Source organism: Actinomadura scrupuli (genome assembly GCF_050971785.1).
Classification (GTDB): Bacteria; Actinomycetota; Actinomycetes; order Streptosporangiales; family Streptosporangiaceae; genus Actinomadura_E; species Actinomadura_E scrupuli.
Genome location: NZ_JBPCCU010000012.1, coordinates 168700 through 282595, shown reverse-complemented (window position 1 = coordinate 282595; position 113896 = coordinate 168700). Strand labels below are relative to the sequence as shown.

99 protein-coding genes, 2 tRNA genes, 2 pseudogenes and 1 riboswitch (2 of these 104 running past the window's edge) are annotated in these 113896 nt (G+C 70.9%); of the genes and pseudogenes, 54 read left to right on the top strand and 49 right to left on the bottom strand.

Features of this window, described 5'->3' with window-relative positions; translation table 11 throughout:
- From ACRYCC_RS39080 to ACRYCC_RS39070, 3 genes are all read left to right on the top strand, one after another.
- On the top strand, positions 1-484 hold the 3' portion of the coding sequence (locus tag ACRYCC_RS39080; protein ID WP_433819124.1) for a hypothetical protein. The gene continues 452 nt to the left of window position 1, outside the view; only the last 484 of its 936 coding nucleotides appear in the window; the start codon falls outside the window, past its left edge; it ends in the stop codon at positions 482-484.
- Positions 481-2475: a hypothetical protein gene (locus ACRYCC_RS39075; protein ID WP_433819123.1), complete on the top strand. Its 1995-nt coding sequence runs from the start codon at positions 481-483 to the stop codon at positions 2473-2475. The genes ACRYCC_RS39080 and ACRYCC_RS39075 overlap by 4 nt, the downstream gene beginning before the upstream one ends.
- Before the next feature lie 208 nt (positions 2476-2683).
- Positions 2684-3250: a hypothetical protein gene (locus ACRYCC_RS39070; protein ID WP_433819122.1), complete on the top strand. Its 567-nt coding sequence runs from the start codon at positions 2684-2686 to the stop codon at positions 3248-3250.
- 211 nt (positions 3251-3461) lie between these two features.
- On the opposite strand, the gene ACRYCC_RS39065 is transcribed toward ACRYCC_RS39070, so the two are convergent.
- The 6 genes from ACRYCC_RS39065 to ACRYCC_RS39040 form a co-directional block, all read right to left on the bottom strand.
- Complete coding sequence (locus ACRYCC_RS39065) at positions 3462-3635, bottom strand: hypothetical protein (RefSeq protein WP_433819121.1); 174 nt, start codon at positions 3633-3635, stop codon at positions 3462-3464.
- Positions 3636-3906: 271 nt separating this feature from the next.
- Positions 3907-3980 (bottom strand) — tRNA-Phe (locus ACRYCC_RS39060).
- A gap of 29 nt (positions 3981-4009) precedes the next feature.
- Positions 4010-4084 (bottom strand) — tRNA-Asp (locus ACRYCC_RS39055).
- A 127-nt stretch (positions 4085-4211) separates the two neighbouring features.
- Positions 4212-6176 (bottom strand): adenylate/guanylate cyclase domain-containing protein, encoded by a 1965-nt coding sequence (locus tag ACRYCC_RS39050; RefSeq protein WP_433819120.1) that lies wholly within the window; start codon positions 6174-6176, stop codon positions 4212-4214.
- A 172-nt stretch (positions 6177-6348) separates the two neighbouring features.
- Positions 6349-7293 (bottom strand): MerR family transcriptional regulator, encoded by a 945-nt coding sequence (locus ACRYCC_RS39045; RefSeq protein WP_433819119.1) that lies wholly within the window; start codon positions 7291-7293, stop codon positions 6349-6351.
- Between the two features lie 57 nt (positions 7294-7350).
- The gene (locus ACRYCC_RS39040; RefSeq protein ID WP_433819118.1) at positions 7351-7704 is read right to left on the bottom strand and encodes an MmcQ/YjbR family DNA-binding protein; all 354 of its coding nucleotides are present in this window, start codon (positions 7702-7704) and stop codon (positions 7351-7353) included.
- 55 nt (positions 7705-7759) lie between these two features.
- Between ACRYCC_RS39040 and ACRYCC_RS39035 the strand changes: the two genes are divergently transcribed.
- The gene (locus ACRYCC_RS39035) at positions 7760-8641 is read left to right on the top strand and encodes an alanyl-tRNA editing protein (RefSeq protein ID WP_433819117.1); all 882 of its coding nucleotides are present in this window, start codon (positions 7760-7762) and stop codon (positions 8639-8641) included.
- 1 nt (position 8642) lies between these two features.
- Here ACRYCC_RS39035 and ACRYCC_RS39030 read toward each other — a convergent pair whose 3' ends face one another.
- Together ACRYCC_RS39030 and ACRYCC_RS39025 are read right to left on the bottom strand one after the other, a co-directional pair.
- On the bottom strand, positions 8643-9626 hold the full coding sequence (locus tag ACRYCC_RS39030) for a TerC family protein (protein WP_433819116.1): 984 nt from the start codon (positions 9624-9626) through the stop codon (positions 8643-8645).
- Positions 9627-9829: 203 nt separating this feature from the next.
- Positions 9830-10276 (bottom strand): MarR family winged helix-turn-helix transcriptional regulator, encoded by a 447-nt coding sequence (locus ACRYCC_RS39025; protein ID WP_433819115.1) that lies wholly within the window; start codon positions 10274-10276, stop codon positions 9830-9832.
- A 72-nt stretch (positions 10277-10348) separates the two neighbouring features.
- On the opposite strand from ACRYCC_RS39025, the gene ACRYCC_RS39020 reads away from it, so the two are divergent.
- Together ACRYCC_RS39020 and ACRYCC_RS39015 are read left to right on the top strand one after the other, a co-directional pair.
- A complete protein-coding gene (locus tag ACRYCC_RS39020) occupies positions 10349-10723 on the top strand; it encodes a cupin domain-containing protein (protein WP_433819114.1) in 375 nt (124 codons plus the stop codon).
- A gap of 89 nt (positions 10724-10812) precedes the next feature.
- Positions 10813-11805 (top strand): NAD-dependent epimerase/dehydratase family protein, encoded by a 993-nt coding sequence (locus ACRYCC_RS39015; RefSeq protein WP_433819113.1) that lies wholly within the window; start codon positions 10813-10815, stop codon positions 11803-11805.
- On the opposite strand, the gene ACRYCC_RS39010 is transcribed toward ACRYCC_RS39015, so the two are convergent.
- Positions 11795-12757: a DMT family transporter gene (locus ACRYCC_RS39010; RefSeq protein WP_433819112.1), complete on the bottom strand. Its 963-nt coding sequence runs from the start codon at positions 12755-12757 to the stop codon at positions 11795-11797. The two genes, ACRYCC_RS39015 and ACRYCC_RS39010, sit on opposite strands and share 11 nt — an antisense overlap.
- 208 nt (positions 12758-12965) lie before the next feature.
- Here ACRYCC_RS39010 and ACRYCC_RS39005 point away from each other — a divergent pair, with 208 nt between their 5' ends.
- The 3 genes from ACRYCC_RS39005 (at position 12966) to ACRYCC_RS38995 (ending at position 16643) form a co-directional block, all read left to right on the top strand.
- Positions 12966-13724 carry a DeoR/GlpR family DNA-binding transcription regulator gene (locus ACRYCC_RS39005; RefSeq protein WP_433819111.1) on the top strand — a complete coding sequence of 253 codons (759 nt, stop codon included), beginning with the start codon at positions 12966-12968 and terminating at the stop codon, positions 13722-13724.
- 12 nt (positions 13725-13736) lie between these two features.
- A complete protein-coding gene (locus tag ACRYCC_RS39000; RefSeq protein ID WP_433819110.1) occupies positions 13737-15059 on the top strand; it encodes an MFS transporter in 1323 nt (440 codons plus the stop codon).
- Between the two features lie 159 nt (positions 15060-15218).
- A complete protein-coding gene (locus tag ACRYCC_RS38995) occupies positions 15219-16643 on the top strand; it encodes a GntT/GntP/DsdX family permease (protein ID WP_433819109.1) in 1425 nt (474 codons plus the stop codon).
- A 31-nt stretch (positions 16644-16674) separates the two neighbouring features.
- Here ACRYCC_RS38995 and ACRYCC_RS38990 read toward each other — a convergent pair whose 3' ends face one another.
- Positions 16675-18456 (bottom strand): sulfatase-like hydrolase/transferase, encoded by a 1782-nt coding sequence (locus ACRYCC_RS38990; RefSeq protein WP_433819108.1) that lies wholly within the window; start codon positions 18454-18456, stop codon positions 16675-16677.
- 215 nt (positions 18457-18671) lie between these two features.
- Here ACRYCC_RS38990 and ACRYCC_RS38985 point away from each other — a divergent pair, with 215 nt between their 5' ends.
- Positions 18672-18815: a hypothetical protein gene (locus ACRYCC_RS38985; RefSeq protein ID WP_433819107.1), complete on the top strand. Its 144-nt coding sequence runs from the start codon at positions 18672-18674 to the stop codon at positions 18813-18815.
- A 26-nt stretch (positions 18816-18841) separates the two neighbouring features.
- Here ACRYCC_RS38985 and ACRYCC_RS38980 read toward each other — a convergent pair whose 3' ends face one another.
- Complete coding sequence (locus ACRYCC_RS38980) at positions 18842-19363, bottom strand: MarR family winged helix-turn-helix transcriptional regulator (protein ID WP_433819106.1); 522 nt, start codon at positions 19361-19363, stop codon at positions 18842-18844.
- A 61-nt stretch (positions 19364-19424) separates the two neighbouring features.
- Here ACRYCC_RS38980 and ACRYCC_RS38975 point away from each other — a divergent pair, with 61 nt between their 5' ends.
- Positions 19425-20717 (top strand): amidohydrolase family protein, encoded by a 1293-nt coding sequence (locus ACRYCC_RS38975; protein WP_433819105.1) that lies wholly within the window; start codon positions 19425-19427, stop codon positions 20715-20717.
- 56 nt (positions 20718-20773) lie between these two features.
- On the opposite strand, the gene ACRYCC_RS38970 is transcribed toward ACRYCC_RS38975, so the two are convergent.
- Together ACRYCC_RS38970 and ACRYCC_RS38965 are read right to left on the bottom strand one after the other, a co-directional pair.
- Entirely contained in the window at positions 20774-21094 is a 321-nt protein-coding gene (locus ACRYCC_RS38970; RefSeq protein ID WP_433819104.1) for a DMT family transporter, read from the bottom strand.
- Positions 21091-21741: an FMN-dependent NADH-azoreductase gene (locus ACRYCC_RS38965; protein WP_433819103.1), complete on the bottom strand. Its 651-nt coding sequence runs from the start codon at positions 21739-21741 to the stop codon at positions 21091-21093. Before ACRYCC_RS38965 ends, ACRYCC_RS38970 begins: the two co-directional genes overlap by 4 nt.
- A 92-nt stretch (positions 21742-21833) precedes the next feature.
- Here ACRYCC_RS38965 and ACRYCC_RS38960 point away from each other — a divergent pair, with 92 nt between their 5' ends.
- The gene (locus tag ACRYCC_RS38960) at positions 21834-22457 is read left to right on the top strand and encodes a TetR/AcrR family transcriptional regulator (protein ID WP_433819102.1); all 624 of its coding nucleotides are present in this window, start codon (positions 21834-21836) and stop codon (positions 22455-22457) included.
- A 216-nt stretch (positions 22458-22673) separates the two neighbouring features.
- Positions 22674-24539 carry a 3-oxosteroid 1-dehydrogenase gene (gene kstD / locus ACRYCC_RS38955; protein WP_433819101.1) on the top strand — a complete coding sequence of 622 codons (1866 nt, stop codon included), beginning with the start codon at positions 22674-22676 and terminating at the stop codon, positions 24537-24539.
- 45 nt (positions 24540-24584) lie between these two features.
- Here kstD and ACRYCC_RS38950 read toward each other — a convergent pair whose 3' ends face one another.
- Both ACRYCC_RS38950 and ACRYCC_RS38945 read right to left on the bottom strand, forming a co-directional pair.
- Positions 24585-25196 carry a DnaJ domain-containing protein gene (locus ACRYCC_RS38950; RefSeq protein ID WP_433819100.1) on the bottom strand — a complete coding sequence of 204 codons (612 nt, stop codon included), beginning with the start codon at positions 25194-25196 and terminating at the stop codon, positions 24585-24587.
- A gap of 175 nt (positions 25197-25371) precedes the next feature.
- A pseudogene (locus tag ACRYCC_RS38945) lies at positions 25372-26415 on the bottom strand (RNA polymerase sigma factor); the annotation flags it as partial.
- Positions 26416-26970: 555 nt separating this feature from the next.
- Between ACRYCC_RS38945 and ACRYCC_RS38940 the strand changes: the two are divergent.
- From ACRYCC_RS38940 to ACRYCC_RS38930, 3 genes are all read left to right on the top strand, one after another.
- Positions 26971-27912 (top strand): ABC transporter ATP-binding protein, encoded by a 942-nt coding sequence (locus tag ACRYCC_RS38940; protein ID WP_433819099.1) that lies wholly within the window; start codon positions 26971-26973, stop codon positions 27910-27912.
- Entirely contained in the window at positions 27909-28730 is an 822-nt protein-coding gene (locus tag ACRYCC_RS38935) for an ABC transporter permease subunit (protein WP_433819098.1), read from the top strand. The genes ACRYCC_RS38940 and ACRYCC_RS38935 overlap by 4 nt, the downstream gene beginning before the upstream one ends.
- 118 nt (positions 28731-28848) lie before the next feature.
- Positions 28849-29643, top strand: coding sequence for an SAM-dependent methyltransferase (locus tag ACRYCC_RS38930; protein ID WP_433819097.1), 795 nt, complete (start codon positions 28849-28851; stop codon positions 29641-29643).
- A gap of 58 nt (positions 29644-29701) precedes the next feature.
- On the opposite strand, the gene ACRYCC_RS38925 is transcribed toward ACRYCC_RS38930, so the two are convergent.
- Positions 29702-30583 (bottom strand): SDR family oxidoreductase, encoded by an 882-nt coding sequence (locus ACRYCC_RS38925; RefSeq protein ID WP_433819096.1) that lies wholly within the window; start codon positions 30581-30583, stop codon positions 29702-29704.
- A 33-nt stretch (positions 30584-30616) separates the two neighbouring features.
- Positions 30617-31429: a PIG-L family deacetylase gene (locus ACRYCC_RS38920; protein ID WP_433819095.1), complete on the bottom strand. Its 813-nt coding sequence runs from the start codon at positions 31427-31429 to the stop codon at positions 30617-30619.
- A 73-nt stretch (positions 31430-31502) separates the two neighbouring features.
- Between ACRYCC_RS38920 and ACRYCC_RS38915 the strand changes: the two genes are divergently transcribed.
- A complete protein-coding gene (locus tag ACRYCC_RS38915) occupies positions 31503-32663 on the top strand; it encodes a glycosyltransferase family 4 protein (RefSeq protein WP_433819094.1) in 1161 nt (386 codons plus the stop codon).
- Between the two features lie 15 nt (positions 32664-32678).
- Positions 32679-33395, top strand: a pseudogene (locus ACRYCC_RS38910) (phosphatase PAP2 family protein); the annotation flags it as partial.
- Positions 33396-33544: 149 nt separating this feature from the next.
- Here the strand turns inward: ACRYCC_RS38910 and ACRYCC_RS38905 are convergent.
- On the bottom strand, positions 33545-34669 hold the full coding sequence (locus ACRYCC_RS38905) for a lysylphosphatidylglycerol synthase transmembrane domain-containing protein (protein WP_433819093.1): 1125 nt from the start codon (positions 34667-34669) through the stop codon (positions 33545-33547).
- A gap of 353 nt (positions 34670-35022) precedes the next feature.
- Positions 35023-35173: riboswitch (cyclic di-AMP (ydaO/yuaA leader) on the top strand.
- 5 nt (positions 35174-35178) lie between these two features.
- On the opposite strand from ACRYCC_RS38905, the gene ACRYCC_RS38900 reads away from it, so the two are divergent.
- A complete protein-coding gene (locus ACRYCC_RS38900; protein WP_433819092.1) occupies positions 35179-36201 on the top strand; it encodes a C40 family peptidase in 1023 nt (340 codons plus the stop codon).
- Between the two features lie 53 nt (positions 36202-36254).
- Here ACRYCC_RS38900 and ACRYCC_RS38895 read toward each other — a convergent pair whose 3' ends face one another.
- Positions 36255-36587, bottom strand: coding sequence for a hypothetical protein (locus tag ACRYCC_RS38895; protein ID WP_433819091.1), 333 nt, complete (start codon positions 36585-36587; stop codon positions 36255-36257).
- Positions 36588-37105: 518 nt separating this feature from the next.
- Complete coding sequence (locus tag ACRYCC_RS38890) at positions 37106-37477, bottom strand: hypothetical protein (protein ID WP_433819090.1); 372 nt, start codon at positions 37475-37477, stop codon at positions 37106-37108.
- Positions 37478-38394: 917 nt separating this feature from the next.
- Here ACRYCC_RS38890 and ACRYCC_RS38885 point away from each other — a divergent pair.
- From ACRYCC_RS38885 to ACRYCC_RS38875, 3 genes are all read left to right on the top strand, one after another.
- Positions 38395-38766, top strand: a complete 372-nt coding sequence (locus ACRYCC_RS38885; protein WP_433819089.1) for a hypothetical protein — start codon at positions 38395-38397, stop codon at positions 38764-38766.
- Between the two features lie 117 nt (positions 38767-38883).
- Positions 38884-39735 (top strand): LLM class F420-dependent oxidoreductase, encoded by an 852-nt coding sequence (locus ACRYCC_RS38880; protein ID WP_433819088.1) that lies wholly within the window; start codon positions 38884-38886, stop codon positions 39733-39735.
- A 326-nt stretch (positions 39736-40061) separates the two neighbouring features.
- Entirely contained in the window at positions 40062-40484 is a 423-nt protein-coding gene (locus ACRYCC_RS38875) for a hypothetical protein (RefSeq protein WP_433819087.1), read from the top strand.
- 85 nt (positions 40485-40569) lie between these two features.
- Here the strand turns inward: ACRYCC_RS38875 and ACRYCC_RS38870 are convergent, their stop codons facing one another.
- From ACRYCC_RS38870 to ACRYCC_RS38840, 7 genes are all read right to left on the bottom strand, one after another.
- Positions 40570-41553, bottom strand: coding sequence for an NADP-dependent oxidoreductase (locus tag ACRYCC_RS38870; protein WP_433819086.1), 984 nt, complete (start codon positions 41551-41553; stop codon positions 40570-40572).
- Between the two features lie 710 nt (positions 41554-42263).
- Positions 42264-44081: a gamma-glutamyltransferase gene (gene ggt / locus ACRYCC_RS38865; protein WP_433819085.1), complete on the bottom strand. Its 1818-nt coding sequence runs from the start codon at positions 44079-44081 to the stop codon at positions 42264-42266.
- 79 nt (positions 44082-44160) lie between these two features.
- A complete protein-coding gene (locus tag ACRYCC_RS38860; protein ID WP_433819084.1) occupies positions 44161-44397 on the bottom strand; it encodes an SAM-dependent methyltransferase in 237 nt (78 codons plus the stop codon).
- A gap of 100 nt (positions 44398-44497) precedes the next feature.
- Positions 44498-45334: a M55 family metallopeptidase gene (locus ACRYCC_RS38855; RefSeq protein WP_433819083.1), complete on the bottom strand. Its 837-nt coding sequence runs from the start codon at positions 45332-45334 to the stop codon at positions 44498-44500.
- 232 nt (positions 45335-45566) lie between these two features.
- Positions 45567-46778 (bottom strand): cytochrome P450, encoded by a 1212-nt coding sequence (locus ACRYCC_RS38850; protein ID WP_433819082.1) that lies wholly within the window; start codon positions 46776-46778, stop codon positions 45567-45569.
- A 124-nt stretch (positions 46779-46902) separates the two neighbouring features.
- A complete protein-coding gene (locus ACRYCC_RS38845; protein ID WP_433819081.1) occupies positions 46903-47937 on the bottom strand; it encodes a 1-acyl-sn-glycerol-3-phosphate acyltransferase in 1035 nt (344 codons plus the stop codon).
- A gap of 8 nt (positions 47938-47945) precedes the next feature.
- Positions 47946-48782 carry a patatin-like phospholipase family protein gene (locus ACRYCC_RS38840; RefSeq protein WP_433819080.1) on the bottom strand — a complete coding sequence of 279 codons (837 nt, stop codon included), beginning with the start codon at positions 48780-48782 and terminating at the stop codon, positions 47946-47948.
- Positions 48783-49068: 286 nt separating this feature from the next.
- Here ACRYCC_RS38840 and ACRYCC_RS38835 point away from each other — a divergent pair, with 286 nt between their 5' ends.
- The 6 genes from ACRYCC_RS38835 to ACRYCC_RS38810 all read left to right on the top strand — a co-directional run bounded on the left by ACRYCC_RS38835 (position 49069) and on the right by ACRYCC_RS38810 (position 54514).
- Complete coding sequence (locus ACRYCC_RS38835; protein WP_433819079.1) at positions 49069-50466, top strand: sensor histidine kinase; 1398 nt, start codon at positions 49069-49071, stop codon at positions 50464-50466.
- 102 nt (positions 50467-50568) lie between these two features.
- The gene (locus ACRYCC_RS38830; RefSeq protein WP_433819078.1) at positions 50569-50988 is read left to right on the top strand and encodes a roadblock/LC7 domain-containing protein; all 420 of its coding nucleotides are present in this window, start codon (positions 50569-50571) and stop codon (positions 50986-50988) included.
- Positions 50985-51344: a DUF742 domain-containing protein gene (locus ACRYCC_RS38825; protein ID WP_433819077.1), complete on the top strand. Its 360-nt coding sequence runs from the start codon at positions 50985-50987 to the stop codon at positions 51342-51344. Before ACRYCC_RS38830 ends, ACRYCC_RS38825 begins: the two co-directional genes overlap by 4 nt.
- A complete protein-coding gene (locus tag ACRYCC_RS38820) occupies positions 51331-51930 on the top strand; it encodes a GTP-binding protein (protein WP_433819076.1) in 600 nt (199 codons plus the stop codon). Before ACRYCC_RS38825 ends, ACRYCC_RS38820 begins: the two co-directional genes overlap by 14 nt.
- A complete protein-coding gene (locus tag ACRYCC_RS38815) occupies positions 51927-53198 on the top strand; it encodes a cytochrome P450 (protein ID WP_433819075.1) in 1272 nt (423 codons plus the stop codon). The genes ACRYCC_RS38820 and ACRYCC_RS38815 overlap by 4 nt, the downstream gene beginning before the upstream one ends.
- A gap of 77 nt (positions 53199-53275) precedes the next feature.
- Positions 53276-54514, top strand: a complete 1239-nt coding sequence (locus ACRYCC_RS38810; RefSeq protein WP_433819074.1) for a cytochrome P450 — start codon at positions 53276-53278, stop codon at positions 54512-54514.
- A gap of 31 nt (positions 54515-54545) precedes the next feature.
- On the opposite strand, the gene ACRYCC_RS38805 is transcribed toward ACRYCC_RS38810, so the two are convergent.
- The gene (locus tag ACRYCC_RS38805) at positions 54546-55325 is read right to left on the bottom strand and encodes a DUF72 domain-containing protein (protein WP_433819073.1); all 780 of its coding nucleotides are present in this window, start codon (positions 55323-55325) and stop codon (positions 54546-54548) included.
- A 213-nt stretch (positions 55326-55538) separates the two neighbouring features.
- Here ACRYCC_RS38805 and ACRYCC_RS38800 point away from each other — a divergent pair, with 213 nt between their 5' ends.
- Positions 55539-55961 (top strand): CBS domain-containing protein, encoded by a 423-nt coding sequence (locus ACRYCC_RS38800; protein ID WP_433819072.1) that lies wholly within the window; start codon positions 55539-55541, stop codon positions 55959-55961.
- A gap of 317 nt (positions 55962-56278) precedes the next feature.
- Here ACRYCC_RS38800 and ACRYCC_RS38795 read toward each other — a convergent pair whose 3' ends face one another.
- The 3 genes from ACRYCC_RS38795 to ACRYCC_RS38785 all read right to left on the bottom strand — a co-directional run bounded on the left by ACRYCC_RS38795 (position 56279) and on the right by ACRYCC_RS38785 (position 59600).
- The gene (locus ACRYCC_RS38795) at positions 56279-56668 is read right to left on the bottom strand and encodes a VOC family protein (RefSeq protein WP_433819071.1); all 390 of its coding nucleotides are present in this window, start codon (positions 56666-56668) and stop codon (positions 56279-56281) included.
- Between the two features lie 164 nt (positions 56669-56832).
- On the bottom strand, positions 56833-58488 hold the full coding sequence (locus tag ACRYCC_RS38790; RefSeq protein WP_433819070.1) for an amidohydrolase: 1656 nt from the start codon (positions 58486-58488) through the stop codon (positions 56833-56835).
- A 125-nt stretch (positions 58489-58613) separates the two neighbouring features.
- Positions 58614-59600: an anti-sigma factor RsbA family regulatory protein gene (locus ACRYCC_RS38785; RefSeq protein WP_433819069.1), complete on the bottom strand. Its 987-nt coding sequence runs from the start codon at positions 59598-59600 to the stop codon at positions 58614-58616.
- Between the two features lie 412 nt (positions 59601-60012).
- Here ACRYCC_RS38785 and ACRYCC_RS38780 point away from each other — a divergent pair, with 412 nt between their 5' ends.
- Positions 60013-61293 carry a lipase family protein gene (locus ACRYCC_RS38780; protein ID WP_433819068.1) on the top strand — a complete coding sequence of 427 codons (1281 nt, stop codon included), beginning with the start codon at positions 60013-60015 and terminating at the stop codon, positions 61291-61293.
- A gap of 166 nt (positions 61294-61459) precedes the next feature.
- On the opposite strand, the gene ACRYCC_RS38775 is transcribed toward ACRYCC_RS38780, so the two are convergent.
- Positions 61460-62320 (bottom strand): SAM-dependent methyltransferase, encoded by an 861-nt coding sequence (locus tag ACRYCC_RS38775; RefSeq protein WP_433819067.1) that lies wholly within the window; start codon positions 62318-62320, stop codon positions 61460-61462.
- Positions 62321-62834: 514 nt separating this feature from the next.
- Here ACRYCC_RS38775 and ACRYCC_RS38770 point away from each other — a divergent pair.
- Entirely contained in the window at positions 62835-63590 is a 756-nt protein-coding gene (locus ACRYCC_RS38770) for an RAD23 family protein (RefSeq protein ID WP_433819066.1), read from the top strand.
- 214 nt (positions 63591-63804) lie between these two features.
- Positions 63805-65715, top strand: a complete 1911-nt coding sequence (locus tag ACRYCC_RS38765; RefSeq protein WP_433819065.1) for an APC family permease — start codon at positions 63805-63807, stop codon at positions 65713-65715.
- Between the two features lie 43 nt (positions 65716-65758).
- On the opposite strand, the gene ACRYCC_RS38760 is transcribed toward ACRYCC_RS38765, so the two are convergent.
- Positions 65759-66271, bottom strand: coding sequence for a class I SAM-dependent methyltransferase (locus tag ACRYCC_RS38760; protein ID WP_433819064.1), 513 nt, complete (start codon positions 66269-66271; stop codon positions 65759-65761).
- A gap of 224 nt (positions 66272-66495) precedes the next feature.
- On the opposite strand from ACRYCC_RS38760, the gene ACRYCC_RS38755 reads away from it, so the two are divergent.
- From ACRYCC_RS38755 to ACRYCC_RS38735, 5 genes are all read left to right on the top strand, one after another.
- Positions 66496-67680 carry a hypothetical protein gene (locus ACRYCC_RS38755; protein WP_433819063.1) on the top strand — a complete coding sequence of 395 codons (1185 nt, stop codon included), beginning with the start codon at positions 66496-66498 and terminating at the stop codon, positions 67678-67680.
- Between the two features lie 159 nt (positions 67681-67839).
- Positions 67840-68220 carry a VOC family protein gene (locus ACRYCC_RS38750; protein WP_433819062.1) on the top strand — a complete coding sequence of 127 codons (381 nt, stop codon included), beginning with the start codon at positions 67840-67842 and terminating at the stop codon, positions 68218-68220.
- 179 nt (positions 68221-68399) lie between these two features.
- Positions 68400-72983, top strand: coding sequence for a HAMP domain-containing protein (locus tag ACRYCC_RS38745; protein WP_433819061.1), 4584 nt, complete (start codon positions 68400-68402; stop codon positions 72981-72983).
- A 68-nt stretch (positions 72984-73051) separates the two neighbouring features.
- Entirely contained in the window at positions 73052-75550 is a 2499-nt protein-coding gene (locus ACRYCC_RS38740; protein ID WP_433819060.1) for a SpoIIE family protein phosphatase, read from the top strand.
- Positions 75551-75708: 158 nt separating this feature from the next.
- The gene (locus tag ACRYCC_RS38735; RefSeq protein WP_433819059.1) at positions 75709-76650 is read left to right on the top strand and encodes a DUF5996 family protein; all 942 of its coding nucleotides are present in this window, start codon (positions 75709-75711) and stop codon (positions 76648-76650) included.
- 28 nt (positions 76651-76678) lie between these two features.
- Here the strand turns inward: ACRYCC_RS38735 and ACRYCC_RS38730 are convergent, their stop codons facing one another.
- The 5 genes from ACRYCC_RS38730 to ACRYCC_RS38710 all read right to left on the bottom strand — a co-directional run bounded on the left by ACRYCC_RS38730 (position 76679) and on the right by ACRYCC_RS38710 (position 82529).
- Positions 76679-77155, bottom strand: a complete 477-nt coding sequence (locus ACRYCC_RS38730) for a MarR family winged helix-turn-helix transcriptional regulator (protein ID WP_433819058.1) — start codon at positions 77153-77155, stop codon at positions 76679-76681.
- Between the two features lie 100 nt (positions 77156-77255).
- Positions 77256-79769, bottom strand: coding sequence for an MFS transporter (locus ACRYCC_RS38725; RefSeq protein ID WP_433819057.1), 2514 nt, complete (start codon positions 79767-79769; stop codon positions 77256-77258).
- Between the two features lie 655 nt (positions 79770-80424).
- Positions 80425-81072: a TetR/AcrR family transcriptional regulator gene (locus tag ACRYCC_RS38720; RefSeq protein ID WP_433819056.1), complete on the bottom strand. Its 648-nt coding sequence runs from the start codon at positions 81070-81072 to the stop codon at positions 80425-80427.
- Positions 81062-81802 carry an ABC transporter permease subunit gene (locus tag ACRYCC_RS38715; RefSeq protein ID WP_433819055.1) on the bottom strand — a complete coding sequence of 247 codons (741 nt, stop codon included), beginning with the start codon at positions 81800-81802 and terminating at the stop codon, positions 81062-81064. Before ACRYCC_RS38715 ends, ACRYCC_RS38720 begins: the two co-directional genes overlap by 11 nt.
- A 13-nt stretch (positions 81803-81815) precedes the next feature.
- Positions 81816-82529 carry an ABC transporter ATP-binding protein gene (locus ACRYCC_RS38710; protein ID WP_433819054.1) on the bottom strand — a complete coding sequence of 238 codons (714 nt, stop codon included), beginning with the start codon at positions 82527-82529 and terminating at the stop codon, positions 81816-81818.
- 146 nt (positions 82530-82675) lie between these two features.
- Between ACRYCC_RS38710 and ACRYCC_RS38705 the strand changes: the two genes are divergently transcribed.
- On the top strand, positions 82676-83212 hold the full coding sequence (locus ACRYCC_RS38705; protein WP_433819053.1) for a hypothetical protein: 537 nt from the start codon (positions 82676-82678) through the stop codon (positions 83210-83212).
- 109 nt (positions 83213-83321) lie between these two features.
- Positions 83322-84392, top strand: coding sequence for a phosphotransferase family protein (locus tag ACRYCC_RS38700; RefSeq protein ID WP_433819052.1), 1071 nt, complete (start codon positions 83322-83324; stop codon positions 84390-84392).
- Between the two features lie 91 nt (positions 84393-84483).
- On the opposite strand, the gene ACRYCC_RS38695 is transcribed toward ACRYCC_RS38700, so the two are convergent.
- The 4 genes from ACRYCC_RS38695 to ACRYCC_RS38680 all read right to left on the bottom strand — a co-directional run bounded on the left by ACRYCC_RS38695 (position 84484) and on the right by ACRYCC_RS38680 (position 89905).
- Positions 84484-86655: a DUF222 domain-containing protein gene (locus ACRYCC_RS38695; protein ID WP_433819051.1), complete on the bottom strand. Its 2172-nt coding sequence runs from the start codon at positions 86653-86655 to the stop codon at positions 84484-84486.
- A gap of 332 nt (positions 86656-86987) precedes the next feature.
- Positions 86988-88532 (bottom strand): caspase, EACC1-associated type, encoded by a 1545-nt coding sequence (locus ACRYCC_RS38690; RefSeq protein WP_433819050.1) that lies wholly within the window; start codon positions 88530-88532, stop codon positions 86988-86990.
- Between the two features lie 6 nt (positions 88533-88538).
- A complete protein-coding gene (locus ACRYCC_RS38685) occupies positions 88539-88886 on the bottom strand; it encodes an effector-associated constant component EACC1 (RefSeq protein ID WP_433819049.1) in 348 nt (115 codons plus the stop codon).
- A 26-nt stretch (positions 88887-88912) separates the two neighbouring features.
- Complete coding sequence (locus tag ACRYCC_RS38680) at positions 88913-89905, bottom strand: DUF4145 domain-containing protein (protein WP_433819048.1); 993 nt, start codon at positions 89903-89905, stop codon at positions 88913-88915.
- A 175-nt stretch (positions 89906-90080) separates the two neighbouring features.
- Here ACRYCC_RS38680 and ACRYCC_RS38675 point away from each other — a divergent pair, with 175 nt between their 5' ends.
- Positions 90081-92717 (top strand): LuxR C-terminal-related transcriptional regulator, encoded by a 2637-nt coding sequence (locus ACRYCC_RS38675; RefSeq protein ID WP_433819047.1) that lies wholly within the window; start codon positions 90081-90083, stop codon positions 92715-92717.
- A gap of 107 nt (positions 92718-92824) precedes the next feature.
- Here the strand turns inward: ACRYCC_RS38675 and ACRYCC_RS38670 are convergent, their stop codons facing one another.
- Positions 92825-93337 (bottom strand): PadR family transcriptional regulator, encoded by a 513-nt coding sequence (locus ACRYCC_RS38670; RefSeq protein ID WP_433819046.1) that lies wholly within the window; start codon positions 93335-93337, stop codon positions 92825-92827.
- 148 nt (positions 93338-93485) lie between these two features.
- Between ACRYCC_RS38670 and ACRYCC_RS38665 the strand changes: the two genes are divergently transcribed.
- Positions 93486-94364 (top strand): SCO6745 family protein, encoded by an 879-nt coding sequence (locus tag ACRYCC_RS38665; RefSeq protein WP_433819045.1) that lies wholly within the window; start codon positions 93486-93488, stop codon positions 94362-94364.
- Between the two features lie 73 nt (positions 94365-94437).
- Positions 94438-95097, top strand: a complete 660-nt coding sequence (locus ACRYCC_RS38660; RefSeq protein WP_433819044.1) for a thiaminase II/PqqC family protein — start codon at positions 94438-94440, stop codon at positions 95095-95097.
- A gap of 5 nt (positions 95098-95102) precedes the next feature.
- Here the strand turns inward: ACRYCC_RS38660 and ACRYCC_RS38655 are convergent, their stop codons facing one another.
- Complete coding sequence (locus ACRYCC_RS38655; RefSeq protein WP_433819043.1) at positions 95103-95990, bottom strand: isocitrate lyase/PEP mutase family protein; 888 nt, start codon at positions 95988-95990, stop codon at positions 95103-95105.
- 194 nt (positions 95991-96184) lie between these two features.
- Between ACRYCC_RS38655 and ACRYCC_RS38650 the strand changes: the two genes are divergently transcribed.
- Entirely contained in the window at positions 96185-97165 is a 981-nt protein-coding gene (locus tag ACRYCC_RS38650) for an endonuclease/exonuclease/phosphatase family protein (protein ID WP_433819042.1), read from the top strand.
- Positions 97166-97184: 19 nt separating this feature from the next.
- On the opposite strand, the gene ACRYCC_RS38645 is transcribed toward ACRYCC_RS38650, so the two are convergent.
- The 4 genes from ACRYCC_RS38645 to ACRYCC_RS38630 form a co-directional block, all read right to left on the bottom strand.
- Complete coding sequence (locus ACRYCC_RS38645) at positions 97185-99614, bottom strand: serine/threonine-protein kinase (RefSeq protein WP_433819041.1); 2430 nt, start codon at positions 99612-99614, stop codon at positions 97185-97187.
- Positions 99615-99645: 31 nt separating this feature from the next.
- The gene (locus tag ACRYCC_RS38640; RefSeq protein ID WP_433819040.1) at positions 99646-101616 is read right to left on the bottom strand and encodes a hypothetical protein; all 1971 of its coding nucleotides are present in this window, start codon (positions 101614-101616) and stop codon (positions 99646-99648) included.
- A 295-nt stretch (positions 101617-101911) separates the two neighbouring features.
- Positions 101912-103717 (bottom strand): glycoside hydrolase family 15 protein, encoded by a 1806-nt coding sequence (locus ACRYCC_RS38635; protein WP_433819039.1) that lies wholly within the window; start codon positions 103715-103717, stop codon positions 101912-101914.
- Between the two features lie 339 nt (positions 103718-104056).
- A complete protein-coding gene (locus ACRYCC_RS38630) occupies positions 104057-104899 on the bottom strand; it encodes a mechanosensitive ion channel family protein (protein WP_433819038.1) in 843 nt (280 codons plus the stop codon).
- A 474-nt stretch (positions 104900-105373) separates the two neighbouring features.
- Here ACRYCC_RS38630 and ACRYCC_RS38625 point away from each other — a divergent pair, with 474 nt between their 5' ends.
- The 10 genes from ACRYCC_RS38625 (at position 105374) to ACRYCC_RS38580 (ending at position 111869) form a co-directional block, all read left to right on the top strand.
- Entirely contained in the window at positions 105374-106111 is a 738-nt protein-coding gene (locus tag ACRYCC_RS38625; RefSeq protein ID WP_433819037.1) for a hypothetical protein, read from the top strand.
- Positions 106112-106285: 174 nt separating this feature from the next.
- Positions 106286-107788 (top strand): SRPBCC family protein, encoded by a 1503-nt coding sequence (locus ACRYCC_RS38620; protein ID WP_433819036.1) that lies wholly within the window; start codon positions 106286-106288, stop codon positions 107786-107788.
- Between the two features lie 124 nt (positions 107789-107912).
- Positions 107913-108332 carry a gas vesicle protein GvpJ gene (gvpJ, locus tag ACRYCC_RS38615; RefSeq protein ID WP_433819035.1) on the top strand — a complete coding sequence of 140 codons (420 nt, stop codon included), beginning with the start codon at positions 107913-107915 and terminating at the stop codon, positions 108330-108332.
- On the top strand, positions 108329-109222 hold the full coding sequence (locus ACRYCC_RS38610; RefSeq protein ID WP_433819034.1) for a GvpL/GvpF family gas vesicle protein: 894 nt from the start codon (positions 108329-108331) through the stop codon (positions 109220-109222). Before gvpJ ends, ACRYCC_RS38610 begins: the two co-directional genes overlap by 4 nt.
- A gap of 3 nt (positions 109223-109225) precedes the next feature.
- A complete protein-coding gene (locus ACRYCC_RS38605) occupies positions 109226-109468 on the top strand; it encodes a gas vesicle protein GvpG (RefSeq protein WP_433819033.1) in 243 nt (80 codons plus the stop codon).
- Position 109469: 1 nt separating this feature from the next.
- Positions 109470-109829 carry a gas vesicle protein GvpO gene (gene gvpO / locus ACRYCC_RS38600; protein ID WP_433819032.1) on the top strand — a complete coding sequence of 120 codons (360 nt, stop codon included), beginning with the start codon at positions 109470-109472 and terminating at the stop codon, positions 109827-109829.
- Between the two features lies 1 nt (position 109830).
- Positions 109831-110376, top strand: a complete 546-nt coding sequence (locus ACRYCC_RS38595) for a gas vesicle protein (RefSeq protein WP_433819031.1) — start codon at positions 109831-109833, stop codon at positions 110374-110376.
- Positions 110369-111184, top strand: a complete 816-nt coding sequence (locus tag ACRYCC_RS38590) for a GvpL/GvpF family gas vesicle protein (protein WP_433819030.1) — start codon at positions 110369-110371, stop codon at positions 111182-111184. The genes ACRYCC_RS38595 and ACRYCC_RS38590 overlap by 8 nt, the downstream gene beginning before the upstream one ends.
- Entirely contained in the window at positions 111181-111456 is a 276-nt protein-coding gene (locus tag ACRYCC_RS38585; RefSeq protein ID WP_433819029.1) for a gas vesicle protein, read from the top strand. The genes ACRYCC_RS38590 and ACRYCC_RS38585 overlap by 4 nt, the downstream gene beginning before the upstream one ends.
- Positions 111453-111869, top strand: a complete 417-nt coding sequence (locus tag ACRYCC_RS38580; RefSeq protein ID WP_433819028.1) for a gas vesicle protein K — start codon at positions 111453-111455, stop codon at positions 111867-111869. Before ACRYCC_RS38585 ends, ACRYCC_RS38580 begins: the two co-directional genes overlap by 4 nt.
- A gap of 38 nt (positions 111870-111907) precedes the next feature.
- Here the strand turns inward: ACRYCC_RS38580 and ACRYCC_RS38575 are convergent, their stop codons facing one another.
- Positions 111908-112183, bottom strand: coding sequence for a putative quinol monooxygenase (locus tag ACRYCC_RS38575; protein ID WP_433819027.1), 276 nt, complete (start codon positions 112181-112183; stop codon positions 111908-111910).
- A gap of 306 nt (positions 112184-112489) precedes the next feature.
- Here ACRYCC_RS38575 and ACRYCC_RS38570 point away from each other — a divergent pair, with 306 nt between their 5' ends.
- Positions 112490-113896, top strand: the 5' portion of a protein-coding gene (locus tag ACRYCC_RS38570; protein ID WP_433819026.1) for an ATP-binding protein. 1368 nt of this gene lie beyond the right edge of the window; 1407 of the gene's 2775 nt are visible here — the first part of the coding sequence; its start codon is at positions 112490-112492; its stop codon lies beyond the right edge, outside the window.

Here is a 113896-nt window from a genome sequence, read left to right as displayed (position 1 = left end):
TGAAGGAGTGACCAACCGGGGACTGCGTGCCCGTTATGAACACATCGTCACGGCGTTGGGCGCTGCGACGAGCAGGGCGGAACGTCCTGAAGCCGAACACCTCGCCCACCGGGTGTTGTCGCGGCTCCGTGTCTGGCAGGTCGATCCGGCGGAGGATGGACGCGATTGGCGTGCCGGCCTCGACGATGTGAGCTGTCTCGCCCAACGCAGCGGCCAGACGGCGGACGTACTGCTTGATCGGCTGGTGACGCTTGCCGAGGCGATCGGTCCCCACGCCGGCGACCTGGACGCCGACACGGTCCGCGCCCGCTTCCACAGCAAGTACTCCGTCGACCTCACCACGTCGGAGTCTGTGGCCTCGCTATTGACAGGCGGTGTCCGTGTGGAGGGCAACGGGCCGACGTTCATTGGCCAGTCCCATGTCTTCCACGGGTTGACCATCAACACGCACGGGCCGTCCCCTTCCCCCAAGGAGCAGGAATGACGTCCTTCAGCCCGACGTTTCACGGCCCAGGTTGGGCCGCACACCAGATGGTGTTCCTCATGGGCGACGAATCTGTCGAGCCTGTGCCTGTTACTTCTGAGGAACTGCGCCCCACAGACGACGACGTGTTCGTCCATCCCGACGGCCGGGACTGGCTGGAGAGCGACCGAATTGTCGCTGAGCTCGGCGTACTGGTAATCGTCGGCGACCCCGGAACAGGACGCGGCACCGCAGCTCTACGCAGGATGCGTGAACAGTGCCGCACCGACCGACTCTTCCGGCTGGAAGCCAACTGGGACCAGCCGAAGGCAAGACTGCTCCCTCCCGCGCAGCCGGGCCACGGGTACATCCTCGACCTGTCGGAGTACGGCAAGGCCCCATCCACCGCCTTCGGCACAGAGCTACGCTCCTGGGCCGCGCAAGCAGGTGCATATCTTGCCGTGCTCATTTGTGCAGCCAAGACGGACGAGCAATGGCTACGTCCGCTTCGCGACCAGATCGTCCGAATCCCCACCCCCGCCAGCAAGAGTCTCGCCACCAGCATGCTGCAGAGCACCGGAGCGGTTCACCTCGTTGCGCGTCTGAATGACGATGCCTTCAGCGCGATCTGGGAATCCTCGCCTCGCGCCAGTGAGGTGTCCCGGCTGGTGGGAATCCTTCGAGCCACGAATCCGGATACCCCGAACCAAAAGATCACCGAGGAATTCCTCGGCTGGCAGGACTGGTTCAAGAACGACTGCCCCCGCGACTTTGGGTTGCGCACGCTCATCTGGTCAGCCGCCATGTGCGACGGCGGCCAACGCAAGTCGGTGCTAGCCATGTCTGAAGCGCTCCACGAACATCTCGGCGACAAACGGACACCCGTAGAAGTTTTCTCAGACGCTTTCGCCTCCCAAAGACTGGAGGACGCCAAGATCTCCGGTCCGAAGGACGGAGTGCGCCTGGACCCCCAATCTCATGGACTGGCCGCAGCCGTCCGTCTCCATCTTTGGGAGCAGTTCGAGAACTATCGGAAAACGCTGCTTGACTGGTCCGTCGGCTGCGTGCTGGAACTCGATGCCGATGACGCTCGATGCGTGGTCGCCTCGCTCATGGATCTTGCGGTTCGCCTCAAGGACCATGCTCTCGTTCAAGAACTTTTCGACGCACTATCGGGCAAGCGGCCTGAGCTGCTGGTCGAGGAGTTGTCGAAAGCGGCACTTGATCCGGTTCTTGGTGCCTACGTCCGAGGCCGCCTGTACACCTGGTTGGCCGCCAAACCGTCGCAGGAGAAAGTCGACGTTGTCGCCGCTGTGTGTGGCGGACAGTTTGGTCAAGCCAAACCCGGGCTGGCGCTCACCCGGCTCGGGCGTGCAGCTCTGAAGTCCCCCAACCCCATCAGCCCCGCCTTGATGGAGGCATTTACCTCGCTCGGAGCCTCCAAACACCGGCGACTGGTTCTCGACACGATCCAGCGATTGCTCAGCAAGACCGAACTGGAACGAGCGGGCGTCGTAGCGTTCCTGTGCCTGGCGGGGACCGAACGAGGCATGGTCGTGCTGTGCGGCGACGGTGGTCGTGAACTCGCATCCGCACAGGGTGGTGCGGTGATCGCCAAAGCTTTCCAAAAGGCCCTCGACCACGAGGACACTCACGACATCGCTGTCGGGACGGCGCGGCTGTGGAGGGATGCCGCAGATCATGGCCTGCTTGACCGAGATCGTGTCATTGAACTGTTCGGCGCCGCGATTGGGCGGGACGTCAAACGTGGTCTCCTTCCTGCTCTGGCCGACGACGATCCCAACGGCATCAACGGCTTCGTCGGTGACGTCTTGGAGTACTTGATTCAACGATCACAGGACCGGACGGCCGGGAGGGACACGGCTGAGGAGCCCGAGAGCCTGGGTGAGTCGCCAAGAGCCGATCGGCCGGTCACAATGGCCATCCCCGACGCGTCCACCGGAGAGATTTCTCTCGAACGGCAGGGAACCGCTAGTGCCGATGAGGCGTGATGCAAGGCTCCGGCGAGCGCGGTCTGCACGGATCACGATTACTCTGCCGACCACTGTGCCCGGCATCTTTTTCTTGGGGAGGGGGCGGGTCTGGTACCGCCCTCTCCAAAACGAGGAGCCCGTCTCGAACGAGGAGCCCACCTCGTCGGCTTCACCTCACCCGAACGCCGGGGCGGCACGTGCTGCGGCCTTCGCCAAGGTGAACAGCGTGGCCAGCAGAATCACAAGAGATCTCTTCCCGGAGCAAGTTTTCGAAGCCGAACAAAGCGTGACCGTGGCGCTAGCGCCCTGGCAGCCGACATCGGCTTACCGGGATATCGAGTACCGCGGCCGCCTAGAACTAACGCTGCCCGAACACGACCTGGCACGCTCAGAAGCGTTCGCCCAAGCACGCCGGGCAGCCCGGCTCGATGTAGTTCTGGCCGAGGACGCCTCCGCGTCTCTATGTAAGAGTCATCTGGCTGACATCACCCGAGCCCGGCTGTGGTGGCTAACTCAATACCTTAGCCAGCCCGGCCCTGACCTCTCATGGAAGGCGTTCGACGAACACGTCCGACCGCTCGTCGCCGAAGTCCACCGTCCTGAGAGCGACATCGACAGGTTGGCGCACATCCTCCTCACGACTACGGACCGAATTAGCGAGGACCCTCGGCTCCAGCGAACCCTCCTCCAGGTCTTTCAAGCAGTCTTCGAGATGATGAACTGGACCGACCTCGCCGCCCAGATCAACGACTTCAACCACCAGTTCGGCCAGGGCAAACTCGACCACCAGTGAGTCGGTAGGTCAGATAGGCACGCTCGCGGACTGGTCATCCAGAACATAGAGGCTGTGGCCTGCACACCCTATTTCGAGATGGCCCCCTTTTTCCCGAGAACAAGGTGATCCGGACCGCAGGGCCGGCCCCGGCCCGAGGACCGGAAGCGCCGCGTTAGCCGATTGCCCCTACCGTTACGGCGCGATGCCACCCTCAGCAATCGTCACGGACTCAGTCCTTGTATTTCCACCGCATCCCCGTCCCCCTCGCGATCACCACGTCGGCAGGGGCCGGCGGCCCGGTCTCGCCCTGGTCTCGGATGAGCACGCCCTTGCCCTGCTGGCCGATGACCAAGCCCTCGGTGCGCAACACGCTGATGGCCGACTTCACCACGCTGGCCGACACCTGCGCAACATCCCGATACCCGTCGATGTGTCCAAGCTGGAATTCGTGTGCGTGGCTGCGCCGCGTCCTCGAGCGATGAACAAGCAGACTGGCGCTCGACCTTGAACCGACCCTGATCGCTCCGACGACGAAGATCAGAGATGGTTAGAAACATGCTCAGCGCCTGGCAAACCGGCCCGAGGAACAGGAAGCTGCTTAGTGGCACGTGGTCGTCAGCGTTGAAAAGACCCCGAGCCTGGTGGCTCCGGGGTCTTTTGGCTGGTCAGTGAGGTGGGCAGGGGCGGGGTCGAACCGCCGACCTTCCGCTTTTCAGGCGGACGCTCGTACCGACTGAGCTACCTGCCCGTGACGTTCCCCTGACGGGGGCGTCTCGGCGGTCCTGACGGGACTTGAACCCGCGACCTCCACCTTGACAGGGTGGCGAGCACTCCGAACTGCTCTACAGGACCTTGCGTCCCCGAGCCTACAGGCTCCGGGGGCCACCTCTGACCGGGGTGAACCGCCCTTGGCAACGTCCGAGAGCATACGCGATGCGTGAGACATGCGCCAACTCGTTTGCGTTGGCCTGGAAGCGCCTCAGAGCTCGGGATCCCGGGGCCGGCCGAGCACCGCTCCGACCCCGCTGACCAAGTTGATCAGCCTCAGCCGGGGGCGGCGCGGGCGCCCGGCGGCGGCCCCGTCCGGTGCGTTGCCCGGCCTCGGTACGGGGCCGGACGCGGGCGAATCCGGGCCGGGCGAATCCGGGCCGGGCGAATCCGGTCCGGGCGCCGGGGCAGAGCCGGGCACCGGGGCCGGGCCGGGGAGCCGGTCGGGCAGTGTGACGGGCAGCGGCTCACCGGCGATGGGCGGCTTCCACAGCTCCAGCTCGATCGCCCGGCTCAGGGATCGCCGCAACCGGCCGTGACGGCGGCGGACCGGGGTGGGCGAAGGCGGGGGAGGGGAAGGGGGAAGCCTGCCGGGTGGCAGGGCCACCCGCGGCTTGGCAAGCCTGGTCGGCTTGCTGCGGCCGCGCAGGATCACGGACTTGCCGAGGTCCCAGTGCCGGGTCTCGTCGGGGAGCGCGGCGGCGAGGACCCTGCCGGCGGCGAGGACCCCGTCGGGTGAGGCCTTGGCCAGGTCGCTGAGGCGCGCGGCCTCGTTGACCGGATCGCCGATCACGGTGTACTCGAAGCGCTGCTCGGCCCCGATGTATCCGGCGACGACGGGCCCGGCGGACACGCCGATGCCGGCTCGTACCTGGGGGACGTCACGGCGGAGCCGGAGCGCGAGCTCCCGGGCGGCGGCCAGCGCGTTGCCGCCGGGGTCGGAGAGCTCGGCGGGGGCGCCGAAGACGGCCAGGGCGGCGTCCCCTTCGAATTTGTTGATCCACCCCTGGTTGTGGTTGACGGCGTCCACGACGACGCCGAAGAAGGTGTTGAGCAGCGAGACGACCTCGCCGGGCGGGCGGGTCTCGGCGAGCTGGGTGGAGCCGGCCAGGTCGACGAACAGGACGGCCACGTCGCGGGTCTCGCCGCCGAGCTCGATGTCGTGGCGGAGTGCGAGCTCGGCGACGTCCTCGCCGACATGCCGGCTGAACAGGTCCCGGAGCCGTTCGTGTTCGCGCAGCCCGGCGACCATGTGGTTGAAGCCGGTCTGCAGCAGCCCCAGCTCGCTGGCGTCGTAGACCTCGACCTCGGTGTCGAGGTCGCCGCGCTCCACCTGGGCCATGCCCTCGCGTACGGACTGGATGGGGTCGCCGATGGCCCGGGAGCCGACGTAGGTGACCTGGAAGCCGACGACGAGCGCGATGCCGCCCAGCCCCAGGATCGCGATGGCCAGTTGCGTGGTGCTCATGCCCGGCACGGCCAGCGCGGCGATGGCCACGCAGATCAGGCCGAGGACCGGGATGGTGGTGCCGAGGGCCCAGCCGATCATCGCGCGGGTGGTGACGCTGACCGGCCGCCTGCCGTGGCTGCCCGGCGGCGTCACCGCCAGCACCAGGGCGGCGGCGGGACGCAGCAGCCGTTCGGCCAGCAGATAGACGATCGCGCAGGTGGTGATGGCACCGAGCAGGCAGGTGAGCCCGATCTTGAGGGCGAGCAGGCCCGAGAAGAAGCCGTTCAGCAGGGCCCAGGCGAGTGCGCCCGCGACCCACAGTGTGCCCTGCACCATGGTCAGCCGCAGCGGGCCGTACAGCACGGCGTGCCGCTGTTCGTCATCGGGTACGCCGCCGTCGCGTACCAGATGACGGACCGGCCGGAAGAGATGGAGCCCCCAGGCGAGTGCCACCGGCCCCGCGATCACGGGGTACGAGAAGAACGCGATGAAGTTGACCATCCGGACCTGCGCGGTGTCGACGTCCGGAGGGCTGGGGATCACGAAGGTCGCGAACAGCAGGACGACGAGAGCGCCGCCCGCGTTGGCGACCACCACGGTGAAGGCGAGTACCCAGCGGACCCGGAGTTCGAGCACGGTCTGCGGCACTCCCGGCCAGCCGGCCACCCGGGCAGCGATCCGCTTGGCCTTGGATCCGAGACTCCGGCTCACCGCCCTGCCGGTCACGTGTACCCCACCTCTCAGCGCCGGGCGTCCGCCGCACTGGACAGGGAATGTCACTCTACTTTGCAACGCGGTCCCGGCAGGGCTTGGGGCCTCCCCGGAACGGGCCGCACGGGAGAGCCCGCGGCGTCGTCCACACCCTGTGGACGACGCCGCGGGCTCTGCCCGTGCGGAGCTAGGTCGTGATCTCCGCGCGCAGTGCCGCGATGAACCAGTCGAACACCGGGGCCAGGCTCGGCTGGGTCGGCCAGCCGTTGATGGTCGCCAGCAGCTGCCAGTACCGCTCGGCGCGTGGATCGGCGGCGGTCTCCATCCGCTCCAGCAGCGAGCGGCGGTAGGCGAGGTCGTCGGTACGGCCGAACGCCGTCGCGTAGGCGGTGACGATCTCGTCCACGAACGGCCGGGCGCGCTCGGTGGCGGGCTCGACGCCCGCGGACCGGGCGGCGCCGACCTGCTCCACGACGACGTCCCCGAGCCGCTTGTGGACGCCCATCTCGTCGCCGTCGCCATTGAGGCGGTCGGCGGCCTGTCGTTCGGCCATCCGGCGGACACTCGCCTTGAACTCGGGGTCCTGGACCAGCTCGGCGAGCTCCACCCACGCCTCGACCTGCTCGGGAGCGGGATCGTCGGGCAGTTCCGGCATGGCCGATCGCATCATCGCCACGAACTCGGGGATGACGTCCAAGCCGCCGAACGTCTCGTCGATGAAGTCGTGGAGGATGCGCCGCCGCTCCTCGTCGGACAGTTTGGCCAGTTTGTGCATGAGCTCCATCTCCTCGGGACTGGACCCGCGCTTGGCCACGGCTCGCAGTACGGCGCGACGCAGCCGCAGAGCGCGGATCTGCACGTCCACCGCCTCGGCGTGCGCCGCCGCGACCTCGGTGACGGAGACCTCGCGAGCCAGCACCCGCTGGATGGTGGCGAGGTCGATGCCGAGGTCGCGCAGCGTACGGACGAGGTCGAGACGGGCCAGTGCGTCGAGGTCGTACAGCCGGTAGCCGGCGGGGCTGCGGTCGGTCGGCGGCACCACACCCGAGTCGGAGTAGAACCTGATCGTCCGTACCGGCAGGCCGGTGCGGCGGGCCAGTTCGCCGATCGTGTAGAGGGTGCCGCCGTCCATGTCCCTCACCCTGCGGTCTCCAGCCGCTGGAGACTCAAGCCCTGACGGGAGCGCATGTCACGAGAGGGCTCCGGGGCCGAGATGGGCGGCCGCGACCCGTTTCGGCACGACCATGCGCCATGCCTCGACGACCAGCTCCCGGAGCTCGGACTCGTCGATCGAGGACAGCCGTACGTGGACCCAGTTGAAGCGTTCGTCGGAGGGCCTGGGCATCTGGAACTTCCCGGGCTCGGCGGCCACCAGCGCGGCCCGCTCCTCCTTGGGGAAGGCGAACCCCATGACGGTCTCGTCGGCGGAGAGCGCCAGATAGACGATCCGGCCGACCCGGAACTTGACGCGCTCCCGGATCAGGTGTTCTTCGGTCCGTGGCAGGGAGGTCGCCAGCCTCCGTACGTCATCGAGCGTCACCATCGGTGTTGTCCCCTCAGCCGGCCGGCCACGTCTGGAGCCTGGATAGATTGGCACGATGACCGCCTCGACGCTCGTGAATTTCCCCTCCGGACACGTCGGCGGAGTCTCGGTGATCGTCGAGGTGATGCCCGTGCCGGGCGGGCTCGGCGTGGTCGTCGAGGAGACGCCCTTCCATCCGCTGGACCCTACCTGGCCGGATCAGCCCGCAGATCTGGGCACGATCACCGTCGGCGGCACCGGCCACACCGTGACCGACTGCGTGACCGCCGCCGTGCCGCACGACGGTGGCCGGCCCGTCCTCGGCTCCGACATCCCGGTCCGCCGCGGGGCCGAGGGCTGGCACTGGCTGGTCGCGCATGTGGTGGACGCGGAGCCCGGTGACCTCGCGGTGGGGGACGAGGCGGTGCTGGCGGTCGACGCCGTACGCCGCGACGCCCTGTCGGCCGGCCACACCGGCTGCCACCTGGTGGCGCTGGCGCTCAACGAGACCCTGGGCGGCCGCTGGCGCAAGGAGGTGCCGCCCGACGCCCTGGGAAGCCCGGACTTCGACCGGCTGGCGATCACCTCGTCGAGGATCCTCGAGTACGGCAGCCGGGACGAGTACCGCCTGGGCAAGTCCCTGCGCAAGAAGGGCTTCACCACCGAGGGACTCGACGCGGACCTGCCCGAGCTGACCCGGCTGGTCAACGAGCGGGTGCGGGAGTGGGTCGCCGAGGACGCGCCCGTGTGGATCGACGCCCCCGGCCCCGAGCTGACGGCCCGGCGCACCTGGCACTGCGGGTTGCGAAAGGGCGAGGCGAGCATCGCCTGCGGGGGCACCCACCTGCGCCGTACGTCGGAGCTCGGTGCGGTCGCCGTGACCCTGGAGCTCTCGGCGGACGGCACGACGCTGGTGATGGACACCCGGGTCACCGTGCCGGCCGGTGCTGCGAGCTGACTCACTCGCCGGCGCGGGTGGCCGCCTTGACCGGCTCGGGCTCCGGCGTGTCCCGGCGGATCTTGACCAGGCTGGCCACGGCGGTGACCATCATGGTGCCCGCGATCACCGTCAGGGACAGCCAGATCGGGATCTCCGGAGCCCACGAGACGTGGTAGCCGTGCAGCGCCTCCAGGATGAGCTTCACCCCGATGAAGCCCAGGATGAACGCCAGCCCGTGACTGAGGTAGACCAGCCGCTGCACCAGGCCGCCCAGCAGGAAGTACAGCTGCACCAGGCCCATCAGGGCGAAGGCGTTGGCGGTGAAGACGAGGTAGGGCTGCTGGGTGATCCCGAAGATGGCGGGGATGGAGTCCAGGGCGAACAGCAGGTCGGTCGATCCGATGGCGACCATCACGATGAACAGCGGGGTGAACAGCCGCCGGCCGTTCCGGCTGACCGAGAGCCGTGCCCCCTCGTACCCGGCGGTGGTCGGCAGGACGCGCTTGCTCCAGCGCAGCAGCGCGTTCTCCTTGAACTCGTCGTGGTCGTGGCCGCGCGCCAGGCCGACCGCGGTCCAGATCAGGAACGCGCCGAAGATGAAGAACAGCCACTGGAACTGGGCGATCGCCGCCGCGCCGACCGCGATGAACAGGCCGCGCAGGATCAGCGAGATCACGATGCCGTACATCAGCACCTTGTGCCGGCTGGTGACCGGCACGGCGAACCGCGTCATGATCACGTAGAAGATGAAGAGGTTGTCGACGCTCAGGCTCTTCTCGGTGATGTAGCCCGCGAAGAACTGCGCCGCCGGTACGCCGCCGGAGAACACCAGGATGCCCAGGCCGAACAGCACGGCGAGCACGATGTAGAAGGTCGACCAGACCGCCGCCCGGCGTGGGGTGAACTCACGGGGCTCGCCGCGATCGATCAGCAGGAGATCGGCGACGATCAGGGCGATCAGCCCCGCGACGGTCAGGGCCCAGACCCACAGCGGTACGTTCATGTTCAGACCTCCGGCGGCAGACGTGTACGCCGGAGGTCTCTCCCGTCCGCATCGAGAAATCGAGACTGCGAACCGACGGTGCCGGGCCCTACTCCGCCGAGCGGAGCGGGCCGTGCTGACGACACTGCCGCGTAGGGATACTCCCCTCCATGTTCTGTGTACAACTCGCCTGGCAGCCGATTTAGTTCCTGGACCACCAGGGATCACCAGGTAGGACGCAGGTGACCGGGCCGGGCGATCAGTGCGAGGTCGTCGCGGAGGGCGCGGAGCCGCTCCTCGCCGAGGCGGGCGGCCCAGGGCCGGATCGTCTCCGCGGCGGCCTCCTCGGCCGCCCGGGTGCAGGCCCAGCCCCGCTCGGTGAGCACGATGAGCCGGGCCCGCCCGTCACTGGGATGGGGGTGGCGCTCGACGTAGCCCTTCTGGATCAGCTCGTCGGTCAGCTGGCTCGCGGCCTGCCTGGTCACCCCGAGATGGTCGGCCAGCTCGCTGACCGTCGCGCCCCCGGGGGCCAGCCGGGCGAAGGCGAAGCCGTGCGCGGGCCGGAGATCGTCGAAGCCGTGGGCCGTGACGCCCGCGTGGATGCCGTCGACGAGGGCGCTGCCCGCGGCGAGCAGCAGGGCGGCCAGGGCCATGGCGTCATCGTCGTCCACCCGCCAAGTTTGACATAGTGCGCAAGCTCCTTGACTATATAGGCAAGCTACTTGCCTATCTGGAGGTCCAGCATGCCTGTCATCCACGCCCCGGAGGCCGTCGTCCACGAGCTGCACGGCGCGCGTTTCACCGCCTACGCCAACCCCGCAAGCGGCAGCCGGGAGCTGTGCGCCTGGCGGCTGGAGGTGCCGGCCGGCTCACGAGGGCTCGCGCACACCGTCAGCCGTGAGGAGGTGCTCCTGCTGATGAAGGGCGCCCTGTCGATCACGATCGACGGCACGATGACCCCGCTCGCCCCCGGTGACGCCGCCGTCGTCCCGGCCGGTGCCACGCTGTGCGTGGACAACGACGGCGAGGAGCCCGCCGCCGCCTGGGTCACCACCAGCGTCGGCCTCGAGGCCGTGCTGGCCGACGGGACCCGGATCGCCCCACCGTGGACCCGTTAGACAATCCGGCCGAAACGCCTTCCAAACGGAATTCCGCTATGAGCTTGTAGCGGTACGGCCGGCGGGGATCGGCGGGCAGAGTGGCGTCCATGAGACTTCTGGTGCTGGGCGGGACGGAGTTCGTGGGGCGCGCCTTCGTCGACGGGGCACTGGCCCGTGGCTGGCCGGTGACCGTCTTCAACCGGGGCACCCACCGCCCTCCGGACGGGGTCACCGCCCTGGTGGGCGACCGTACGGCCGAGGGCGGCCTGGCCGCTCTCGACGGGCCGGGCGAGTGGGACGTCGTGGTCGACACCTGGTCCTGGGCGCCCTCGGCGGTGCGGGATGCGGCGCACGTGCTGGCGGGCAGGGTCGACCGCTACGTCTACGTGTCGAGCCGGTCGGTGTACGTCCAGCCGCGGCCGCCCGGCTCGGCGGAGGCGGAGGACGCGCCTCTGGTCGAGGCCTCTCCGGACGACGGCGAGGTGGACTACGCCCGGACCAAGGCGGGCGGAGAGCTCGCCGCCGTCGCGGAGTTCGGAGAGCGGGCCCTGTTGGTCCGGGCCGGGCTGATCCTCGGCCCCCACGAGAACATCGGCCGCCTGCCGTGGTGGCTGAACCGCATCGCGCGCGGCGGACGCGTACTGGCTCCCGGACCGGCCGACGCGGGACTGCAGTACATCGACGTCCGGGATGTCGCGGCGTGGAGTCTCGATACCGCCGAACGCCAGGTCGGCGGAGCGTACGACCTGGTCAGCCGGCCCGGGTTCACCACGATGCGCGAGCTGCTGGAGACCTGCGTGCGGGTGACCGGCTCCGACGCCGAGCTGCGGTGGATCGATCCGGAGCCGATCCTGGCGGCCGGGGTCCGGCCGTGGACGGACCTGCCGATCTGGATGCCGCCGGGAGAGGACTACGACTTCCTCCACCGTGCCGACGTGTCCAAGGCGCTCGCCTCGGGGCTGCGCTGCCGGCCGGTCGCCCACACGGTGGCCGACACCTGGGCGTGGCTGCGCGGCCTGGACGGAGCGCCGCCGCAGCGGCCCGACCGGCCCCGGGTGGGTCTCGATGCCGAGGTGGAGGCGGCGCTGCTCAAGGACTGATGCGCCGGGAGAGGTAGACACCGGTGAGGCAGAGTGCGCCGCCGGCGAAGGCGAGGGCCGCGGGGGTCTCGCCGAGCAGCGCCCAGCCCATGGCGATCGCCAGTGGCGGCACCAGGTAGGTGGTGGCGCCGAGCCTGCCCGCGCTGGTCCGGGCGAGGGCGTACGCCCAGGTGGTGAAGGCCAGCGCGGTCGGCATCACACCGAGATAGATCGCCCATCCGATCGTCGAGGGTCGCGCCGATCCCAGCTCCCGGACGAGCGCGGGCGCGAAGGGCAGGCAGCCGATCGCCCCGATCGTGCACGCCAGCCAGGTCACCTGAAGGGCCGGCAGGGCGGCGAGCAGCGGCTTCTGGGCCACCACCCCGATCGCGTACGCCACCGCGGCGAGCACGCAGAGCAGCACGCCCCAGCGATCCGCGGCTCCGCCCCGGGAGCTGGACAGTGAGATCACCACGACTCCGGCGAACGCGACGGCGCTGCCGGTGATCAACCGCCGGGGGAACCCTTCGCCCAGCAGTACCCCGGCCAGTATCGCGATCAGAAGGGGCCCGATGTTGATCAGCATCGCCGCGGTCCCGGCGTCCACCCGCCGCTCGGCCTCGTTCAGGGCGACGTTGTAGACGCCGAACCACGACACCCCGCAGACCAGCAGTCTCGGCCAGGCCCCCCGTGGCGGCAGGAACCGCCCGCGCCGGGGCCCCTCGCGTGGGGGCCCTTCGTGTGGCTGCCGTTCGCGTGGGTGCCGGCGTGCCAGCATGACGCCGCCCAGCACCGCGGCGGCGACGACCAGCCTGCACAGTGACAGCGGGCCCGCCGACAGCTCGTGGCCGACATGGCGGATCGCCACGAAGGCCGACGCCCACAGCACGACGGTGACCAGCACCGCGGCCACCGGGAGGAGCCCCGCCTTCGACGATCCGGTCGCTTCCGTCCCCGCCCGTTCCAGCACCATGGGCATGACCGTATAGCCGGATCAGTTCCGCCTCGGGCGAAGTGTCGCGTGGTCGCGGGAGGGCCGGGCGGGCTGCGGTCCGGGCCGGGTCTGTCGATCTCCCGGGTTCGCCATCACGGGTCTGTCGATCTCACCCGGTTGCGGATCTCTGGGGTTTGCCGATCTGCCGGGTTTGCCAATCTCACATCAGGTGTGTTCGTATGAACGGATGGAGAGTTCGGATCGGGTTGCGGCGATCCTGCGGGCACTGCGGGTTCAGGACAGCGTCGCGGTGGCCGAGCTGGCCGCGGAGCATCGCGTGTCGGAGATGACCATCCGCCGCGACCTGGACGAACTGGCCCAGCAGGGGATCGTCCGGCGCATCCGGGGAGGCGCGCAGAGCCTGCTGCTGCGCGGCGACGAGCCTCCCTTCGCGGCGCGGGAGCGCGAGGCCGCCGACGCCAAGCGGCGGATCGGCGCCGAGGTGGCGGCGCTGCTCGCCGACGGCGAGGCGGTGCTGCTGGACGGCGGCACCACCGTGCTGGAGGTGGCCAGGGCACTGCACGACCGGCGGCTCACCGTGGTCCCGCTGGCCATGCAGCCGGCGCACGAGCTGACCGGAGGCGCGCGCATCCGCCTGGTGCTGCCCGGTGGCGAGGTCAGGCCCGGCGAGCTCAACTTCCACGGACCCCTCACGGAGTCCTCCATCACGTCACTGCGGTTCGATACGACGGTCATCGGCTGTTGCGGGCTGTCCGCCCGGCACGGCCTCACCGCCCACGACCTGCCCGAGGTCGCGATCAAGCAGGCGGCCATCGCCTCCGCCCGCCGGGTGATCGTCGCCTGTGACTCCGGCAAGTTCTCGCGGACCGCGTTCGGCGCGGTCTGCCGCCTCGACCGGCTCGACGTCGTCGTCACCGACGACGGCATCCCCCCTGCGGAACACGACGCGCTGACCGCCGCGAACGTCGCCGTACGCATCGTCTGACCGGAGAAGCACGTGCCCCTCACTCCCGAAGACCGTCACGCGCTCCTGCGCGGACGGGTCGCGGTCTACCTGCTGTTCCTGCTCTCCGGCACGGCCATCGGCACGTGGACGTCCCGCCTTCCCGCGATCAAGCAGGGGCTGGGACTGAGCGACGGTCACCTCAGCCTCGGCCTGCTGGGGCTCGCCGCGGGCGCGATCACCGGGATGCAGGTGATGGGACGGCAGGTCGACCGGTACGGCAGCGCCAAGGTGATGATCCCGGTCGCGCTGCTCCAGGGCGCGGTGCTGATCCTGCCGGCGTACGCCCCCGATCTGCTGACGCTGGGCCTGTCACTGTTCGTCTTCGGGACCGTGCACGGCACGCTGGACATCGCGATGAACGCCAACGCGGTCGAGGTGGAGCGCGCCTGGGGCAGACCGCTCATGTCGTCGTTCCACGCGGTGTTCAGCATCGGCGGATTCCTCGGAGCGGCCGTCGGCGGCCTGTTCGCGCACGCCGGCCTCGGCGCGGCCACGACCTTTCTCACCGTCGCGGTGCTGGTGACCGCGCAGGCCGTGTGGGCGGCCCGCTGGTCCCTGCCGCTCGGCCTGGTGCCCGCGGCGGCCCACCCCGGCGATGCCGCGGCGCCCCCGGCCGAACCGCGCGACGCCGTACGGCTCGCACCGGAACCGCGAAGTGCCGCGCCGGGTAAGCCACCGGCCCGGGCCGGAGCCCCGATGCGCGGGGTGCTGTTCCTGGGGCTGCTGGCGTTCTGCTGTCTTGTCGGTGAGGGCGCGGCGGCGGACTGGAGCACCGTCTACGTGCGCGAAGACCTCGGCGGCTCGCCGGGGTTCGCGGCCGTCGCCTACGCCGCATTCTCGATCATGATGACGGCCGGGCGGCTGGCCGGTGACCGTCTCGCCGCGCGCCTCGGCCCGGTGACGCTGGTGCGCTGCTGTGGCGTGCTGGCCGCCACGGGCTTGGGCACCGCGCTGCTCATCGGCCATCCCGTCGCGGGGGTGATCGGCTTCGGCTGCTTCGGCGCCGGCCTGTCCTGCATTGCGCCCCAGGTGTTCTCGGCCGCGGGCAACCAGGATCCGGCCCGGGCCGGCCGGTCTCTCGCCCGGGTGGTCGGCCTGGGCTACGTCGGCTTCCTCACCGGTCCCGTGCTGATCGGCGGTGCCGCCGAACTCCTCGGCCTCCCCAGGGCCCTGGCCATCCCGGTCGCACTGGCGCTCTTCGTCTCGCTCACCGCCTCCGCCCTCCGCCATCCGAAGCGCCCGACACCCACTCCTGCCACCCGTTCCGATCCGGAACCGGACCCGGCTCCTGGCCGGCAGGCCGCGCTGGACTGAGGTGCCCGGGTGTCGTCGGGAGACCCTCGGCCGGGCGACCGCACAGGGGGAGAGCGCAGGTCATAGGCCCAGATCGGAGGTCATAGGTCAAGAAAGGGTTGTTTGTTCTTCACGAGCGGGGAATGACCAGGGCGCTTCTTGTGATCGTCCGGAGCCGCCATGGCGCCGATCGAGGAGGGAGACAACCAGGTGACAGCGCTCAGCAGTACGGCTGTGGCCGCCTCGTCCTGGACGGGGCACGACACCCGCCTGATCGTGGCCGCGCTCCTCGGCATCGCGACGATCGTCCTCCTGATCACCCTGCTGAAGCTCCATCCGCTGCTGGCCCTGGCGCTCGGCTCCGGGGTGCTCGGCCTGGTCGCCGGCATGCCGCTGGAGGACCTGATCACCAGTTTCGGCGACGGGGTCGGCAGCACGGTCGCGAGCGTCGGGCTCCTGATCGCCTTCGGTGCCATGCTCGGCAAGCTGCTGGCGGACTCCGGAGGCGCCGACGAGATCGTCGACACCATCCTCCGCCGGACCGGAGACCGCGCCCTCCCCTGGGCGATGGCGCTGATCGCCGTGATCATCGGCCTGCCGATGTTCTTCGAGATCGGCCTGGTGATCATGATCCCGGTGGTCCTGCTGGTGGCCAGGCGCAGCGGGCAGTCGCTGCTCCGGCTGGGCATTCCCGCGCTGGCCGGCCTGTCCGTGCTGCACGGGCTCGTCCCACCGCACCCGGGGCCGCTCGCCGCCATCGCGACGCTGAAGTCCAGCCTCGGCACCACCCTGGCCCTCGGCCTGCTGGTGGCCGTTCCCACCGTGATCATCGCGGGTCCTCTGTTCGGCGGGATCGCCGCGCGCTGGATGCCCGACCTCGTACCGCCCGAGCACCTGATCCCCGAGCAGCCCGAGGACGACGAGGCGGCCAAGGCCCGGCGGCCGAGCTTCGCGATCACCCTCGCCACCGTGCTCTTCCCCATCGTGCTGATGCTGGGCAAGGCCGCCGCCGACCTGTGGATGGACAAGGAGGACAAGCTCCGGCACTTCCTGGACTTCATCGGCTCCCCGCTGGTGGCGCTGCTCCTGGCGGTCCTGCTGGCGATCGTGACCCTCGGCCGGCCCGCCGGTCTGGACCGTACGCGCATGTCCGCGACGCTGAGCGACTCGCTGGGACCGATCGCCGGCATCGTCCTCATCGTCGGTGCCGGTGGCGGTTTCAAGCAGACGCTGATCGACGCGGGCGTCGGCAAGACCATCGCCCAGCTCGCCGACGGCAGCAACATCTCCGCGTTGCTGCTGGGCTGGCTGATCGCGGTGGCGATCCGGGTGGGGACCGGCTCGGCCACCGTCGCGACCATCACCGCGGCCGGCATCGTGGCGCCCGCCGCCGCGGGACTCAGCCCGTCGCACCTGGCCCTGCTCACCCTGGCGGTCGGCGCCGGCTCGCTGTTCTTCTCCCACGTCAACGACGCCGGCTTCTGGCTGGTCAAGGAGTACTTCGGGATGAGCGTGGGACAGACGATCCGCAGCTGGTCGATCATGGAGACGATCATCTCGGTGGTCGCCCTGATCTTCATCCTGCTGCTCAGCCTCATCATCTGAGCCGGGCCGCCCGGGCGGTGTCAGGCCACCGTCAGGTGGTGAAGCGCAGGCGGCCGGCCGGGGTGTCGGCCGAACCGGTCGCGCGCAGCCGTCCGGTGGCGGCGTCCGCGGGCGCGGTGAGCCGCCAGGTCGAGCGGAGCGCTTCGCCGGGTGCCAGGCGGGCGGCGGTACGGGCGGAGAGCGGGCGCACCTCCCACCCTTCCGGGGCGCGCAGCGTCAGCCGGTTGGAGCTCCAGGTGACGCCTGAGCCGTTGCTGAGGGTGACCGCGATCTCGACCGTACGGCCGGGCTGGAGCGCCTCTGGAGCGTCGATGCGCAGGCCGTAGCTGTGCCGTGGGTACGGATCGACCCATGAGGCGCGCATCAGCGCGACCAGCCGCCGCACGATGTCCGGGTGCCGGTCGGCCACGTCGAACCGCTCGCCGGGGTCGGCGCGGAGATCGTACAGCTCGACCTGCCACTGGTCGTCGGCGACGTTGCGGTCCCGGCCGGGCGCGAACCGCACCGCCTTCCAGTCGCCCTGCCGGAGTGCCTCGGCCAGCTGCAGGCTCCGGCCCTGATCGTTCTCGCTCTCCCGCCTGGTCGCCGTCACGTCGTTGCGGTACCAGTACAGCGGGCCGGGTGGCGGAGTGCCTGTCCGGCCGGTGAGCAGCGGCACGATCGACACGCCGTCCACGTCGCGCGGGGCCGGCGCACCGGCGAGCTCGGCGAGCGTGGGCAGCAGATCTGTCTGGGAGGTCGGCCGGTGGCTGGTCCCCGGCGCGATCCGCCCGGGTGCCCACGCGATCAGCGGGATCCGCACGCCGCCCTCGTAGACGTTGCGCTTCCCGCCGCGCAGCGGGCCGTTGGCGTTGAAGGTGTCCGGGTTCACGCCGCGCTCCTCGTGCGGCCCGTTGTCGCTGCTCACCATGACGATGGTGTGCTGGTCCAGTCCCTGTGCGCGCAGTGTGTCGATCACCGTTCCCACCAGGGTGTCGGCGAGGGTGACCTGCTCGGCGTGCCCCTTGTCGGCGGTGGTCCAGTCCCGGTGGGCGTAGGCGCGGACGCTGGGTACGTCGCTCGGCGCGTGCGGGAGGTTCGGCGAGAGGTAGAGCAGGAACGGCTCGTCGGAGTGCCCGGTGATGAAGTCCACGGCGTGGTCCCGGAACAGGTCGGGCGCGTAGCCGCCCCGCCGGCCGCCCGCGTTCTCCGGGAGCGGCACCTTGGCGCCGTTGTGCCAGAGGTACTGCGGGTAGTACTGGTGTGCGTGGCGGTGGGTGATGTAGCCGAAGAACTCCTCGAAGCCGCGTTCGTTGGGATGGCTCGGCTGACCGGCTCGCTCGGGGCCGAAGCCCCACTTGCCGATACATGCCGTCCGGTACCCGCGGGCGCGTACCAGCTCGGCGAACGTCGTGTCGGTGGAGACCAGGGACCCCTGCGGCCCGTTGAACGGATTCTCCCGGACGGTCGCGTGCCCGGTGTGCATCCCGGTCAGCAGCGAACACCGCGATGGCGCGCAGATCGGTGAGGACGCGTAGGCCTCGGTGAACCGCAGTCCCTCGGCGGCCAGCCGGTCCATCCGCGGGGTCGCCATCAGCCGCTGCCCGTACGCCCCGATCTCGCCGTAGCCCAGGTCGTCGAGGATGATGACCACGAGGTTCGGCGGGCTGTCCGAGGGCCTGTCGGCGGGCCTGCCCGGTCGCGGGAGCGGCTCGACGGGGAGCCGGGCCCCGGCCGAGGCCGTCAGGGCCGCGGCGCTGATGGCGGTGGTGGTGCCGGTGAGGAACTGGCGGCGACTGGGTCGGCGCCGTCGAGGATGGCCCGGCCGCGGCATAGGTCTCTCCATAGATCGGAACGAGGTGAGCGTAGACCCCGGGCTCGGCACAGCGCTCAGGGACCCGGGCCGGATCCTTCCCGGCCGCGTCCCGAAGGCCTGACCTCGCACGGCACACCAGGTCAGGCTTCTGCGATTCCGGCATTTCACCGATAAGAATCTGTTGCCGTACAGACCGATCCCTGCAAGGCGAGAAGGTCCGTACCGCAATCATCATGACAGATGACGTCCGCCCTACCGCAGATCCGGACCGCACGGGGATGATGCTCGGCTGCGAGTTCGAGGCGCACCGGCCGTCCGAGCTCGCCGAGCATCTGCGTACGCTGGGCGCCCGCCTCACCCGGGCGGCGGGTTCCTGAACGGGTGCTCCGCCATGGCGGCGGTGCTAGTGGAAACGGCGTCTGCCGACGACGAGGAGGATCTCGCGCAGAGCGTCGGCGGCCTCCCGGATGCTCTCCTCGGGCACGCCGGCCATGACCTCGGTGTGCACCCGGCTCGAGGCCGCCAGCGCGGTCCGGGTGATCCGGCACCCGTCCGCCGTCAGCTGCACCCACCGGCTGCGGCCGTCTCCGGTGTTCGCCTCACGCTCGACGTACCCGGCCTTGGTCAGCCGTTGCAGCACGTTGCTGGTGCCGCCCGAGGTCAGGAACAGCGACCGGCTCAGCTCGCTCGGCTTGAGCCGGTACGGCTCGCCCGTGCGGTACAGCGCCGCCAGCACGTCGAACTCGGAGTAGGTCAGGCCGAGCTCGGCCATCTCCGCGCGCACGGCCTGCTCGAACAGGCCGCTGATACGCGAGATCCGTTTGCTGAGCTCCAGGGTCGCGACGAGCGACGGTGGAAGCTCCGCCTGCCATAGCGGGACCAGCGCGTCGACCTCGTCTCGCGTCCCGCTGTCACCGTGCTGCACGCCCCAAGAGTACTCACAGTCCATATTGCTTTTCAGAAAGCTTCTTATTAACCTTTTAATCATGACATCCAGGATCCTGATCAGGAACGGCATCGTGATCGACACCGAGCCGGTGCCGTCGGCGACCGGTCCGGCGGACCTGCTCGTCGAGGACGGCCGCATCGCCGCGGTGGGGACCGGCCTCCCCGACGCTCCCGGTACGGAGGTGATCGACGCGACGCACCGCATCGTGCTGCCCGGCTTCGTCGACACCCACCGGCACACGTGGCAGGCCGGCATCCGCTCCATCGCGCCCGACGTCACCCTCGGTGGATATCTGGAGCGGGTGCTCGGCGAGCTCACCCCCCGGTACGGCGCCGCGGACGTGTACGCGGGCAACCTGGCCGGCGCGCTCGAAGCCCTCGACGCCGGGGTCACCACCCTCGTCGACTGGTCACACGTGCAGTTCACGCCCGCGCACACCGCCGCCGTCGTCGAGTCGTTGCGGCAGGCCGGGATCAGGGCCGTCCTGGGCTACTGCTACGGGGGCGACGGCGGTCCGGACGGGCTCGAGGCCGAAGGCCGCCGGGTCCACCGGGAGCACTTCGGCGGCGCCGGCCCGCTGCTCTCCATGGCGCTCGCGGCGCTCGGCCCCGAGATCGCCGGTGCGGACCGCTCCCTGCGCGAGTGGCGGCTCGCCCGCGACCTGGACCTGCCCGTCACCGTGCACATGGGCGGCCACGGAGCCGGGAGCGCCGCCCGGGGCCTGGCCTTCCTGCGGGAGAACCGGCTGCTCGCTCCGCGCACGACCTACGTGCATCCCAACTTCTACACCGGCGACGCGCTCAAGGAGATCGCGGACAGCGGAGGCACCGCGTCGTTCTCCCCGATCGTCGAGGCGGAGCTCGGCATCGGCTACCCGGCGACCGGACGGGCGCGCGCGGCCGGCATGCGCACCTCCCTCAGCGCCGACACCGTCACCGGTGCGCCCGGCGACATGTTCAGCCTCATGCGGGCGGCCTACACCCTCGAACGCGCCCGCCCCGACGGGACCGGCATGGGGTTCACCACCCGCGACGTGCTGCGGATGGCCACCATCGAGGGCGCCGAGGTCGCGGGGCTCGGCGACGTCACCGGATCACTGCGCCCCGGCAAGCAGGCCGACCTGCTCCTGCTCCGCACCGACACCCTCGCCATGGCGCCCGCGCATGACCCGATCGGTGCCGTCGTGCTGTCCGCCGACACGAGCGCGGTCGACACCGTGCTCGTCGGCGGCCGGGTCGTCAAGCGCGACGGCAGGCTGCTGCACCACGACGTCGGCTCCCTCCTCGCCGCCCTGGCCGAGTCCGCGGAACGGCTGGCCGGCGACCGGTGACGGGCCCGGCACGCCGTCGTCATCTCGCCGTCGTCATCTCTGCGCCGGAACCGACGTCAGTGCGGGGTGGTGATCCGAGCGAGGATCACACCGGCGACGATGAGCCCGCAGGCGGCCAGCCGCCCGAAGCCGACCGGGTCCTTGTTCACCACGATGCCCAGTCCGATGGCGCCCACCGCGCCGATCCCGGTGAACACCATGTAGGCGGTGCCGACCGGCAGGGTCCGCATCGAACGTGACAGCAGATAGACCGCGATCGCGGCCAGCAGCAGGCACAGCAGAGTGGGCAGCGGCCGGGTGAAACTCTGCGTCGGCTTGATGCTCTGCGACCAGGCGATCTCGACCAGGCCGGCGAGGACCAGCAGAAGCCAGCTCATCGGTCCGCCCGTCCGAGTTCGTCGGCCGCGAGCATCGCGGCCGCCCGCGAGTTCCGGTGGGCGGGGAGCCGGTGCGCCAGCGCGGGATCGTGCCGCGCATTGACCAGTTCGGTGTTGATGAAGGTGACGTCGTCGACGGCGAAGTGGCCGGCGAGGAAGTCGCGCAGGTACCGCTCCTGATGGTCGTAGGGCTCCTTGGGCGTGCCGGGCCCGTACGCTCCGCCGCGCGCGGTGGCGACCACGAACCGCCGGCCGGTCAGCGTCATCCGGGGAAAGGTGACCTGGTCGATCCAGGCCTTCAGCGACGCGGGGATCGAGTAGTTGTACATCGGCGTCGCGATCAGTACGACATCGGCGTCGACGAGTTCGGCCAGCAGCGGCTCGACGATGGCCCACGCGCTCGCCTGTGCCGGTGTGCGCACGGCCTCCTTGAAGCGGTCGGTCGCGGTGATGCCGTGTTCGAGCAGGTAGTCGCAGATCTCGGTCCACGCCTCGCTGATCGGCGGCACCGGGTCGGCGGCGAGGTCGCGATGGAGGTAGCGGCCCTCCGGGTGCGTCTCCCGCCACGCCAGCGCGAAAGCGTCGCCGGCCGACCGGCTGAACGATCGTCGGCGGGCGCTCGCGTCGAGGTGCAGCAGCGTCGTCATGAGATCTCCCATTAACCGGACATGGCGTCCACTTATCTGTGAAGTGGAATCTATCCGATAACCGGACGGCTCGTCCAGATAGAGTTGCCGGCATGGCCGGCCATATCGATCTGCTCACCGGGCTCCCGCTCGGCGAGGGGCGCCGTCCGCACGAGCGGGCGGACGCGGCCCGCAATCGCGCCAAGGTCCTCACCGCCGCGGCTCGCCTGTTCGCCGTCCGGGATCCGCGGGGGGTCACGATGGAGGACATCGCCCGCGCGGCCGGGGTGGGCCGGGGCACGCTCTACCGGCGTTATCCCGACCCGGCGTCGATCGCGATCGCGCTCCTCGACGAGCACGAGCGCGGGCTCCAGGCAGAACTGCTCGGCGGCCCACCGCCGCTGGGTCCCGGTGCGCCCCCGGGCGAACGCCTGGCCGCGTTCTACGCCGCCATGGTCGAACTGCTCGAACAGCACGTCCATCTCGCGCTGGGCGCGGAGGTCGGCCGATCGCGGTTCGCCACCGGCGCGTACGGCTTCTGGCACGCCCACGTACGCACGCTGCTGCGGGACGCCGGGGTGTCCGGGGCAACGGCGCTCGCCGACACGCTACTCGCGCCCCTCGCCCCCGAGATCTATCTCCACCAGCGCGAACAGGGAATCCTGCCCGGCCAGATCACCGCCGCCCTGGCCCGGCTGGCTCATGGAGTCATCGCCGTGCCCGACTCGTCGCCATAGCGGTAGGGGACGTGGTCATCCCGGGCGATGAGCCGGCCCGGAGAATCATGCGTTGACAGACGCACCAACCAAGCGCATGCTTCCGGATGTGACGGGGACCACAGAGGTCCCCCGGACTCTTCCCCAGCCGTGCACCAGGCGCGAGGTGCCCTCACCCCGACCGCCTTCGACGAGGCGCATCGCCCGTCGCCACGCTCACCGCTGAAGGGATCCACCATGCCCGTTCCGCCGGAACACTCCGCCGAGCCCGCCGCAGGCACCCCCGGCCCGGCCCCCGAAGCCCAGACCGAAGTGCAGACCGAAGTGCAGACCGAAGCGCAGGACCGGGCGCACAGCCGCCGTACCATCCTGCGCGGCGCCGCCGTCGCCGGCGGCGCACTGGTGACCGGCGGCCTGCTGGGCCGCGGCCGGGCACATGCCGCCGCCGAGGTCACCTACGACGTCGTCGTGGTGGGCTCCGGCGCGGCGGGGATGACCGCGGCGCTGACGGCGGCCAAGCGGGGGCTGCAGACCGTCGTGGTCGAGAAGGCGCCCACCTTCGGCGGCTCGGCGGCTCGGTCCGGGGCGGGGATCTGGATACCGAACAACGAGGTGATCCTCGCCGCCGGGGTGCCCGACACCCCGGCCAAGGCCGCCACCTACCTCGCGAGCGTGGTCGGCGGCACGGCGCCCGCCGACCGGCAGCAGGCCTTCCTCGCCAAGGGCCCCGCCATGATCTCCTTCGTGCTCCGGAACAGCCCGCTGCGCTTCCGCTGGATGGAGGGCTACTCGGACTACTATCCCGAGCTCACGGGCGGGATGCCGAACGGGCGCTCCATCGAGCCGGACATGTTCGACGGGAACCTGCTCGGCGCGGAGCTCGCGCACCTGAATCCGGCGTACATCCCGGTGCCGGACGGCGAGGTCGTCTTCAGCGCCGACTACAAGTGGCTCAACCTCGCCGCGGTCAACGCCAAGGGCACTGCGGTCGCCGCTCAGACCATCAGCAGGTACACCGCGGCCGTGCTGGCCGGCAAGAAGCCGCTCACCATGGGCCAGGCACTGGCCGGCGGCCTGCGCGCCGGGCTGCTCGCCGCCGGCGTGCCGGTCTGGCTGAACACCCCGTTCCTCGACGTGCAGTTCGACGGCAGTGGCCGCGCCACCGGAGTGCTGGTCTCCCAGAACGGCGCACAGGTGCTGGTGAAGGCCCGGCGCGGGATCGTCATCGGGTCCGGCGGCTTCGAGCACAACCTGAGCATGCGCCAGGAGTTCCAGCGGGCGCCCATCGGGATCGACTGGACGGTCGGCGCCAAGGAGAACACCGGCGACGGCATCCAGGCCGGCAGGCGCGCCGGCGCCGTGCTGGACCTGATGGACGACGCCTGGTGGGGACCGGCGATCCCGCTGCCCGGCGAACCGTACTTCTGCCTGGCCGAGCGCACCCTGCCCGGCAGCATCATCGTCAACAGCAAGGGCCTGCGGTTCGTCAACGAGGCGGCGCCCTACAGCGACGTCGTGCACGTGATGTACGACAAGGACCCCATCACCAAGGACATCCCCGCCTGGATGGTCATCGACCAGAACTACCGGAACCGGTACCTGTTCAAGGACCTGCTGCCGACGCTGCCGTTCCCGGACTCGTGGTACCAGAGCGGCGCCGTCTTCAAGTCCAGCACGATCGCGGGGCTCGCGGCGAAGATCGGTGTTCCGGCGTCCGCGCTGGTCAACACCGTCACGCGGTTCAACGGCTTCGCGCTGACCGGCAGGGACACCGACTTCCACCGCGGTGACAGCGCCTACGACCACTACTTCACCGACCCGGCGGTCATCCCGAACTCCTGCCTCGCGGCCCTCTGGCTGCCGCCCTTCTACGCCTTCAAAATCGTGCCGGGCGACCTCGGCACCAAGGGCGGGATGCGGACCGACACCCGGGCGCGGGTGCTGCGCGCGGACGGCTCGGTCATACCCGGGCTGTACGCGGCCGGCAACGCCAGCGGTGCCGTGATGGGTCACAGCTACGCCGGTGCCGGTTCGACCATCGGGCCGGCCATGACGTTCGGGTACGTGGCCGCGAACGACATCGCCGACACTCCGGGCGGCTGAGACCCGGCGACGGGCACGCGGCGGCCGGCCGATCGTGCGAGGACGTCAGCTTCCGGGTGCCGTCACGCGGATCCGGACGCGGAACTCGCCTATCCCCTCCGGGCGGATGGAGAGCAACTGGCCGTCGCGGGTCCGCGGCGGGATGCGGAACGTGATCTGGCGGTAGTCCTGCTTCCAGCCGCTCCCCTGGCACCCGCCGCACGGGTCCTCGATCTGTACCCGGGCCCCTCGGCACGCGTGACACGTCTTGCCGAACCCGGCTCCGTACACCGTGCCCACGCCGTCGCACTCCTCGCACACCATGAGGATGCGTCCGGTTCCCTTGCACGACACGCAGAGCCGTTGCCGGGGAAGGCGGATCGCGCGTACGGTGCCGAGGCCGGCGGCGAGGGAGTCGATGGACATCTCGTAGTCCATCTCGGGAGCCGTCGACGTCCAGCCGTGCTCCCGGTCGTAGGTGCGCCGCAGCCGCAGGTCGCCGACGCACTCGTACGCCTGCTTGAGCGCGATGAAGCGTGCCGCCGCGGTGGCGTCACCGCGGTTGCGGTCCGGGTGCAGCTCGAAGGCCTTCCGTCGGTACGCGGACTTGATCTGCTCCTGCGTGGACTCGCGGGTGACGCCGAGGATCTCGTAGTAGTCATCCAGTTCGTCGGGCATTCCTGTCCTTTCCCGGCGGCTGATCGCAGTGTCGATTGTGCTCTCCGGGCACCATGACCGCCAACGCGTTAGGGGCCGGAACTCGCGCTCGAACTCGGCGTAGGCGCCCGAAGTGAAATGCCGAAGGCCCCGCACCCGTGGGAAACGGGGCGGGGCCTTCGGCGTGTCAGGTCCGTTATTCCAGGTAGTCGCGCAGGGCCTGGGACCGTGACGGGTGACGCAGCTTCGACATCGTCTTGGACTCGATCTGGCGGATCCGCTCGCGGGTGACCCCGTAGACCCGGCCGATCTCGTCCAGCGTCTTCGGCTGGCCGTCGGTCAGCCCGAACCGCATCGACACCACACCCGCCTCGCGCTCGCTCAGCGCGTCGAGCACCGAGTGCAGCTGCTCCTGCAGCAGGGTGAAGCTGACCGCGTCGGCCGGCAGCACCGCCTCGGAGTCCTCGATGAGGTCACCGAACTCGCTGTCGCCCTCCTCACCGAGAGGAGTGTGCAGCGAGATGGGCTCACGGCCGTACTTCTGGACCTCGACGACCTTCTCGGGGGTCATGTCGAGCTCACGGGCCAGCTCTTCCGGCGTCGGGTCGCGGCCGAGGTCCTGGAGCATCTGCCGCTGCAGCCGGGAGAGCTTGTTGATGACCTCGACCATGTGCACCGGGATGCGGATGGTGCGGGCCTGGTCCGCCATCGCCCGGGTGATCGCCTGCTTGATCCACCAGGTGGCGTAGGTCGAGAACTTGAAACCCTTGGTGTAGTCGAACTTCTCCACCGCACGGATCAGGCCGAGGTTGCCCTCCTGGATGAGGTCCAGGAACAGCATGCCGCGGCCGGTGTAACGCTTGGCCAGCGACACCACGAGCCGCAGGTTGGCCTCGAGCAGGTGGTTCTTGGCCCGGCGGCCGTCCTCGGCGATCCACTCGAGGTCTTCGCGGTCCTCCTCGGAAAGCTCCGGCCCCTCGGCCGCGAGCTGTTCCTGAGCGAACAGGCCGGCCTCGATGCGCTTGGCGATCTCGACCTCCTGCACGGCGTTGAGGAGGGGGACCTTACCGATCTGCCGGAGATAGTCCTTCACAGGGTCGCCGGTCGCTCCGGCGACGGTGATCTTTTGCGCCGGGGCGCCATCGTCCTCGTCGTTGTCGGTGAGGACGAACGCCCCCTCCTCGGTGCCCGCAACCTCCGCGGATGCCTCTGCGGACGTCGCGAGCTCCTCTTCGGAGTCGGGCTTGCGCAGCCCCTCGGCCACGGCAGCTGTCACGCCTGCCTCCTCGAACTAAGTGTGCTGTGCGGAGTAACGCGTGCAAGCCGTACGAGATTCCGCTCGTTAGTCCGCGAGCGTACCTTGTGAAAAAAGCTGTGCGGCAGCTGTCGGTCTCCGTTCTCCTTGAACCAAGCGTCGAAGTCCGGTCTGTTGTCACCCGTCACCTGGTGGACTCCCTCCCGTTCGGCGCTCTCCATCCTGCCTCGCAGACCGCCCTTGACTACAACGTTGAGGACGCGGAGAATCCTCCCCCGGTTCCAAGGAAGTTGCCCCGATCGCCGATGAACATGCTCGCAGTGATCGCGGAAGAAGGCGAAATGGGCGCGGGCGGCCCGCGCCGCGGTGCCCGCGGAGGCCGGTGAGGGGCCCTCCGATGTGGGCGCCGCCCGCCGGGCCGGTGGGGAAAGTGCGCGGAAGCCTTGGTCTACGCGGCGGCAACGGGCAAAGTGTTGACTTCCCCGCCAGGTATATGGGGCGGAAAGCCAGAGACGTCCACCACCCCCGAAGGATCAAAAAGTGATCGAAGTTCGTGACCTGAGTAAACGTTACGGCGACAAGCTCGCCGTGGACCATCTGAGCTTCACGGTGGAACCGAATCGGGTGACCGGCTTCCTCGGCCCGAACGGCGCCGGGAAGTCGACCACGATGCGCATGATCCTTGGCCTGGACCGGCCGCACAGCGGCGTCGCCACCATCGACGGCCAGCCCTACCAGCGGCTGCGCGATCCACTCCGGAAGGTCGGCGCGCTGCTGGAGGCGCGGGCGGTGCACACCGGGCGCACCGCCTACAACCACCTGCTCTACCTGGCGCAGACCCAGGGGCTCCCACGTTCGAGGGTGGAGGCGGTGCTGGAGCTGGTCGGCCTGACCGAGGTGGCGCGCAAGCGGGCCGGCGGGTTCTCCCTGGGCATGGGGCAGCGGCTGGGCATCGCCGCCGCGATGCTCGGTGACCCCCAGGTGCTGATCCTGGACGAGCCGGTCAACGGCCTCGACCCCGAGGGCATCCTGTGGATCCGCAACCTGCTGAAGTCGCTGGCGGCCGAGGGCCGCACGATCTTCGTCTCCAGCCACCTGATGTCGGAGATGGCGCTGACCGCCGAGCACCTCATCGTGATCGGCCGGGGCAGGCTCATCGCCGACACCGGAGTGCAGGAGTTCGTCGAACGCAGCTCCAAACGCCTGGTCCTGGTCCGCGCGCCGCATCCCGACGAACTGACCGCGGAGCTGACCGGCGCCGGAGGTGAGGTGGACCGTGACGGCGACGGCTCCCTGCTCGTGACGGGGCTGGAAGCCGCGCGGATCGGTGAGCTGGCGTCGGCCGCGGGCCTGGTGCTGCACGAGCTCACCCCGCAGCGCGCCTCCCTCGAGGAGGCGTTCATGGAGCTCACCCGCGACTCCGTGGAGTTCCAGACCCCGGGTGCGCCCGCCGCCATCGAACAGACCGGAGGTGCCCTGTGACGACCGCGACCATCGCCGGAGAGAAGGCCCATGGCCCCCTGATCGGGCGGCTCCTGCTGGCCGAGTGGACGAAGCTCCGTTCCGTACGCTCCACGTTCTGGTCACTGGCCCTGCTGGCGGTGATCACGCTCGGGTTCACGGCGCTGTTCAGCGTGTTCTTCGTGACGCAGTGGGATCAGATGCAGCCCTCCGACCGGGCCCAGGTGACCGCGGACCCGGCCGGCACGATCCTCGGCACCGGGTTCAACCTCAGCCAGCTGGCGATCTGCGTCCTGGGCGTGCTCGTGATCTCGAGCGAGTACTCGACCGGCATGATCCGGTCCACGCTGCTCGCCGTGCCGGGCCGGCTGGGGATGCTCGTCGCCAAGTGCGTCGTCTTCGCCGTGCTGGTCTTCGTCGTCGCCGAGGTGATCGCCTTCCCGTCGTTCTACCTGGGCGCCGCGATCCTGCACAGCAAGGCGACGGTCTCCCTCTCGGACCCCGGAGTGCTGCGCGCCATCATCGGAATCGGTCTCTACCTCGCCGTGCTCGGCCTGTTCTCGATGGCCATCGGCGCGATCGTCCGGCACTCCGCCGGCGCGATCACCGGTGTGATCGGCTTCGTGCTGGTGCTCGCGCCGCTGACCCAGGCGCTGCCCGGAAAGGTGGGCAGGTACGTCCACGCCTACATGCCCACCGAGGCCGGTCACCTGATCGGTCAGGCCCAGCGGACGTCCGACGGTGTGCTCACCCCCTGGCAGGGCTTCGGGGTCTTCGTCCTGTGGACGGTGGCTCTCCTGGCGGTCGCCGCCTACCTGCTGAAGCACCGCGACGCCTGAGCCACAGCCTCCTCGTGGTCTTGCGGCAGGGCGGTCGCGCGGCAGGCGCGAACCGCGAACCGCGAGCCCACGAGGGGGCCGGCTCCCCGATGACGGTCACCACCGACCTGGGAGAGACGTGAGCGCTCAGAACCCCGCCCCCCGGGGCGTCGATCCGAGCATCCCCAACATCGCTCGGATGTACGACTACTGGCTCGGCGGCAAGGACAACTTCGCCGCCGACCGCGAGGCCGCGGAGAAGATCGTCGAGATCTCCGGGGGCCGGGTGCTGCGCGGGGTCCGGCTCAACCGCGCCTTCCTCCGCCGGGCGGTGCGCACCGCCACCGCGGCGGGCGTCCGGCAGTTCCTCGACCTCGGCTCCGGACTGCCGACGCAGGACAACGTCCACCAGGTCGCCGGCTCGGGCGCCCGGGTGGTGTACGCCGACTACGACCCCGTGGTGCGGGCGCACGGTCAGGCACTGCTCACGGGGGTCGACGGGGTGGCGGTCATCGAGGCGGACCTGCGCCGTCCCGCGGAGATCCTGGAACACCCGCACGTCAAGGGGCTCATCGACTTCGACGAACCGGTGGCGATCCTGTTCGTCGCGGTGCTGCACTTCGTGCACGACGAGTACGACCCGGCGGGTCTGGTCGCCCGGTTCGGCGCCGCCGTGGCACCGGGCAGCCATCTGATCCTGTCGCACCTGGCGAGGGACGCCTTCCCCGACAAGATGGCCGAGACCGAGCAGGTCTACGAGAAGTCCAGCGCGGGACTGGTGGCCCGCCCCCGAGCGGAGATCCTCCGCTTCTTCGACGGCTTCGAGCTGCTGGAGCCCGGTCTGGTCGGCCCCACCGAATGGCGTCCCGAGGAGCTCAATCCGTGGAGCGGGGAGAAGTTCGCCGGCCTCGTCGGGGTCGGCCGCAAGCCCTGACCCGGGCGGTCACCGTGGAGCCGCCCGCTCCGGCCCAGTGCGGCCATCCGGCCGGTCCTCAGCTCACGCGCGTGCCGGTCAGCTCCGCACTGAGCCGCCAGAGCCGCCGGGCGGAGTCTTGGTCGCGGGCGGCGGCGGAGGGCGTGATCTGGCGGCGGTCGGCGAAGTAGGCGCCGGAGACCTCCGCGACCTCCGGGGCGGTGGCCAGCTGGACGACCGTGTCGGCGCCCCGCTCGGGGCTGCGCAGGAACGGGCGGGCCAGCCGGAACCCCAGCCGGTCCAGCGTGCCGCCCTCCCGGGCGAACCCGGTGGCGACGACTCCGGGGTGCAGGCAGTTGGCGGTCACTCCGGAGCCCCGCAGCCGCTCGGCGAGTTCCCGGGTGAACAGGATGTTGGCGAGCTTGCTGTTGGCGTAGGCCCGCCGGCCGCTGTAGAGGCGTGTCTGCTGCAGGTCGTCGAAGTCCAGGCGGGCCCGGTGGTGGGCACGGGAGGCGACCGTGACGACCCGGGAGGGAGCGCTCGCGGTGAGCCGGTCCACCAGCAGGGTGGTGAGCAGGAACGGCGCCAGATGGTTGACGGCGAAGGTCAGTTCCAGGCCGTCGGCGGTGGTGCGGCGTTCGCCCACGGTCAGTCCGGCGTTGTTGACCAGTACGTCGATCCGGTCGAGCGCCGCCAGCCGCCCGGCGAGCTCGCGTACCTCGGCGAGGGAGGACAGATCCGCGATCTCGAGCTGCGGCGGGTTCTCCGGGCCGGCGACGACCGCGACCTCCTCCAGGGCCGCCAGGCCCCGCGCGGGATCACGGCAGACCAGCACCACGGTGGCGCCCAGCCTGGTCAGGGCGCGGGCGGCGGCCTTGCCGATGCCGGAGCTGGCACCGGTCACCACGCAGATCCCGCCGACCACCGAGGAGGTCTCCGGTCCGGGTTCCGGAACGGTCATCGATTCCTCCCATGGCGCGCCGGCAGAGAACGATCACCCTCTCAGGCTCGCAAAGAGATCGTCCAGGAGGGGGCGGCCGGGAGTGCGGCCGCGTTCGACGTACCACTCGTGCCCGAGCGCCCAGCGGAACACCGGAAAGGGCAGCTTCAGCAGCACGGCGAGGGTCCGGTCCCCGCCGTCGGAGCTGGCCTGGCTGGCGTGCGCGGCCATGGCGGCGCGCTTGTGCCGGGCGAAGCGGCGCACGTCGATCCGGTGGGTGAGCGCCTCGCTGGCCGTGTAGGCGTCCGCGAAGCGATCCGGGGCGAAGTCCGCGGGGACGCCGGGCACGTGACTGAGGACGCGCAGGACGCGCTGGAGCAGCCTGCGGTCCACGGTCGCCTCGAGGACGACCGGGGTGCCCGCCAGCTCGGCGGCGCGGACGCCGACATGATGGACCTGTACGTGGTCGGGATGACCGTAGCCGCCGGCCGGGTCGTAAACAGTGAGGACATCGGCCTCCTCCTCAAGGAGGATTTCGGCGAGCCGCCGAGCCGCCTCCTCGGGGTCGATCCGGGCGAACGCGTTTTCGATTCCGGAGGGGGCGTCCGCCATTCCCGAGTCGGCGTAGCCGAGGCATTCGACCCGGGCGCAGCCCAGCGCCTCAGCCGAGCGCATGAGCTCGGCCGTACGCCGTTGCGCCAGCACATCGCCTGTTCCCATGGCGCTCGAGGCCAGTCCGGCCTCGCCCCGGGTGGCGACCACCAGGACCACCCGATGACCGGCCGCGGCCGCTCGCGCGAGGGTCCCGGCGGTGAGCAGAGCTTCGTCATCGGGGTGGGCGTGGAAGGAGATAACGGTGTGCGGCACGAGGTAAGTCTTTCGCAAAGCGCGCGGAGGTGTCAGATAGCGTATGCGGGCCTGTAGATCCGGAGAACATCGTATGAGAATTGCCCACGTCACCGACTTCTACCTCCCGCGGCTGGGCGGCATCGAGATGCACGTCCGGGATCTCGCCATGCGCCAGCAGGCCGCGGGACACGAGGTCGAGGTGATCACATCTTCCCCGCGCCCGGCCGGCGAGCGCCGCGCGGAGGGCCGTGGTGACGGAGCCGATGGCCTGCGCGTACACCGCGTGACCGAGACCTTTCCGTTCTCCTCGTGGTTGCATCCGGCCGGCCTGCGGGCCGGCCGCCGAATGCTCCGCGAGGGCGGGTACGACGTCGTGCACGCACACGCGGGGCCCTTTTCGCCGCTGGCCTTCTCCGCGGCGGCCGGTGCCGCGCACGTGCCCACCGTCGTGACGGTGCATTCCCTGATCTCCTATTTGGAGCCCGCCTTCCGGGCCTTGGATACAGGCGTAAACTGGTCATCTTGGCCCGCTGTTTGGACGGCCGTGAGCGATGCCGCGGCCGAGCCATTGCGGCGACTTGTCGGACCGGCACCGGTGCTCGTCCTGCCGAACGGGATCGACGCGTCGGCGTGGCGGGTCGATCCGTTGCCCCGGAAACCGGATGAGGTGCTCGTCGTCGCGGTGATGCGCCTGGCGGCCCGTAAGCGGCCCATTCACCTGTTGCGGATGCTCCGCGCGGCCCAGGCCGCGATGCCGCCCTCGACCCGGATCCGGGCCGTGATCGTGGGAGAGGGCCCGAAGCGGCCCGTGCTGGAACGTTACCTTCGCCGACATGCGATGCACGGATGGGTGACCATGCCCGGGCGGTTGCCCCGGTCGGAGATCCGATCGCTGTTCGCCCGGGCGGATCTGTTCGTGGCCCCCGCGATCCTGGAGTCCTTCGGCATCGCCGCCCTCGAGGCGCGCTGCGCCGGGCTTCCCGTGGTGGCGCGGGCCGAGGGCGGGATCGGGGAGTTCGTCAGCGACGGCGAGGAGGGCATTCTCGCCGGCAGCGACGCCGCCATGACCCAGGCCATCATCAGGCTGGCCACCGACGCCTCCGAAAGACAGGCGATCGCGGCCCGCAACCGGGCGGTGCCGCCCACCGTCGCCTGGCCGGATGTGGTCGACCTCACGACCGAGATGTACGAGCTTGCCATCGATCGTCTGCGTCCGCCGCTCAAGCGCGGCCTGTTCGGAATGGCGGGCTGAATCATTCATCCGACGATGCCCCGCCCAGCGGCCACGCGCCCGGGCCAGCCCGCCCCTCCGGCCGAGGCGCGGAACAAGCGCTCGTTCCCGGTCAAGCGCCCGCACCTGATCGGCGAGCTCCTCATCGTGATCGTCCTGATCAAGGTGTACGACTACATCCGCTCGCTGGCCGCGGTGCGCGGTGGCCCGGCGCTGGAGCACGGCCGCGAGGTCCTGGCGATCGAACGCGCACTTCGCCTGGACGTCGAGGGCGTGAGCAACCGGTGGCTGACCGACCACGACGCCCTGTCGCTGGTGGCCGCGTACTGGTACCAGTTCGCCCATATCAGCGTCACGCTCACGGTCCTGGCCTGGTGTTACATCAGCAGCCCCACCATCTACCGGCGGGCCCGCAACGCGCTGGTGGCGACCAACCTGGTCGGCATGACGGTGTTCTTCTTCCTGCCGGTGATGCCGCCACGGCTGCTTCCGGGGGCCGGTTACATCGACTCGGTCGCGGCCGCCGGCTTCGGGAGCAGCCACGGCGGGCCCGTGGAGGCCGACCAGTACGCCGCGATGCCCTCACTGCACCTGGCGTGGGCGGTGTGGACCAGCCTGGTCGCCGTGGCGCTGCTCCGGCGCTACCGGGGCCGCCTGGGCTCGCACCTCTACCCGGTCATCACCGCCGTCGTCGTGGTGGTCACGGCCAACCACTACGTCCTGGACGTCGTGGCCGGGGTCGTCGTCGCCCTCGCCACCACCTGGGCCACCGGGCTGCTCCGGCCGGACAAGCCCGCACTGGTCACCGTGCGGCGGCCGGCTCTGCGATCGCTGCCGTTGCGGTCATGGCCGCTGCCCTGGGGGTCACCCGCCGGCGGATCGCTCTATGCGCGGACCCGGGCTCAGATGATGCGGCGGCGCAGCAGCACCGCGAACACGCAGGCTCCCGGCAGCAACGGCACCCAGACCGTCAGCAGCCGATACCCCAGGACCGCGGCGAGCGCGGCGGGGGAGGAGACCCCCACCGCCGCGAAGGCCGCCACCAGCGCCACGTCCAGCGCCCCGATGCCCCCCGGCGAGGGGATGACGGCCGACAGCGAGGACACGACCACGTAGATCGCGATGGCCGTTCCCATCGCGATCGGGGTTCCGATGCTCCGGAGCACCGCGTAGAGGATCATGCCGTGCAGGAGCGGGACCGACAGGGACCCCAGCCAGAGCGCCGCCGCACGGGACGGGTTGCGCACCACGGTGCCCAGCGACTTCATCTCCCGGACCAGGCGCCGCCACAGCGAGCGGCAGCGGGTGATGAGCACCCGGCCCCAGCTTCCCGGCCTCCCACGGGTCACCAGCAGCGCGATCAGGGCGAGGGCGCCCACCACCGCGGCCACGATCCACAGGTTGTTCTCCGCGGCTCTGACGGGCTGCTTCCAGTCGATCTTGTCCCGGACGCTGCTCAGCACGGCCGGGCTGATCAGGACGGCGCCGGCGAGCAGCATCACGTGCGTCACCAGCCCGACGAGGGAGTTGAGCCCCACCGATCCCACCGCCGCGCCACGGCTGAGCCCGTGCCGCTGGAGGAACCGCACGTTGACGGCGATGCCTCCGGAGCCGGCGGGCAGCAGGTGGTTGGCGAACGACGCCGCCACCTGCACCGCGAACACCCGGCCGACCGGCGGGAACCCCGGCATGGAACCGAACTGGGTGATCGTCCCGGCCACCCAGAGGGCGACGGTGGAGACCACCGCCAGGGTGAGCCACTGCATGTCCGCACCGGCCAGGCTGGTGCCCCCGGCCCGTACGGTGTCGAGGTTCAGGAGGCCCAGGACGATCACCGCGGCGGTGACCCCGATGGCCAGCAGGACCTGAGAGATCGATGAGCTCGCGGAGGCGCCGCGTAGCAGGGTGAGGGCCGAGCGGACGGAACCGGCCGGCTGCACTCGCTGAAGGTCCTTCTCCGCCATCCCCTGGGCTTCCTGGACATCGCCGGCGCGTGAGCGTACCGCCCCGGCGGCCACGTCAGCCACGGGCGGATCCGGTCGCAAGATTCGTCACGCCGTCACATTACGGTAGTGGTCCCCCAGACCGCCCGAGGACCGCCGGACTGGGCACATCGTCCTGGGCCCAGTGCCCGTGACAGCGAAGGTGTGTCAGGCGGAGGCCCGTCGGACAGCATCCCAGCCGGTTCTGACGTGCGCAAACCCGTGGTCGTGGCGGCGCAGGCAGGAGGGCCCGCCACTCGATGACCAGGCATGCAGTATCAATCGCCTGTCAATGCACATCAAAGAATGGTTGGGTTAAAACTGGCATTTCGGTAGCGTCCGAACTCTCAGGCCCCTACGCTCCGTAGGAGTCGCCGCCCCGCGCTCCCCCCAGAGCAGCGGCGACACCGCCGAATTCCGGCCGGCCGCGTGCCGCCGGGAACCGGGGACCCAGTGTTACCTGGGGTGAATCCGCTCATCGTCGAGCGGTAGGGCCTGCTCCGGTCCGAACCCGTCAGCTAACTCGGTAGGCGGTCGAGGAGAGGAGCTGCGCGTTGCAGCGAACGCGCCCCGTACGATCCCTGCTGTCCCGGTTCGGCGGCGTTTCGCTGGCCGTGGCCATGACGATCACCCTGTTGCCGTCCACCCCCGCGCAGGCCGAGCCCAAGCCGACGCGCAAGGAGCTGACCGCCCAGGAGAAGCAGCTCGCCGATCAGCTCGAGAAGATGACCGAGCAGTACAACGGCTTGCAGGTACGCCTCAAACAGGCTCAGAAGGCCGCGAAGGCCGCCTCGGACAACGCCCGGTCCCAACAGCGGGGTCTGGACGCCGTACGGCTCAAGGTCGCGCAGATGGCGGCCGAGAGCTACAAGAACGGCGGCATCGACCCTGCGGTGTCCCTCGCCGGGGCGGAGAACCCGCAGGCGCTGCTGGACCAGTCCGCGACGCTGAACTACTTCACCGCGCAGAGCACCAACCAGGTCCGGGACCTGTTCCAGGTCCTGCAGGCCACCACCCGGGCGCAGAAGGCGGCCCAGGACCGCGCCACCCAGGTGAAGAGCCTCGGTGTGGCCTCCCAGCAGAAGCTCAAGAGCATCCAGAGCTCGCTGAAGAAGGTCCGGGGCAAGCTCGGCCAGTCGACCGCTACGCCCGGCCAGAGAGCTCCGAGCGTCGCTGCGGGCGGCGCCTCGGCCAAGGCCATGAAGGCCGTCAACGCCGCACTGGCGCGGCTGGGGACCCCGTACTCCTGGGGCGGTGGCTCGGCCTCCGGGCCGACCTACGGAGTCGCCCAGGGGGCGAACATCAAGGGCTTCGACTGCTCGGGACTGACCCTGTACGCCTACGCGCAGGTCGGTGTGAGCCTTCCGCACTACACCGGCAGCCAGTACAACGCCGGGGTGCACGTCACCCGCGCGCAGCTACGCCCCGGCGACCTGGTCTTCTTCCACGCGGACCTGCACCACATGGGGATGTACATCGGCAACGGCAACTTCGTGCACGCTCCGCAGACCGGTGACGTCGTGAAGATCAGCCCGTTGGCGAGCATGCCCTTCTCGGGAGCGGCGCGCGTGGCCTGACGCCCGTCTCGGGGCCTCCCGGCCCCGAGACGTCATGGGTCAGTGCGCTGCGGTCACCAGCCGTTCCAGTTGCTGTTCCAGTTGCTGTTCCAGTTCCAGTTACCGCCCCAGCCGTTGCCCCAGCCGCCGTTCCAGTTCCAGTCGCCGCCCCAGCCGCCGTGGTGGTGATGGTGGTGGCGGTGCCGGTGATGCCAGCAGCCGCGGTGCCGGTGGCACCAGCCGGCGGACGTCATGGCCTCGGCCGAGCCGGTCGTGGTCACTGTCGTGGTCGTGGTCGTCGCCGTGGCCTCCGCCTGGGCGGCCGGGCTGACCGCGAAGACGCTCCCGGCCGCGAGCCCCAGACCGGTGACCGTCAGCGCCAGGCGCTTGGGAAGCTGCATCTGCATTGCCCTACCTCCTTGCAGAGCGAAGCCGTGCGGACGGATTCGCTCTCGCGCGAGACGACTGAACGGTCACGCGCTTCGGATGTCGTAAGGGGTCATGTGTTTATTGCCTGGATTCTTATGATATGCCCCACGCTGTACAAAGGTGTTCCGCTGGGGCGGCACCATGGGATTCCGAAGGGCGATGCTTTACCCCTCGATGACAATTCACGATGCTGCTTTGGCCGGGCATTTCCTTCGGCCGCTTCGAGGTCGGCTTCGGGCCGGCTTGCGAGTCGGCTTCGGGCTCGGCTTCGAGCCGGCGCTGGTGGCTTCGCGGCGGCGTGAGCGGCGGTTTCGCGCGGCGGGGTGCGTGGGACATGCGATGGCCCCCGGTGCGCCGCCTGCCTCGGCAGTCGGTGCGCCCGGGGGCCATCTGGTCACGGCCGGAGTGAACTCCTCGTCACCGCTTCGACCTGCGGGGGCGGGACGAACCAGGCCCCGGGATGTCCGCGGGTCGATGCGGTGTCAGCCGCCACCGGCTAGTTGTCGTTGTCGTTGTCGTTCCGGTTGATGTTGGTGTTGCGGTTGATGTTCTCGTTGCGGTTGACGTTCTCGTTCCGGTTCCGGTTCTCGTTCAGGTTCTCGTTCCGGTTGCGGTTCCGGTTCCGGTTGCGGTCGCGGTTCCAGTCGCCGTTCCAGTCCCCGTCGGGGTCGTAGCGGCGCTGCTCACCCCGGTGGCGGCGGGGGCACCGGGAGCCACGGCAGTCATCGGAGACTCCGGGCTGACGCACGATGGTCGTGGTGGTGGTGCTGACGGCCTCGGCCGCGGTGGCCGATCCGACCGCGAAGACGCTCCCGGTCGCGAGACCCAGGCCGGTGATGGTCAGTGCCAGGCGCCTTGAGATCTGCATTGCCCTACCTCCTTGTAGAACGAGCCGTGAAGAATGGCTTCGCTCCTCGTGCGGGGCACCGCTGATTCGGATGCGATGTACCTTCTGTGTACCTTCCGTCAGAAATAGCTGCCTACATGCAACTATTCCCGATTAGCCCCTTATGTGGAGCTTAGGGACCTGTTCCCGGTGCCTCAAATGGCCAACCGCGTGATTTTCAGGCTTTGCTCTCCCATGAATTCGGCGAGGATGATTTTCGAGAAATGCCTGCGGATATCGACCTTCCGTACCTGCTGGGCGGGGTCGACCTTGCCCCTGGGGGAGGCTGTAGTGGCGAGCCTGGCCGGGCAGGGCACCCGGCGCCCAGGGAGGCGAAGGCGGGGCTCCTGGCCATCGGGGCGTTCGCGGGAGCATCGCGGCCGTCCCCGAAGGCGTTGCGGCCGTACGACGAGCTGGGCTGTCGCGCCCGGTCCGGACCGATCCGGCTTCGGGTCACCGGTTCTACGACCCACCACGGCTGGAGGACCCAGCACGGCCGGAGAGGGCCCGTCCGGTGGCGTGCGGCCGCGCCGGCTCGGCATGCCGCCGGCGCGCGTCCAGGTGCCGGGCAGATCGCCGCCCGTTTCCCCGACCGGGTGCTCCTGAGCCCTGAGACGTCGCCCTCCGCGGGTGCCGGCAGTGCTCAGCTCCGATGATTCGTCCTATTGGCTGCCATTTGACCTCTCCTGCTGGTCGGGAAATGCCAAGAACTGGTCAACGCCGCATTGGCTCGGTTTTGTGCGCTGTCGCTCCGGGGAGTCATCGGTCGAGGTGAGATTTCCATAAAGGAACCGCAGCCAACTAACTATCTAGGACAATACGGACATCGGACAGGGAATACATGACGAATATCAAGATCTGTGCGGTCTTGATCTGATGATCGACGGGGAGAGAGGACAATGCGAACCCGAAACCGCCTGGGGCTGACCGTGTCCGGCCTGGCTCTCACGGTCGGTGGTGTCTTGACGGTGGGCCTGGCCGGCCAGCTCGGCCCGGCGGCCGCGGCCGTCGGCGAGCACAAGAAGTCGGCGGCCAAGCACAGGTCCCATGCGCACCATGACGACTGCCGCGACGGCGCCGGCAAGGACCAGAACCTGGACTGGAACGCCGATTGGGGGCGTGACTGGGGCAACGACGGCGACAATCGCTGGAACCGCAACTGGGGTGACGGCGGGAACGGCGGGAACGGCGACTGGAGCCGTGACTTCGACAGCGACAACACGAAACCGAAGTGCGCCGGCGTCGTGAACCAGGCGCCCCGGCACCGCTGACGCGGTTCTCCGCGCCGGCCTGACCGCCAACCGGAGGCCGGGCATGCGGGATGGCGATGACGGCCATGCCGAGTCCGCATTGGTGCCGTCGTTACTCCGCCCTTAGGGTCGGTCGTCATGAACCTGACGATCGGGCTCCACACTCCGAACGGGTACGCGGGCGCCGACAGGCACGGCGCCGCGCGTATCGCCTCGCTGGCCGAGGAGCTCGGCTACGACTCTCTCTGGGCCGCCGACCACGTCGTGCTGCCGAGCCCGCGGGTCGAGCCGTCACCCATGGAGCCCGACGATCCCTTGATCGACCCGCTCGTGGCGCTGGCCTTCGCCGCGGCCCGCACCGAGCGGATCCGGCTGGCCACCGGCCTGGTCATCCTGCCCCAGCGCAACCCGCTGGTGCTGGCCAAGCAACTGGCCGGCGTCGACGTGCTCAGCGGCGGACGGCTGATCTTCGGCATGGGGGTCGGCTATCTGGAGCCGGAGATGCGCGCCCTCGGGGTGCCCATGGCGGGCCGTGGGAGGCGGGCGGAGGAGTACCTGCACGCCATGCGCGCGATGTGGAGTTCTCCCGAGCCCGCCTTTCACGGCGGCTTCGTGGACTTCTCCGGCGTCGACGCGCACCCGCGCCCGCTGCAGCAGCCGGTGCCGGTGGTCGTGGGAGGCAACAGCCCGGCCGCCCATGACCGCGCGATGCGGCTGGCCGACGGGTGGTACGGCTGGATGCTCGGGCTTCGGGCCACCGCCGCCCAGCTCGAGTCGCTACGGAGCGCCGGGCACGAGGCCGACCGGCGGCTGCACATCTCGGTGAGCCCCGCTCGCCGGCTCGATCCGGAGACCGCCCGCGCCTACGCCGACCTCGGCGTGGACCGGCTCATCGTGGTGCCGCCGGCGGGCCTGCCGCTGGCCGAGCTGGAACTGTTCCTGGAGCGCAACGCTCCCGCCCGCCTGGGCGCGCGTCCCCTCGGCGACTGACCGGCCGTCGCCCGGACGACACGCCCGGCGAATTCGGTGGACGGCCGGCCATTGTTCGAGCGGTGGTAGCGTCACTTCGGCATTTTCCGCTCCACCGGGGCGCTGGACAAAGACTCGGCATGCCCTTTATGTGGTCCCCCTCGCTTTCCCGAAAGAACGGTAAAAAGCGCAGTGAGCGCCGCACCGCGGCCGGGACCATGACGTGGGGTACGACCCCTGTCCTGTAAGACCCTGTCCTGTACGACCCATGGCCTTTCCGGCTGCCGAACTGCCCGCCCGGTCGGCGACATCGGCCAATCCGCACCATCGAAGAAACGGGAGTAGATATGCGTAACTGGATGAAGAACGGTGCTCGTGCCGCCCTCCTTGTTGCCGGGTTCGCCGCCGTCGGCGGCGGCATCGCCAACGCCGACACCATCGGCGGGCGGTCCCACCTGGCCGCGGTCCACGGCACCACGGCGGGCGCGGGTCTGAGCGGGAGCACCGCCGGCCGGTTCTCCGGCGGGCCGGCCGGCGGCGACGACCTCGGCACGGCCGCCTCCAGCGGGCTCTCACTGAGCGGCCGCAAGGGCCTGCAGTCGTCGGGCACCCTCTGCGGCAGCTCGGCGGTCTCCTCGATCGTGCAGCACGCCGCCTGCGGCAACGCGGGCGTCACCCACCACCACCTGGGCACCGGTCTGGCGGGCTCCGGCACGCTCACCGGCCGCCGGGGCAACGTCGCGCTGCCCGGTTCCGCCCTCGTCCGCTGAGGAAACGCGGGAGCGCAAGGACGACGCGGAACGGGTGCGGGTGCCGGGCCGGCATCCGCACCCGTTCCGGTCCAGGCCCTGCTGATCATTCCCGTAACGTCAGCACCATCTTCCCCGGGCTGTGGCCGCTCTCGATGCGGCGGTGCGCCTCGGCCGCCTGGTCGAGCGGCAGCACGGTGTTGACGACGATGCGCAGCCTGCCGGCGTCCACCAGCTCCGCGAGGCGCTCGAGCCCGTGGTAGTCCGGCTCCACCATGAAGCGCTCAACCCTGATCCCCCGGACGGCGGCCTCCTCGACCAGCGTGGCGTCGCCGCGGGGCACGGGGACGAGCAGACCACCCGTCCGGAGCACCCGCAGCGAGCGGGTGGAGGTCTCCCCACCGACCAGGTCGACCACCACGTCCAGGTCCCCGGTCACCTCCTCGAACCGGGCGGTGGTGTAGTCGATCACTTCGTCCGCGCCCAGGTCATGCAGGAAGTCGTGCTGGGCCGCCCGCGCGGTGCCGATCACATGGGCGCCGCGGAGTTTGGCGATCTGCACGGCCAGATGTCCTACTCCTCCCGCCGCCGCGTGCACCAGGACCCGCTGCCCGGGGCCGGCCTTCGCGGTGTCCACGAGGATCTGCCATGCCGTCAGGCCGGCGAGCGGCAGGGCCCCGGCCTCCTGATGGCTCAGCGTGGCCGGCTTGCCCGCGAGCTGCCGTGAAGGGGCGGCGACGTATTCGGCGTACGTCCCGGCCGGCCGGGGAAAGCGCGGCATTCCGTAAACCTCGTCACCAGGCCTGAAACGAGTCACCCCGAATCCGACTTTTTCCACGATTCCTGACAAATCCCAACCGGCCATGAATGGCGGTCCCACCATCGGGCCAGGTGCGTTGCCCGCGCGGGTCTTGGCGTCCACCGGATTCACGCCGGCGGTGTGCACCCGCACCAGGACTTCGGTGGGGATCGGCGTGGGCCGTGGGGTTTCGGCCAGGTAGAGCACCTCGGGCCCGCCGGTGGTGTCGTAGAGGATCGCGCGCATGGTCGCGTGCGGTTCCCCACCCGGCTCATGTTTATTCTCGCTCATTGGGTGGTCCTCCCCGGAATCTCACATTAGGCCATCCCTTCGAACGCCAAGAACAAGCAAATCAGCACTTTCCACGGTTTCGTCGGCTTGGGCCCCGGGGAAGAGCGTAGATGGGAATATGCGACATGGAATCGCGAATGGCAGCACCTGCGTCACCATTTATCGGTGGTGATGTGAAAGGCACGCCACGGTCAATGGATGGTGCAGGGACCGGATTAGCCTTCATGGGCCTGTTCTACGAGGAGGTAGAACAATGCAGATTCCAAGGCGCCTGGCGCCGACCATCTCCGGCCTCGCTCTCGTGGCTGGGACTGTCTTCGGGGTGAACGCGGCCACCCAGCTCAACGCACAAGCCGCTTCCGTCGCGCCGCAGAGCGCGATCACGACCTGTGGGTGCGGTGGCTGTCACCACCGCTGTCACCACCGCCACAGGCACCACCACAGCCACCACCACTGCAGCTGGGGCTGTGGCGGTGGCTGGAGCAGCTGGAGCAGCAACTGGAGCAGCTGGAACATCAACATCAACGACAACGACAACGACTGGGATGGGGATTGGGATTGGGACGATGACGACGATTAGCCGTCATCACTGATCGCAGGGCAGACGACTAAGCCCCGTCTCCTCCATTAAGCCCCGTCTCCTCCATCGGGTGAGTGCGATACCTCGATGGGGGAGGCGGGGCCCCCTCATGTCGGGCGGAATCCGCGTTCTACCGCGCGGGCCGGACGACGAGTGCGCTGCCGCCGTTGCGGCGCACCGGCTCGGCGACCGCCTGGACCAGCCCCCGCCGCAGGAACTCCAGCCCCGTGGCGGCGCCGATGGAGGGCGGCGACATGTTGTAGAGCTGGATGGTCTGTCCCTTGGCCGTCAGCGCGGCGCCGTACTGATCGATGAACGGCTGTTCCGCGAGGGTCGCGGCGGTGTTGCGCTGGGTGGCGCGCGGAGCGGCGACCGCCGCGGGCAGGGTCATGCCCAGGTCCAGGCGGTTCAGCAGGATCTGCAGCACGGTCGTGATGATCGTCGACCCACCGGGGGAGCCCACGGCGAGGAAGGGTCTGCCGTCCTCGAGCAGGATCGTGGGGGCCATGCTGCTGCGCGGGCGCTTGCCGGGCGCGGGGGTGTTCGGGTCCGTCGCGGACGGGGTGAAGTTGAAGTCGGTCAGCTCGTTGTTGAGCAGGAAGCCCCGCCCCGGAACCGTGATCCCGCTGCCGCCGAACTGCTCGATGGTGAGCGTGTACGCCACCACGTTGCCCCATTTGTCGGAGACGACGAGGTTCGTGGTCTGCGGCCCTTCGTAGGGCAGGCCACGGGTGGCGCCGGAGGGCCGGGCGCAGGCCTGGTACGACCCGTCCGGCGAACCGGCGGCCACCGGCGCGGTCAGCGGGGTGTTCGGGGCGATCAGGCAGGACCGTTCCTTCGCGTACGGCTGGGACAGCAACTGCGACAGCGGCACCTTCACGTACGCGGGGTCGCCGACGAAGGCGGCGCGATCGGCGTAGGCCAGCTTCGAGGCCTCCAGGTAGTCGTGCAGTGCCTGCACCGGGTCCTTCTGGGAGAGCTCGAAGTTCTCCAGGATGTTGAGGGCCTCACCGACCGTGGACCCGCCGGACGACGGCGGTGCCATGCCGTACACGTCCAGGCCCCGGTAGTTCACGTGGGTCGGCGGACGGGACGGCGCGGTGTAGGAGGCGAGGTCGGAGGCCTCCATCAGGCCGGGCCGGACGGTGCGCCCGGCCGCCGGGTCGACCGGCGGGTGCTTGACCGTGCGCACGATCTGCCTGCCGAGGTCTCCTCGGTAGAACCAGCCGATCCCGCGCTCGGCGATCGTCCGGTAGGTCTCCGCCAGGTCGGGGTTGCGGAACGTCGAGCCGATGGCCGGGACCTGCCCGCCGGGCAGGAACAGCCGCCTGGTGGAGGTGATGTCGGCGAACCGGTCGGCGTTCAGCGCGGTCTGGTCGTAGAACTCCTTGTCCACGGTGAAGCCCTGATCGGCGATCTTGATGGCGGGCTGGAGGAGGGTGCTGAGCCGCTCGGTGCCGAAGCGGCGCAGCGCCTGGTCCCACTGGGCGAGCGTGCCCGGCACGCCGACCGACAGGCCGCTGGTCACCGCGTCCGGGAACGGCAGCGGCGCGCCGGTGGCCGGATCGATGAAGGCGTTCTCCCTCATCGCCTGCGGGGCGGTCTCGCGCCCGTCGATCGTGTGGACACGACGGGTCGCGGCGTCGTAGTAGACGAAGAAGCCGCCACCGCCGATCGCCGCGACGTACGGCTCGGTCACGCCGAGCGTGGCGGCCGCCGCGACCGCCGCGTCGACGGCGTTGCCGCCCCGCTTCAGCACGCCGAGGGCGGCCCGGCTGGCATCGAGGTCCACCGTGGAGACCGCGCCCCCGTACCCGGTCGCCACGGCCTGCTTGGCCGGCTCCGGGCTCTGCGTGGGCGAAGCGGTCGCCTGGCCGGTGACGACCAGGGACGCGGCGGTGATCAGAGTGAGCCCGAGGGCGGCGCGGGATCTACGGCGATGCGGCACAGGACCTCCCCAACGGTGATCGATGCACTCAACATTGTCACCGACCCCTCATCGGCACCATTCAGGCGGCCGACCCCGGTCAGGGCTTCCGGGCGACCCCGCCGATGAAGGAGTGGTGGATCGGGTTCTGCGCCAGCTCGCGGTCCACCTGCTCGGAATCGGCCGGGGACGGCCGCCAGAGTGGCGTCGCGACGAGGCCGGGTTCGAGGAGTTCCAGGTCGTCGAAGTAGGCGAGGATCTCCTCGCGGGTCCGCCACCGCCCGGTGCCGAGCCGCTCGTTGAACAGCTTCTCGGCGGCGGCGGACTGCTCGGCCACCTTCGCGTGCTCCGCCCCCGGATTGTGGAAGTGGGAGAGGACGAAAAAATCCGGATGACATAGGCATTGTCGTTAGAAAGGACCCGGCCGCCGGATCCCGTCAGCAGTAGGGCGGCTGGCCGGTCAGTGCCGTGGCGACCCGCAGGAAGATCCCGAACAGCCGGAAGACCTCCGTCATCGGGCCGCTGACCTCGACGGTCCGGTCGTCCCGCCGGGTGACCCCGGGGATGCCCGCCAGGTGGGAGGCGACCGACGTGGACTGCCAGCGCACCGCCAGGGTGGCGGCCTCCGCCGCCGGGGGGACGCGCCCGCCGCCCGGCCCGGCCCGGACCGCGGTCAGCACGGCCGCCTCGATCCGCCCGCGGGCCTCGGCCACCGGATCGAGTTCGGCGGCGAACCGGTCCCGGGTGCGCTTGACCGCGACGGTGGCCACCCCGGCGTCCCACTCGGTCGTCTCCGCACAAGCCGCGTCGTCGCCCGAGAGCATCACGAGCGGGACGCCCATCGCGGCGGCGGTGGCGTGCAGCAGGCCGATCTCGCCCACGAGCCGCCCGTCCAGCCAGATGTCCTCGATCTCGCGGCCCATGAAGCTGTGGCTCAGCACCCCGGAGGTGCCCGCCCGGGCGTGGAAGCCGATGCACACGAGGGCGTCGAAGCTCCCGTCGAGCCCCTCCAGCATGCCCATCGGCTTGGGGCCTCCCCGGACCAGCCGGGCGGCGGGGTCCAGGCGGTCCGGCAGCAGGTTGCGCATCGGCTTGTGCGCGTCGTTGACCACGATCGTGGTCGCGCCCGCGCGCACGGCCCCGCGGACCGCGGCGTTGACGTCCTCGGTCATCATCACCCGGCCGTGCTCGTAGTCCCGGCCGTGCGGCTGGACGTCCTCCGCGTCCACGAGCCCGGTGATGCCCTCCATGTCCGCGCTGATGTAGACCTTCATATGCCTGCCTTCAACCCTTCAACCGGATGCGCGTGCGGTCGGGCCGAGGGAAGCTCCGGCCATGAATCTTCCCCTTCAGCCGCCCGGTACACGACCGGGTACGCCCTGTTCAGGGCAGGCGTTCCGGAACGGCGCCGCCGGCCGCTCCCGCAGGCGGATCACCGCTGCGCGCGACCCGACCGCGCGAGCGCCTGGACGCCGGCCCGGAGCCCGGGTTCAGCGGCTCAGGCGCTCAGGAAGGGCCGGGCGACCAGCTGAGCGGCAGCGAGTCCACGCCGTAGATGCCCTCGATGCCGCCGAGCGCGGGAGTCCCGCCGAGGGAAAGTCCGGGCAGCCGCGGCGCGAGGAACGTCAGCGCCTCCTCCAGCTCCGCCCTGGCCAGGTTGGCGCCCAGGCAGTAGTGCGCGCCGGCGCCGAACGTCAGCAGGCGGCCGTCCGGCTCCGCGGTGATGTCGAACCGCTCGCCCTGGCCGGACCCGGTCTCGCGGTTGGCGCGTTCCGCGCAGATGGCCACGATCGTGCCGGCCGGGAAGACCACTCCGCGGTGCTCGACCTGCTCGACGCAGATCCGGGCGGTGAAGGGGGTGATGGGCTCGTGCCGCAGCACCTCCTGCACCGCCCGGCCGGCGAGTTCCGGCTCGCCGCGCAGCAGCGCCCACTGCCCGGGATGCTCGGCGAAGAGCCGCAGGGCGTGCGAGAGCTGGGCCTGGGTGGTGTCGACCCCACCGGCCAGCACGTTCACCACGAGGTTGACGCACTCGGCGTGCGAGAGCCGGTCGCCGTCCTCCTCGGCGGCCAGCAGAGTGCTCACCAGATCGTCCGAGGGCTCCGCCCGCCGCCGCTCCAGCAGCGCCTCGACGTAGTCGTAGACCTCCTCGACGGCCCGCTCGATACGCGGGAGCTCGCCCGCCAGCGCACGGATGTCGAACTGCCGCTGTACCCAGCTCGACCATTCGTGCAGCCGCGGGGCGTCCTCCAGCGGCGCGCCGAGCACCGCCGCGATGGTGAGCGAGGGGTACGGCTTGGCCACCGCAGCGACGAACTCGCAGGAGGTCGCGGACTCGTCCCACAGCCCCGCCAGGAACTCCCGCATCGCGGGGCGCCAGCGCCGTACCGCCCGGGGGGTGAACGCGGGGCCCACCAGGGCGCGCAGCCGGCGGTGGTGATCACCGGTCTGGTTGAGGATGTTGGCGTCGATCTGCTCCCAGAGCCGCCCGCTCGTGACGCCGAAGATCTCGGCCATCTGGCGGCCGGGGAACTCCGTCGCCCGGGAACGCAGGAAGAACTCGCCCGACTCGCGGTCCAGCACCACGACGGACAGCGGGCCCTGGGCGAGCCAGCCGTGCTCCGCGACCTCGGCGAGCCGCCGGTGGTAGACCTCGCCGGTCAGATCGGGCGCGGAGTAGTCGAAGTCCGGGAGCTCCAGCTCGGTCACGATCGTCACGGAACCTCCACCTCGCGGTCACCCGCCCGCCGAGCGGTCGGGCCGTCGCCGAGCGCGTCTCTCGGCATGCGGCGAGCAAACCTCGCAAAACGCCCCTGACCGTACCGGTAGGCGACCTGGCCCGCTAGTCACGGGACCGGGAGGCGGAATCCGCGGCCTGCTGGGCGCCGATCCACGCGTCGACCCGCTCCCATTGCGCGTACAGCCACTCGATCTGTGCCTCGCGCTCCGTGGGGATCTCCTCGGCGGCGACGCGCCACCAGTGGGCGTGGACCACGTGCCGCAGGGGCAGGTGCCGCCAGATGTCCCGGACGGAGCTGAGATCCTCCAGCCCGCTGTGCGCCACGAAGACCACGTCGGCTTCCGGCGCGGCGTCGACCGCGGCGAGGGTGCCGCCCGGCCTCGGCGGCATGACGTTCCGCATCCGGCCGGCGCGCATCGCCTCGCGGTGCCGGCGCAGCCGCACCAGCCGGCGGATCGCGCGGCGCCGCCGGGCCGGAGTGAAGTTGCCTCCCTCCGGAAAGATCACCATTGCGTCGGCCGGGCCGAGACCCCCGGCGAGCCGCTGGATCTGCTCCGTCATGCCCTCGCCCGCCGCGTGCACGAACACATTGGGCAGCCGGTTGGCGGCGATGTCGATGCAAGGGTCGAGCTGCAGCAGTGCCTTCATCACCACGCGCGGCCGCCGCCCGTAGTCGCTGAGCAGGTGATGGACCAGCAGCAGGGCGTCCCCCGGGCCGGCGTGCCGGCTCAGGACGATCAAGGGCCGGGACGGCCGGCCGGCCGCGTCGTCCGGGGCGGGCCATGCCTCCTCGATCTCGATGCGGAGGCCGAGATGCCGTTCCGCGGCCCGGTAGAGCCCGGCGGTGTAGTCGCGGATGATCTTGTAGTGCCGGTCCCAGTACGGCTCGGTACGGACCCGGCCCCGGAAGCCGCTGGTCAGCCAGGGTCCCAGGCAGGCGAGCACGGCCCATGATTCCAGCGTCCCCCAGGCGAGGGTGAACCACAGCAGCCGTACGGCCCGGTAGCGGCCCCCGGCGGTCAGCGACATCAGGGCGGCGACCGCGTAGGTCACCGGGAAGGTGACGACGACCACGAGCGTCAGCGCGAACAGCACCGGAGTGATCACCAGGCGCCGGATGATCGGAGGTGGCAGCATGGCGCGGCTCAGGCCACTTTCTCCAGGTAGATCGCGGAGGAACGGTAGGCCCGCTCGATGTGAGACTCGATCGCGGACATGTTCCGGTAGCGCACCTGGGCGAGGTCCACGCCCGCCTTCCTGCTCTCGCCGCCTGCCGGGAGCACGTGCACGGTCACGTCGTCGGGCAGCGAGGACATCTCCTCGAAGAAACGATGGCGACGGGCGATCTCGAAGGCCACCAGCCCGACCTCCCAGGGGCGCCGGGGCGGTGCCAGGGCCCGCTCGATCCGGCCGACGTGCAGGACGTAGACGGTGGTGGCGCCGAGCTGGACGGCCCGGCCGACCGGAATGCTGTGCACCAGCCCGCCGTCGAAGTAGTGCTCGCCGTCGATGCGGACCGGCGGGAGCAGTCCGGGCGCCGCCGCCGAGGCCAGCACCGCCGGGATGATCGGCCCGGTGGTGAACCAGTGCGCCATCGCGCGCTCGATGCTCGCGGCCACGCACTGGAACGGCACGGCGAGCTCCTCGAACGAGGAGACCGGCAGGAGCTCCTCCAGCATCCTGCGGAGCGGCGCGGCCGAGTGCAGATGGGTGCCCGAGCGGGCCAGGGTCCACAGCCGCTCCCAGACCGGCGCGCCCAGCGCCGTGCGGGCCGCGTGGTCGGACCACAGCCTGGTCAGCCGTGACACCGCGTTCGCCGGGTCGGCCGCCACGAGCGCGCCGTTGAGCGCCCCGATCGAGGTCCCCACGACGACGTCCGGGCGGATCCCCGCCTCGTCGAGGGCCCGCAGCATGCCGACCTCGTGCGCGCCCAGCATCCCGCCACCGCCGAGCACGAAGGCCACTCGCGCCGGTTGCTCCACTGCGTCACCCCTTGATCCAGCAGCGAGCCTCTCCGGTGGCGCCGCCGCTAAACCTGGCGAGCCGTGGGGCAAGGCGGTCAGAATGCCCCTCTACTGCCCGAACTGCTGTGCGATACCTACTCATTACCCATGAAACGAAGTCAAAGCGCTGAAGTTCTGCCAAAAGTTGCGCTGGAGCACTATGGTCTGACTCCAGTCATCGGCCCCCTACACAGTGCGAGGAGCCCCGGCTCCGCACGATGGTTCCGCATCCCTCTGCCACCCATCGCCCACGAGGAACTGATCGATGTCAGCAGCTCACACGTTCGTCCGCCGCCACGCAGGGCGTCCACCCTTCCTCCGGGCCCTCCTCGTCCTGCCGGGCAGCGCGGTCGTCACCGGTGCCGTGTGCTGGTGGGTGGTGGCGGAGGCGCCGGCCGCGGGACGGACCACGGTGGGCCTGTCGCTCGGCGTGGCGGCGGTCCTGGTGTGCCTCGCCGTGACGGCCGCGGCGTACGCGGTGCAGGCGGCCCGCCATTTCCGGGACCGCATGGAGGCGATGGACGCGGAGGCCGCACGACTGGCCGACGACATGCTGCCCATGGTGGTGAAGCGGCTGCGTGACGGGGCGTCGGTGGACACCGCGCTCGCCGAGGTACCTCAGCCCGCCGACCGCGCTCATCGGCGCATCCTGCGGACGCTGGCGCAGGAGGTCGGCAAGGGGGACCGGATGCGCGCGGCCGCCATGTCGGCCTGTGCGAACGCCGCCGGCCGGGTCCAGGCACTGGCCACCAGCATGCTCGCCGACCTGCGGGAGATGGAGCACCGGCATGACGAGGAGGTCCTAGGCGACCTGCTGAAGCTCGACCACAGCACCGCGCAGGCCGGCCGGCTGGCCGACAGCATCGCCGTGCTGACCGGCGCGCGCTCCGGCCGGCGCTGGACCAAGCCGATCGTCATGGAGAGCATCGTGCGCGGAGCGGTGGGCCGCATCAGCGCCTACCAGCGGGTGCGGGTGCACTCGACCAGCGGTGTCGCGGTCGCCGGGTACGCGGCCGAGGGCATCATGCACGCCCTCGCCGAGGTGATGGACAACGCCACCAGCTTCTCGCCTCCCTCGGAGGAGGTGCACGTGTACGTGGAGGAGATGCACGCCGGCGTGGTGATCACCGTCGAGGACGGTGGCCTGGGCATGAGCTCCGCCGCGCTCAGCCGTGCCGAGAAGGCGGTCTCCGCCGAGCCGCTGGACCTGACCACGCTGTCCGGCACCCGGCTGGGCCTGGCGGTGGTGGGCTGCCTGGCCCGCAAGCACGGCCTGACCGTCTCCTTCCGGCCGTCCTCGCGCGGCGGCACCGGCGTCGTGGTCATGATCCCGCAGCAGTTGATCACGCAGGCCGGGCCCGTGCTCGCACCGGACGCCCCCCGGCCGGTGGAGGTCCCCGCCGCGGATCGCCCGGCCGCAGAGCCCGCCGCGACGGCCGAGCCCGCGACGCCGTCCGCCGCCGCCGCGCCGGTGGCCGAGGACGACCAGGGCGGACTGCCCAAGCGGCCCCGCGGGAAGACGCTCGCGTCCTCGCCGTCCACGCCCTCTCCGGCGGCGAAACCCACGCCTTCCCCGTCCGATGCCGGGTCGAGGTTCAGCGCTTTCCGCCAGGCCGGCCAGGACAGTGCTGCTTCTCCCTCGCCGGAGGACGACCGGAACTGACCGCCACCCCGGTTCTCGCCCCGGACCGGGCGGACACGAGAAGAGATTGGAGGGAGGGGCGACCTGTCCGGCGTCGATGCCCGGAACCGCCCCATGATCCCGATGAAGACCACAGACCGCGACCTCGCCTGGTTGCTGGAGAACCTCCTGGAGAGGACGCCGGAAACCCGCCACGCCCTGGTGCTGTCGAAGGACGGCCTCAAGCTGTGCCATACCAACGGGCTGTCGGTGGACCAGGCCGACCAGCTGGCCGCCATCGCCTCGGGGATCCAGAGCCTGTCCTACGGCGCCTCCATCGAGTTCGGCGACGGCAGCGGCGGGGTGAGGCAGTCCATGACGGAGTTCCACGGGGGGATCCTGTTCATCGTGGAGGCGGGGGAGGGCGCCCATCTCGCCGTCGTGGCCGCGGACGACGCCGAGGTCGGCCTCATCGGCCACAACATGCACGCGCTGGTGGAGCAGATCGGTGAATATCTGACCGCTCCGCCGCGGGAGCCCGAGCAGAGCGGCAGGCCGGCGTGAGCTCCCGGTCGGTCGACAACGAGGACCCGGACCGGCTCTACACCGTCACCGGCGGGCGCAGCCGTACCGACGCCGGCGCCATGGACATGGTCGCGCTGATCGTGAGCGAGTGCGACCCGGTGCCGGGCATGCAGTCCGAGCACGTCAAGATCCTGCGCATGTGCCGCCGGCCGACGGCGGTCGTGGAGATCTCCTCCGAGCTGCGGCTGCCGGTGAGCGTCGTCAAGATCCTGCTCTGCGACCTGCTCGACACGGGGCGCGTCACCGCCCGTCATCCGTCCCCGGCCTCCGCAAGAAGGTCGCTACCCGACCCCGAAATCCTGAAGCAGGTGCTCGTTGGACTTGAAAACCTCTGAGCCGGCCGCCCGTACCCCGCTGCAGAGCACGGCCGACCACGGTCTCAAGATCGTTATCGTCGGCGGGTTCGGTGTCGGCAAGACGACCATGGTCCGCTCGGTCAGCGAGATCCGTCCGCTGAGCACCGAGGAGACCATGACGCGGGCGGGCGTCGGGATCGACGATGCCGCCGGGGTGCAGGGCAAGACCACGACCACGGTCGCCTTCGACTTCGGCCGCATCACCCTCAACGCGCGCATGGTGCTCTACCTGTTCGGCGCCCCGGGGCAGGAACGGTTCTGGTTCGTCTGGGATCGGCTGTTCTCGGGGACCCTGGGAGCGGTCGTGCTGGTGGACACCCGGCGGCTGGCCGACTCCTGGTACGCCATCGACCGCCTGGAACACCACGGGATGCCGTTCATCGTCGCCGTCAACGACTTCGGCGGCTCCGAGCACTCCCTTGAGCAGGTGCGCAACGCGCTGTCGCTGTCCGAGGACGTCCCGCTGATCGACTGTGACGCCCGCCGCCGTGACTCCAGCAAGGCGGTGCTGATCGCTCTCGTCAAACACCTGTACGCCCTGTCCGCCCGGGAGCGCACATCATGACCGGCACCGAGCCCGACCAGACCCCTCCCTCCGGCGGCCCGCAGCCGGAGGGCCGCCCGGCCCAGGAGGGGGCCGCGGCGTTGTACGGGCCGCGGTTCCGGCAGGATCCGGCGCAGGTGTACCGCGAGCTGCGGCGCGTTCACGGGCCGGTCGCCCCGATAGAGCTCGACGGCGGGGTGCCGGCGTGGCTGGTGCTCGGGTACCGCGAGCTCCGCCACGTCCTCGGCAACTCCCAGCTCTTCGGGCGCGATTCCCGCCGGTGGAACGCCTGGGACGCCGTTCCGCCCGACTGGCCCCTGATGCCGGCGGTCGCCTACCAGCCCTCCGTGCTGTTCGCCGAGGGGGCCGAACATCAGCGGCATGCCGGGGCGATCAGTGAGGCCCTCGCCGCCGTGGACCAGTTCGAGCTGAGCCGCCAGTGCGAGCTGATCGCCGACGAGCTGATCGACCGTTTCGCCGGCACGGGCGAGGTCGATCTGGTGGCCCGGTACGCGCATCCGATGCCGGTACTGGCCGTGGCGAAGATGTTCGGGCTGGCCGACTCCGAGGCACTGGATCTGCTGCGCAATTCCACGGCCGTCGGCGCGGAGATGCTCGAGGCCCTCCAGCGGACCAATGTCATCCTGCAGCGGCTGCTGGACGCCAAGCGCGAGCGTCCCGGTCCGGACGTGACCTCGCGGCTGCTGGCGCATCCCGCGGCGTTCACCGACGAGGAGCTCCTCCAGGATCTGATCGTGGTCACCTACGCCGCGCAGCAGCCCACGACCGACTGGATCGGGAACACCCTGCGGCTGATGCTGACCGACGACCGGTTCGCGGTGAGCCTCGCGGGCGGCCGTCGCAGCGTCGGGCAGGCGCTGAACGAGGTGCTGTGGGAGGACACCCCGACCCAGAACCACATAGGGCGCTGGGCCATCCAGGACACCCGGCTCGGCGGGCAGCACATCGCAGCCGGCGATCTTCTCGTTCTCGGCCTGGCCGCCGCGAACAACGACCCGCAGGTGCGCCCGGACTCCCACGCGGGGCCGGCCGGCAACCAGGCCCAGTTGTCCTTCAGCCACGGCGAGTACCAGTGCCCGTATCCGGCGCCGGAGCTCGCCGAGGTGATCGCCAAGGCCGCCGTGGAGGTGCTGCTCGACCGGCTCCCCGACGTGCGGCTGGCCGTGCCCGCCGAGGCGCTGCAATGGAGGGAGTACGTCCATGCGCGCGGGCTGACCGCCCTGCCGGTGAAGTTCACCCCCGCGTACGTCACCGGGCGGCCGGGTTAGGGCGCTCGCCCTTCTGGAAAGCGCCGGCCCGCCTTCGTCGAACACCTCCACGCCACGTCCGCCCGGGAGAGCACACCATGCCAGACTCCGACCAGACCGCCCCGCCCGCCCAGGCGGAGGTCACCCCGTTGTACGGGCCGCGGTTCCGGCAGGATCCGGCCCGGGTCTACCGCGAGCTGCGGCACCGTCATGGGCCGGTCGCCCCGATCATGCTCGAAGGCGACGTGCCCGCGTGGATCGTGCTCGGATATCGCGAGCTCCGGCAGGTCCTCGGCAACGTGAAGCTGTTCAGCCGCGACCCCCGCCGCTGGAACGCCTGGGACCGCATCCCGTCCGACTGGCGCCTGCTACCGAACGTCCAACACGTCCCGCTGTTCAGCGAGGGCGAGGAACGTCAGCGGCACGTCCAGCCGATCGGGGAGGCCCTCGCCGGCATCGACCAGTTCGAGCTGAGGGCGCAGTGCGAGACGATCGCCGACCGCCTGATCGACGGGTTCGCCGGGGGCGGCCAAGCCGAGCTGATGTCCCAGTACGCCCAGGCGGTACCGCTGCTGGCCCTCGCCAAGGTCTCCGGGCTGCCCGACTCCGAGACGCCGGATCTGCTGCGGGACATGAAGGCCACGATGGACAGCCAGGGCGCGATGGAGGCCGGGATACGGCTGGGCGTCATGTTCCAGCGGCTGCTCGACAGCAAGCGTGAGCATCCCGGCCCGGACCTGGTCTCGCGCATGCTGGCGCACCCGGCGAACCTCGGCGACGAAGAGCTCATCATCGACCTCGGGGTGGTGATCATCGCCGCGCAGCAGCCCACCGCCGACTGGATCGGGAACACCCTGCGGCTGATGCTGACCGACGACCGGTTCGCGGTGAGCCTCGCGGGCGGCCGCCGCAGCGTCGGGCAGGCACTGAACGAGGTGCTGTGGGAGGACACACCCAGCCAGAACAACGCGGGGAGGTGGGCCGTCCAGGACACCCGGCTCGGCGGGCAGCAGATCGCCGCGGGTGACCTGCTCGTCGTCAGTTTCGCGGCGGCGAACAACGACCCGCAGGTGCGCCCGGACCCCTACGCCGGATCGGCCGGCAACCAGGCCCAGTTGTCGTTCAGCCACGGCGAGCACCGGTGCCCGTATCCGGCGCCGGAGCTCGCCGAGGTGATCGCCAAGGCCGCCGTGGAGGTGCTGCTCGACCGGCTCCCCGACGTGCGGCTGGCCGTACCCGCCGACTCGCTCGAATGGCGGGACTCCTTCATGCTGCGCGGCCTGACTGCCCTGCCGGTCACCTTCACTCCCGCGTACGTCACCGGAGGAGCCGGCTGAACCGGACGGGCGGACGGGCGGACGGGCGGGCTCAGCCGGGCGGGCGGGGGCTGCCGGCGCCCGCGTGGGCGATCTCGATGAACCGGGTCGCGTTGCGTACGGCGGCGCCGCCGGGGTCGTTGTTGAAGTAGACGTAGGCGTCGGCCCGGGGGCCCCAGGTGCCGGCGAGCCGTTCCGCCCAGGTCTGCAGCGCTCTGTCGCCGTACATCGGCCAGGGCTTCGCCGAGCCCTCGTGGAACCGCAGATACGCCCAGTCGGCGGTCCGCCACAGCGGCGTGACCGGCCGGCCGCGCCGGTCCGCCCAGCACAGCGCCGCTCCGTGCCGCGTGAGCAGGTCGCGGACCTCGTCGGTCCACCAGGACGGATGCCGTGGCTCGACGGCCACCCGCACTCCGGCCGGGAAGCCGTGCAGGCATTCGGCGAGCCGGCCGGGATCCGCCTTCAGATTGGGCGGCAGCTGCAGCAGGACCGGCCCGAGCCGCGGGCCCAGGCCGCGGGCCGTCTCCATCAGCCGTCCCACAGGCTCCGCGGGATCCTTCAACCGCCTGATGTGGGTGAGGTACCGGCTGGCCTTCACCGCCATGACGAAGCCGTCCGGGGTGCGGTCCCGCCAGCTCTCGAAGGTCTCCCGTTTGGGCAGGCGGTAGAAGGCGTTGTTGTTCTCGACGGTGCCGAAGCACTCGGCGTACCGCTCCAGCCACAGCCGCTTGGGCAGCCCCGGCGGGTAGAGCCGGCCACGCCAGTCGTCGTACTGCCACCCGGACGTGCCCACGAGCATCGCCATACGCAACCAGCCACGCAGAGTGATCAAGAAGAGTGATCAAAGTGATTACCGGTGGCCACCACTTTACGCCAGGAGCGAGTTCTGGGAGGGATGCCGGCCGGTGACCAGGCGCCCCTCTTTCGGGGACCTTCGGCCCTTTCCGGCCGGTCGCGGCCCGGAGCAGCGTGGAAGACGGAGACGAAAAACCGTGGACCCGTGTCCCGGGATCCCGGCGATCCGGGTCCGTCAAGGGAGGCCACGATGACCACGGCACGAGACATCATGCACGGCGGCGAAGTCCAGTGCATCGGCGAACACGAGACCCTCGACGCGGCGGCCCGGATGATGCGTGACCTCAATGTCGGCGCACTGCCGATCTGCGGGGACGACGACCGGCTCCGCGGCATCATCACCGACCGTGACATCGTCGTGAAGTGCATCGCGGAGGACTGCGACCCGCGCAGCATGACCGCGGATCGGCTGGCTCAGGGCAAGCCGGTCACGGTGGATGCGGACGCGGACATAGACGACGTCCTTCACGTCATGGAGGAGAACCGGATCCGCAGGCTGCCCGTCGTCCACGACCGGCGGCTGGTCGGCATGATCAGCGAGGCCGATCTCGCCCGTAACCTGCCCGACCAGGCCGTCGGTCACTTCGTCGAGGTGATCTCTGACAGCGGGTGACCTCTCGATCCTCCTCGTGGACCGGCGCGATCCTGCCGGTCCACGGCGGGGTGTGTCGGGGATCGTCCTGAGGGGAGGAGGTGAGGGACGCGGGTGCACCCGACGCACCCGCCACCGTGAAAGGCAGTGCTGATGCGCGACCCCATGCCTGATCCGTCACCGGTTCCGCCGATCCCGCCCGTCCCGGAGCCGTCGCCGGTGCCGCCCACGCCGGAGCCCTCTCCGGTCCCGCCGCTCCCGGCCCCCGGGCCCATACCGACGCCTCCGCCGGATCCGTCACCGCCCAGTCCGATTCCCGGGCCCGCCACAGCGGTGACCTAGAACCGCTGGTCACGGCGGAGCGGATGATCGGCGGGCACCTCGACCAGCACGATCCGCACGCCGTCCGGGTCCTCGATCCACATCTCCACCAGTCCCCAGGGCTCCACCCGGGGCTCGCGGAGGACGCCGGCACCGGCGGCGGACAGCCGCCGGTGCTCGGCGCGGACGTCCCGGACCTGGATCCAGATCATCACCGCCCGGCCGGGAGCCTCGGGTGCGCGGCCGGAGACCTCGAGAAATCCCGAGCCCAGGTAGAACACCAGCCCCGGATCGTCGGGCGGCCCGAACTCGCGGTGGACCGCCAGCCCGAGCACGTCGCGGTAGAAACGCCGGCTGCGCTCGGGGTCGGTGGGGCGCACCAGGATCCTGCTGCTCAATACGTCCATGCCCTCGATCCTGACCGATGCGCGCGGCCCGATGCGCGCGGCCCGATGCGCGCGGCCCGATGCGCCGGCCGGTGGGCATTGCCCGCATGAGCGCGGCCTGATGCGGGCGGCCTGATGCGCGCGGTCCGGTGGGCCGCCGGCCGTGGCCTCGGCGGCGAGGGACGTCAGGCGTCGCCGGCGGCGTACACCCGCCGTCCGCCCACGAAGGTCTGCAGCACGCGGGCCCGGCCGATCGCCTCGGGCGGCCCGTCGAAGACGTCCCGGTCCAGGACGACCAGGTCCGCCCGCCGCCCGGGCGCGATCGTCCCGGTGTCGTCGAGATGGTTCGCGTGGGCGCTGCCCGCCGTGTACGCCGCCAGCGCGGCACCGAGGTCGATGCGCTGGGCGGGCAGGAACACCGGCACGTCGTCCTTGGCGTCCGGCGCCCGCCGGTTCACCGCGACATGGATGCCCTGGAGGGGATCCGCGCTGCTGACCGGCCAGTCGCTGCCCGCCGCCAGCGTCGCTCCCGCCCGCAACAGGTCGCCGAACGGGTACTGCCGGGCGGCCCGCTCCCGGCCCAGGAACGGGATCGTCAGCTCGTCCATCTGCGGCTCGTGCGCGGCCCACAGCGGCTGGATGTTGGCGATGGCGCCGAGCCGCCGGAAGCGCGGGACGTCGTCGGGGTGCACGACCTGCAGATGCGCGAGGTGCGGCCGGGTGCCGGTCCAGCCGTTGGCGTGCCGGGCCGCCTCGACGGCGTCGAGCGCCTCGCGGACGGCGCGGTCGCCGAGGGCGTGGAAGTGCACCTGGAAGCCGTGCGCGTCGAGTGCGGTGACGTACGCCCGCAGCGCGCCCGGCTCGACGAAGGAGATGCCGCTGTTGTCGGAGGCGCAGCCGCAGCCGGTCAGGTACGGCCCCAGCATGGCGGCCGTGTGGTTCTCCGCGATGCCGTCCTGCATGATCTTCACGGTGGTGGCCCGCATCCGGCCGACGGTGTACCGGTCCCGCAACTCCAGGAGCTCGGGGATCTGCTCGGCTCCCCGCGCGCGGTCCCACCACAGCGCCCCGACGACGCGGGCGGTCAGGGTGCCCTCACGTGCGGCCGTGACGTAGGCCGGGCCCGGATCGGCCATCGTGCCGTGGCTGCCGACCATCGCGTCCTGCCAGGCGGTGACGCCGTAGGAGTGCAGCAGGGACTGGGCGGTCAGCAGGGCGGCGACCTGCTCGCCGGCCGTCGGCCGGGGCACCAGCGCGGCGACCAGGCCCATCGCGCCCTCCTGCAGCATCCCGGTGGGACGGCCCTGCGCGTCACGTTCGATGCGGCCGTCGGCGGGATCGGGGGTACCTGAGGTCACACCCGCGATCTCCAGTGCCCGGCCGTTGACCCAGGCGCCGTGGTGGTCCCGGTTGGCGAGGTAGACCGGGCGGTCCGGGACGATCTCGTCGAGCAGCGTGCCGGCCGGCGTGCCCCCGGGAAAGGCCTCCATCGACCACCCGCCACCCGTGATCCACTCCACGTCGGGGTGGGCGTCGGCGTACGCGCGGATGCGCTGCCGGTACTCCTCCAGCGACACCGCTCCGGTGAGGTCGCACTGGCCCAGCTCGGTGCCGCCGCCCACCGGGTGCACATGCGCGTCCTGGAATCCGGGCACCAGCAGCCGTCCCGCCAGGTCGACGACCTCGGTCCGGGGCCCGATGAGCTCGCGGACCTCGTCGTGGCCGACGGCGATGACGCGGTCCCCCCGTACGGCGACGGCCGTGGCCCGGCTGCGCGCGGCGTCGACGGTGTGCACCGGGCCGCCGGCGAAGACCAGGTCGGCGGTGTGCGCGTGTGGCATCTGCGGTGGGCTCCCGTCGCTCGGATGCGTTCCTCCGCCTGGGGAAAAGACCAGGCCAGGCCATCATCGCCGGTCGGTGCGAGCGTATCGGGGGCGACCGGGGACAACGTCCGCCGGGGCCGGTGTCAGCGGTGGTCGCCGGGGGCGGGCCGCCCGCCCGGGTCGCCGGGCCCGAGGGCGAAGTACAGCCGGAAGGTCGCGCTGCCGGGGGAGGTGTGCACCCGGACGAGGTCGGCGATGTGGTGGACGAGCAGCAGCCCGCGCCCGCCGTCGCAGCCGAGCCCGACCGGCAGCCGCCCGGCCAGCGGGTCGCCGAGGTGACCGGCGTCGTCGACCTGGCACAGCAGCTGTGCGTCCTCGGCCCAGATCCGCAGGGTGCCCCGGCCGCCGCCGTGCAGCACCGAGTTGGCGGCCAGCTCGTTGACGGCGACCTCGAGGTCGAGGACCCGCTCCGCCCGGAGGCCCAGCCGGGCGGCGTGCTCGGCGGCGAAACCGCGGACATGGATCAGATCGCCGGCGTCGAAGTGCAGGACGGCGACGTCGCCGGCCTCGATGCGGTCGAGCGGCAGGTTGCACTCGTCGATGATCTTCTCAGGGGCGTAGGCCGAGCTGACCCGCTCCTCACCGTGGTCGATCAGGACCGGGTGGGTGGCGGCGGCATCGGCGAGCGTGCCCGGGTCGAGACCGGCCGCGTCGTAGGGGCACAGGATGGTCACCGAGCGGCCGGCGAACGCGAGGTTGATCAACGCTTCGTGGTGGACGCACGCGGGATACTCCACCCGGCTCCGGCCCGGCCAGATCGGCTCGCCGATGATGCGTATGCGCTCGGCGTCCGGGTGGCGGTCGGCGAAGGCGCGCAGGATCCCGGGGATGATGCGGCCGGGGTTCCGGCCCGCCACCGTCATGTCGATCCACTCGACCTGACCGGCCGGGGCGGGGCCGCTCTCGCGGAGCGCGTCGCGCAGCAGCCGCAGCCGCTGTCCCGGTACGGCGACGGCCACCGGGTCCCCGGCGTCCAGGCCGGCGCGGATGAACGGGATCAGAGCGGTCACATACTCGTGTTCACCGCGGTACAGCACCGCGGGATGCACGAACGCGTCAGTGACCGTCATACCTGAGCCATCCCCGTGTTCATACCGATTCCATCCCCGCAATCATCGGCTCCTCACCTGGATCGCCGATGAGTCTGACGAAATCCCGATGTGATCCGCATTGCAGGTTACCCGCGGGTCGCGGTTCTCGTCCGTCTCGCGCCCCGTGCCCTCTCCACCCGCCGTGATCACGCAATCCAGCGGCGGTGGATCGCGTGATCACGACGGGTGCAGGGGGTGAGGGCGGGGCCGGGTCGGCCCGTTGTAAGCCCGGTCACAAACAGGCCGCTGAAATTCGCAGAAGGCTGTGTTATCTCCGGTCCCAGGTTGGGCGATAGTCGGGTCCCGGTAGTCCCAGCTGCCGGAACGCCTCAGGCTCCAGTGCTCGTGGGCCGCGTACTCCGGCGGCGCCCCGCCCCACCCCGGAGAGCACATGAAACTCAGACTGCACCGTCTCGTGACCGCCACCGTCGCGAGCGCCGCCGCCGCGGCATCGGTCCTGGTCGCCACCCCGCACGCCGGTGCCGCGCCCCTGCTCTGCATGTCGTCGGCGAACGACATCTACACTCCGCCCGCGACGGTCAACGGCAGCCCGGGCGATCTGCTGGCCTGCCGGTCGGTCACGTTGTCGCAGGTGCCGGGCAACATCGCCATGCGGGCCTGGCAGGTGAAGTACGTCTCCACGGACGTCAGCGGCAAGAAGATCGCGGTCACCGGTACGGTCGCGATCCCGAACGCCTCGTGGACCGGAGGCGGAACCCGTCCGGTGGTCGCGTTCAACCCCGGCACACTCGGCCTCGGCACACAGTGCGCGTTCTCCAAGCAGCTTGCCGGCGCCTACCAGGACGAGTACGAGGGCGAGCAGATCGCCTCGTTCCTGACGGCCGGGTACGCCGTCGCCGCGACCGACGGGGTCGGCTACATGAACGGCCAGACCCACACGTACGTGGTGGGCGCCAACGCCGCGCACGCCCTGCTCGACATCGTCAGGACCTCCTTCCAGGTTCCCTTCGGGGGGCTCAGCGCGCAGACCAAGGTCGGGATCGCCGGTTACTCCGAGGGCGGCGCGGCCTCCCTGTGGGCGGCGCAACTGGCCGCCTCGTACGCCCCTCAGCTCAAGGTGGCGGGCGTCGCGTCGGGCGGGGTGCCCGGCGACCTGAGGGTCACCGCCGCCGGCCTGAACGGCGGGGCGTTCGCCGGCTTCCTGGCGGACGCGGTGATCGGCCTCGGTGCCGCCTACCCGAACATGCCGTTCGACTCGCTGCTCAACGCCACCGGCAGGGACGCGGTGAGCAAGGCCAAGGGCCTGTGCCTGCTCGGGACCGTCAGCCAGTTCGCCTTCGCCAACATCACCAACTTCACCACCGACCGCCTCACCCTCGACCAGCTGTACGCCTTGAAGGGCTCGGACGGACGGACCTGGGGCCAGGTCGTCGACGACCAGAAGCTCGGCGTGAACATCGGCCCGGCGGGCTCGGGCGCCAAGTACACGATCGGCTTCCCGGTCTTCCAGTACCGCGGCGCGCTGGAGGAGGTGATCCCGATCGCCACGGAGGAGGCCACCCACACCGCCTACTGCCAGGCCGGGATCACCACACAGTGGAAGAACGACTACGCCGGCGAGCACCTGATCGCCGACGGCAGCGCCAAGGACGACGTCACCAAGTGGCTCGGCGCCCGGTTCGCCGGGACCCCGACGTCCGGTAACTGCTGACCCCGGAGAGGCCGGCGAGACGTTCCCGGGTGCCGCGAACCCCTCAGGCGCGGCACCCGGGAGCCCGGCCGGCTCCGGCGGTCCTCCTCCAGACCGCTGGATCCGGCTTTCGTGACGGGATGGGGCCCGTCACCGACGGGCGCCCCCGGCCCGCGGGCCGGGGGCGTCAGGGTTTGCGGGCGATGCCGCCGTACCAGTTGACCTCCTCGGCCGGCGGGCGCGGGGCATCGCCGTCGGGCCGCCACTCCGACACCAGGGTCACGCCGGGTTCGACGAGTTCGAGCCCGGCGAAGGCGAGTTCGGTGAAGGCGGCGGCGTCGCGGGCCTGAGCGGGGACGCCGCCGTCGCGGTAGGTCTGCTCCAGCCCGCGCACGCCGACCGGGTCGTGCTCGGCGGAGACATGTGAGGCCATGAAGTAGCTGCCGGAGGGCAGCGCGTCCAGCAAGGTGCGCACGATCTCGCGCGGATGGTCCTCATCGGTCAGGAAGTGCAGGATGGCGACCAGCCCGAGCGCGATGGGCTGGTCGAAGTCGAGGGTGCCGCGCACGGCGGGGTCGTTCAGGATGCTCTCGGCGTCACGCAGGTCCGCGTCGATGTAGGCCGTCCTGCCCTCGGGCGCGCTGGTGAGCAGGGCGTGCGCGTGGGCGAGCACGATGGGATCGTTGTCGACGTAGACGACCCGGCAGGTGGGGTCGATGGCCTGGGCGACCTCGTGCACGTTGCCGGCGCTGGGCAGGCCCGTGCCGATGTCGAGGAACTGCCGGACACCGGCCTCCTGGACCAGGTGGCGTACCCCGCGCCCCAGGAAGGCGCGGTTCTCCCGGACCGCGGTGCGAACCGCCGTCCAGCTCCGCATCGCCTTCTCGGCGGTCTCCCGGTCGGCCTGGAAGTGGTCCTTGCCGCCCAGGTAGTAGTCGTACATGCGGGCCGAGTGCGGCCTGTCGGTGTCCAACTGGGTGGGGACCTGACCGGCTTCCTCGGCTCCGAAGACCGGAAGGCTCCACGGCCGTCGGGATTCACCGGACATTGCATCCTCCAGTACGTTTTGTGCTTTTCGGAACTGTAGCGCCGACGGTGTGGTCCGACGGCTGGGCACCACCGGTTCCCAGGCTCGGGTCCGTACCGGTGCCCGGTCGCATGCCGTTCCCGTGCCGGGTGTCGAGGCCGGGTGCCAAAGGCCCGGTAAGGCGGGCGGACGGAGGTTGGCTCGCCGCGCGTGGCGGCACGGGACGGTCGCCGGGTCCGCGATATACGGGCCGTTTCCCGCCGTGGCAATCGCCGGTGGTCCATCATCCGGGCGGTCGGCTGGCCTCCTCTTACCGCGCCTGCGGGCGTGCTAACGTCTGCCCACCCGAAGCTCTTGATCGTCGCTCTGGAAAAGGCGTCGATGGCATAGCGGCCAGTGGTTGATCCTGGCCTCAGGACCATGTTCCGAAAGGGACGATATCGCCATGCTCATCCCCAACCCTGGAGACTATGTCGCGCTCATGTGGTCCCGAAAGCGGATCCGGCAACGGGTGAAGTGGTCAGGAGCATGGGTCATGGCAGCGAGTCTGGCGGCGGCCGTCGGTGCCGCTCCGTTCCTGTCCGCCACGGCCTCTCCCGGCGACATGACACCGGGCACCGCCGTCCGGCCGGGCGCCGCGCCGAGGCCGAGCCGCACGGCCACACCGAGATCCACCGCGACACCGAGCTCCACCGCGACACCGGAATCCACCGCGACACCGGACGAGACCGCGACGCCGGACGAGACACCCGAGGAGGAGGCCACACCCGAGGAGTCCGCGCAGGTAGAGGAGACGCCGGATCCGGAGAAGATCGAGCACAAGATCCGCGACGTGAATCGCGTCTGCCGGCGCATGTCCTTCTTCAAAATCGGGTTCCACCAGCACCGGGACCTGTTCATGCCGCACACCCATTTCATCGATGGCCCCGCTCCGCCCGGGGGCGGCGAGATGAAGGCGGTGGTCGTCCGGTCGCACGTCTTCAACCTCGACGTGGAGCTCGAACTCGAGAGGGAGCGCGAGTTCTCGGTCAAGGACCTTGTCATCAAGGCGCGGAAGATGGTGAATCCGGAGATCTCGGAGTCCCACACGGTGCAGGTCGGACACGAATACCTGGTGCATACGACCAAGGGAATGTACGGCCATCTGCGCTACCGCGTCTTCGGTTACCGAGTCGACTTCCAGCAATGGAAGGTATTCTCCGACTGCGGCCGTTTGAAAGTCGTCTCCGGAGTCGTCGACTTCCCCACTTCGAGGGAAGGCTGGAAGTACTGGGAGACCAGGCACGCCTGAGCGGACGTGCCCGACCCCCCGGGGCGCCGTGATCCTCCGTACGGCCGATGCCTTGCGGGGCGCTTCGGCGACGCGCCGTCCTGTTCTCCGGCGACGTGCCGGCGTTTTAGCACGAAAAAGCGGGATACATGCTGCCTGTCCTGCGACTGCACGGTCCGGGCTTGAGTAGGGTTCCTGTCGTGTTGGCCACGCTGAGCGCAGAGGGTGATGGAGCTTGACAACGTCAACGTCGACCTCCCCGGAGACCGGGCTGCGGCGGTGGCTGCTCAACGGTCTGCACCGCCCGGGCCGCGGCGGCGCTCACCAGGAGGCGCCGCACAAGCAGCACGCCTGGTGGCAGGTGATGTGCCTGACCGGCGTCGACTACTTCTCCACCCTCGGTTACCAGCCGGGGATCGCCGCACTGGCCGCCGGGGCGCTCAGTCCCGTCGCGACGCTGCTGCTGGTCGCCCTCACCCTCTTCGGGGCGTTGCCGGTCTACCGGGCGGTCGCCAAGGAGAGCCCGCACGGGCTGGGTTCCCTGTCGATGCTGGAGAGCCTCCTGGCCGGGTGGCGCGGGAAGCTTCTGGTGCTGTTCCTGCTCGGCTTCGTCGCCACCGCGTTCATCGTGACGATCACGTTGTCCGCGGCCGACGCGAGCGCGCACCTGCTGCACAACCCGTTCGTGCCCACGTCGCTGGCCGGCTGGCAGATCCCGGTGACGCTGGTCCTGATCGCGGCCCTGGGGGCGGTGTTCCTGGTCGGGTTCAGCGAGGCCATCTCGATCGCCGTGGTCCTGGTCGCGGTGTACCTGTCGCTGAACGTGGTCGTCGTCCTGACCGCCCTGCAGCACGTGTTCGCAGAGCCCCACCTGGTGACCAACTGGAAGAACGCCCTCTCGACCGACTACTCCAGCCCGCTCGCCATGGTCGCGGTGTCGCTGTTCGTCATGCCCAAGCTCGCCCTGGGCCTGTCCGGATTCGAGACCGGCGTGGCGGTGATGCCCCTGGTCAAGGGCGATCTTCAACGGCGCATCAAGGGGGCCCGGCGGCTCCTGACCACCGCGGCGCTCATCATGAGCGTCTTCCTGATCACCACGAGCTTCGCCACCACGGTGCTGATCCCGGAGAAGGAGTTCAAGGAGGGCGGCCAGGCCAACGGCCGCGCGCTGGCCTACCTCGCCCACGAGTACCTCGGCGACTGGTTCGGTACCGCCTACGACCTCAGCACGGTCGCGATCCTGTGGTTCGCCGGCGCGTCGGCGATGGCCGGCCTGCTCAACATCGTGCCGCGCTACCTGCCGCGCTACGGGATGGCTCCCGACTGGGCGCGGGCGGCGCGGCCGATGGTGCTGATCTTCACGGCCATCTCGCTCGCGATCACCCTCTTCTTCAGGGCCGAGGTGGAGGCACAGGGCGGCGCCTACGCGACGGGCGTGCTGGCGCTGATCCTGTCGGCGGCGGTCGCGGTGACGCTGTCGGCGTGGAAGAACGGCAGGCACCGGATCGCCGTTCCGTTCGGGATCGTTACGCTGATCTTCGCCTACGCGACGGTCGCGAACATCATCGAGCGTCCGGACGGCCTGCTGATCGCGGCCTTCTTCGTCCTGGCGATCGTCCTCACCTCGCTGATCTCCCGCGCCACCCGCTCCACCGAGCTGCGCGCCACCGACGTCGCCTTCGACGAGGAGGCCCGCCGCTTCATCGAGGACGTGACCGAGATCCGGTTCATCGCCAACGAGCCGGACGCCCGCGATGCCCGGGAGTACCAGGACAAGGCCCGCGAAGCCTGGGAGCTGCACAGGCTCCGGCCCGACGAGGGACTGCTGTTCCTGGAGGTGACGGTCCCCGACGCGTCGGAGTTCGAGGCCGCGCTCCAGGTGGTCGGCGAGGAGCTGCACGGTTTCCGTATTCTCCGGGTGGAAAGCCCCAGCATCGCGAACGCGATCGCGGCCATCCTTCTCGAGGTGCGCGACGACACCAAGAAGCTGCCGCACGTCTACTTCCACTGGGCCGAGGGCAACCCCATCGGCGCGCTGCTGCGCTACCTGATCCTCGGCGGCGGAGACATCCCGCCGCTGACCCGGGAGATCCTGCGCCAGGCCGAGCCGGAGGTCGAGCACCGCCCCCTCGTCCACGTCGGCTGACGCCTGTCCGCGTCCGGCCCGGCCCGATCGCCGGGGAGCGGTCTCAGCCGAAGCGCGCGATCGCGGTCATGGTCGGCCGCAGGTTCCGCGCGCCCGGCAGCCGGTGCTGTACGGGTGCGAGCACGCCGTGGTAGAAGCCGCGGCCACGTGGCGGTGGCAGCTCACGGACCTCGGTGATGCGCGGATGGGCGGTGCGTACCCGCTGGAGTTCCCCGGCGTCCAGGCCCCAGGGCATCGGCGGTGTGCGGTAGCCCTGGCCGGTCTGCATCCTTCCCTGGACCGTGCGGGCACTGAACCAGCGCGGCACCGCGTCGAAGACCAGTGCCCCGCCGCGGAAGCGCTCGGCGCATCCGGCGATGAGCTCGCGTACCTCGGGGGGCCGCAGGTACATCAGCAGGCCCTGAGCGGTGATCAGCACGCCGCGCGAGGCGTCGACCTCGTCGTGCCACGCGCGATCCAGCGCCGAACACGCCAGAGTGCGCCGGCGTTCGCCGTCGGGCAGCAGCCGGCGCCGCACCTCCGCGGTCTCCGGGAGCTCCACGCACAGCCAGCGCACACGCCCATTGTCGACCCGCCAGAACTGACTCCCGAAAGACACCGACCCTGCCGGACATTCAACACCGCCCCCCTCCACCCCGCGCCTCCACACCCCGCGTCTCCGTACCCCGCCTCCCGCATTCACGGTGTGCCTGGCGGGCGGGTTCGGACCTATGGGATTTGCCGGGACGGGCTTCGCCAAGGTGATGATGGGGCCCATGGGGTCCGGGCTAACATCGGGCGGTGCGAATCGTGCGTGGTGTCACGGCGGGTGCCGTCACCCTGGCGTCCTGCCTGGCCCTGTCGGCCTGCGGGCCGGGGGGACGGGCCGCGGGCCCGCCGGTGGCGGTGCCGTCCAGCGCGGGCGCCACCGCATCCCCCGCACCGCCGGCCGGCCCGACCCCCACCCCGGTGCCGAAGCGGGTGCCCAAGCGGCCGCCGGCGGCGGGCAATCCGAAGGGCCGGGCCGTCGTGCCCGCCGCGGCGCGGGCGGCCGACACCTCCCATCCGACGCGCGTCATCGGCAACGGCACGCCCCGGAGCTGTACCTCGCGGGCCGTGGTCGCGGCGGTCGCCGCGGGCGGCGTCATCACCTTCTCCTGCGGTCCGGACCCGGTGACCATCACCCTGACGGCCACCGCGAAGATCCGTAACGCGAGTGCGGCGCGGATCGTGCTGGACGGCGGCGGCAAGGTCACCCTGAGCGGCGGCGGCAGGCGGCGGATCCTCTACATGAACACCTGCGATCGGGCGCAGGGCTGGACCACCTCGCACTGCAACGACCAGGACCACCCCCGGCTGACGGTGCAGAACCTGACGTTCGCCGACGGTGACGCCACCGGCCAGCGCACCGACGGGGGAGGCGGCGGCGCCATCTTCGTGCGCGGCGGCCGGCTCAACGTGGTCAACTCCCGGTTCGTCCGCAACCGCTGCGACGCCACCGGCCCCGATCTGGGAGGTGCGGCCATCCGGGTGCTGGACCAGTACCGCAAACTGCCCGTCTACATCGTCGGCAGCACCTTCGGCGGCGCCCCGGGCCTGGGCGGCGTATGCGCCAACGGCGGGGCACTGAGCAGCATCGGGGTGTCCTGGGAGGTGCTGAACAGCGTCATGAGCTACAACAGGGCGGTCGGAAGGGGCGCCAACCCGGCGCGCGGCGGTACCCCCGGCGGCGGCAGCGGCGGCGCCGTCTACACCGACGGTAACCGGTTCACCGTACGGATCGCGGGCTCGATCATCGAGGACAACCACGCCAACGAGGGCGGCGGAGCGGTCTTCTTCGTCAGCAACGACCTGACCGGGACGATGAGCATCGAGGGCTCGACGCTGCGCCGCAATCCCAGCGCCGGTTTCGAGACGCCCGGTTACCGGGGCATCTTCTTCCGAGGCGCGCGAAACCCGTCGGTGAGCTCCTCCACGCTGCGATGACCGTCCCGGACGAACGGTGATGGGCGGTGATGGACGGTGATGGACGGTGATGGACAGGAATGAACGGCGACTAACAGGAATGAACCGAGGTGAGCCGGATATGCAGGGCCTCCCGCCGGGGGGAGCATGGGACCGCGATGGCCGGGTAAGGGGGGCTCCATGGCAAGCCGTATAAGTGAACTGGTGCTCGACTGCCGTGATCCGGAGCGCCTCGCCGCGTTCTGGTGCGAGGTCCTGGGCTTCGTCGTGCTGTCCCGCGAGGCCGGCTGCGTCGAGATCGGCCCGGAGAAGGAGGGCTTCGGAGGTCCGCAGCCGACGATGATCCTGGAGCGTACCGACGATCCCAAGACCGGCAAGCTCCGGCTGCACATCGACCTCAGCGCCACCGACCGTGACCAGGCCGCCGAGCTCGACCGTCTCCTGGCCGCCGGGGCGACGCACGCCGATGTCGGGCAGACCGGGGCGGAGACCTGGCACGTTCTCGCCGATCCCGAGGGGAACGAGTTCTGTCTGCTCCGCAGCCGTGTCGACCCTCTGTAGCGGGTGTGCGCCATGCACTCGTCACCGTCGCAACCCGTTCTCCGCCTGAGCCGGCTGAGATAACGTCGGCAGGCGTGTGTACGGCAGGTGAAGGTCGCCCAAGGTGAGCCTGCGTGCTCCAGGCGTGGTCGGCGGGACCCCGGAGGGGCCGATGGCGGAACGACGGAATGAGGGCGGACATGGGTGACCCGTCAGGTGAAGGCACGCGCACCACCGTGCGCAGCAGGTCCACGCGGAGCGTCGGCAAGATCGGCGAAGCGGAGCTACGGCAGTTGCTGGCGGGCCTGACGGCGGTCCGCGACGGTGACTTCGGCACCCAGCTCCCCGAGGACGGCGACGGTCTGCTGGGCGAGATCGCCTCGGTGTTCAACGGGATGGTGGACCAGCTGTCGCTGTTCACCTCCGAGGTGACCCGGGTGGCCCGCGAGGTCGGCACCGAGGGCCGGCTGGGCGGCCAGGCCGATGTCCCGGGAGTGTCGGGCACGTGGGCGGACCTGACCGACTCGGTGAACGCGATGGCCGGCAACCTGACCACTCAGGTGCGCGACATCGCCCACGTGGCGACCGCGGTGGCCAAGGGCGACCTGTCGCAGAAGATCGACGTGGATGCGCGCGGGGAGATCCTGGAGCTGAAGGACACCGTCAACACGATGGTGGACCAGTTGTCGTCGTTCGCCGACGAGGTGACCCGGGTGGCCCGCGAGGTCGGCAGCGAAGGCCGGCTGGGCGGGCAGGCGCAGGTGCCGGGGGTGGGCGGGACGTGGCGTGACCTGACCGACTCGGTCAACTTCATGGCCGGCAACCTCACCGACCAGGTCCGTAACATCGCCCAGGTCACCACGGCGGTGGCGAAGGGCGACCTGTCGCAGAAGATCACGGTGGACGCCCGGGGCGAGATCCTGGAGCTGAAGAACACCATCAACACGATGGTGGACCAGCTGTCGTCGTTCGCCGACGAGGTGACCCGGATGGCGCGCGAGGTCGGCACCGAGGGCCGGCTGGGCGGGCAGGCGCAGGTGCCGGGGGTGGGCGGGACGTGGCGTGACCTGACCGACTCGGTCAACTTCATGGCCGGCAACCTCACCGGCCAGGTGCGCTCCATCGCCCAGGTCGCCACCGCGGTGGCGAAGGGCGACCTGTCGCAGAAGATCACGGTGGACGCCCGGGGCGAGATCCTGGAGCTGAAGAACACCATCAACACGATGGTGGACCAGCTGTCGTCGTTCGCCGACGAGGTGACCCGGATGGCCCGCGAGGTCGGCACCGAGGGCCGGCTCGGCGGGCAGGCGGACGTCAAGGGCGTCTCGGGCACCTGGAAGGACCTGACCGAGTCGGTCAACGTCATGGCCGACAACCTGACCGGCCAGGTGCGCTCCATCGCCCAGGTGACCACCGCCGTGGCCAGGGGCGACCTGTCGCAGAAGATCCGGGTGGACGCCCGGGGCGAGATCCTCGAGCTCAAGGAGACCATCAACACGATGGTCGACCAGCTCGGCGCGTTCGCCGACGAGGTGACCCGGGTGGCCCGCGAGGTCGGTACGGAGGGCAACCTCGGCGGGCAGGCGACCGTACGGGGTGTCTCGGGCACCTGGAAGGACCTCACCGACAACGTCAACGTGATGGCCTCCAACCTGACCGGTCAGGTGCGGTCCATCGCGCAGGTCGCCACCGCGGTGGCGAAGGGCGACCTGTCGCAGAAGATCACCGTGGAGGCCAAGGGCGAGGTCGCGGCGCTCGCCGGCGTGATCAACACCATGGTGGACACGCTGTCGGCCTTCGCCGACGAGGTGACCCGGGTGGCCCGCGAGGTCGGCACCGAGGGCATGCTCGGCGGCCAGGCCCGGGTGCCGAACGTCGCCGGGACCTGGAAGGACCTCACCGACAACGTCAACTCGATGGCCAACAACCTCACCAACCAGGTCCGCAACATCGCCCAGGTGACCACCGCCGTCGCCCAGGGCGACCTCACCCGCAAGATCGACGTGGACGCGCGCGGGGAGATTCTGGAGCTGAAGACCACCATCAACACCATGGTCGACCAGCTGTCCTCCTTCGCGGCGGAGGTCACCCGGGTGGCCCGCGAGGTCGGCAGCGAGGGCAGGCTCGGCGGCCAGGCCGAGGTGGAAGGCGTGTCGGGCACCTGGAAGCGCCTCACCGAGAACGTCAACGGACTGGCCGGCAACCTCACCCGGCAGGTCCGGGCCATCGCCGAGGTCACCAGCGCCGTGGCCGAGGGCGACCTGACCCGCTCCATCACCGTGGAGGCCTCCGGTGAGGTCTCCGAGCTGAAGGACAACATCAACTCCATGGTGGAGTCGCTGCGTGAGACCACCCGCGCCAACCAGGACCAGGACTGGCTCAAGTCCAACCTGGCGGGCATCTCGGGGCTCATGCAGGGCCGCCGTGACCTCCCCGTGGTCGCTGAACTGATCATGGACGAGCTGACGCCGCTCGTCTCCGCGCAGTACGGCGCGTTCTACCTCGCCGAGGACACCGCCACCGGCCCCGAGCTGCGGCTCATCGGCTCCTACGGGCTCTCCGACGGTGCGGGCGCGGACGGCCGGCCCCGGCGGTTCCGGCTCGGTCAGTCGCTGGTCGGCCAGGCGGCCCGCAGCCGGCGCACGATCGCCGTCGACGAGGTCCCCGCCGACTACGTGATCTCCTCGGGGCTCGGCAGCACCACGGCCGGCAGCCTCGTGGTGCTGCCGATCGTGGTCGAGGACCAGGTGCTCGGCGTCATCGAGCTGGCGTCCGTACGCCCGTTCACCGCGGTCCAGCGGGCGTTCCTGGAGCAGCTGATGGAGACCATCGGCGTCAACGTCAACACCATCGTGGCCAACGCCCGCACCGACGAGCTGCTCGAGGAGTCCCAGCGGCTCGCCGGCGAGCTGCAGTCGCGGTCGGAGGAACTCCAGGTACGCCAGGAGGAACTCCAGCTCTCCAACGCCGAGCTGGAGGAGAAGGCCGCACTGCTCGCCACCCAGAACCGCGACATCGAGACCAAGAACCTGGAGATCGAGCAGGCCCGGCAGGAGCTGGAGACCCGGGCCCAGCAGCTCGCGCTGGCCTCCAAGTACAAGTCGGAGTTCCTGGCCAACATGAGCCATGAGCTGCGCACCCCGCTCAACAGCCTGCTGATCCTGGCGCAGTTGCTGGCCCAGAACCCCACCCGCAACCTCACCCCGAAGCAGGTGGAGTACGCCGGGATCATCCACTCGGCCGGGTCCGACCTGCTCCAACTGATCAACGACATCCTCGATCTGTCCAAGGTCGAGGCCGGCAAGATGGACCTGGTCCCCGAGCGGGTCCCGCTGCGCCGGCTGCTGGACTACGTCGAGGCCACGTTCCGGCCGCTGACCACCCAGAAGAACCTGGAGTTCCGCGTCACCACCGCTCCCGGGGTGGCCGGCGACCTGCTCACCGACGACTCGCGGCTGCGCCAGGTCCTGGGCAACCTGCTGTCCAACGCGGTCAAGTTCACCGAGGTCGGCAGCGTCGAGCTGCGCATCGAGCAGGCCGAGGCGGACGACCTGCCGGACTCGGTGCACCGCGGCGGCCCGGTGCTCGCCTTTCGGGTCGCCGACACCGGCATCGGCATCCCCGAGCAGCAACTCGAATCGATCTTCGGTGCCTTCCAGCAGGCCGACGGGACCACCAGCCGCAAGTACGGCGGCACCGGGCTCGGGCTGTCCATCAGCCGGGAAATCGCCTACCTGCTCGGCGGTGCCATCACCGCCGACAGCACTCCGGGCAAGGGCAGCGCCTTCACCCTCTACCTGCCGGTCTCGCGGCCGGACTTCGAGGAGCCACCGGCCGGTGAGCCGGAATCCGCCAGGCAGGTGCGCGTGGTGGAGGCCGGGCGCGAGCAGCGGCCGGCTCTGCCCGGCGCGGCGGTGCCGGCACCGCGGCGCCGCGTGCTGGTGATCGAGGAACGGCCCCGGGGCCTGCTGTCGCTGGTGGCCGAGAGCGCCGTCGCCGACCTCACCGACGGCCGGGACCTCGGCGACCCGCGCGGCCCGGTCGAAGTGATCACCGCCGTCGGCGCACAGGAGGCGGCGGCCGCGCTCGCGGCCGGCACCTTCCACTGTGTGGTGCTTGAGCTCGACGCGCCCGACGGCGCCGCGCTGCGCTTCCTGGAGGCGATGGACGGTGACCCGGCACTGCGCGGCGTGCCGGTACTCGCGCACAACAGCCGCCGCCTGAACCCGGTCCACGAGCGGGTGCTGCGGGACCGCGCCGACAGCCGGCCCCTGGAGCTGCTGCCCAGCCTGGACGAGCTCCGAGAGCGCATCGTGCTGCACCTCACCGCGCAGGCGCCCGGCGACGTCGTACCGCTGGTCCTGCCGCAGAGCGGGGATCAGCCGGCGCTCGTCGCGGCCGACGGCAGTCTGGCGGGCCGCAAGGTGCTGGTGGTCGACGACGACGCCCGCAACGTCTTCGCCCTCACCGGCGTCCTCGAACTGCAGGGCATGCAGGTGCTGCACGCGGAGAACGGCCGCCGCGGCATCGAGACACTGCTCGGCAATCCCGGCATCGACCTGATCCTGATGGACGTGATGATGCCGGAGATGGACGGCTACGCCGCGACCGCCGCGATCCGGGCGATGCCCGAGTACGCCGACCTGCCGATCATCGCCGTCACGGCCAAGGCCATGCACGGCGACCGGGAGAAGAGCCTGGCCTCCGGCGCCAGCGACTACGTCACCAAGCCCGTCGACGCCCATACGCTCTTCGCCTGCATCAAGCGCCTGCTGGACTCGTGATCGGCTGTTGATCGATCGCGGGCACCGGCTCGCCGCACCCCTGACCATGACCAGCCAAGGAGCAGTCCGTGCAGATCCCCGAGCGGGCGCAGACCTCCGGCGCCGCGGACGCGCCGGAGGCGGGGGGCGCGCGCCACGCCGGCCGGGAGGACGCCGAGGTCACGCCCTGGGAGGGGGTGATCGCCAGCGTCCCTGACGCCGCCCCGCGGGCGCCGTTGCGGATGGACACCGGCGTCGGCCGTCTGGCGGCCACGGTCGAGCGGCTGCGGCGTCAGGTCGAGCGGGCGGACGCCACCGCGGCCGGCCGGGCGCTGATCGAGCTCGCCACCGGCATCCTGGTCGAGCGGCTGGGGTGCGGTCCGGCGCATGCCGCCCGGCAGCTCGACGTGCTCGCCGAGGGCGCCGGCCTCTCCCGGCTGGAGCTCGCAGCCGACATCGTCAACCAGGCCTCCCGCGACCGCCTCGCGGAGGCCGCCCGCGACTTCGTCTCCCAGACCACCGGCCCCCAGACCACCGGCTCTCGGACCACCGGCGCGGGCGGTGCCGCAGGTTCCGCGCCCGACCCGGTCGTCGCCGTACGGCTGCGCACCTCCGAGAGCGGGGTGCTGGCGGCCGACGACACCCAGCAGGTCGCGGCGTCGCTGCTGCAGCACGCGCTGACCCCGCTCGGCGCGGTGGCGGTGGCGGTCTGGGCCGCGGGCTCCGACGGCTCCCTGAGCCTGGCCGGTCATGCCGGGTTCGACGAGGCGGAGGCCAGGCGCTGGCGCTACGTACCCCCGGTCGTGGCGACGCTGGCCCGGGCGGCGCTCACCGAACGCGGCCCGATCTGGTACCCGACTCTCGCCGAGGCCCCCGCGCCCTCCATCGGCCGGGGTGACCCCACCGGGGGCGGCCGGATCGTCCTGCCCGCGGGGGCCGGCGGCCGGCTCCTCGGTGTGCTGGAGATCTGCTGGCCGGACGCCCTGGAGCAACAGCCGCCTCCCGTGCTGCGGCAGCTCGAGGCGCTGGCCGAGCTGTGCGCCCACACGCTCGACGACCACCAGCCGGCCGACGGCGGCGCCCCGGCCTCCCGGCTCGACGAGCTCATCGACGGCCTGCTGGAGCCGGCCATGGTGCTCAGACCGCACTTCGACCTCGACGGGCAGGTCGTCGACTTCCGCATCCAGCACGCCAACGGGCACGTCACCGACATCGCCGGACGCCCGCGCGGCACCCTCATCGGATCGCTGCTGCTGGAGGCCTACCCGCTGGCGGCCCGTGACGGCGGTCTGTTCGAGAAGATCGAGCACGTCCACGCCACCGGTGAACCCCTGCGGGCCGAACGGATGCGCCTGACCGCCCTGATCGACCAGGTCGCCGTCACGGCCGTCGCCGACATCAGCATCAACCGGCACGGCGGCGAGATCCTGTTCACCTGGCGGCTCCATGACGAGGCGACGCTCTTCGCCGACCTGCTGCAGCATGCGCTGCGGCTGGGCCGGATCGGCGGCTTCGAGGAGAACGTCTCGGGGGAGATCACGTGGAACGCGCAGCTGTTCACGCTGTTCGGGCTGCCGGCCACGGCCCAGCCGATCTCGCTGCGGCGGCTGGGCGACCATGCCCATGCGGACGACGAGATCGCCATCGAGCGCTTCTTGCGGACGCTGCTGCACCACCGCCGTCCCGCCTCCACGACGTTCCGCCTGCGGCGCTCGGACGGGACGGCCCGCCACATGCGGGTCGTCGCCGAACCCGTGCTCGAAGCGGACGAACTGATCGCGGTGCGCGGCGCCTACCAGGACGTCTCCGCCCAGCACTGGACCGAGGTGGCGCTGGCCGCCACCCGCGACCAGCTCAGCCACACCGAGCGGCAGGCCGCCGAGCACAACCGCCTGGCCCTGCAGCTCCAGCACGCGATCATGCCGCCGTCGCAGGCCCCCATCGACACCGACGGGCTGCGCATCGCGGTGCGCTACCGGCCCGCGGAGGAGGACCACCTGGTGGGCGGCGACTGGTACGACGCCGTCACGCTGCCCTCCCAGCAGGTGCTCCTCGCCGTCGGTGACATCGCCGGCCACGGCATCCAGGCCGCCACCGGCATGGTCGTGCTGCGGAACGCCCTGCGCGGCCTGGCCGCCACCGGGGCGGGCCCGGCCCAGTTGCTCAGCTGGCTCAACACCGTCACCTACCACCTCACCGACCATGTCACCGCGACGGCGATCTGCGCCCTCTACGACCCCGGGACCAGGGTGCTGCGCTGGGCCCGCGCCGGGCACCTGCCCCCGATCCTCATCCGCGCGGAGCAGGCCACCACGCTGCCCGACACCCGCGGCCTCCTCCTCGGCGCCACCGACGACTTCGACTACCAGGAGGGCCGGATCTCGCTGCAGCCGGGCGACACGCTGCTGATGTACACCGACGGCCTGATCGAACGCCGGGACCGCTCCCTCCAGCACTCCCAGAAACAGCTCCTCGCCATCGCCGAGACCCCGCAGCCGAGCCTCGACGAACGCCTCGACCACCTGCTCACCTACAGCAACGCCGACACCGCCGACGACACCTGTGTGATCGGCGTGCAGCTCATCTGAGCCGCACCGGCGGCTCCTTCCGGCTCCGGCACCGGCTGCGACACCCGTGGCGGCATCGGCTGCGGCACCGGCTGCGGCACCGGCTCGGGGAGGCGACTTTGTCGTCGGACGGCCGGGTGATGGTCTTGGGCGTGACCGCGGAGGGGAACGGAGATCCCATGGAGCTGTTTCCCGCAGTGCCGCTGGCCGAATGGCAGGACACCAAGTCCACCCTTCACCGTTTCGCCCAGGTGGTGGGCAAGATCCGGCTGGCGTCGGGGGTCCGGCGCAACCACTGGTGGAACGTGCCGTTCCATCTCACTGGGCGGGGGCTGACCACGCGTCCGATGGGGCTGGCCGACGGCAACCCGATCTTCACCATCGACTTCGACTTCGTCGGCCACCGGCTGGTCATCACCGTGATCGACGGCAGGGACCTGTCGTTTCCGCTGTACGGGCAGTCGGTGGCGTCCTTCTTCCGGGAGACGATGCAGGCCCTGGAGACGCTGGGCATCCACGTGGACATGAACATCCCCCGCCCCTTCGACCTGCCCGACTCGGGCCGGCCGTTCGCCGAGGACACCGAGCACGCCGTCTACGAACCCGCCATGGTCACCCGGTACTGGCAGGTGCTCAGCCAGGTGGCCCTGGTGATGGAGGAGTTCGCCGCGGGCTACTCCGGCAAGATCAGCCCGGTGCACCACTTCTGGCACACCTTCGACCTCGCCTGCTCCCGGTTCTCCGACCGGGTGATCGACCAGCCGCCGGACGTGGACCCGGTGACCCGCGAGGCGTACTCCCGGGAGGTGATCAGCGCCGGTTTCTGGTTCGGCGACGACACCTTCCCCGAGCCGGCCTTCTACTCCTACACGGCTCCCGAGCCCGAGGGCGTGGAGAACGAGCCGCTGCGGCCCGCCGCCGCCCGGTGGACCGAACAGCGAGGCAGCCACCTGGCCGTGCTGACCTACGACAGCGCGCGGGCCGAGCCGGACCCGCGCGCCGCCGCGCTGGAGTTCTACGAGAGCGCCTACCAGGCCGGTGCCCGCCGCGCCGGGTGGGACATCGACGCGCTCGCCTGCCCCGGCGGGATCACCGACCCGCAGGAGCGAGCCGCCACCTGACGCCGCGGGCCGTACGGAGACCGGGTGCTCAGCCGCGGTTGGCCCGGCCCGCCCGCTCGGCGAGCTCGTTGAAGCGCGCCAGCATCGCCGCCAGCACCCGTACGTCCTCCGCCGGCCAGGTGTCGAGCATCGCGTGGAAGCTCTTCTGGCGGGCCGTACGGGCGGCGTCCAGCCGACGGCGCCCCTCCTCGGTGAGGACCAGGAGGTGGGCCCGGCCGTCATCGGGATCGGGCCGGCGTTCGATCAGGCCCAGGTGCTCCAGCACCTTCATCTGACGGCTGATGGTGGCCTTGCCCACGCCCAGGTAGTCGGCCAGATCGCTGGGCCGCGAGCGCACGCACTCGTGCATGCCGACGAGCAGCCCGTACGCCGCGAACTCCAGCTCCGGGTGCACCTCGCGGGCCATCTCGGCGGACAGCGCCCGCGCGCGGCGCAGGAGGATGCCGAGCTCGTGCTCGACCGCCTTGTAGTCGCCGTCGGCCGCTGTCGCTGGTGCTTCCATCATCGCTCCGTTCCTCCTGCCGGCCCGGCACCCCAGTTCTACCGTGCCGACGGCACCGGGCGGTGACCACCCCGCGCCACCCGCCCGGATCGGCGTGATCCGGTCACCCGGCGGGATGGCCGAGCCACACGTCGTGTGTGTCGTCGCCCCGGCCGGTCAGGTCGACCCCGCTCGCCACCGGTGGGTACCCGCTCGCCGTCACCGTGTACCGACCCCCGGCCAGGTCCGCGAAGGCGTACTCCCCGTCGGGGCCGGTGGTCGCCACGGCGACGACCTCCCCGGCGGCGTCGAGCAGCGTGACGCGGGCGTCGGCGACCGGGCCGTGCCCCTGAGCCCGGACGGTGCCGTGCACCCGGAGGCCGGGCAGCAGTTCGATCTCGTGGCGGCTCTGGCCGTTGCCGGTCTCGACCGGTATCGCGACCGGGCGGTGCGCGGCGGCGCTGACCGCGAGGGTGTAGGTCCCCGCGGTCACGGCCGTGAAGGCGAAGCCGCCCGCGGCGTCGGTGGCGCCGGCGGCGACGACCTCACCCCGTACGTCCGTCATGACGACCATCGCGCCCGCGACGGGTGCGCCGTCCACGTCGCGTACGGTGCCGGCGAGGCCGCCGGAGCCGGTGAGCACCGGGTCGAAGTCGACCGGCCGGTCACCGACCACCAGCGTGGTGGCCTGCGGATCGTGGTCGCCCGCCGCGACGATCAGCACGTAGGTGCCCGTGCCGGGGGTGGGCAGTTCGTATCCTCCGGCCGCGTCCGTGACCGCGCGGCCGACCTGGTGCCCGCGCCCGTCGATCAGCGTGAGCGCGGCGTGGGGCACCGGGACGCGGTCGCCGCCTCGGACGAAGCCTCGGATGACACCGCCGCCGGGAGGCCGCTCGGTGCCCGCGGCGGCGTACACCGGCAGCGGCTCGGTGATCTGCCCGTCGGGCAGGATCCGGGCGCCGGCGGCGGCGCTCACGGAGACCAGCTCCCGCTCCTGGCGGTGGGCGTGCCGGCGCCCCGGCGCGGCGTGCGCCGCGTGGGCCGCGCGCGCCGGGTGGACTGCCGGTGCGGGCGGCACCGCGGCCTCCGGCTGCGCGGTGTTGGAGGTACGCAGCGGTACCTCCTTGATGAACAGGATCGCGAGCAGCGCGAGCAGCGCGCACGGCCCGGCGTACAGGAACACGTCACCGACGCCGTGCCCGAACGCCCCCTCCACGACCGTGCGGACCGGGGCGGGGAGCGCGGACAGCTTCGGGATCGAGCCGTCGCCGCCGGCGCTCTGGATTCCCAGCCGCCCGAGGCCGTCGGCGGTGTAGTGGGAGACCCGGCCGGACAGGGCGGCGCCGAGCGCCGAGACGCCGATCGCGCCGCCGAGGGTACGGAAGAAGGCGACGACCGAGCTGGCCGCTCCCAGTTCGTGCGGCCGGACCTGGTTCTGCACCGACAGCACCAGGTTCTGCATGGTCATGCCCAGGCCCGACCCGATGCAGAACATGAAGATCGCGACCTGCCAGTAGGCGGTGTCGTGGCGCAGCAGGCTCATGAGGTTGTAGCCCACGGTGAGCAGCCCGGCACCGAGCACGAGGATCATCTTCCAGCGTCCGGTCGCGGTGATGATCCGCCCGGCCACCGTGGAGGCCAGCGCCAGGCCCGCGATCATCGGCAGGGTCATCACCCCAGCCGCCGTCGGCGTCTCGCCACGGGCGAGCTGGAAGTACTGGCTGAGGAACGTGGTGGCGCCGAACATCGCCACGCCGACGAGCAGGCTGGCCGTCACGGCCAGGCTCATCGTGCGGTTGCGGAACAGGTGCAGCGGCACGATCGGCTCGGCGACCCTGGCCTCGACCAGCAGGAAGCACAGGGCCAGGACCACCGTGCCGCCGACCATGGCGCCGGTCTGCCAGGACAGCCAGTCGTACTTGTCGCCGGCGAAGGACACCCACACCAGCAGCAGGGAGGCCGCGACGGTGATCAGCGCGGCACCGGCCCAGTCGACGTCGACCCGGCGCTTGTGGACCGGCAGATGGAGGGTCTTCTGCAGGACGAGCAGCGCGATCACGGCGAAGGGCACACCGACGTAGAAGCACCAGCGCCAGCCGAGCCACGAGGTGTCGACGATGACGCCGCCGATGAGCGGCCCGCCGATGGTGGCCAGCGCGAAGACCGCGCCGATGTAGCCGGAGTAGCGGCCGCGCTCACGCGGCGAGATCATCACCGCCATGATGACCTGCGCCAGGGCGGTGAGGCCGCCGGCCCCGAGGCCCTGGATGACCCTGGCGGTGATCAGCATCGCCGGATTCTGGGCCAGGCCGGCGAAGGCCGAACCGGCGACGAAGACGACCAGGCCCAGCTGGACCAGGACCTTCTTGCTCGTCAGGTCGGCGAGCTTGCCCCAGATCGGAGTGGAGACCGTGGTCGCCAGCAGCGTCGCGGTGATCACCCAGGTGTAGGTGGTCTGGCTCGCGTGCAGGTCGGTGATGATCGTGGGAAGTGCGTTCGCCACGACCGTCGAGGACAGGATCGCCACGAACAGTCCGAGCAGCAGCCCGGACAGCGCTTCCATGATCTGCCGATGGGACATCGGGGCGGCCGCGTCGGGCGCCGCCGCCCTGACATCGGGCGATGCCACGGTTGCCATGAACTCCTCCTACGAGACTGCTCCGAAAAGTCCGGGGGTGACCTGCTCGCGCGCCGTGCGGCGAAAGCCCATGCGGAGCGGGGGCGAGGAGCCCGGAGAGCCCCTCGCCGGGCACGTCGAGACAGGGTGGCCGGGGGTCCGGCCGGCGCGAACTCGCGTTCGGATCGCCGGCCGCGGGGCGGCACCACGATCAGTTGGTTGCCCTAAGCAAATACCTAAGCGAATATATGTATAGCGCACTTGATTGCCCTGAGCAACTTCCTGGTCTCCGGCGTTCCGGTCTCCGAACCCGGTCTCCGGACCCGGTCTCCGGACCCGGTCTCCGGACCCGGTCTCCGGACCCGGTCTCCGGACCCGGTCTCCGGACCCGGTCTACGGCGTCCCGGTCTCCGGCACCCACGTTTCACCGCCGCCGGAGTGTCAGGGAACAAGCGGTGGCCGGGCATGGTTACATGGGTCGTGCCGGTGTGCCTGGTGTCCCCGGGCCTCACCTATTGCCTTCGCGGATTACCGTTCGGCTGGAGCCGCGTTGTGCCTTTCGCCGAGAGGCGACCCACACACCGGTGCAGCACGTCGAAGACCCCGCCGGGAACCTTCCCGGCGGGGTCTTCTGCGTGCGGGCCGTGGCGGGCCGGCGGGCTGTGGCGGGCCGGGCCTATCCGGGAGTGTCGGTCTCCAGGCCGGTCAGGAGGGCGTCGACGACGCCGGGCAGTTCCCCGAAGAGATCCCGGCCTGCCCCGCCCCCCATGAGGCTGGTCATCGCGAGCATCATGGTGCCGCCGGTGAACAGCGTGGCGGCGGCCTGGACGTCGACCGCCGACAGCCTGCCGAGGCGCTGCTCTGCGGCCAGGTACTCGATGACGCGCTGCTGGTAGAGCTGCGGGCCGTGGGGGTCGCTGTGCAGTTCGTCGATGAACCGGTGCAGCAGCTGCGGATCGGTGAGCAGCCCTGCGACGATGGGCAGCCCGTCCAGGTGCATCTCCAGGGCGGCGCGCGCGTAGGTCAGCAGGTTCTCCCGGACGGTGCCCGCTCCGGGGCTGGGCAGATCGGTGTCGAAGCGTACGACGAGGCGGACGTGGCGACGTACCAGTGCCGCAATCAGGAGTTCGTTCTTGTCTGCGAAGTAGTTGTAGAGCACCCCGTCGGACAGGCCCGCCGTACGGGCGATGTCGCGGGTCGTGATGGCCACCGGCTGGCGCTCGGCGAGCAGGGCCTCGGCGGTCGCGATGAGATGTTCGCGCAGCGCCGCGGCCGGGTCGTCGCCGTCCCGGCCGCGCACGGCCTTGGCTCTTCTAGGTGACATCACGCCGTACGGTAGTCGATACCGCCACGACGGCGAACAGCGCGGCGTACGCCACCAGGACGAGTCCGGCGACCGGCTGGGAGAGCGGGCGGACCGTGCCGCCCGAGACGGTCAGGTCGGCGAGCGCCGACCCGCCGGCGAACGGCAGCCACCGCGCGAGGTCACCGATGAGCTGCCCGACGATCCCCTCCACGAGGGCGATCCAGGCCAGTGCCACGCCGATGGCCGCGGCCAGGTTGCGCACCAGGGCCCCGATGCCGACGCCGATGACCGCGAACGCGATGTTCCACACGAAGCAGCCGATGATCGTGTGCCAGACCCCGTCGCCGGTCAGCCGCAGGGGGACGCCCTTGGCCTCCCACCACACGGCGACGGCCACCAGCGCCGTGCACGCGTTGACGACGCCGAAGACGGCTCCCGCCGCCGCGTAGGCGTACACCTTGGCCAGGACCACGCGGCCACGCCGCGGGGTGGACAGGTAGGTGTCGGTGATGGTCCTGTTCCGGTACTCACCGGCCACCGCCATGATGCCGAGCACCAGGGTGAGCAGGGAGGCCAGCCCGGCGTGCCCCAGCGCCCGCGACAGGGTCGTGGCGGTCCGCAGGTCCTCGCCGGACACCGCCAGGCCGCTGACGCCCCCGGCGATGACGAGCTGGGAGACCGCGAGGAGGATCAGCGGAGCGCGTGTGGTGTGCAGCTTGTAGAGCTCGACGTGGATGAGCTTGCCCATGACGGATTCCCTCTCAGTACGCGGCGGCGGGCCGGGTCAGGTGGAGGAACGCGTCCTCCAGCGATCTGCCGTCATCGCTCAGCTCGGCCAGTGGACCGGCGAAGCGCAGCCGCCCCTCGTTGATGATCACGACGTGGCCGGCGGTCTGGGCCACCTCGCTCAGGACGTGACTGGAGATCAGTACGGTCCGTCCCTCCGCCGCCAGACCGCGCAGCAACTCCCGCAGCCAGGCCGTGCCCGCGGGGTCCAGGCCGTTCGCGGGCTCGTCCAGGATCAGGATCTCCGGGTCGCCCAGCAGGGCCGCCGCCAGGCCGAGGCGCTGCCGCATGCCCAGGGAGTAGCCGCCGACCCGCCGGTGCTGAGCCTCGGTCAGGCCGACCTGGGCCAGCACCTCGTCCACCCGACGCGGTGACGCGCCGGCGGCCCCCGCGAGGATCCGCAGGTGTTGGCGCCCGCGCCGGCCGGGGTGCGCCGCCATCGCCTCCACCGCGGCGCCCACCACCTCGCGCGGCCGCGGCAGCCGATCGTAGGCCCGCCCGCCGATCAGTGCCTCGCCCGCGGTGGGCCGGACGAGGCCCAGCAGCATCCGCAGGGTCGTCGTCTTCCCCGCGCCGTTGGGGCCGAGAAAGCCGGTCACCTCGCCGGGCGGCACGTCGAACGTCAGATCCCGTACGGCGTCCACCTCGCCGAACCGCTTGGTCAGGCCACGGACCGACACCTGTGTCATCGACACCACCTCCATATTTCGTGAGCGCTTGTTCATGAACATACGCTCATGATCAAGCGTTCACAATACGGGGAGCGTGATGGGGCGGGCCGTCCGTACCCTTCTCGGCCCCTCCTCGGCCCCTCCTCGGCTCCTAGACTTCGGGTATGCGCCGGCTGAGCAGCACGATGGTCGTGGTGACGGGCGAGGGGGCCGAGGAGGTCGTTCTCGGCCTGGACGGCCTGCACAACGTACGGGCGGTCACCCGGGGGGAACGGCCGCCCGCCGAGTTCACGGATCTGGTGTCCCGGGCCTCCGCCACCTATGTCGTTCACGACGCGGATCCGCTGGCCGAGGTCGGCGACGCCTGGGTGGACTTCTTCGACGGCGCGTCACCGACCGGCCGGCTGGAGGTCGCGATCGAGTCGGCGTTGGGCGCGCTGCGCTCCGAGCGGGAACTGCTGCCCGACTACTACGTCGTGCTGAGCCCGGAGGACATGCCCGTCACCCGCCGCCACTGGTGGCTCGGCGTGCTCGCCGGGGCCGCACCCACCCGGGTCGTACCCGTCCGCCCCTCCACGGCCGAGGTCGCCGGCGCGCTGGGCAGGCTGGCCGCGGGCCGCTGGTGGCCCGCCGACCTGCCGGAATGGCTGCACGGCCTGCCCCGGACCGTCCCCGATCAAGCGGGTGGCCTGCACGGCTGAGCCGGGCGGCGGACGACGTCTCCACGCACGGGCACGACGCCCCCGGCCAGCGGAATCCTGAGTAGGCCATACTCATGCGCCCCGGCCGTACGGACGACATCGTCGGGACATGGGCACTGCCGCGACCGACCTCCTCCTGACCGAACTCGTCCGCCGGGTCACCGGCAACGGGGACGCGTGGATCGCCTCGCTGCGCGAGGAACGGTTCGAGCCGAGTCCGGGCTCGGCCGCGACCGGAGGGCTGCGCCGGCTCACGGGCACCACGGCCGAGGGGCAGCACTGGTCCTTCTTCGTCAAGTCCATCAACTCTCCCCGGCACTGGCCGCACCTCGGCATGCTGCCCGAGGGGCTCCGCGCGGAGTTCATCGCCGCCCTCCCCTGGCGGGCCGAGGCGGAGGCCTACCGCGCGGACGTACGCCTCCCCGAGGGGCTGCGCATGCCCCGCCTCCACCTGATCGATGACCTGGGCGACGACCGGCTGGACCTCTGGCTGGAGGACGTCGAGTCCGATCAGACGGAATGGGAGCTGACCCGCTACGACCGGGCGGCCCACCTGCTGGGCGGGCTCGCCGCGCGCAATCCCGCGCCGCCGCCGGCCATGAGCAACCTGCGCGGCTACGTCCAGGGACGCATCGTGCGCGGGGTCCTTCCGGAGCTGCGAGATCCGGCGCTCTGGCAGCACCCCCTGGTCGCCCCGTTCGCCGACGCGCGGCTCCGTGCCGACCTGCTCGCGCTCGGCGAGCGCATTCCCGAACTGCTCGACGCGGCCGACCGGCTGCCGCACACGATGGTGCACGGCGACTCCAGCCCGCACAATCTGCTGGTCACCCCCGACGGCGAGTTCGTCGCCCTCGACTGGGGCTGGTACTCCTCACACCCGGTCGGCTTCGACCTGGGCCAGTTGCTGGTCGGGCTGGCCCACGAGGGGCTCACCCCCGCCGGGGAGCTGCCCGCCCTGCACGCCACGATCGAGGCGGCCTATCTCCGTGGCCTTGCGGAGGGCGGCGGGCCCGTCGAGCACGCGAGCGCCGGCTACCGGATCAGCCTGGTGCTCCGCAGCGCGTTCACCGCCATCCCCGCCGAACGGCTGGCCGAGCCGGCCACCCCCGAGCTGACCGAGCTGTGCCGCCGTCGTATCGGGCTGGCCCGGTTCCTCACGGACCTCGGCCACGCCCTGTGAACGGGCCGGGAGCCTGCCTCGGCCCGGGTGCAGGCCACCGTCGGCACCGCCTGCGGGCTGCCCGCCGAGCAACGGGCCGCAATGGTTCGACTCATCGTCGGCGTCGGGATAGGAGACCAGAGTTCAGATCAGCTTCCGGGATCGGGATCGGGTCGCGATCGGGACCAGGACGGCCATCGGGACCAGGACGGCCATCGGGACCGGCATCCGGACCGGGGCTGGCATCGGAGTCGAGATCGGGACCGGCGTCGAGTTGGGGGCCGGGATAGGTGTCGGGACCGGCATCGGAGCCGGTGTCGAGATCGGGACCGGCGTCGAGTTGGGGGCCGGGATAGGTGTCGGGACCGGCATCGGAGCCGGTGTCGGGATCGGGATCGGGATCGGCGTCGAGTTGGGGGCCGGGACCGGTGTCGGGACCGGTGTCGGGATCGGGACCGGCGTCGAGTTGGGGGCCGGGACCGGTGTCGGGATCGGTGTCGGGACCGGCGTCGAGTTGGGGGCCGGGACCGGTGTCGGGATCGGGGTCCCGCGTGGTGGGCGTGCCTCGGGGCCGGCCCGTGGCGCCTGCGCGGTGGGCCCGCCAGGGCGGGAGGATCTCCAGGACGGCGCGTCCCCGGCTGTCCCTCGTCTCGACGACGCGGTCGCGGTGGTCTTCGATCCATCGGTTGTGCCAGCCGCACAGCATGGCGAGCTTGTCGATATCGGTGGGACTGCCGAGTTTCCAGCCGCCGCCGAGATGGTGGATCTCTGACAGGTGGGCGGGTATCTGACAGCCGCGAACGCAGCAGGACGGGTACAGCGCAAGCAGGGCCTTCCGCTGTGCGGGAGTGGCGAAGCGGACGGTTCTGCCGAGGTAGAGGGGAAGCCCGCTGCGGCCGAGAACAAGGGCGTTGATGCCGGCGTTCAAAGCGATCCGGCGAGCGTCGGCGACCGAGATCGGGGTGCCGTCGAGCAACCGCGCGGGTAACCATTCCGCGCCCGGGGCGGTGGAGTCGCCGATGAACGGCTTTCCCCGCACGGTGTCCGAGCCGGCGCCGGTCTCGGTATCGGCAGCCGCACGGGGGCCGAGGTCAGTTCCCGTGTCGGCGCAGGCAGCGGCGCCGGTCCCCGAATCGTCGCCGGTTTCCGTCTCGTCGTCAGCCTCAACAGCGGTCTCAACGTCGGCCTGAACCTCGGTCTTAACTCCGGTCTTAACTTCGGCCTGAGTGTCGGCTCGAACCTCGGCCTGAGCGTCGGCCCGAACCTCGGCCTGAGTGTCGGCCCGAACCTCGGCCTGAGCGTTGGCCTGAGCGTTGGCCTGAACCTCGGTCTTGTCTTCAGCCTGAGTGTCGGCCTGAGCGTCGGCTCGAACCTCGGTCTCAACTTCGGCCTGACCGTCGGCGTCGGCGTCGGTCCCGGCCTCGGACGTGGCCTCGGTCCCGGTGCGGGAGCCGGCCTCGGCCTCGGTGCGACCGTCGGTATTGGTCTCCGCGTCGGCGTCCGATGGTGGAACGTCAAGGTTCTCCTGCACATCGCCGCTGCCGCTGCCGCTGCCGCTGCCGGTGCGTGAGGTGTGGGCGAAGGGGCCGGGGTCGCCGGTCGCGGCGGCATAGGCCGCCAGGTCAATGATGAGGGTGAGGCCCGCGCCCTTGTTGCCCTCGGAGATGACGGAGAACAGCGCGTCGGCGGTGCGCTGGGAAAGATCGCGGTCATCCCACTGTGCCTTGGGTTTGGCCAGCGGGGCGACGATCTGATCGAAGATCGCGGTGTGCTCCGGGTTGAGCCATCCCTTGAACCAGGAGCCGGCGTCCAGCGATTTGGACCGTGAGAACCACGAGCGCCTGAATCCGCGCCTCGACTCCTGCGGCTCGGTGTCCTTGCCCTGGCGCTCGGCGACCAGGTCGGTGATCGTGTCACCGGCTTTGGCGACCTGACCGACCGAGAGTCCCTGCTCGGCCATCCCCAGCAGAATGTCCTCGGCGACCGGGGTCTCGTCATCGTCCAGGCGTTGCACCGCACCGCAGATGGCGGAGGCGAAGCCGAACGACAGGCCGCCCGCGCTCAGGAGTTTGCCGGCCCGCGCCAGGCGCGGAAGCTGCTTGGCCAGTGTCACGCGCTCGGCCGCACGGCCGTGGCGCATCCCCAGAGCGTTGCGCAACCATGCGGCGGCCGACGAGAATCCGCCCTCGCCATGCGCACCCGTCGCGTCCACCCGGCCCACCAGAACGGCCAGGGCGGCCTCGGACAGGTCGATGGAGCGGCCCAGCGACTCGGCGAGCTCCATCGCGACCACCCCCGACTCGGGTGCCCGGCGGACCGCGAGCTCCGCGGCGATCGCTGCGGCGGCCCCTACCAGCTCCTCGCTGGAGGCGCCCGCAAGCTCCGCGACCATCGACCTCATGCTCCGAAAACTACGCTGCGTACACACATGGTGACAGTTACTTCAGAGCCATAAAATCGAACTGGTGAGCGACCATATCGTCATCCTGATGCGCCGAGAACGTACCGTGACGCGTGCTTCCTGTCCCCGGACGCCACAGCCCCCGGACGCCACAGCCTCCGATGCCACGGCCCCCGGACGCCACGGCCTCCGAGGACGCCACGGCCTGCGGCCGCTCAGGAGCAGACGGTGCGTTCGTGCGGCACCCGGCTCGCCGTCCCGAGGGTCACCACCACGGTCTCGTCGAGGAAGACCCGGCTGCAGGCCTTCCGGTCCTGTGAGACGGCGGTGTCGCACGTCTGCTCGGCGCAGACGGAGTCCTGGATGACCCGGGTGTCGAGGTGCATGCCGGCGCCGGCGGCCCAGGTCTGGAGCTCGTCCCGCGTCATGCCGACCAGGTCGGGGACGCGGGTGTACTGCCGGGCGACGTACAACCGCACGTGCTGGTCCGCCGCCAGCTCGGTGCCCTCGCCGGGCCCCACGCGCAGCACGATCTGGTTGCGGTTCGCGGACGCCTCGTACTGGGTGTCGAAGGGGATCTTCAATCTGCTGAGCCTGTCGACGGCGGTGCCCAACGGCGCGCCCACGAGACCGGCCGGGACGGTGGGCTTCGCGGGCGGGCCGTGGCCGGCGCTGGTCGTCGTGGGGCCGCCGGCCGAACCCCGGGGAGCCGGACTCGCGGAGGACGTGGACGAGGGCGACGCGGCGGTCGCGCTGGGCGGTGCCGAGGTCCCGGTGAGGACCCCGGACGAGCGGGAGGCCGCCTCCGGAGTCTTCGAGGCACCGCCCGGCAGGAGTGTCGCGGCCAGCACGACGGCCACCCCGAGCGCGGCCGAGGCCCCGGCGGTCAGGCCGATCGCCCGGGCGTTCCACCGGCCGGACGGCGCACGCCGGTGACCGCTGATCCCGCCGGCGGGCCCCGGCACGTGCGGTGCGCCGGGCGGTGCGCCGATGGTGAGAGTGGTCTCCGGGCCGGCGCTCGCGGCGTTGCGGACGAGGGCGAGCCGATGGATGTTCTGCTCCCGGCCGACATGCGGCTCGGGCAGCCCCGCCCGGACCAGACCCCGGTGCAGTTCCTCGTAGATCGCATCGAGCGTGAGCAACTCGGGACCGCCGGGGACCCCGTCCACCAGGATCCGCAGCAGCTCTCCGGTGAAGGCGGTGAACTGGCTGCCCTCCGCGGCGATCGAGGTGGAGGTCCGGGAACTCGAGGTCAGGGTGTAGGCGCCCTGGATCTCGACCTGGCCCGCGACGACCGCCTCCGGGCCGGTGGCCGCGTCGATGGCCCGGCCGCTGAAGCAGCAGTCGAGGATGACCACCCGGCTGGCGGCCCTGCTGCCGCGCACCGACCTGCGCACCAGCCCGTACGGCACACCGGTGTAGGGCAGCATCGAGGTGTGCGAGCTGGTCTCCGTCAGGCCGAGGTACAGCTCGCCCTGCCGGTCGATCAGGCCGTGCCCGGCGTAGTAGACCAGCAGCAGATCCTCGGCGGCGTCGCCGGCCGCGGCCAGCGCCCTGCCGATCGCCTGCGAGTCCTCCGGATCACTGATCACGGTGCAGCGGTCGCGGGCGAAGCCGCAGTATCGCTGGTCGGTGAGGACGGTCCGCAGGGCGTCCAGGTTGTTGCGCACGGCCGGCAGCGGTGACAGCCCGGGGTCCGAGGTGTAGCGGCTCGTGCCGATCAGGACGGCCCAGGAGCGCTGCGGGTCGAACCGCCGCACGACGGATCACCCCGCCCCGGCCGCGCGCAGCGCCTCGCGCAGGAGCGCGGCGACGTTCAGGTCGCCCAGCGCGGAGACCTCGGTGACCTGATCACCGACCCGCACCATGATCTTCACCTCGGGGCCGCGCCGGCGAAGCCAGATCTCCAGTGAGTCCGCCAGGACGCCCGGGCCCAGTCCCTCATCGAGTGCCACCACCAGCTCGTGCGGTTGCACTCCCATGTGCCCGGGTTCGGGCGGATGGCTTTGCCAGGTCACCCTGCCCCGCATCGTGTCGCTCAGCCAGTCGTCCAGTGAGCGCAACTCCTCTTCGCCGTCCTTGGCACCGGACACGGAAATACTGACGACCGCCATGGGGATCCCCGTTCGCTGTGACGCTCTCATTGTCGCGGCCGGGATATCGGCGCGGTGGTCGCGGCGGTCAGCCGGACCAGATCCGGCCGGGTCACCTGGAGCTCGAGCCCCGGCCGGCCGCTCGCGACGTACACCGTGTCCAGGACGAGCACGCTCGCGTCCAGCACCGTCGGCACCCGCAGCGGGAGGCCGAGCGGGCTGACGACCTCGAACCCCGTCACCTCCGTCGCGGTGGCGATCCGCGCGGTGCCGCCGCCGGTCACGGCGGCCAGCGCGGCCAGATCGACCGCGGCGTCGACCGGCACCAGGGCGAGGACGACGTGCTCGTCGACGTAGGCGACCACCGCCTTGTACATCTGGTGGCGGGGGACCCCGAGCACGTCGGCGACGGCGAGCTGCGACGGCGTACGGGCCGGATCGTGCGGATACGGGTGCTCGGTGTACTCCGCGCCCGCCCGGCGCAGGGCCAGCACGGCAGGGGGGTCGTCGCCCGGTTGGCCGGAGGTGGCCGGGGGTTCGCCGCGGCGTTCCCGGAAGGCCGCGTACCGGTGAGCGTGCACGTACAGGTAGTCCAGCAGTGCCTCGGCCAGGTACAGCGCGTCCTCGGCGTCCTCCCGGCCGACCGGTGCGCCCCCGAAGTGGGCGCCTTCGTTGCCGAGCACCCGCATGCCCTCCGCCCAGGCCAGCAGCCGTCCGTCGACCAGGCCCTCGCGGCGCATCTCGCGCAGCGCGGCGTACAGCGGGGTGCGGTGTACCCCTTGGTCGGCGCAGACGCCCTCCAGCAGGCGGCGGACCATGACGACGGCCGAGGCGTACGCGCCCGCGCGCACCGAGGCCCGGGACTCCTGGATCTCCCGGCGGAGGCGGGGCGGGATCAGCTCGCTGAGCACCCGGTCCGGTGCGGGCCACAGGACGAGCGCCGGCCGCGGCCCGGCCGCGTCCGCTCCGGCATCCGGATCGTCCCGGGCGAGCAGCAGGACCTCGTGGCATACCTGGCATACGGTCAGCGCGTAAGGCATGAACTGGGATGGCTGGAAAGTCCGGTGCGGCCCGTCAGCCTCGCATGCCACCGTACGGTGTTCGCAGCGAGGGCAGTCCACCAGGAACTTCGCTCCCCATCGCTCCACATACGGAAGATAGGCGGCGGGAAAGAGGCCCACAAGGGGCCTGCGATCCGCGATCTCAGGAGGTGGCGTGGCGACCTGGCCGTTCGCGGGACGTCGCCGGGAGCTCACCCGGCTCGCCGGGCTGGCGCGCGCCCGCGGTCTCGTCATCGCCGGTCCCGCCGGAGCGGGCAAGAGCCGGCTGGCCGCCGAGGTGCTCCGTACGCTGAGCCCGGCCGAGTTCGCGACGGTGAGCATCCGGGCCACCCGGGCGGCCGGGGACATCCCGTATGGCGCGCTGGCCCATCTGCTGCCCGCGCAGGCACCGGCGGGCCTGGCCAATCCGCTGCGCTGGGCGGCCGACGCGGTGGGCTCCCACGCCCGCGGGCGCCGCCTGGTGCTCTCGGTGGACGACGCCCATCTGCTCGACACGGCCTCCGCCGCCGTCGTCCACCATCTCGTACGCACCTCACGCGCACTCGTGGTGGCCACCCTGCGCACCGGTGAGCCGATCGGCCCTCCGGACAGCGTGGTGCGGCTCTGGCAGGACGAACTGGCGGTCCGGGAGGACATCGGGGCGCTCGGCATCGAGGACACCGGCGCCATCCTGTCCGGGGCCCTGGGCGGTCCGGTGGACGACGTCACGGTGCGGCGGCTGTGGCGGGCGACCGAGGGCAACGCCCTGCTGCTCCACGAGATCGTCATCGCCGCCGTGGACGCGGGCCACCTGCGTGCCGTACGCGGGATGTGGCAGCTCGTCGCCGACCCGCCGCTGACCGCCCGGCTGGTCGAGCTGGTCGAGGAGCGCGTCGGGCGGCTGTCACCCGACCAGAACGCCGTGCTGGAGTTCACCGCGCTGGCGGAGCCGCTCGGCCTGGCCGACCTGGCCGACCTCTGCCCCGGCACCGCCGTCGAAGAGGCCGAGGAGAAAGGGCTGATCCGGGTCACCGTGGACAGCCGGCGGGCCGTGGTCCGGCTCGGGCACCCGATCTACGGCGAGGTGGCCCGGGCCCGCTGTCCCGACCTGCGCCGCCGCCACCGCTACGCCGACCTCGCCGGCCGGCTCGAACGCACCGGTGCGCGCCGGCGCGAGGACCTGCTGCGGCTCACCGTCTGGCGGATGGAGAGCGGACTGCAGGCCTCACCGGAGCCGTTGCTGGCCGCCTGCCGGCTCGCCTGGACCGCGCACGACTACCCGCTGGCCATCCGGCTCGGCCGGATGGCGGTGAACGCGGGCGGCGGGGTGGAGGCCGCCACCCTGCTGGCGACCGTCCTGGACTACGCGCAGCTGCCCGACGAGGCGCAGGCCGTGCTGGCCGGGCAGGACGATCCACCGGCCGACGAACCCGCGCGCGTTCAGCTGGTGCTGGCCCGCGCCAACAATCTCGCCTGGGGGATGAACCGGCTGGACCATGCGTTGCGGTTGCTGGACCGTGCCGAGCAGACGTTCACCCGGCCCGAGTCGCGTCAGGAGGTGATCGCCCGGCGGCTCAACCTGGCCGCCTCCGCCGCCCGGCCGCCGACGGCGTTGCGGCTCGGTTTCTCGCTGCTGAACGCCCCGCCGGTGACCCCCGCGCTGCGCGTGCAGGCACAGAACGCGCTGGCCCTGGCGCTGTGCTACGCGGGCCGGACGGAGGAGGCGGCCGGACGCGCACAGGAGGCGCTCGCCGAAATGCCGCAGTGGCAGCACACCGCGCCCGTCATGGTCTCCCCGCTGCACTCGACATGGTCGCTGTGCGGGTTCTTCGCCGGTGACGTCACCACCATGCGGCGGGCCATCGACTCGATGGAGGCCTCGGCGGCGGGAGAGCGCGGCTGGTCCCGGGGGGAGGGCAGCCTCGCGCTGGCCAAGGGGCACCTCGCCATGCTGCGCGGTGAACCCCGTACGGCACTGCGCGCCCTGCACGCGGCCGCACACCACGAGACCGCCCGGACGGTCGGCGGCTGCCTGGGCGCCTACGCGGCCGCGCTGGCGCTGCTGGGCGACGCGCCCGCCGCCCAGCTCGCCCTGGACGAGGCGCTCAGCCGCAACCGGCCGCGGTGGACCGGATTCATGCGCTGGGTCGGGCAGACCAGGGTCTGGATCGCTGCCGCGTCGGGCGAGCTCTCCAAGGCCGCCGACCTCGCGCTCACGCTCGCCGACGAGTGCCGTGACGCCGAGCTGCCGGGCTTCGAATACCTCGTGCTGCACGACGCCGTACGGCTCGGAGCGGCCGGCCAGGCAGCCCAGCGGGTCGCCGACCGGCTGGCCGAGCTCGCCGCCGTGCACGACGGGGCCCGGGTCGCGCTGTCCGCCGACCACGCGCGGGCGTTCGCCGCAGACGACGGTACGGAGCTGTACGCGGTCGCCGAGGGTTTCGCGGCACTGGACATGAACCTCCTCGCCGCCGAGGCCGCGGCCCAGGCCGCCGCCGCACTCCGGCGGGCGGGGGACCGCCGGGCCACGCGGCGGGCGGAGACCCTGGCGAGCAAACTGGCCGAGCGCTGTCAGGGTGCTCGCACCCCGGCCCTGAAGGATCTCGCGGCGCCCCGGCTCACGCTCCGGCAGCGCGAGATCGCCCAGCTCGCCGCGTCCGGGCTGAGCAACCGCGAGATCGCCGACCGGCTGGTGCTGTCCAAGCGGACCGTCGACAACCATCTGGTCGCCGTCTACGACCGGCTGGGCGTACGGGACCGCGCCGGGCTGGCCTCGCTGATGGACGCCCCGCACGACCGGATCCCGGACTGACGCGGGCCGCCGGCCGTTCCGAGCACGCGCCGCCCGATCCGCCCCGCCTGGTCCGCGCCGCCCGATCCGCGCCGCCTGGTCCGTGCCGTCCGGTCGGTGCCGTCCGGTCAGTGGATCTGGCCGGCGGCCCATTCGGCCCAGTCGCGGCGCATGGCGCTGAAACGGAGCCCGTACTCCAGGGCGAGACGGCCGTGGACCGACAGGCCGTCGCCGCCCCAGTCGATGGATTCGCCGAGCTTCACCAGGGCGTCCCGGTCGGCGGCGGCGGTGGCGGCCAGGCCCTCCAGGTAGGCGCGGGCCTGCTCGGGGGTGAGGACGCCGAGGAAGAACACCCGCAGCAGTTCGTCGCTGCGGGTGCTCTTGCGTGGCGGAGCCTGCACCATCCAGTGCCGGAACTCGGCCAGCCCCTCGTCCGTGAGGGTGTACTCCTTGCGGCCGCGGGGCCCCGCCGCGGAGACGGCGATCAGTCCTGTGTCGGCCAGCTTGGTGAGCTCGGTGTAGATCTGGCTCTGCGTGGCCGGCCACACGTTGGCCAGCGAGGTCTCGAAGAGTTTCAGCAGGTCGTAGCCGCTGGCGGATCTTTCGATCAGCAGTCCGAGCAGCGCGTGACGGAGACTCATGCCCGCACTCTATCTTCCACACTTGACATGTCGATACCAGACCTTCTACTTTCGACATGTCGGACAAGGAACGTCGGACAAGGAATGTCGGAAGAACCGTCGGACGAGACCCGTAAGACAGCGGACTGCTGAGCGAAGGAGAACGACGATGTCCCAGGAGTCGGCCCTGGCCCGCCGGATGTGGCACCAGCTGGAGCCCGTGCACGCGCTGCTGTACTTCGCACCCGAGGTGCTGGAGGAGGCCGCGACGCTCGGATACGCGGTGGACACGCGCTGGCCGAGCTACTTCGCCTGGCGGACGGCCCCCCTCGGCGCGGCGGGGCCGCACCTGGTATCCGCCGCTTTCTACAGCTTCAGCCCGCGGATGGTCGCGCGGCACGTGCCGGCGGCATGGGAGGTGGCCCGCCCCGAGGAGGTACTGCGGGTCCGGCTGCGCGCCATGGACCGGGTCCTGCGCGGCCTCCTGGGCGACCGCGTGGACGACAAGGAGGTGGCCGAGGCCGCGGAGCTGGCCCGGCGGGCCGCGGAGGCGGCCGACACCGCCGGCCGGCCGCTGGCCGCCGCCAACGCCGACCTGCCCTGGCCGGACGAGCCTCATCTGGCGCTCTGGCAGGCCATCACCATCCTGCGCGAACACCGCGGGGACGGGCATGTGGCCGCGCTGCTCACCGCGGGCCTGGACCCGTGCGAGTCGCTGGTGTCCTTCGCCGCGATCGGCGCCGCGCCGGTGGAGAACTTCGCCGGACGGGGCTGGAGCGAATCGGAATGGGCCGCGGCCCAGGACCGGCTCGCCGCCCGCGGCTGGGTCGACTCCGAGGGCCGGGCCACCGCCCGTGGCCACGCGGGCCGGAACGACGTCGAGCGCCTCACCGACGAACTCGCCATGGCACCCTGGCGGGCCCTGGGCACCGAGGGGGCCGACCGGCTCGCCCGGCTCACCGCGCCGATCCTCGGGGCGGTCTTCGAGAGCGGCCTGCTGCCCGCCCAGAGCACCCTGGGCATCGCCAACGTCCAGGCGCCCACGTGAGCGCCCAAGTAGACGCCCCGAGCGCACGCGCGGGTGGTTGACGAGGCAGGGTGCGGATGGTGGCGTAGACGCCATGGCTGAGCGTTCTGCGGTGGAGTTGGCGGCGCTGGCACGCGCGGAGATCACCGGGCGGCCGGCTCCCAACCGGTTCCTGGAGCTGCTGGAGGCGGGCGAGGTGCCCCGCGAGCGGCTGACCTGGCTGGCGGGGGAGGAATACCGGATCGTGGGCAGCGACCGGCGCAGTTTCGCGCTGCTCGCCGCGCGGTTCGCCGAACCGCCCGCAGGCCCGTTCTTCCTGTCGCTGGCACAGGGGGAGAGCGCCGCGCTCGAACTGCTCGACGGCTTCGCGGCGGCGCTGGGCTGGGCCGAGGCGGACCTGCGCGCCTACCGGACCCGGCCGTTCGCCCAGGCCTACCCGGCCTACCTCGCGCAGAGCGCGCAGCAGGGCACCCGCAGCGCGGTGGCCTTGGCGATGCTGGCCAACCTGGCCGAGTGGGGCGAGTACTGCGGCCGGAGTGCCGAGGCGCTGCGGGCACGGTACGGCCTGTCCGAGGAGGCGGTCGGCTTCTTCCGCTTCTTCGCCGAGTCCCCGCCGGGCTTCGAGGAACAGGCGATCGCGGTCATCGAGGCCGGGATCGCCGCCGGTGACGACGCAGCTGAGGCGCTGCACGCCGCGGGTCTGCTGCACGCTTACGAGACCGCGTTCTGGGACACCCTCGCCGAAGGGCTCTGACCCCGTCAAGAGGGCGGCGCGACGGTTCGGTACCGCTCCTCGAGGGTGGTGTGCTCCTCGATGCCGATCAGCTCGTTGAACTCCTCGAACAAGATCATGCCCGGCCGCGCCGATCGGGTGTCGCCTTCCGCGGCGAGCACCTCGAGGTAGTCCCGCATGCCCTTGGCGGCGGCGAACGCCGTGCCGAGCGAGAAGATCGCGAGCGCGTAGCCCATCTCCTGGAGCGCCCGGACGCCGGGCGTCGGGGTGCGCCCGCCCTCGATCTGGTTGCTCAGCACGGGAACGACGCCGCGGAACGCCGCACAGATGCGCCGCATCTCGTCCTCGTTCTCCGGTGACTCGATGAACAGCAGGTCGGCGCCCGCCTCGTGGTAGGCGGCACCGCGGTCGAGTGCCTCGTCCAGGCCCTTCGTCGTCCGCGCGTCGGTACGGGCGATGATCACGAAGTCGGGGTCCTCCCGTACGTCGACCGCGGCCTTGATCTTCTGGATCATCTCGCCGGCCGGGATGACGTCTCGCCCGAGCATGTGGCCGCAGCGTTTCGGGAAGGTCTGGTCCTCGATGTGCATCGCCGCCGCACCGGCCTTCTCGTACTGGCGCACGGCGCGGCGGACGTTGAGCGGATTGCCGTAACCGGTGTCGCCGTCGGCGATCAGCGGCAGGTCGACGGCGTCGCAGAGAGCGGCGACCCGCGCCGCCATCTGCGTCATCGTCAGGTAGCCGACGTCGGGCTCTCCCAGCATGCTCGCCGAGGTCTCGAAACCGCTGAGGTAGCACGCCTGGAAGCCGAGCGACTGGATGATCCGGGCGCCCGTCCCGTCATAGGCGCCCGGTGCGACGAGTGTCTTCGGGTCGCTCAGCAACTGCCTCAGACGCGTCGTCCGCTTGGTCATGGGTCGTCGTCCTTGCCATGGAAGTGTCGTGGAAGTGCCCGGGCCGGAACGGTGACGCCACCTGGACAGTCGATAATGCCCTTGCCCGAAGGACCCGAATCATGTGACCACAGGTCCTGAGCGTGTTTCTCATGTTGTCCTGTGGCCGAGCATGCGATTCTTGCGTGACAAAGCGGATGGCCCATGGGGGAAAGATGCCTTCGACGTACTATGTCGCCTGGTGGAACCTCGAGAACCTTTTCGACGAGGAGAACTCCCCTCGCCGGACCGAGAAAGTACGTCGTGTCATCAAGGACGACATCGCCGGTTGGACGCCGCAGCTCCGTGATCGCAAGATCTCCCAGCTGGCGTCGGTGATCGCCCAGATGAACGACGGGAGCGGCCCCGACCTGCTGGGCGTGTGCGAGGTCGAGAACCGGTTCGTGCTCGACCTGCTGGTCGACGTGCTCCACGATCGCCTGCCCGACCGCCGGTACGGCATCGTGCACGCCGACACCGAGGACGCCCGCGGCATCGATGTGGCGTTCATCTACGACACGGACCTGCTGGAGGCCCCCGCCGACGAGGTCTTCTTCCACGTGGTGATGCGCCGTAACGCGACCCGGGAGATCGTCCAGGTCAACTTCCGTACCTCCCGGGGCCGTACCTGGACGGTGTTCGGCAATCACTGGCCCTCGCGCAGCGGCGGGGCCTTCGAGTCGGCCGGCTACCGGGACATCGCCGGTGAGACGCTGGCGTTCTTCCACGAGCGCGCGCTCCAGGAGCACGGCGAGGACACCCCGGCGCTGGCGATGGGGGATTTCAACGACGAGCCCTTTGACACGTCGCTGGTGGTGCACGCCCTCAGCACCCGTCAGCGGCGCAGGGTGATCGAGGCCGACACCCCGCGATTCTGGAACCTGATGTGGCCGGCCGCCGGCGGGCCCGACGGCACGTTCTACTTCAGCAACGAGCCGAACCAGCTCGACCAGTTCCTGGCCAACAAGAACATGGCCCGCGAGGACTCGCCCATCGCCGTCCAGGCGGACACCGTCGAGATCCTGCGGTTTCCGGGCACCTCCGATCCCGGCACCTATCCCAAGCCGGTTCCGTTCGGCGGGATGGGCAAGGAGATCGACCAGAACGGCTTCTCCGACCATTTCCCCATCGGAATGCGGGTGACCGAGGCCGACTGACACGGCGAGGGCCGGCCGGTCAGGCCGGGGCGCTCGCCTCCGGCGTGTCGAGCAGCGCCCGTCGCAGGTCCTCGGGCCGCTGGTAGCGGTCTTCCGGTTTCCGGGCCATCGCCTTCTCGAGGACCGCTATCAGGGACGCGGAGACCCGCAATTCCCGATAGTCGGCCCCGCCCTGGCTGATCCAGTGGAAAATGGTCGTCATGGGTTTGTCGGCCAGTGGGTGACGGCCGAGCAGGCACACATAGAGCAGCAGGCCGAGCGCGTAGATGTCGGATCTGATGTCGACCCTGTCGCCCATTATCATTTCCGGAGAGAAGTACAGCGGGGTTCCGACCACCACGTTCTCCGCGGTGACACGGGTGTCGTCCTCGGCGGACCGTTTGACGATGCCGAGATCAATGATCACCGGCCCCCGGTCCCGGTTGAGGATGACGTTGCCGGGCTTGATGTCGACCCTGGCCAGGCCGCGTCCGGCCAGGTAGCCGAGGGCGTCGGCGAGACGCGCACCGATCCGTACCACCTCACCGGGCGGCATCGGGCCGGCCTCCGCCAGGATCTGGGCCAGCTCCGGGCCCTCGACCAGTTCCATGACGAGGGCCAGCCTGCCGTCCGGCTCGTCGACGATGTCCAGCGTCTTCACGATGTGCGGATGGTCGATGCCGCGCGAGACCTCGATCTCGCGCCGGAACCGCGCGCGAGTGCGCTCGTCGGAGGCGACGGTCGAGCGGAGCACCTTCACCGCGACCGGACGATCGAAGGAGGTGTCGTGGCCTCGGTAGACGGTTCCGACGCCGCCTTCCCCGATGACGTCCAGCAGCAGGTAGCGATCGGCCAGCGTCATGATGGGCACGTCGCGGGTGTCGCCCAGCGGGACCTCCGGGGCCGGCCGCAGCAGGTCCAGGTCCGCGCGTTCGCTCTCGCTCGCCTGGGCGAAACCGGTCAGCTTGCTTCTGATCGTCCCGCCCAGCCGGTACGAGGTCAGCTGCGCCTCGGCGACATCGCCGATCATCGTCGAGTCGGAGCCGGGGCTGCGCACCACCTCGATCACGTCGTGCTGGTCGAGGTGCTCCAGCAGATGGTCCGCCAGGCTGCGCGAGACCTGCAGCGAGGAATCGATCTCGGATTTCTGCACCGCGTCATCGATGTCCGCCACGGTGAACGGCTTGCCGTTGCTCCGCAGCACCCAGTCCAGCACGTAGTAGCAGCCGAGCCGCCAGCGGTCCTCGTCGAGCGCGATGGGGAACAGGTCCTCCGCGTCCCGCCGGTAGAACGAGGTGAGCACCTTCTCGAGCCAGGCGTAGAAGCCGACCCGCTGCATCTCCTCCTCGGTCAGGAAGAGGTACGGCCTGCCCGACCTCCAGCGGACGAATCCGTTGAACTCCTGGAGCAGCCGCCGGGGCATGCCCCGGCCCTTGAACTCCAGGTAGCCCGTGAAGTCGCGGTAGAAGGGCGCGGGAATGTCGTTGCGCCAGCGCAGCAGGTTGTCCGTCAGGCTCGCCGGCGCGTTCCACGAGCACGGCACGTAGAGCCGCCAGGCGAACAGGCTCTCGTAAAGGCTGTTTCCCCGGCCGACGTCCGACAGCACGCGGTCGTGCAGGTCGGGCCCGGCCACCACCAGGAAATGCACTCCCGGCATGGTGAGCACGTTCTTCATCTCCGACAGCGTCTTCTTGATCCCCTCCAGCCCGCCGTCCTCGGCCGTCAGTTTGTCGACCTCATCGATCACCACGACCACGTTGATCCGGGGTGCGCTCGTGGTCTTCCGCCGCCACCATCCGCGCCGCTCGGCCATCTTGACCTCGAAGGCGGTGGCGAGCAGCTGGACGATGCGGATCAGGTCGTACTCCGCGTCGGTCTCGGAGTAGTTGAGGTAGGCCGCCTCGGACGCGAGCGACCGGGTGCGCTTGGCCGACATCCCCAGCTTCGGGGCGAGCAGCCCGGCGGTCATGGTCTTGGCGGCCTTGTCCGCGAGGCCGAGGTCGAGGGTCGCCGCGCGCTCGGACGCGTCCGCGCTGGTGTGCTTGAGCTGGAGGGAGGTCCGGGAGTACGACAGGACCAGGGCCTGCTGGGTCTGCGGCGGCAGCAGGCCGAGGTAGCCCTGGTCGTTGAGGGTCTCGAACGTCCGGCGGATGATGGCGACGAGCAGCCGGTCGGTCGAGGTGGACCGGGCCACGCTGATCACGACCGGCAGGAGGACACTGCCCCGGGTGGATTCCCGCTGGAGATCGTCCAATGCCCGCAGCACCAAAGTCGTCTTACCGACCCCCCGGAATCCGGTGACGAGAAATGCGCCTCCCGCCGAGTATCTGATGCGCTCCTTCAACTGCTCGACGAGTTCCCGGTCGCCGAGGAACGGAATCGAGCCCTCCACCCGCATGGGCTCGTGCAGATATCTGAAACCGTCGGGGATCGCCGCAACAGGCTCGGATTCCTGCCCACGTCCGCTCATGCCCGGATCGTACCTTCGGCGGGAATGGGGCTCACCGCGGACGGTAACAGCAGCGCAGACCGGTCTGCACGGTGGCGCGCAGTTCATTGCCGATGACCGGGTCGGCGTCGGTGACGCGCTGCACCGCACGCCGGATGGCCTTCCCCACGGCGATCCGGGCGCGTTCCTCACTGCCGGTGAACTGGCGCACCCGACCGCCCATACCGGCGGCGGAGGCGAGCTCGGCCACCAGCCAGTCACGTTCGGTGCGTACGGCGGCGGCGCGCTCCACCTCGTTCATCGCCTCGAAGTCGTCGATCTCGGCCTGCAGTTCCGCCAGCCGCTGTTTGTACTGGCGTTTGGCCACGTCGTCCAGCACCGGCTGGGTGGACGTGACAGCGCCCTGGACCATCGCCGTCTCGGGCGCCCCGGGACCCGCGGCCAGCTCGGTGGCGGGGATCTCGTACCCGGGATTGGAGAGCAGGGCCGCCAGGTGCCGCATCCCCACGCAGTGGTCCACGAGCGTGGTGCGGCCGCCCAGTGCGACCTGCCACTGCCTGCCCCGGCGCCGGCACACCACAGGTGCCCGCCCGCCGTGCTCCCCGGTCCGGCCGGTCAGGCTCGCCGGCTCTCGCGTGGCGTCGGCGGGCAGTTGCATGCCCAGGGCCGCCGCCTCCTGTTCGGCCAGGGCCAGTTCCCGTCGCGCCGCCTCGTCCAGCGGCCCGTCCCGGAGCGCGAGGGCCTGGCCGAGGCGGGACCGGGACAGCACGACGGCCGGCCAGTTGCCCAGCGCGAGGTTGTCGTGGACGGCCGCGTGCAGATGCTCGATCGACCTGTCCAGGTCACCGGTGGTCAGGGCGGCCACGCCCAGGGAGTGGTGGACCGATCCGAGACAGACCACGCCGACGCAGAGCATCACCGGGAGATGCGCGAACGGGCTGAGCAGGGTGTAGGCCTGGGCCGCGGTCTCGGTGTCCCCGAGCAGATGCGCGACCTCCACGACGCCGTACATCGACATCAGCCAGCTGCCGGAACGGGGCTGGTCCGCCAGGACCCGGCCGCGCAGCCGGGCCAGGGCGCTCGCCGCCAGCCGCCGGTCGCCCGCGGTGGCCGCGGCCACCGCCAGGCTCGCGTGGCAGGCGTTGTCCAGCGCGCTGAGCATCGGTGAGTTCAACAGCCGCGTGAACGCCGGGACGAGCTCGGCGACCCGGCCCTGGTACCAGCGGATCGTGCCGAGCTGCGCCGTGTACCAGCCTGTCGCGGTGATGTCACCGGCCGCCGCTCCGCGCTCGGCGCAGGTCGCCGCCAGCGCCTCGGCCCGGTCGAACCGGCCGGCGCGGATGTGCAGCATCACCTCGATCGTGCCCAGGACGAAGCCGATCGCCAGATGGTCGCCCTGCGCGAGCAGGACGCGTAGCTCCTCCAGGCAGCGCTCGGCGTGCGGATCGGCGCAGAGCAGCAGGTCGACGGCGTGCCACAGCAACGCCATGAGCAGGTCGCTGCGGCGGTTGGTCCGGGAGGCCTCGCCGATCAGCTCCTGGGCCAGCCCGGACCGCAGCGCCGCGTGCTCGGGGCCCATGAGGCAGTGATGCGCCAGGCTCAACGCCTCCACGAGGGCCACCGTGTCGCCCGCGCGCCTGGCCTCCGCCACCATGGCCAGGATCGCCATGTGCTCGCCGACGCGGTAGTCGTCCTCGGCGACCATCCTGATCCGTAGCCGGAGCGCCAGCGACGACCGCGGATCGATCATCCGCAGGGCGTCGCGCTGCCGTACCCGCACCCGCGCGATGTCCGCGGCCGTGCGGTTCTCGTGCACCCACAGCCCCGCCAGGCCCAGGGCCGCCCGCGCCATTCCCTGGCCATCGCCCCAGCGCTCGGCCTGCCGGTAGGCCGTGTCGAACCAGCTGCGGCCCGCCTGCAGATTGCCCTCGACGCGCAGCGCCTGCTCGCCGGCCAGGAGAGAGGACTCGACGTCGTCGTTCCAGGTGGCCGGGCTCGTCTCCGGTTCTTGCAACGTTCTCACAGGCTTACCCCCGTGGCAGCCAGCCGTCATCGTTTCCAGCACGTAGGACCACCCGCGCGGACCGGTTCCCCAGGCCGCCCCGGGCGGACGCAAACTGTTGAAAGGAAAACTGTTGAACGACTACGTACACGGGCACGTCTGGCATTCGGTTCAATCCTGGAGGGACCAGACAGCCGGTGCCGACGGCAATGTCGTCGCCGCGCAGCGGGCCCCGCCGGGTGGATCCGCTGGGTGATCCGACAGGTGGATCCGGTGGGTGGATCCGCTGGGTCGACAGGCGCCGAGGTCTCGCCCGCTAGCCGAGGGCGCGGTCGAGGTTGAACGCCGCGCTGATCAGCGACAGGTGGGTGAAGGCCAGCGGGAAGTTGCCCTTCTGCTCGCCGTCGTGCCCGATCTCCTCGGCGTACAGGCCCAGGTGGTTGGCGTAGGTGAGCATCTTCTCGAAGGCGAGCCGTGCCTCGTCGAGCCGCCCGGCGCGGGTCAGCGCCTCGACGTACCAGAACGAGCAGATCGAGAACGTGCCCTCCTCGCCGCGCAGCCCGTCCGGGCTGGCCTCCGGGTCGTAGCGGTAGACCAGCGAGTCCGACACCAGGTCCTCGCCGAGCGCGTCCAGGGTGAGCAGCCACTTCGGGTCGGTCGGGGAGATGAACTTGACCAGCGGCATCATCAGGACCGCGGCATCGAGCACGTCGCCGTCCAGAGCCTGGGCGAACGCCCGCCGGCCGGGGGACCAGCCCCGGGTCATGATCTGCCGGTAGATGCCGTCGCGCACCTTGCGCCAGCGGGGGATGTCGGCGGGCAGCCCACGATGGTTGGCCATCCGCATGGCCCGCTCGATCGCCACCCAGCACATCAGCCGTGAGTGCAGGAAGTACTTGCGCCCGCCGCGGGTCTCCCAGATGCCCTCGTCGGGCTGGTCCCAGTGGTCGCAGACCCAGTCCACCAGCGCAGCGACCCCCTGCCACTGGTCGCTGGAGATCGGCTGCCCCCACTTGTCGTAGAGGTAGACGGAGTCGATCAGATCCCCGTAGATGTCCAGCTGGAGCTGCCCGACGGCGCCGTTGCCGATCCTGACCGGGCTGGATCCCCGGTGGCCCTCGAGGTGCTCCAGCTCGACCTCGGGCAGGTCGCTGCGCCCGTCGATGCCGTACATGATCTGCAGCGACTCCGAGGCGACGTTCCCGCAGGCGCCCACGTGGTCGAACAGGAAGTTCATGAAGGCCGCGGCCTCCGCGGTGAAGCCCAGCCTGAGCAGCGCGTAGACGCAGAACGCGGCATCGCGGATCCACACGTACCGGTAGTCCCAGTTGCGCTCGCCGCCGATCTGCTCCGGCAGGCTGGCCGTCGGGGCGGCCACGATCGCACCGGTGGGCGCGTAGGTGAGCAGCTTCAGCGTCAGGGCGGACCGGTGCACCATCTCCCGCCACCGGCCGCGGTAACGCGAGGCGGACAGCCAGTGCCGCCAGTAGCTCACCGTGGCCGCCAGCAACTGCTCGGCCTCCATAAGAGGACAGGTGCGAGGCGGCACGTCGGCACCGATCCGGTCAAGCGCGAACACCGCGCACTCGCCCTCGTGGAGCTTGAAGGCCGACCACACGTCCGGTCCGTCGCACTCCATCGGCACGCTGGCCGTCAGCGCCAGCGTGAGCGACGGCGACTCGAAGATCGCCTGATCGTGCTCCAGGCGTACGGTGTGCGCGTCCCTCCCGTAGTTGAACCTCGGGGCCACCCGGGCCCGGAACGGCAACGACCCGCGGACGCAGACCACGCGCCGGATCAGCCGGTGCCGGTTCACCTCGAGTGGCTCGTCGAGGATCGGCATGAAGTCCTGGACCTCGCCCAATCCCTCGTCGGAGAAGAAGCGGGTGATCAGCACGTTGGAGTCCGGAAGGTAGAACTGCTTGGTCCGCGCCCGCACGTCGGCGGCCAGTTCGAACGACCCGCCCCGATCGGCGTCCAGAATCGAGGCGAAGACACTCGGCGCGTCGAAGCGCGGGCAGCAGTACCAGTCGATCGTGCCAACGCTGTCCACGAGCGCGGTGGTGCGCAGGTCCCCGATCAATCCGTGCTCGGCGACCGGCGAATAACGGGAGTCCGCCACGCTTTGGCGATCAGCCGCCGTGCCGGCCGTCATTTCGACTCCCCCTGCTGCCGTGTCACGTTTCCACCCTCGCTTCCAATCCACTCCCGAGTTGGGCGTCGGTCGAATACCGATCGTCCGGTACGGTCGCGTACCGCTCCTTTGTGTCAACCCGTGGAAAGGCCGCGCACCGGGTGATCGGCAGTTGTTGCGGCACATCCTTTCCGGGGGCGTCATGTCTTCCGTTGCATTCGCCGGCCGTGCCGGACGGCATCGTTTCGACGCATTCAGTGGGCATGACCGGCCGGCCTTTTCCCGGCCGGTCAGCGGACGTCCCGTCCCGCGCGACGGGACGGCCGATCAGCGCGGCGGTGTCTCCGGGGGGCGCGGCGTCTCCGTGGTGCCCCCCGGTGTCTCCGGCGCCCCCGTCCGGGTGGCGTGCGGAGGCGTCGGGCCCTGCTCGGCCGGTACGCCGGGGCCCCGGAGGGCGTCCTCGCGCCCCCGCTCGTACGAGCCGCCGCGCAGCGACGTCATGTCGCGCTCGGCCACGGACAGCATCCGCTCCCAGCGCTGCTGCATGGGCCGCACCAGCCCGCCGCCGACCCCGATGGCGAGGATGGCGCCCACCGTGGCGAGCACGGTGATGAGCACCGGCTCGGTGACGGTCGTCGCGATGCCCACCTGGTTGAGGGCCGCGATGACACCGATGACCAGGATGAAGATGGCCGTCGCGGCGGCGATGAAACGTCCGTACGGCAGGCCACTGAGCGCTGCGCGAAGGACGTCCTGGACGGCGTGCGCGATCGCGGAGGCGATGACCAGGATGATGACGGCGACCACCGCCCGGGGCAGCCACGCCACGATGGTCCTCAGCAGGTCGCTGACCGGGTTGGGGCCGAAGACGCTGAACGCCCACTGCAGCGTTATCAGCAAGACCACGTAGTAGGCGATCCTGGCGATGAGCCGGGAGGCGTCATAGTCGCTGCGTCTCAGCGCGTCCCCCACGACTCCCCGCCCGGCGACGCGGTCGAAGTGCACCCGGTGGAGTATCGCCGCCACCGCCCGATCGATGATCCTTGCGATCACCCAGCCGATGACCAGAATGACGATGAAGAATAAAACTCTGGGCGCGATCCGGATAATGCTGTCCAGGATCCTCGAAAGATATTGCCCGATGTCGATTGCGGCGAGTGTGTACCTCATGAGTGTCTCCCTCCGCTTACACCATCCATGGTAGTCATCGCTGCCAAGGAGAGCGCGGGCGGTGTGGTCGTTTCCGTTGCCGAGACAGGTCGATTCCCGGCCATGCCGGACCGGTTCCGATGAGTGAGTCGCTCCTTCGGTCTGAGGACGGCCAACGCGGGTCATCGCCGACGTGAAGAGCTTGCAAAGAAATTCGGCGGACTGTTGGGAGAGCGGTACAGCGGGGATTGGCGGAGTAGAGTCGGACAACAGAACACGCCGCGACCTACGGTCGGCCGCGTCATCGTGACGCGGGTCGCCTGGTCCCTGGCGAGATGCACCCTGGGCCTGATCCATGGCTTTGTTTTCCGGGCATCCAGTGATCCTTTCTGTCGGTCGCCATGGCACGGCCCGGGAGCACGTATCTCCATTCACTCATCCGCATGCTGTCGCCAGGTTTCCGACGATTCTGGGGTCGCGTAGGGGGGAGAGGGCATGAAGTGCGGAAGTCAGATAGCTGTCGCCGTGGTGGGGGGCTACCTGCTGGGGCGCAGCCACAAGACCCGGTTGGCGGCGCTCCTGGCGCTGCTGGCGGCCGGCGGCAAACTGCCCATCGACCAGAAGGAACTGCTGAGTAAAACGCCTTTGGGTGCGCCGCTGGACAAGCTCACCGGGGACCTCCGCGGCCAGTTGGTCGATGCGGGTCTGTCAGTGGCGAAGAAGGCCGCGAGCAGCCGTATGGACTCACTCAGCGACAAGCTGCAACAGCGTGCCGAGTCGATGCGCGGTCAGGGCGCCGCGAAGGGCGAAGAGGCCGAAGAGGCCGAAGAGCCCGAAGAAGAGCCGGCACGTCCGCCGCGGGAGCGCCGGGAGTCCGCCCGGCGTGAACGTGAGCGGGGCGGGGGCCGGGGCCGGGAACGGGAACAGGAGCCCGAAGAGCCGGCCCGGCGCGAACGCACGCGTGAGCCGGAGCGCGACGAGCTCGAGGACGAGGACTACGAGCGCGACGAGTACGAGGACGAGGAGTACGACGAGGAGCCCTACGAGGAAGAAGACGAGTACGACGAGGGCGAGGACGAGCGCGAAGAGCCCGAGCCGGAGCCGGAGCCGGAGCCGGAGCGCGGCTCCCGCGAGGAGCGCCGTCCCGCGGCCCGGCGGACGCGGCCCGAGCCCCCGCGGCGGGTACCGAGGCGTGACGAGGATCGCCCCCGCCGAGGGCGGGCGACGCGGTGACCCCAAGTGATCACTAGGCCTGGCATGACGTCGCCACCAGTCCGTGATCAGGTCCCCCGGTCCCCTGGCGGGCCGAGGGGCCCGTCGCGGGCGGCCCCGACGACGGCTGAACGCCGGCCGTACTCGGCTCCGCGCGACCCATGAGGCCGCGGCGCCCGAGGAAGGGAGGTAGGCATGACGGAGGGAAACCGACCTGGCGGGGGGACCGGCCAGCTGACCGACGGCCTGCCCACACAGCGGCTGGCACAGGAGGCCAGAAGCTTTCTCGAGACCTTCGCTGAGAGGGCGCTGGCCTCTGTGGGGCAGAAGGTCAGCGAGAAGATGAACGAGGCCACGCGGGGGCTGCTCCAGAGGGTCGAGGGCCAGGACGGGGGCGGACCGGGCGTCAAGGCCGCCGTTTCGGGGGTGAAGGCGCTCGCTGAGGGGAAAAGCCCGTTCCGCGCGGCGCTCGGTGCCGGTGCGACCGGGCTGAAGGAAAAGGTCAAACAGATGTTCAAGGGCGGCAAGGGCAAGGGCGGGAAGAAGGGCCTGAAGCTCACGAACATCGTCGAGACGATCGATGTCGGAGTGCCGCTCCGGCTGGCCTACAACCAGTGGACACAGTACGAGGAATTCCCCACCTTCATGAAGAAGGTAGAGAACGTCGAACGCCCCTCGGAGGAGAAGACCAACTGGAAGGCTCAGGTCTTCTGGTCGCACCGTAACTGGGAGGCGACCGTCATCGAGCAGGTGCCGGACGACCACATCGTCTGGCGGGCCAAGGGGCCCAAAGGCTATGTCGACGGTGCGGTGTCGTTCTCGGAGCTGGCCCCGAACCTCACCCGGATCTGCCTGGTCATGGAATACCACCCGCAGGGGTTCTTCGAGCACACCGGGAACCTCTGGCGTGCTCCGGGCCGCCGGGCGCGGCTGGAGTTCAAGCACTTCCGCCGGCACGCGATGACCCACGCGATCCTCAACAAGGAGGAGATCGAGGGCTGGCGTGGCGAGATCCGCGACGGCGAGGTGGTGAAGTCCCACGAGGACGCGGTCGAGGAGGAGAGCCGCGAGCGCGAGGAGAAGCCCGGGGAGAAGCCCGAGGAGGAAGGCCGGGCCCCCGGTGAAGAGGGACGTGCCGGTGAGGAGGAGGCCGGAGAGGAGCGGCCCGGTGCCGGCGAGGAGGAGGCGCCTGAGGAGGAGCGAGCCGGAGAACCGGCCGGAGAGCGGGCCGAAGAAGAGGCCGAGCGCCCCGAGGGCGAGGAGGAGCGGCCGGAGGAGGGCCGCGGCGCCGAGCGGGGTGCCGGAGAAGAAGCCGGAGAAGAAGCCGGAGAAGAAGCCGGAGAAGAAGAGGGTCCCGGCGAGGAAGGCGAGGAAGGCGAGGAAGGTGAGGAGGGCGAGGAGCCCGAGGAAGAGGAGGACCGCGAACGGGCTCGCGCGTCCGAGGAGGCCGAGGAGCCAGAGGAGCCAGAGGAGCCCGGGGAGCCGGAAGTGCCGCCGCGGGTGCGACGGCCGGCCGGCGACGCGGACCGGCCGCGACGGCCGGCCCGGCGGCGCACCGGTGAGGACGCGGATCGGCCTGCCCGGCCGGCCAGGCGACGTCCCCGGGACGAGGAGGAGGAACGGCCTACGCGCCCGGCCCGCCCGGCTCGACGCCGCCCGGCGGCCGAATCCGAGGCCGAGACCGAGGCGGAGAGGTAGCCGGGGCGCCCGGCAGGTGCACGGCGGCCGTACGGACGCGGACCCCGCCCACGTGATCGTGAGGTGACGACTCGATTGCCGAGAGCTGATCCGAAGGACAACCACGGAGGAGGGGTGGATTTCGATGACGGTTTCTCCGTACAAGGGAGCGGGATCCCCTGTCGAACGTTCGACCGGTGGCGGACTGGCGGACGTGGTCGATCTGATCCTGGACAAGGGCCTCGTGATCGACGCCTTCGTCCGGGTGTCCCTGGTCGGCATCGAACTGATCACCATTGACGCACGGATCGTGGTGGCGAGCGTGGACACCTATCTGCGCTTCGCCGAGGCGACCAACCGGCTCGATCTCTATGAGAAGGGCGGGCGCGACCTGCCCGAACTGGTGGAGGACCTGACGGAGGGCGGCACTCACGGGGGAGCCAAGGGCAAGACGAAGGGGGTCCTCGACGCGGCCCGGGAGACCTTCGAGGAGACCTTGGCCGACCACCGGGAGGAGGAACGGCGGCCGCGTCGCCGGCCCGCCCGAAGGGAGCGTGAGCCGTGACGACGCAGCGGGCGAAGAGACAGCCGGAGACCGCACGGTCCCGGACGGCAGAGCACGAGACCGTACGGCACGAGATGACAGGGCCCGAGACGACAGGGCGCGAGAGGACACGGCCGGAGCCGGCGCGGGGCAGCGCCGGTGAGGAGACACCCGTCTGCTACGTGTACGGGATCGTTCCGGCGGACACCCGGCTGCCCGAGGGGCTGACCGGTACCGGCGGGGGCGAGGTGTCGCTCATCCGGGAGGGCGAGGTGGCCGGGGTGGTGAGCGAGCTCCTTCCCGAAGGCGGGCTGGGGACCCGGGAGGACCTGCTGGCGCACGAGGGGGTCGTGGCGTCGCTCGCGGAGGAGACGACGATCCTGCCGCTGCGGTTCGGCGCCGTGGTCACCACCGCGGACGCCGTGGCCGAGGAGATGCTCGTTCCGTATCACGACTGGTTCGCCGCGGTCCTCACCGAGCTGACGGGCCGGCGGCAGTTCTCCATCCTCGGCGCGTACGTGGAGGACGCCGTGCTCCGGGAGGTGCTCCAGGAGGAGCCGGAGGTGGCGCGACTGCGGGAGAAGGTACGGGACCTGCCGGAGGACGCAGCCTACTACGACCGGATCCGCCTCGGAGAGCTCATCGTGCAGGCGCTGGACGACAAGCGGCTGGCCGACACCGAGGCACTGGTGGCGGCCCTTTCGCCGCATGCCGACGACGTGGCCGCACGCGAGCCGGCCGGTGAGGACATGGCCGCCGACGTGGCATTCCTCGTCACCGACGAGCAGCGCCCGCGGTTCGAGCAGGCCGTGGACGAACTCGGCGATCGCTGGGCCGGCCGCATCCGGTTACGCATGCTCGGACCGCTCGCGCCGTACGACTTCGTCCCGTCCCACCCCGAGGAGGAATGAGTCATGGGCCTGATAACGGGGTTGCTGACCCTGCCGCTCGCGCCGGTGCGGGGTGTCGCCTGGCTGGGAGAGCGGATTCTCGAGCAGGCGGAGCAGGAGATGTACGATCCCGCCGCCATCCGCCGGCAGCTGTCGGAGGTCGAGCGGGCCCGGGCGGCCGGTGAGCTCTCCGCGGACGAGGCCGCCGACCTGGAGAACGAACTGCTGGGCCGGATGATGACGGAACGCAGCGGGCCGGGGGAGTGACGTGCGGCAGGGTGACGCACGGGACCGGGATCGCCGCGGGGCCGCCACCGGCCGGGAGGAGGGGGACAGGCCGCGGCGTGCTCGGCGGGAATCCCGAGGTGACCTGACGGCGGAGGCGGCGGCCCGGCTCGCGGCCGCCGACGTGGAGGAGATGACGGGAAGGGAACCGGAGAGCATCACATCGCTGGAGCGGACCGACCAGGGCCTGTGGCAGGTCGACGTCGAGGTCGTCGAGACCAGGCGGATCCCCGACTCCACCGACATTCTCGCCACGTACCGGGTCGAGCTCGACCCAGAGGGGGAGCTGGTCGCCTACCGGCGCGTCCAGCGCTACTCCCGTTGCCAGGTGGGGGAGAGATGACATGACGGATCCGATGGCGGGCAGGGGAATGACCGGCTACGGACGGTCGCCCGCCCCCGCGCGGCGTACGGAGCCCGCGAACCTCGCCGACATCCTCGAGCGGGTGCTCGACAAGGGAATCGTCATCGCCGGGGACATCCAGGTGAACCTGCTCGATATCGAGTTGCTCACCATCAAGTTACGGCTGGTGATCGCCTCCGTCGATCGTGCCAAGGAGATGGGCATCGATTGGTGGGAGCACGATCCCACCCTGTCCTCGTCCGGTCGCAGTGAGATGGCCGCCGAGAACCGCCGGCTGCGGGAGCGGATCGAAGCCCTGGAAGCCGCCACGGCCGCCGCCGACGAGGGCGCGCAGGAGATCTCACCGGCCGCCGGCCGCCGCGCGCCGAAGCCCGTCGACCGCCGGGAGGCCGCCGAGCCGGACCTGGACGCCGCCGGGCCGGACCACGGCCGCCGCGATTCCGGCCGCCGCGACTACGACTCGGGCCGCCGCGAGCGGACGGGCAGGAGCCGGCTGGACGATTCCGAGGAGGACGGCCGTGGCTGAGAGCGCGATCTACGTCTACGGTGTCGCCCGGGAGCTGCCCGGCGAGGCGCTGGCGCAGGTCGACGGGGTGGGCGGCGCACCCGTCCAGGTCATCGGGCACGGCGGGCTGACGGCGGTGGTGAGCCCGGTCAGCCTGGACGACTTCGGCGAGGACGCCCTGCGGCGCAACCTCGAGGACCTCGGCTGGCTGGAGTCGACCGCCCGGGCGCATCACGCGGTGGTGGACGCCGCCGCGGCCTCCGCCGCCATCGCCCCGCTGGGGCTGGCGACGGTCTATCGCAACGAGGACCGGCTGAGAGCGGCGTTGCGGGACCAGAGCGAGGAGTTCACCCGCGCCCTGGACCGCATCACCGGGCGTACGGAATGGGGCGTCAAGGCGTACGCGGACCTCAAGCGGGCCGCGTCCAGCGCCCCCGCCACCGGGCAGGACGCTCCGGCCGCCCGCCCCGGGACCTCCTACCTGCAACGCCGCCGGGTGGAGCAGCACAGCGAGGAGCAGGCCCGCCGCGAGGTGCTGGCCGTGGCGAGCGACATCGACAACGAGCTTCGCGACATCGCCGCGACCGGACGCCTGCACAGGCCGCAGGACCCGCAGCTGTCCGGCGAACGGGGCTGGATGATCCTCAACGCCGCCTACCTCGTCGACGACGAGCGGGCCGAGGACTTCCGCGCCGCCGTCGAACGGCTGGCCGGCCTGCGTCCCGAGATCAGGTTGCAGCTCACCGGGCCGTGGGCGCCCTACTCCTTCGCGACCGAGAGCGAGAACGAGGACGGTGGCGAGGACGGAGAGGAGGTGTGGATCGGGTGACGAGCGAGCTCCCCGAGCCCCGGGGCGGGCTCCCCGTGAGGGGCCAGCGCGTCGCGCTGGTGGACCTGCTCGACCGGCTTCTCGCCGGTGGCGTCGTCATCACCGGTGACATCACCATCTCGATCGCGGATGTCGACCTGGTGCGGATCTCACTCCGCGCGCTGATCGCCTCCATCCGTCCCGAGATGGAACGGATGCTGGCCGACGAGGACCCGGCGCCGCCGTACCAGACCATCCGGGCCACGGTGTATCGGGAGGACGAGCAGCCGTGAGCGCCTACCCGCCACGCCGGGACGCGGAGGCCGCCGCGGGGCCGGAAGACTGGCACGGGGAGCCGCCCGGCCTGCGCGCGGAGCCGCAGCCGCGGCGCCGCGACCCGTACGTCCGGCGCCCGGAACCGGGGCGGCGGCTGCACGGCAGGCTGGAGACCGACGCCGAGGAGGTGCAGCGGGACCTCGTACGGCTGGTCCTCACCCTGATCGAGCTCGTACGCCAGCTGATGGAGCGCCAGGCGCTGCGCCGGGTCGACACCGGTGACCTCCCCGACGACAAGGTGGAGGAACTCGGGCTGGCACTGATGCGCCTGGACGAGGCGATGAAGGAACTGCAGGAGCGCTTCGACATCGACTCCCGGGATCTGAACCTGGATCTCGGCCCGCTCGGGCCCCTCCTGCCGCCCGAGTGAGCCCACGCGCGTGCGACAGGCCTCCCCGCCGTGCGGGCTCAGACGCCCAGGCCGCCGAGCACGGTCAGCTCATGACCGGTGAACTCGCCCGTGAGCATCGGCATCGCCTCGGCGATGGCGGCCTTGGTCTCGGGGAGCCGCAGGGAAGCGTCATGAGCGTCCTTGCTGTGCCAGACCTCGCTGACCCAGATCGTGACGTCGTCGCTGTCGGACACGCTCACCACGTACAGCTCACATCCCACCTGGCGCAGGCCGTCGACGCCGCGGAGCAGGATGGACACGACCGCGTCCCGGTGCCCTGGCTTGGCCTTCATCGATCCGATGTATCCGTACGCCACCGTCGCTCCCAGCTCGCGGATGCGGCGTCACCGGTCCGACGCCGTCCAGGCAGGTCTCCGAGTATGCCCGCGCCGGCGGCGGAGGTACCAGCGGGCTTCGGTGTGGTCCGATGCGCAGGCTCTTCGGGATCGGTCTCTCACCCGCTGCCGGTGGGACGGCCCGACGAGGTCGACCTCGGAGCGGTGGGCCTGCATATTGGGTGATGCCCTTGCTCCGGCGCCGGGAGGTTCCGCCGCCTGCGAGCTCCCGACGAGGGGTCACGGATCCAGGAAGGTGTCGCGATGGCCGCGCAGTATCCCGGTGGGGTGTCCAGGCGGGAGGCAGAGGTGCTCGCGGCGCTCGCCGGACGCCTGACCAACATCGAGATCGCCGACAGCCTGCACATCTCCGTCCGTACGGTGGAGAGCCACGTGTCGTCGTTGCTGCGCAAGCTCGGTGCCGCGGACCGGCGGGCCCTCGCCGCGATCGGGCAGCAGGCCGGGCGTGATGCGCTGCCCGTCCGGCTGTCGGGGCTGCCGGCCGCTCGGACGAGCTTCGTGGGCCGGGTGCGCGAAGGCGAGGCGCTGCACGGCGCGCTGCGGGAGGCCAGGCTGGTGACGCTGGTGGGTCCGGGCGGAGTCGGCAAGACCCGGCTGGCGGCGGTCGTCGCGGAGCGGGCCGCGCCGTCCTTTCCGTCCGGTGGCTGGTTCGTGGACCTTGTCCCGGTCCGTAGCGGCTTCATTGAGCAGGCGGTGGCGGCGGCGCTGGGGGTGGCCGAGGGCCCGCAGCAGTCGTTGCAGGAAGCGATCGCCGAGCGGCTGCGCGACGGCCGGGCGCTCCTCGTCCTGGACAACTGCGAGCATGTGATCGGCGCGGTGGCGGCGTTCGTGGACTGGGCGCTGACCACCTGCCCGGATCTCACCGTGCTGGCCACCAGCCGGGAACGGCTGGGCCTGCCGGGCGAGCGGATGGTGCCGACGGCTCCCCTGCCGGTGGCGTCGGACGCCACGGTGCTCTTCCGCGACCGTGCCGTGGCGGCCGATCCGGAGTTCACCGCCGAGCCCGCCGTCGTCGCCGGCATCTGCGCGAAGCTCGACGGCGTGCCGCTGGCGATCGAGCTGGCGGCCGCGCGCAGCGCCTCCCTGGGCGCCGACGGCCTGCGGGCGGCCCTCGAGGACAGCCTGCGCCTGCTCAGCGGTGGCAGGGGGGCCGTCGAGCGCCATCGCTCGCTGCGCGCGGTCATCGGCTGGAGCCACGACCTCCTCGACGAGGAGGAACGGTCGCTGTTCGAAAGGGTCGCCGTCTTCGCCGGGGGCTTCGATCTGAACGCCGCGGTGTTCGTGGCTCGCGACGGTGACCGGGCCGTGGTCGCCGACGTGCTCGGCCGGCTGGTCGACAAGAGCCTGGTCGTGCACGAGCGGGCGGCGGCCAGATGGCGGCTGCTGGAGACCGTACGGGCGTTCGCCGGCGACCGGCTGGCGGCGGGGGAGGAACACGCGGACGTCCAGGAACGGTATCTCCGGTGGGCTCAGGTCACGGCCGCGGAGCTGGAGGGCGCGGTCGCGGGCCGCTGGCGCGCGGAGTTCGACGCGGTCGTCGACGACCTGCGGGCCGCCCTCGCGAACGCCGCACCCGGCCGGTCGGCCGTCTCGCATCGGCTGGCCCGCTCGCTCGGCCACCTGACCTACGCCCGCCGCTTCCTCAACGAA

What these genes read in the sequence shown, in the direction of transcription:
- ACRYCC_RS38915 (WP_433819094.1), top strand. Translation starts at nt 31,503, where the DNA reads ATGAGAATTGCCCACGTCACCGACTTCTACCTCCCGCGGCTGGGCGGC.
- ACRYCC_RS39020 (WP_433819114.1), top strand. Translation starts at nt 10,349, where the DNA reads ATGCCTGTCATCCACGCCCCGGAGGCCGTCGTCCACGAGCTGCACGGC.
- ACRYCC_RS38800 (WP_433819072.1), top strand. Translation starts at nt 55,539, where the DNA reads ATGACCACGGCACGAGACATCATGCACGGCGGCGAAGTCCAGTGCATC.
- ACRYCC_RS38815 (WP_433819075.1), top strand. Translation starts at nt 51,927, where the DNA reads ATGACCGGCACCGAGCCCGACCAGACCCCTCCCTCCGGCGGCCCGCAG.
- ACRYCC_RS38970 (WP_433819104.1), bottom strand. Translation starts at nt 21,094, where the DNA reads ATGAGCTGGCTTCTGCTGGTCCTCGCCGGCCTGGTCGAGATCGCCTGG.
- ACRYCC_RS38960 (WP_433819102.1), top strand. Translation starts at nt 21,834, where the DNA reads ATGGCCGGCCATATCGATCTGCTCACCGGGCTCCCGCTCGGCGAGGGG.
- ACRYCC_RS38785 (WP_433819069.1), bottom strand. Translation starts at nt 59,600, where the DNA reads ATGACGGTCACTGACGCGTTCGTGCATCCCGCGGTGCTGTACCGCGGT.
- ACRYCC_RS38995 (WP_433819109.1), top strand. Translation starts at nt 15,219, where the DNA reads ATGGCGCCGATCGAGGAGGGAGACAACCAGGTGACAGCGCTCAGCAGT.
- kstD (WP_433819101.1), top strand. Translation starts at nt 22,674, where the DNA reads ATGCCCGTTCCGCCGGAACACTCCGCCGAGCCCGCCGCAGGCACCCCC.
- ACRYCC_RS38880 (WP_433819088.1), top strand. Translation starts at nt 38,884, where the DNA reads ATGAACCTGACGATCGGGCTCCACACTCCGAACGGGTACGCGGGCGCC.
- ACRYCC_RS39040 (WP_433819118.1), bottom strand. Translation starts at nt 7,704, where the DNA reads ATGGTGACGCTCGATGACGTACGGAGGCTGGCGACCTCCCTGCCACGG.
- ACRYCC_RS38975 (WP_433819105.1), top strand. Translation starts at nt 19,425, where the DNA reads ATGACATCCAGGATCCTGATCAGGAACGGCATCGTGATCGACACCGAG.
- ACRYCC_RS38725 (WP_433819057.1), bottom strand. Translation starts at nt 79,769, where the DNA reads ATGGCAACCGTGGCATCGCCCGATGTCAGGGCGGCGGCGCCCGACGCG.
- ACRYCC_RS39015 (WP_433819113.1), top strand. Translation starts at nt 10,813, where the DNA reads ATGAGACTTCTGGTGCTGGGCGGGACGGAGTTCGTGGGGCGCGCCTTC.
- ACRYCC_RS39035 (WP_433819117.1), top strand. Translation starts at nt 7,760, where the DNA reads ATGACCGCCTCGACGCTCGTGAATTTCCCCTCCGGACACGTCGGCGGA.
- ACRYCC_RS38810 (WP_433819074.1), top strand. Translation starts at nt 53,276, where the DNA reads ATGCCAGACTCCGACCAGACCGCCCCGCCCGCCCAGGCGGAGGTCACC.
- ACRYCC_RS38605 (WP_433819033.1), top strand. Translation starts at nt 109,226, where the DNA reads ATGGGCCTGATAACGGGGTTGCTGACCCTGCCGCTCGCGCCGGTGCGG.
- ACRYCC_RS38775 (WP_433819067.1), bottom strand. Translation starts at nt 62,320, where the DNA reads ATGTCCGGTGAATCCCGACGGCCGTGGAGCCTTCCGGTCTTCGGAGCC.
- ACRYCC_RS38660 (WP_433819044.1), top strand. Translation starts at nt 94,438, where the DNA reads ATGGCTGAGCGTTCTGCGGTGGAGTTGGCGGCGCTGGCACGCGCGGAG.
- ACRYCC_RS38705 (WP_433819053.1), top strand. Translation starts at nt 82,676, where the DNA reads ATGCGCCGGCTGAGCAGCACGATGGTCGTGGTGACGGGCGAGGGGGCC.
- ACRYCC_RS38885 (WP_433819089.1), top strand. Translation starts at nt 38,395, where the DNA reads ATGCGAACCCGAAACCGCCTGGGGCTGACCGTGTCCGGCCTGGCTCTC.
- ACRYCC_RS39010 (WP_433819112.1), bottom strand. Translation starts at nt 12,757, where the DNA reads ATGGTGCTGGAACGGGCGGGGACGGAAGCGACCGGATCGTCGAAGGCG.
- ACRYCC_RS38645 (WP_433819041.1), bottom strand. Translation starts at nt 99,614, where the DNA reads ATGAGCGGACGTGGGCAGGAATCCGAGCCTGTTGCGGCGATCCCCGAC.
- ACRYCC_RS38875 (WP_433819087.1), top strand. Translation starts at nt 40,062, where the DNA reads ATGCGTAACTGGATGAAGAACGGTGCTCGTGCCGCCCTCCTTGTTGCC.
- ACRYCC_RS38750 (WP_433819062.1), top strand. Translation starts at nt 67,840, where the DNA reads ATGGCAAGCCGTATAAGTGAACTGGTGCTCGACTGCCGTGATCCGGAG.
- ACRYCC_RS38950 (WP_433819100.1), bottom strand. Translation starts at nt 25,196, where the DNA reads ATGCCCGACGAACTGGATGACTACTACGAGATCCTCGGCGTCACCCGC.
- ACRYCC_RS38575 (WP_433819027.1), bottom strand. Translation starts at nt 112,183, where the DNA reads ATGAAGGCCAAGCCAGGGCACCGGGACGCGGTCGTGTCCATCCTGCTC.
- ACRYCC_RS38710 (WP_433819054.1), bottom strand. Translation starts at nt 82,529, where the DNA reads ATGACACAGGTGTCGGTCCGTGGCCTGACCAAGCGGTTCGGCGAGGTG.
- ACRYCC_RS38665 (WP_433819045.1), top strand. Translation starts at nt 93,486, where the DNA reads ATGTCCCAGGAGTCGGCCCTGGCCCGCCGGATGTGGCACCAGCTGGAG.
- ACRYCC_RS38625 (WP_433819037.1), top strand. Translation starts at nt 105,374, where the DNA reads ATGAAGTGCGGAAGTCAGATAGCTGTCGCCGTGGTGGGGGGCTACCTG.
- ACRYCC_RS38695 (WP_433819051.1), bottom strand. Translation starts at nt 86,655, where the DNA reads ATGGAGCTCGCCGAGTCGCTGGGCCGCTCCATCGACCTGTCCGAGGCC.
- ACRYCC_RS38830 (WP_433819078.1), top strand. Translation starts at nt 50,569, where the DNA reads ATGAAGACCACAGACCGCGACCTCGCCTGGTTGCTGGAGAACCTCCTG.
- ACRYCC_RS38685 (WP_433819049.1), bottom strand. Translation starts at nt 88,886, where the DNA reads ATGGCGGTCGTCAGTATTTCCGTGTCCGGTGCCAAGGACGGCGAAGAG.
- ACRYCC_RS38855 (WP_433819083.1), bottom strand. Translation starts at nt 45,334, where the DNA reads ATGAAGGTCTACATCAGCGCGGACATGGAGGGCATCACCGGGCTCGTG.
- ACRYCC_RS38650 (WP_433819042.1), top strand. Translation starts at nt 96,185, where the DNA reads ATGCCTTCGACGTACTATGTCGCCTGGTGGAACCTCGAGAACCTTTTC.
- ACRYCC_RS39045 (WP_433819119.1), bottom strand. Translation starts at nt 7,293, where the DNA reads ATGGACGGCGGCACCCTCTACACGATCGGCGAACTGGCCCGCCGCACC.
- ACRYCC_RS38895 (WP_433819091.1), bottom strand. Translation starts at nt 36,587, where the DNA reads ATGCAGATGCAGCTTCCCAAGCGCCTGGCGCTGACGGTCACCGGTCTG.
- ACRYCC_RS38790 (WP_433819070.1), bottom strand. Translation starts at nt 58,488, where the DNA reads ATGCCACACGCGCACACCGCCGACCTGGTCTTCGCCGGCGGCCCGGTG.
- ACRYCC_RS39030 (WP_433819116.1), bottom strand. Translation starts at nt 9,626, where the DNA reads ATGAACGTACCGCTGTGGGTCTGGGCCCTGACCGTCGCGGGGCTGATC.
- ACRYCC_RS39005 (WP_433819111.1), top strand. Translation starts at nt 12,966, where the DNA reads ATGGAGAGTTCGGATCGGGTTGCGGCGATCCTGCGGGCACTGCGGGTT.
- ACRYCC_RS38835 (WP_433819079.1), top strand. Translation starts at nt 49,069, where the DNA reads ATGTCAGCAGCTCACACGTTCGTCCGCCGCCACGCAGGGCGTCCACCC.
- ACRYCC_RS38890 (WP_433819090.1), bottom strand. Translation starts at nt 37,477, where the DNA reads ATGCAGATCTCAAGGCGCCTGGCACTGACCATCACCGGCCTGGGTCTC.
- ACRYCC_RS38715 (WP_433819055.1), bottom strand. Translation starts at nt 81,802, where the DNA reads ATGGGCAAGCTCATCCACGTCGAGCTCTACAAGCTGCACACCACACGC.
- ACRYCC_RS38870 (WP_433819086.1), bottom strand. Translation starts at nt 41,553, where the DNA reads ATGAGCGAGAATAAACATGAGCCGGGTGGGGAACCGCACGCGACCATG.
- ACRYCC_RS38655 (WP_433819043.1), bottom strand. Translation starts at nt 95,990, where the DNA reads ATGACCAAGCGGACGACGCGTCTGAGGCAGTTGCTGAGCGACCCGAAG.
- ACRYCC_RS38780 (WP_433819068.1), top strand. Translation starts at nt 60,013, where the DNA reads ATGAAACTCAGACTGCACCGTCTCGTGACCGCCACCGTCGCGAGCGCC.
- ACRYCC_RS38670 (WP_433819046.1), bottom strand. Translation starts at nt 93,337, where the DNA reads ATGAGTCTCCGTCACGCGCTGCTCGGACTGCTGATCGAAAGATCCGCC.
- ACRYCC_RS38630 (WP_433819038.1), bottom strand. Translation starts at nt 104,899, where the DNA reads ATGAGGTACACACTCGCCGCAATCGACATCGGGCAATATCTTTCGAGG.
- ACRYCC_RS38720 (WP_433819056.1), bottom strand. Translation starts at nt 81,072, where the DNA reads ATGTCACCTAGAAGAGCCAAGGCCGTGCGCGGCCGGGACGGCGACGAC.
- ACRYCC_RS38965 (WP_433819103.1), bottom strand. Translation starts at nt 21,741, where the DNA reads ATGACGACGCTGCTGCACCTCGACGCGAGCGCCCGCCGACGATCGTTC.
- ACRYCC_RS38795 (WP_433819071.1), bottom strand. Translation starts at nt 56,668, where the DNA reads ATGGACGTATTGAGCAGCAGGATCCTGGTGCGCCCCACCGACCCCGAG.
- ACRYCC_RS38735 (WP_433819059.1), top strand. Translation starts at nt 75,709, where the DNA reads ATGGAGCTGTTTCCCGCAGTGCCGCTGGCCGAATGGCAGGACACCAAG.
- ACRYCC_RS38845 (WP_433819081.1), bottom strand. Translation starts at nt 47,937, where the DNA reads ATGCTGCCACCTCCGATCATCCGGCGCCTGGTGATCACTCCGGTGCTG.
- ACRYCC_RS38595 (WP_433819031.1), top strand. Translation starts at nt 109,831, where the DNA reads ATGACGGATCCGATGGCGGGCAGGGGAATGACCGGCTACGGACGGTCG.
- ACRYCC_RS39075 (WP_433819123.1), top strand. Translation starts at nt 481, where the DNA reads ATGACGTCCTTCAGCCCGACGTTTCACGGCCCAGGTTGGGCCGCACAC.
- ACRYCC_RS38985 (WP_433819107.1), top strand. Translation starts at nt 18,672, where the DNA reads ATGACAGATGACGTCCGCCCTACCGCAGATCCGGACCGCACGGGGATG.
- gvpJ (WP_433819035.1), top strand. Translation starts at nt 107,913, where the DNA reads ATGACGGTTTCTCCGTACAAGGGAGCGGGATCCCCTGTCGAACGTTCG.
- ACRYCC_RS38700 (WP_433819052.1), top strand. Translation starts at nt 83,322, where the DNA reads ATGGGCACTGCCGCGACCGACCTCCTCCTGACCGAACTCGTCCGCCGG.
- ACRYCC_RS38770 (WP_433819066.1), top strand. Translation starts at nt 62,835, where the DNA reads ATGGCAGCGAGTCTGGCGGCGGCCGTCGGTGCCGCTCCGTTCCTGTCC.
- ACRYCC_RS38745 (WP_433819061.1), top strand. Translation starts at nt 68,400, where the DNA reads ATGGGTGACCCGTCAGGTGAAGGCACGCGCACCACCGTGCGCAGCAGG.
- ACRYCC_RS38990 (WP_433819108.1), bottom strand. Translation starts at nt 18,456, where the DNA reads ATGCCGCGGCCGGGCCATCCTCGACGGCGCCGACCCAGTCGCCGCCAG.
- ACRYCC_RS38620 (WP_433819036.1), top strand. Translation starts at nt 106,286, where the DNA reads ATGACGGAGGGAAACCGACCTGGCGGGGGGACCGGCCAGCTGACCGAC.
- ACRYCC_RS38730 (WP_433819058.1), bottom strand. Translation starts at nt 77,155, where the DNA reads ATGATGGAAGCACCAGCGACAGCGGCCGACGGCGACTACAAGGCGGTC.
- ACRYCC_RS38680 (WP_433819048.1), bottom strand. Translation starts at nt 89,905, where the DNA reads ATGCCTTACGCGCTGACCGTATGCCAGGTATGCCACGAGGTCCTGCTG.
- ACRYCC_RS38925 (WP_433819096.1), bottom strand. Translation starts at nt 30,583, where the DNA reads ATGACCGTTCCGGAACCCGGACCGGAGACCTCCTCGGTGGTCGGCGGG.